The sequence below is a fragment of the Paenibacillus sp. ACRSA genome, assembly GCF_022346845.1.
Taxonomy (GTDB): Bacteria; Bacillota; Bacilli; order Paenibacillales; family Paenibacillaceae; genus Paenibacillus.
In genome coordinates this window covers 1-115343 of sequence record NZ_JAKRNP010000007.1, presented here as the reverse complement: position 1 = coordinate 115343, position 115343 = coordinate 1, and the positions used below count along the sequence as shown (strand labels likewise).

Here is a 115343-nt window from a genome sequence, read left to right as displayed (position 1 = left end):
TGCTCGGGAAATAACGATCCAACATATACACACACAGAATACCAGCAGAATAACGAATGAGATCAACCACAAGGAAACCATGGCCTAAAATAAGTGCGCCTAACAACGTTGAACGAAGTTCGTTCAGCCATGGTGTCTGAATCAATTGTGAGAATTCGATCATCCAACAGAACAGCAAACTAATCATCACTGCCCAAATTGCACTATGCCTGTGCCATACCATGCGTACACCAAAATAAATCATTCCTGCCCACAAAGCATCTCCTGTATGTTCACTCACCCAATCGGGTAACCGATCTCCATAATGACGCGAAGCAAGACCTAGCCCCATCGTGATGATCGTTGCTATGAAATAAACAAGTCTGCGTCTCACTCGTCACTCATCTGAAATGTCAGTGCAGAGAGAAACCACAAAAGGAGATATCGAAGATAAGCCACATCATTCAAGTTCCAATCTGAACTTATAATGGATCCTTTCAAATGATCACATCCAATCCTTGCGATTCTGATAAAGGTTACAAGAAAGGAGCGTATAATCTACGCTCCCTGCTTCTTGGCTATTGTATAAATATTACATATATATTGCGAGTTGTCACCTGATACGTATCATGTTACAGACCGTGTTCTAGTCCTGAGATTATTTTACTGTTACAGGTATGCTCACCTTTTTGTTTCCCCATTTGGCTACAATGGAGGTCTTGCCCTTAGATACCGCTTGAATCTTCCCATTTGTTACCGTCGCTACACCCGGCTTCGTGCTGGTCCATACTGCACTGTTGGTTACGACAGTCATTTTGCCTGTATCGTACTGAGCCATCAAGCTGATTGTTGTGCTTCCTTGTGGAGATAACACTAGTTTTTTCTGCCCTGTAATCAGCTTTTTGAGCAAAGGTACGACAGTAACCTCTACGGTTATTGTCTGATCTTGATACGTCCCTGTCAAGGTTGCTTGTCCTTCAGTCAACGTCTTAACGGTACCATTTTTGACTGTAGCTACACCATTATTAGAAGAGGTCCAGATCACCTGTTTCGATAGATTGATCGTTTTGCCATTCGCATATGTACCAATTACTTTCAATGCCTTTGACTTCTTGATGTTGAGTTGTAATGCCTTCGGCGTTACATCAATCTTAGTAATCACATCTGTGATGGCAACCGGCACTTTCACCGTTGTTGAACCGTACTTTCCTTGTAATAATACGCGACCAGGCGTAATACCTCTGATCTTCCCGTCTTCCAACACAGCCGACGAGCTAGAAACTGTCCATACAATCTCCGAAGTGACGTCTTCTGACTTGCCATTCGCACGGGTAATCGTTACTTTCGGCAATGTACCTTCACTACCTTTGACAAAACTATAGGAGTTAGGCGAAGCTTTGATGCTCTTAATTTTATCCTGAACCTGAACCACAAGCTCAGTCTTCGCTCCATCAAGCTGGGCAATGATCGTTGCTTGGCCTGCTGACACAGCCTTAACTTTCCCCTTAGCAATGGTTGCAACAGCTGCATTACTGGTTGACCACGTAACTCCCGCTGTCACATCCTGTTTATTATCAAAACCTTCAATAACGGCCATGACCTGAAGTGTAGCCGTCTCAGAAACACTCATTTTCTGTGGGCTCTCATTGGTGATCTCAATTGAAGTGACATCTCCTGTAGCGGCAAAAACTAGTGTTGGTGCTAGCACCCCGAATACAAGAACTAGAGCAAGTGCTCCGCGAAGTGCCTGTTTCATACTAATCATGAACTTTTCATCCTCCTACTATCCAGTATTTTACTTCTATTATAGTATATCGGAATCTATATGCACAAAAGTGAATTGTAATATTACCATGCAGAGCATCTAAACTAAAAATCGACATTATATCTACTGCGAGCGTTCATTATAATAAAATAAGAACTATACGAATTCGAACCAGCACTATTTAATTCAGCGAATACTTTTTTATCAAAGCTGTGACGTTAATGTTAGTTTTGAGGGGAGTTGAACAGGACGATGGAGAACAAAACCAATATTTTAATCAAGAGATCAGTTTGTATCCTTTATTACGCGAAATTGGATTTAACGAACGAACACGGAGCAGGCTGGATTGGCGGGAATGCGCTGGTTTTTTTTGATAATCACTCAGACCTCATTTATGATCACAACCAAAAGTATGTTTTTTATCTAGTTCTCAACCATCCCTTTAAGCAAGATAGCATGATTTCAATTTTTATCCCGGAAGGCAGTGATGTGCATTTGGAGAACAACATTTATCCAAACTGCTTGGTTAAGGTGATTGAGCATCCTATTTCAGCGGAAAGCACGAATACTACCTTTGCTAATTCAAGTCTTATCAAACACATCATCTCTGCTGGTCAACTAACTAACGATGAAGAATCCATGGATCGATCCTTTTTAATCAAAGTGGGAGGCACCCCGAGACTGATTCAAAATGAAGACTATTATTTGGCCAAACTTAAGGAAGAGTTATTTTCATTCTTTTTCCAAGTCGATGAAGACGGTTATCCTGACACATTGATTCAAGAGGATGGCAGTTATCCTTTTTATTTTGGTTCACTATATATTTTCGCTAAAGCAGGAACCGAGATCGAACATCCCATTTCAGGTTTTTGGCAGTTTTCTTAAACGTAAATAGCGGGGCAGTAGACTCTCAGAGTTTCATGCATTTTTTTGAAGAAACCATACCTACAACTATATAAACAAACGGACAAATTCAAGCAGAAAAAGACAGGCTAGTGAAGCAACCATCTTGTATGCTATGAATCAAGGAGTGATCACAACATGAAATGGATTCAACCCTTACAAACAGCTATTCAATATATTGAAGATCATCTGCTTGAGGACATGACCATTGAACAAATTGCAGCTAAAACCAACCTGTCTCTCTTTCATTTTCAACGTACATTTTCTTTGTTAGCTGATGTAACAGTTGCAGAATATATCAGGCGGAGACGCTTAACATTAGCAGCGTATGAGCTACTACAAAGCGATGGCAAAATCATTGATCTAGCGTTCAAGTACGGATATGACACGCCAGAATCATTTTCTAAAGCTTTTCGCAGACATCACGGGTTCTCCCCTAGTGAAGCCCGCCTGAATAAGATCTCTATCAAGGCGTATAACCGCCTAGCTATCCAGATTAGCTTAAAAGGAGCAGAACCCATGAATTATAAGTTGGTAGAACATGATGAATTTTCGGTGGTAGGAATCCAACAATCCTTTTCGTATATAAACGGAGAACACTTGTCTGGAATCTCTACGATGTGGCAAGATGCATATCACAGTGGAGCTGAGGATCGCTTGTTTCAACTAAATAACGGATTGATTCAAGGCATTCTTGGTGTCTGTGTGGATCAGAACGAGATTCATGAGAAACAAATGGAATACTGGATTGCTACCTCATACGATGGAGAAGTACCTGAAGGATTATCGACGCTTCTAATTCCTGCTTCCAAATGGTGTGTATTTGAAGTGCAAGGACCGATGCCCGCAAGTATGCAGGCTCTGTGGAAACAGATCATCACAGAATGGTTCCCCTCCAACCCTTATGAACATGCTGGCATCCCCGAATTTGAGGTCTATCCCGGGCCTAATCAACCACCTCAAATCTGGATACCCATTAAATGATGCGTTGATATATCCTCCTAGATTTTACGAGTTTTCATTGATCCAGGAACGCAGCTTGTCAGCATAAAGAGCACGTTCCTCTGGATCAGAATTAGCACCTTGTGATAGATACAGTTGATCGTCCACATATCTAGGGTAGACATGCAGATGATAATGCCATACGTCTTGATTGCCGGCAGGTTCATTATGTTGCCGCGTAGAAATCCCATCACATCCATATGTATTCTTCATGGCAAGTGCTGTAAGCTGAGCCGCGCGGTGGATTTCAGCAGCATAATCGGCAGGAAGGTCAAAGATATTCTCGAAATGTTGATTAGGAATGATGAGCACATGCCCCTTATTGTTCGGCCACCATTTACGTGCGATAAATGCCGTTACCTTTTCGTTCTGATAGATGATCTCTCTTTGCTTGGTTCCTTGATTAGACCCATCGATACCCCATATACAACAAAATGGACACTCGTATCCTTCGGGTCTATGTGAGAATGATGCTGTCATGGATTCCATACAACTCCTTTGATATGTATTACAAGGTAGTTAGCTATAGCCTAGTCCATCAGCGGAAAGCATCTCTCGATTTTTGCCAAGTCCGCCTCATCTAACTCCCAATCTAGGGCTCTCAAATTATCATCTATATGCTGTATACTCCCCGCTTTGGGGATGGCAACTATACCTTCCTGCCTTAAAATCCAGTTCATTGCAACCTGATATGCGGTTACGCCATAGTTGTCTCCGATGGTATCGAGTATCTTTCTCTCTGGGGAACCTACTTGCGGAAATCCTTTATTACCGAATTTAGATGGAGCATATCCAAAAGGTGAATATCCCATAATAGTTACACTGTTCTCTATAGAAAAAGGTAGTATTTCCTTCTCAATTCTTCGATCATGTAAATGATAAGCTAATTGATTACATACCAACGGTATTTCACCTAAATGGTACTGTGCCTCTTTCATCAAATCGAGCGTAAAATTACTAACGCCCACATGTTTAATTATTCCTCTACTAACTAGTTCCGACATAGCCTCCATCGTTTCAGCAACTTCGTATTGTGGGCTTGGCCAATGCTGCAAATAAAGATCTATATAATCCGTTCTCAAACGATCTAAACTTTCCTCTGCCGCTCTAAGCACACCTTGGTAAGAACAATGCTTGGCTGATACTTTAGTGACTAGGAATACCTCACTTCTGATATCATGAATGGCTCGACCAACCAATTTCTCGGCACCACCATCTCCGTACTCTTCTGCAGTATCCATTAGAGTAAGTCCATTTTGGATACCATGGCGCAATGCCTCCACTTCATCTCTTTCTTTCCTCGGATCTTCACCAAACTTCCAAGTCCCTTGACCAATCACCGGAATGTCTATATCCGTATTCCCTAGCTTACGAAATCGCATGAACAAAACCTCCTACTCAAGGTATACTTACGCCTCGCAGTTCCTCAATAATCCATCAGTATCATATATTAATTCGTTATTCCAGTGATTGTCGGTGTATCCACGGCTATTATTCCATGCTGCTAACAGTTTTCTTTGTCTCATCTCTAGATCTCTGTAAGGAGCAGCAACAAACTCAATATTATGAAACATATCATTATAAATGGGTAATCCATTATCTAATTCCTTGAATTTTTTGAAAGCACCTATGTCCGTATCATTTGCAGCCCAAACCACTTTTTTAATCAAAGACAATACGATTGTACCTGTGCACATAGGACAAGGTTCACAAGTGGTATATAAGGTAAGCTCGTTATTAGGAATAAATCTCTTACCCTCAAGATTAAGGATCTTCGCTCCAGCTTTCCTTATAGCGTCCATTTCGGCATGTGCTGTGGAGTCACCACTCGAAAAAACTCTGTTCCTACCGCGACTCACAACCGTCCCATCTGCATCAACAATAACTGCACCTATAGGAAATGTACCTTCATCTTTTGCCTTCTCTGCTTCTTCAAAAGCTAACAGCAGGTTGTCGTAATGTTTGTCCATCCTATACACTCCCATCTCAGTAATTTCGATTAATAATATATTCCAGAAATATACTGGTGCTCCTTCATGGATGTCTAGTTATGTAAAAAAAGAACCCCTATGACAAGCAATGTCATCAAGTTTATTACCTCAGTGACATTGCGATATAGGAGTTCTTTGCATTCAGGGTCTATTCTTGCTCTTTCATATGCATACCAACATTACAATTCTCTCTTACTCTTCTTCCGCCAGATGTGGCAATGTAATAAACTCAGCCCCGCCCATATATGGCTGGAGCGCAGCCGGAATTCGAATGCTTCCATCTGCCTGCTGATGATTCTCTAGCAGTGGAATGAGAATACGCGGTGAAGCCACGGCTGTATTGTTTAAGGTGTGACAATATACTAGCTTCCCTTCTGCATCACGACAACGAATGTTCGAACGGCGTGCCTGGAAGTCATGCAAATTCGACGAGGAATGTGTCTCTCCGTATGCCTCCCGGCTAGGCATCCATGTTTCAATATCATACTGCTTATACGTCTTCTGCCCCATATCCCCGGTACATACTGCTACAACGCGATAAGGAAGCTCTAACAATTGCAGCAATTGCTCAGCGTGTCCTGTAATCTCCTGTAACATGCGTTCCGACTCTTCCGCATCTGGAGCGCAGAGAATCACCTGCTCCACCTTGGCAAATTGATGTACACGATACAATCCGCGTACGTCCCGTCCTCCCGATCCCACTTCGCTGCGGAAGCACGTCGATACAGCAGCCAGCTTCACAGGTTGTTCCACATTCACAATTTCATCCGCATAATAGGACACGAGCGGCACCTCCGAAGTACCCACCAGCCACTTGTTCTCACCGGTAAGCTCATACACTTGGTCTCGTCCTGTTGGGAAAAACCCTGTGTTGAGTAGGGCGTCCTCCCTTACCATGAGCGGAACCTCTAGCGCTGTGAATCCCTGCTTCAAGAGCAGATCGAGCGCAAGCTGTTGCACGGCGCGGTGAAGCTGTACCCCTGCTCCCTTGAGCACATAGCTCCGTGTTCCACCGATTTTCACCCCACGCGCAATGTCAATCAGGTCATGCATCTCACCCAATTCCACATGATCCTTCATGCTATACTCAAATGTCGGGACTTCACCCACACGGCGTAGCTCTACATTGTCCGCATCCGAAGTACCTACAGGTGTGTCTGGCGATACAACATTGGGTACGAGCCATTGCATACGCGTAACTTCTGCTTGGATCGCTTCAAGCTTAACTTTGAGCTGTTCCAACTGCTCATTCCGTTGTTTTACCTCGTTACGCAGCCCCTCTGCCTGCTCACGCTGACCTGCTTGCATCATTCTGCCAATATCCGCCGACAACGCGTTACGCACCCTGCGACCTTCTTCGGTTTCCTGCAATAACGCTCTGCGTTCCTCGTCTCGCTCTAACAGTTCTTGAATGTTAATATTGATTTTCTTTCCATTTGCCGCCGCTTGCACCTCTTCTGCATGCGCTCTGATCCACTTCATTTCAAGCATGGTCACCGTCTCCTTTGGCTGTAAAAATACAAAGAGCGCCCTCATCCCTTGGGACGAGGAGCGCTCTGCTCGCGGTGCCACCCAACTTGCCGAAACAGTTCGTTCACTGCTCCAGCCGCTTGGTCCGCGATAACGGGCGGTTCCGGTTAACTTGGGGAAATATCGCTCCCCTGGCGAAAACACCTCCGAGTTGGATGCTCTTCAACGGCATGTTCCGATCTGTAATTGTTGTTTATCAGTATATACAAAAGTATCGTTTAAATGCAAGTGATAAAGAAGGATAACGATTTTATATTCAGTCATACTTATAAACCACATTATTATCCCGATCTATACCCTGAACGGATGTCTCGATCATCTTCTCATCTGTTGTTACATCCAGAAATGTCTTGCGATCATCAATTGACATGCCGTGCATTGTGACGTTCGAGTATCGAATTCGACCAGTTTCTTCACCACCTGTTAATATTCTTGATGGCAAAAATATTAACACTTTTCTCCTCTATTTTCCAATTAAGCTTCTGTATTAACAAAGGGAGCCACATTCCCTTTAGCTTTTAGGAATTTACCGAATATATATCGAACGAGCGGCCCAATGATAAGCAACTGTAACGGTAGCGCTAGACTAAAGTTCCGCAGTATGGTGTGAAGATACGTTTCTACGAGAGACTTTCCGTTCAATTGATTGGCAAGATACGCCGTAAGCATTCCATACATCGACATCATCAGAACCATCCCCACAACCATACATACGGAAATCGTCAAAATACCAATCACCTTATTCGATTTGTTGAATGGCAATGCAAAGGCAATTTTCTGAGCCACCGGCCCAACGATAAAGCTTTCCACCACAAAAGCTACAATAAAACATAGAACAAACTGAAATAAAATCTCTAGCGGAGACATACTCCCCATTAATCCGTTATACAGTAAATTGAAAGTCATCATAACGACTACCATTCCTGTGCACATCATCAATCCAAAATACGTATGTTCTTTCTTTGTTGTTGGCAATTCTCTCATCCTCTCTTCTACTTGGACAATTATAAAGATGAGGAATAGGGTCACATAAGTGAACACTTTGTGAACGTTGATAATATACCTTTATGTTTATATTGAAATATAGAACATTTCATCTACATAAACTCATTTTCCCTATTTGACAACCCGGATTTATACCCCTATGATACTCCTTAAAATGTAAACCATATTCACGAATCAGTTAGGAGGATTACTGTACAATGAGCTTTCAAAAACGTATCGACCACATCGGTATCGCTGTCCGTGATCTGGAGACCACGCTTCGTTTCTATACCGAAATCGTTGGGCTTGAGCTGAAAGACCGCGTTACCCATACCAATGGTGTCATCCAACTTGCTTTCCTCGGATTCAATGGCAGTGATGAAACTGAAATCGAGCTCATTCAGGGATATAGCGACAAACTTCCCTCCGAAGGAACTGTGCATCATTTTGCGATTCATGTGGAGGATCTTGATGCTGAATATCAGCGTATACGAGCGACGGAGGCCGAATTTATTGATGGAGAGATTATCACCCTACCGAACGGTTATCGTTACTTCTTCATCTATGGCCCAGAGAAGGAATGGATTGAATTCTTCCAGCGTTAAAGGTAAACGGATCTATTAATGATCCCGATTGGCGCACAGGTAGCATCTATGATAGCTTAGATCCACTTCGTAAGATCCATCATCGGATATTCCAGTTCATGACTGGACACGTTCTGCCCGCTGTCCTATAATTACACCTAGTAATACCCTTAACTTCATAGTTTCCCAGGGGAGTCGGAATTGGCCGGCTGAGAGTGTATCCCACAAGATACTAACCCTTAGACCTGATCTGGATCATGCCAGCGTAGGAATCGGAGTATATCGAATAGGCCCAGCTATATCGCTGCGCGCTACTTCTCTAACGCCTGCACGCGTCCCGGAATCCGGGGCGCTTTTTTTATGTTCTTTTGCATATCACGTTACATAAAAAAACGACATCCAGATCATAGCCGGTATAATTCTGTTGATTTATGCACGATGCTTGGATATGAAGCCAAGGAGAACCCTCGCCATTTAGGCGGACAACATGAAGGAGAGAATGAAGATGAGATGGCGTAAAACGATCGGCTTGTTGCTCCTATGCGTAACCTTGATTGCAATCACGGCTTGCGGAAGCAAGGAAGCTGGCCCTGCCCAATCTAACGGAGATACCAACACCGAGAACAATAGTGAAGGTGATAACGCAGCACTCCGGGATGTTAAAGTTGTACTGGACTGGACACCGAATACGAACCATACCGGCTTATATGCAGCGGTAGATCAAGGATTTTACGAAGCCGAGGGCTTAAACGTGGAGATCGTGCAACCTGGTGCTGGCGGCGCTGACACGATGGTCGCTTCGAATGAGGTTCCTTTTGGCGTAAGTTATCAGGAAAGTGTAACTCAGGCGCGTACCCAAGGTGTACCGCTCGTCTCGATTGCTGCCGTTATTCAACATAATACATCCGGATTTGCAGCCCCGACGGATCGGAACATTAAATCCCCTAAAGACTTCGAAGGTAAAACCTATGGAGGCTGGGGCTCCCCAGTAGAGGAAGCGGTAATGCAATCCATTATGGAGGGCGAAGGCGCTGACGTGTCCAAAGTGAAAAACATTAACATGGGTGATGCCGACTTCTTCACCGCCGTGAAACGCGATATCGATTTTGCCTGGATTTTCTATGCATGGACTGGGATTGAGGCTGAGCTTCGCGGAGAGCCGATCGACATGTTGTATGTCAAAGACTACTCCGAAGCACTCGACTATTACACACCTGTATTGGTAACAAATGAAACCACGATTGAGAACGATCCTGAACTGGTTAAAGCGTTCATGAAAGCCACGTCCGAAGGATACCAATATGCGATTGATCATCCCGAAGACGCCGCTAATATTCTGATCAAAGCCGTACCGGATCTCGATAAAGACCTTGTGCTTGCAAGCCAGAAGTGGCTTAGCCCGAAATACACAGACGATGCACCACGCTGGGGCGAACAGAAACAGGAAGTATGGCAGAACTATACGGACTGGATGTACAGCAAAAAACTGCTGGATGAACAAATCGATGTGAGCAAGGCATATACGAACGATTTCTTACCCCAATAATTATTGTTTAAGTTGAACTTTTTACACAAACGAAGAGTGCAGAACCCATCTGGAGAAGCGGAGCGCTCACCTTTATCCCCGGATTTACTCCATTTAAAATTTATTCATGAAATCCGGGGATAACAGTGATAGTAAGAGGGTACTGCAATCGGAGTGTTAAGTGTAAAGCTGATTCAACTTATACAACCCAACTCGAAAGGAGCCGTGAACTCCATGGCAAGCACATTACTCAGTATTCAAGTTATCCCGAAGACGCCAAATGGTGAGGACTCATACCCGTATGTAGATCGCGCGATTGAAGTCATTCAACAATCTGGTGTGAAATATCAGGTCAACCCTCTAGAAACAACGATGGAAGGTGAGCTGGAGGAACTGCTGGACGTTGTTCGCAAAATGCATGAAGCACTTGTGGACGCTGGTAGCCCAAGCATCATCTCCCAGATCAAAATCGCCCATAGCGGCGGTGCCGGCTTCAGCATGGATAAACTAACGGAGAAATATCGCTAATGCACGCCTACTTCAAAAGCGTATGGCCGCCCCTCGTGGCGGTTATTCTCTTTATTGCGATATGGCAAGGAGCCGTCTCGCTATTTCATATTGAAAAGTGGATGCTACCTGCACCTTCAGACATTGCTCGTGAAGCAGCTTCACAGGCGGATCGACTTGGTATGCATGCATGGGCGACGATCCAGTTAACACTCATCGGATTCGCCGCAGGAACGTTGGTGGGACTGCTGATTGCCATGGTGCTTCACCTGATCCCATTTTTAAAGTCCGCGCTCTATCCTTTGCTTATACTAAGCCAGAACATTCCAACCATCGCGTTAGCACCGCTCTTGCTGATCTGGTTCGGATTCGGATTGCTGCCCAAATTAATTACCATCATTCTGGTCTGTTTCTTCCCTGTTGCCGTTGCCGCCATGGATGGATTAACCCGTACAGATGCCATGATGATGAACTATATGCGTATGGCTGGCGCCAAACGTGGACAGCTATTCTGGAAACTGGAGCTTCCGCACGCGCTGCCTTCTGTCTTTTCTGGAATTAAAATAGCCGCTACATATAGTGTGATGGGTGCCATTATTGCCGAATGGATCGGAGCAGATAAGGGCATCGGATACTATATGATGTTACAGAAGTCTGCATATCGAACGGATCGACTATTTGTAGCCATTATGATTATTGTGGCGCTCAGTCTGTTGCTCTTCCTGCTGATTGCACTGCTTGAGAAGCTACTCGTGCGCTGGCGGCCACAAAAACGATAATAATGGCACTGGAAAACCTCGTGGCAAGGATGTGAAACCGGGATGAGAGACGAACAGAATAAACTGAACGATTACCTTACCGATAACCTAACGAATGAACGTGTAACCAATGAAAATTCTACGACACAGACAACAATTCAACAGTCTGATTCTACATTAATACCAAGAGGGATTACCCAGGCCTCTCCAGCACTTGAGGTTACGCAGGTTCATGCCTCATATCGTGAGCGACGCAAAACACTCTCCGTATTGGATGACCTGTCCCTAACGGTTGGGCAAGGCGAATTTGTAGCCATTGTCGGTCCATCCGGCTGTGGCAAAAGTACTCTTTTTCATATCATTGGCGGTTTGCTCAAGCCGCAGGCTGGACGAATTCTCATGCAAGGGCAGGACGTTACCGGACAACGTGGCAAAATTAGCTACATGCCGCAACAACCCGCTCTACTGCCCTGGCGGACGATTGAAGATAATGTGGTATTAGCTGGCGAAGTATCGAAGACAACTCTACCTCGGACAGAAGCAATTGCTGAAGCACGCAATTGGTTGGCAAGTGTTGGTCTAGCTGGATTCGAACGTGCTTATCCTCATATGCTCTCAGGAGGGATGCAGCAGCGTGTTGCTTTCCTGCGCGCGCTACTCAGTCCACAGGAGCTGATGCTGCTTGATGAGCCTTTCAGTGCACTTGATGCTTTGACGCGCAGCGATATGCAGCGCTGGCTACTGGAGATTTGGGAGCAAAATCGCCGCTCGGTGTTATTCATTACACACAACATTGAGGAAGCTCTTCTGCTAGCGGATCGGGTGTATGTTCTATCCAATCGCCCAGCAACCGTGCTGCAAGAGGTTATTGTTCCATTTGATCGTCCACGACGTGAATCGGTGACTGAGGATTCCGCCTTTCTTGAACGTAAACGCCAAATTTCACAGTGGATGCGAGAAGAACAGCACAAAGCCCGCCTATCTAGATAGTGCGGGTTTTTAGAATTTTTTTAGAGCATTATCATGAGTCAATTAGAACAGTAAGAGCCCCATAAGATAAATGTATCATTTCACCTAATATGGGTGATCCAACATGAAAAACACGACGTACTATGACTAGATAGACTCATAGCAATCATAAGGAGGGAAACATGAATACTCGTGCTTTAGCACCGTTAATTGATGCCCATATCCACCTGGATCAATACACGCCAACGCAACAACAGTCTATACTGCAATCCCTCTCCTCCCGGCAGGTGGAAGCCCTCATTGCGGTCTCCATGAATCTGGATTCCTGCCACGCCAATCTGGAACTTGCTAAGCATAACCCACGTACGGTATTTCCCGCCTTTGGCTACCACCCAGAGCAACCGCTCCCTTCTGCAGAGGATCTCCATCTGCTCCTTGGTTGGATCAAACAGCACATTGGACAAGCCATAGCCATTGGAGAGGTGGGCTTACCCTATTACAGCAGACAAGAAGCAGAGCAAGCAGGGAACTCATGGGATCAGAGCGGTTATATTGAATTGCTGGAACAGTTCATTCAACTTGCTAAGCAGTACAACAAACCTCTAGTTCTTCATGCCGTCTATGAAGATGCTGATATCGTCTGCGATCTGCTTGAGAAACATCAGTTCCGTCGTGCCCACTTCCACTGGTTCAAAGGCTCACGCCAAACCATCGCACGGATGGCAAACAACGGTTATTTTGTTTCATTCACACCTGATATTATGTATGAGGAAGAGATCCGTGAACTTGCACGGCAGTATCCATCGGAGCAGGTTATGGTTGAGACTGACGGCCCCTGGCCTTTCGAGGGCCCTTTTCAAGGACGGATGACTCATCCAGCGATGACAAGACAAGTCATTCAGGGTTGGTGCGAAGTAACGGGAATGAGCACTGAACGTGCTGCACGGCTTTTCTACCAGAATGCGAAACGGTTCTACGGCTTGCCATTATCATCGCTATAAATTTATGTAAGAAAGGTCAGTCAGGCTCGAAGCCCAACTGACCTTTTTTTGATTTATCATTGCTCAAATATATTTGCCCGAACATTAACGCTTCATGAACCCTTTGCCTTCCAAGAAAGGTTTCATCTGCAAACGTACTGGCTCCGTGAGACGTTTAGCCATTGATACAGACCACGGTGTCTTGTTCGCACCTTGTGTCCGCTCATTCATGTAGGCAGTTGTGGTCTCGTCATATTGCGCCATGCCTTCAAGTGTCTGCTCGGCATTATACTGATTCTGGTGAAGAACAGCATCCAGTGGTAAGCGCGGACGGATGCCTGTCTCCTGATCAGCAACACCAATACACATGCCATAGACCGGATATACGCCTTCGGGTAGCCCCAGTAGCTCAGAAACTTCCTCAATACGTGTGCGAATTCCACCGATATAGACAATGCCAAAGCCAAGTGATTCTGCTGCAAGTGCTGCGTTCTGTGATGCAAGCGCCACATCAATGGTGGCAACCATGAAGTTTTCAGTGGAATCTGCATAGGTTTCCTTGTCTGGCATATGCTGCTTCGCCGCATCCTTCAGTCGGAAGAGGTCTGCGCACCATACCAAGAAAACGGGACATTCGTTTACGTAACCCTGATTGCCTGCCAGCTCAGCAAGCTTCGATTTCAATGTCAAATCCGTTACCGCAATTACACTATACGCCTGCACACTGCTGGAGGAAGAAGCCATCTGTCCAGCTGCAATGATCGTTGCCAACTGTTCTTCACTTACAGGATCTGCCTTGAATTTCCGTACAGAGCGGTGCTTCATCATTAATTCAATCGTTTCGTTCATGGTTCGTCACTCCTAATCCTCGAAGTACAAATTCAATGGTTTGCTCAGCTAGTTCCTCTGTAGTTATTCCCTGATAATCCGCTAGAAAACGTGAATTTTTGGCTCGTTTATGCGCCAAAGTTGCCCCCATCACCTGTAATGTGGCATATGACACGGATTCAATATGAAAAATCCCCTGATCTTTACCTTCTTGCAGTAAATCTCTTACCTTCGTCCAGATTGGATCTAGGAAACGAAAGACCGTAGGCGTACGATGTGTCCTCAGCGTAATTTCAAGCTGCACAATGTCGCTCATCTCGGTATCTGTCATCGTAAACTTCACAACTTGACCCACAATCCGCCGGACACCTTCCACGGGAGACATAGACGCTGCAGCTAGCTCATTCAGCATCTGACCAGGAAAAAAGTGTTCAAATAAGGCTTCAAACACCTTTTCTTTACCGCCAAAGTGATAAGAGACCAGGGACACATTCGCTCCCGCTTCATCACAGATTTGACGGACACTCGTCCCGTCATACCCCTGACCTGCAAAAAGCTTCTTGGCTGCAAGCAATATCCTCGTTTTAATGTCCAATTCTGGTTCCGTCATTCCGTTCGCTCCTCTAATCCGTTCTCTTGTAAATGTTTAATGAAATTATACATAATTATCTATTATGAAAGTTTGTGCAACAAAGCGCAAGGCATAGCCATTCAGGATGGCATATGTGAAGTTGTATCCCTCCAGCTATTATTACACCAAGCCCCCCATTGGCAATCAATGGGGGGCTCAGTGTACGTATACGTTGTAAATCCGTATATCCTTAGAAGTGTATTAAGCGTTAGATGGTGCTGGGCTTGGCGCACCTGCTGATACACGTTGCTTCTTCAGAAGTGTAACCAGCAGCGAGAGTGCGACCACAATCGCCAGAATAAGAACGATTGAACCTGCAGCAGACTGTATTCCTGGGCCGCCAAGTTGAGCACTCAAGATACCTTGAACCGCATAAGTAGCCGGCAAAAATTGACCCACGCCACTATAGAATCCATTCAGCAATTCACGTGGTACCATCGCTCCTGAGGATACAAGCTGCAAGGATAGCGAGATAACATTGAACAAGCTTCCTGCAGGCCCGAAGCAGATCAAGAAGAACTGCGAGAAGAACATGAACGTGCAGAGGAACAAGGCTTGGAATAACCAGAATGCAACGAATCCTTGTTCAATCTGTCCGCCAAGCGCAACGATCAGTGAAGATCCGAGTAAGGATACAACCAGGGCTGAACCTACGTTAATGACAATTCTTGCACCAAATAGCGTCCAGCGAGAGAACGTTGCGGACAACATCCCCATAGCCGTTTGCAGATTCATCCCCATGATCATAGCTCCGACATAAGATGCCAGCACCATCATCATCGGTACCATCTGATTGTTCATTCCGTTCACCGGGTTAATGGATGTTGTTACACCTTCCACACGGGAAGTCAGGTTAGTCGCCACATTAGCGGCTTGATCTGCTGGCGTTCCTGTTGCTGTTAGCACAGTTTGCACACCTTGAGCAGTAGCCTGCTTGTTGATCGTGTTGGTTACGGACTGTGACACACCTTGCATCATGCTTTTGATCGTCACCGGGTTAGCTTCATTAATGGTGTATTTAATCTCAGCAGTTGAGCCAGCCGTTTGAAGCAATTCATTAAAGCCAGCCGGGATTCCGAGTACCATATGAACTTGGTGATGATTGAGCTGATCTACTGCTTCTTCCGAACTTAGATTCGACACGGTATGAAACGGTAACGTCTCTGCCAATCTGTCGGCAATGCCTTGGGACAGTTCTCCATCCTCGTTCACAATCGCGACGGTAAGCTCATTCGTGCGATCATTAACTCCTGAATATGCAGTCATCCAGATGATGCTGAAAATCACTTGGAACATAAGTGCTGTTACGATTCCAACAATCACTGGTGGTTTTTTGAACAATACGCGTAAAGCCTGTACCATAGATCTTATCCTCCATTGCAAAGTAGTTCTAATTTGATATAAACATTTGTTTGAATCAAACGAATGTTTAAATTTTAAGTGTATATGTCAGTATTGTCAATGGAATTTCTGAAAATCAATGAAAGAAAGTAACTTTTTTAGAAAAAAGTCACTACTCTCTTTTCATATCATTTATCGAAATAACTCAGGACATATCTCTTCGTACAAGCCTCACCTAATTTAATGGATATCTTACCTATCCCAATGAGCTTGATTAAATTTCTAGCTGTTGCTTTATGATTTATGTTGCAACTTCATCCGTTGCAAGCGTAAGGCATTTAATACAACAGATACCGAGCTAAACGCCATCGCAGCTCCTGCTAACCATGGTGCAAGAAAGCCCACAGCAGCAATGGGAATACCAATCACATTATATCCAAGCGCCCAGAACAGATTCTGCTTGATGTTACCCATCGTCCGCCGGCTCATTTCAATCGCGTCAGCAATGCTATTCAAGTCACCACGCATCAACGTAATATCCGCCGCTTCCATCGCTACATCCGTTCCTGTCCCAATAGCCATCCCAATATCGGCTGTCGCTAGAGCTGGAGCATCATTAATTCCATCACCAACCATAGCTACTTTACGGCCATTAGCTTGCAGCTTCTTCACTTCAGCCGCTTTGCCCTCTGGGAGCACCTCTGCCAGAACGTTACGGATTCCTGCTTGTTCCGCCACTGCGCGTGCTGTTCGTTCATTGTCGCCGGTAATCATGATGACGTCGATTCCCATCGCTTGCAGACGGCTTACCGCTTCGCGTGACGTTTCCTTAATGGTATCTGCAACAGCAACAATGCCTGCCCACGCACCATCAATGGCAACCAACATCGCTGTACGCCCTTGTTCCTCCAGTTGGTTCATCTGAGTCACTGTACCATCTGGAACATTCACCTTAGCATCGGCAAACAAGCGCCGGGTTCCCACGAGAATCTCTTGTCCCTGAACGTGAGCTCGAACACCGTAGCCAGGTATGTTCTCGAATTGCTCGGATTGACTCAGAGCGATCTCTTTACCTCGGATTCCTTCCACGATAGCCTCAGCGAGTGGATGCTCCGAATTTTGTTCTGCTGCGCCAACTCGTTGTAATAGCTCCATTTCCGTCCAGTCCGAAGCTGTTACAACGTCTGTAAGCACAGGTTTACCCTGAGTTACTGTACCCGTTTTGTCCAATACAACAGTTTGAATCTGCTGTGCTGATTCCAGATGTTCGCCGCCTTTGAACAGAATGCCATATTCAGCAGCTCGTCCCGATCCAGCCATAACCGAGGTTGGCGTAGCCAAGCCTAGAGCACACGGACAAGCGATAACCAGTACGGCAATGGCTTTTTCCAATGAACCAGCGAAGTCACCTGAACTTGCGAAGAAGTACCAGATAAGAAATGTTACGACGGCAATACCCACAACAATCGGGACAAAAATACCTGAAATCACATCTGCAATCCGCTGAATTGGAGCTTTGGAGCCCTGCGCTTGCTCAACGACTTTAATAATCTGAGATAGCGCCGTATCTGCACCCACTCGGGTCGCTCTGAGACGTAACATGCCGTTTTTGTTCAAGGTCGCACCTGTAACGGCATCCCCGGGCTTTTTGTCTACAGGTAAACTCTCTCCACTGAGCATTGATTCATCTACAGAAGACTGTCCTTCCTCCACGATGCCGTCCACCGGGATACTGTCCCCTGGTTTCACAAGAACGATATCACCCACAGCAACATAACTCGCAGGGATAACGACTTCCTGTCCATCGCGAATGACGCGGGCTTCACGCGGAGCCAATTCAATCAAGCTCTTAATTGCCTGAGAAGAGCGTCCTTTCGCTACAGCCTCGAACCATTTGCCGAGTAATATCAGTGTGATTAGAATCGCACTCGTCTCATAATAAAGCTCCACCGCAGGCATAGCAGCTGTGCTCGCTCCCATTGCACCATGATCCATCGTAGTCGCTGGTAGATAACCACTAGATAACGTCAGATAGAGACTGTAGAAGAATGCCGCACTTGTACCCAAAGCAACGAGCACGTCCATGTTGGCGCTACCGCTGCGCAATGCTTTGTAGGCTCCCACATAGAACTGCCAGCCAATCACAAACTGAACCGGCGTTGCGAGCAGCAATTGGAACCATGGGTTCATGAACAGATCGGGTACCCAAATCCACGATGTGAAGGAGAAGTGACCTACCATCGCCCATAATAAAGGAATCGAAAGTGCTGCGGATATCATCCATTTCCACTTCTTACGTTGCAATTCCCGCGCTCTGGCAGATGAAGTTTCCTCTCCCGTCTGTTGTAATTCTGCGCCATAACCAAGCTGTCTAATCTTAGCAGTAACATCGGATGCTTTTAGAGCGCCTGCTGTAAATTCGACATGCCCTGTCTCCAGCGCTAAATTCACATTTGCACGAGATACACCCGGTAAGCGAGATAACCCTTTCTCGATCCGAGCCGAACAAGCAGCACAGGTCATGCCCGTTATATCCAGATCTACCGATTCCGTAACTGTGCCATAACCCAATGCTTCAACCTTATCCCGTAGTTGATTAACATTAATGACTTTCGGATCATACCTAACGGTAGCCTGCTCTATCGCAAGATTTACGTTAGCCTGATTGACCCCTTCCATGCGGGACAGCCCTTTCTCAATTCGAGAAGAACATGCTGCACAGGTCATGCCTGTAATTTGGAATGTGGTGAGTAAACCAGATGCTACCTCTACGGGTGGTAATGCTGAGCCAGTTGCAGTGTTGTCTGTTGCTGGCTTATCCATGTCGTCATCTCCGTTCAATGGTTTTTCCATACCCTATAGGGGTATAATGATTAGAAAAAACAAGGCTCAAACGATGAACTTATGCAGAGAAGATCTACTGATTCTTCTCGCCCTTGAGTTACACAAGGAAGTTCTGTTCAAGCCAGATCATCATAAATCATTCATATGAATCATACGAAAATTGAGAGAAAATAATTAGGCTACATCGTATCCTTGATCTTCAATTGCCGCCTTGATCTGATCCACGTTAACCTTCTGCTCGTCATACTCTACCGCTACTGTTCCAGCTTGCAGGTCAACCTGACCACTCGCACCAGCATTCTTCACGGCTTCTTCAACCGACTTCACACAGTGATTGCAGGACATTCCTGCTACGTTTAATGTAACATTAGACACGATATATTCCTCCTTAAGGGCTATATATAAGTTCAATTAAAGAATGTTACACTTACCACTCCGATGACAGAATAACCTTCCGATCGCTGTTATCCCCAGATTTTTTGATTCTCTTTGTCAACGGGTAAAATCCGGGGATAAAGGCGAACGCTCCGCTTCTTCATGTTATTTCTGTCCTCTACGTTCTCGTGTAAAAAGTTTAGTTGAACTTATATAGATTTAAAAATACATGTTACTTCATTAATTTCCTTACCGTAACCAACAGTTCATCGACTACTTCATGTTCCCCTGCTTGAATTCGCTCAACGATACAGCTCTTCATATGCCCTTCAAGTAGTAGTTTCCCTACTGAATTAAGCGCTGACTGGGCTGCCGCAATCTGTGTCAGTACATCATCACAATACGTATCCTTCTCAATGAGCCCTTTAATTCCACGAATCTGTCCTTCAACACGATTCAACCGTGAAATCAAATTACCCTTCATCTCTTGTGAGTGATGACTCTTACGGACGTGCTTCCCATCATCGGTATGAGCATGGCATGAATTCGCCGTTTGCGTAGATTCTGTCTCTAATACTTCAGGTCCATCGGTTCCGGAAGGTTCCATCAAGTCCTTGGGATGGCTCTGATGATCCATCATAAACACCCCTCTTCATCGTTCTGACCTCAGAATAACATACCCCATGGGGGTATTCAAGAGAAAATGTTTTTAGAGTATGTATTCCATTCTGCTGCTACGGACGACCAGACCTAACTTTTCATAAAACTCTTGTGCCCCTTGGTTAAACGAAGATACGGTTAGCTCCAGATGATCTGCCTTAAGCTCTTTCCCTAGCTCGACAAGCACCGCCATCATCTTCTGTCCAATGCTACGTCCACGATGCATCTGATCAATTATAATCTCATTAATGTAAAGCACATCCCGATCCACCAACAGCTCTACATTCTGAATTTTATTGAGTTGGGCACTGACATACCCACAGATTTCCCCCTGTTCTATTGCTTCAGCTACATACAGGTAGCGATGTTCTGCACTCAACAAGTCCTCGAATTCCTGCTGACTCATTCTAGGCTGTAGCGGTCTATATACGTCAGGTCGTGCCTCGACATGCATACGGTGCAGTTCATCCATTAACGCGGACACTCCTGAATAATCGCTACTTATGGCTCTGCGGATGCTCACTTCATTCATTATTTACCCACTCCTCACCCTAGATGTTCCCAGTATTATACATCTACCGTACAACCACTGTACATCCTTGTACATCAAAAGGCAGATACCCTGAAGGTATCCGCCACAATTCAGCCATAGCTTGTTCTATTCTTTGGAAGAAGATTTTACACTGTTAAACGCTACAGGAGACGGTTTCGCAGCCCACTCATCTGCTTGTGGCTCAATGTCTACACCACTTAGGATCTTTTTTTTCTCCATCAAAGAATCCCCATCTTCATCCAGTTTGTTACGAATTGCAGCCTCATCTTGAGGTTGATTGTTCTGTGTCATGTTGGAATCCTCCCTAATCTCTGTATTCATGATGATGTTCCTTTATATAACGTACCCACTATTGGCAGGATCATTCATTTGAGAAAGTCTACGTTATTCAGGAAACAAAGGTTTAGGGTAAGCATTAATGGTATATTTATTAGAGATATTAGCTTATCTGCAAATGTTTATTAAGGGGTGAAACATGAATATCACTCAGAACAATTGGAATAAGATGCTGACAGCTGGTGTTTTTAAATTTTGCTTTCTTAAACCTTTTCTAGTCGGAATTTATACATTTGGATTTTGTATCGTTTTGATTATAGCTATGCACATGTTTAGTTACGGTTTCAACAATACTTTGAATGCTTTCCAGATACAATGGAATTCACCTGGAGTTATTATTTTGATCACATTGTGTATTCTGACTTCAATATCAGGTATTATAAAAAACTGTTATCTATGGAAAAAGCACTCTGATAAATACAGCAAAAAAAGTATGTAATCTCAAACAAAGGCCGGATCTCCATTGAAGGAGTCCGGCCTTTTGATGCATCCATGCAAAAAGGGATTATCCCCCTTTGCATATCTGTATTGGATTTTGCAAGACGATCTATCTCTAGCAATGCTCCTTGCTAATTACGCCTGATCCTGACGCGCCAATGTAGCGAGCGCTTGTAGCGCTGTATTGATCTCGTGTTCCACTGCATTCGCAACCGCATCCGTATGCGGATCATACTCGGCAGCCAGATCGCTGTCCGCAAACCCATCAATCGCCACAATTGCTCCAGCACGAGCACCACGCAAGGTGCTGATGATGTAGAGTGCAGCAATTTCCATCTCTGCCGCAAGCGCACCTGCCTGCTTGTACTTGCGATGTGGAATTTCTTCTACGCCGGTGAAGAAGGCATCTAACGTTACAGTAATACCTACGCCCACTTTGGTTACACCCGCTGTCGGTGCATCGGAAGCTACAGTTGCTCCACCCGTCCCGCGAGCAGCTTCAATCAGCGCTTGTGTAACACCGATGTCCGCTACAGCTGGGAAACCATCTGGTACGAGCTGCCGTGTCAATCCATCGGTGCGAACTGCTGCCGTGCTGACAATAACGCTACCAGCTGGATAATCGGCGGTATACGAACCCGCAGTTCCCACACGAATTAGCGTGGTCACACCTGCACGAATCAGTTCTTCGAAACATACAGCCGCTCCCGGCGAACCTACACCATGACTCACCACAGCCATCTGTACACCTTCGTATTGACCTACAAATGTGCGATACTCGCGGCTGAATGCCAGTTCTCTTACCTGTTCTAACTTACGAGAAATCTTCTCCGCACGTGCCGGGTCACCACAGACGATGGCATATGCCGGCATGTCCTCAGAGTGAATTTGCAAAATCGGCATCAACATCTTAATCAAACTCCTTCTTCGTCCATTCGTCTTCTGGGATCGGCAGATCCTCACCCGAGAAGCGCTGCTCCTTGAACGGATCGGCAAAATGGTGGAACCCATTATTCTCCCAGAAGCCATTGCGGTCTTCGGTCATGAACTCAAGCCCACGTACCCATTTCGCACTCTTCCAAAAGTATAACTGCGGCACAACCAGCCGTAATGGATACCCATGCTTCGGCGTAAGTGGCTCGCCATTATATTTGAAAGCTAGCAATACATCGTCATGCATAAGCTCTTCCAGTGGAACATTCGTTTCATAATCATGATCTGCATGAACCATCACATATTTCGCCTCTGGCTTAACGCCAAGAAGCTTCACGAATTCCGAGAAACGAATGCCTTCCCACGGCGTATCAAACTTGGACCAACGGGTCACACAGTGGATATCGCTCACCGTATTCACCTGAGGCATCGCCTGAAGCTCTGCGAAGGAGAATACCTTCTCCTCTTCAACTTCACCGAATACCTTTAGATCCCATGTAGACAAGTCGTATTCGGGCACTTCTCCTTCATGCAGGATCGGGAATTTCTCGGTCAACATCTGCCCCGGCGGCAGGCGATCTCCATGCTCAGCACCTACTTTGGGTGCGGGTGATTTCGTCTTTTTCAACCGTTCAGCCTTATTTAGCAACGTGCTCCCTCCCTTTTCATAAGTTCTCAGTGGTGGAACAATAACAAATTAACGCGAGCTTCCGCCCGCTTTCAATGCATCCTGTTGATAGGTACGGTCTTTGAAGAAGAACATGGCTACCAGCGTTACGATATACGGCAACATTTGCGTGAAGTGCGTTGGCAAAGTGAAGCCCTGTAGACGAATACTGAATGCCTCCATGAAACCAAACAGCACGCTAGAACCCATTACCCCGAGCGGATTTGCCTGTCCCAGCATCGTAGCAACGAGTGCAATGAATCCACGACCAGCCGTCATACCTTCGGTAAACATAGTCACTTGTCCAAGCGACAATTGCGCTCCAGCCAGTGCACACAACACACCACACATAAGAACCGCTCCGTACTGGATACCGCGTACCTTGATACCGATACTCTGTGCCGCAACTGGATTTTCACCCACTGAGCGCAGACGGAATCCGGAGACGCTTTTAAATAGATAGAATTGTAGTCCAATCACAATGAGAATGCCAAGATAGATTAACGGACTATGACCTGAAAATACATCCCCCACCCACGGGATATCCTTAATCAGAGGAATGTCCCATTTTGGAAGACCTTTCATGTCTTTATCGTAGTATGCGCCTTTCACGTCGAAAATCGCACGCAGTGCAAAGGTCGTTAGTCCTGCGGCCAGGAAATTAAGCGAGATACCGACGACGATGGCGTTCGCTTTTAGATTAATACTTATAAAGGCAAATAGCGCTGAGAACAGCATAACAATAATGATAGAAAAGATCACGGCAAGCAGTACATTGCCAAACAGGTAATTACCCACGATTGCTGAAAAGGCTCCAATGAGTACAAGCCCTTCCAAACCCACATTGAACAGACCAACCCGGGAGCATAAAGCACCACCGAGCGCCGCGAGCAGGATCGGAGTCATAATCCGTAAGGTAGAGCCGAACAAGGCGGCATCAAACAGTTGTTGCATTGGACTTTTTCTCCTTTCTCCGCTTCAGGAATGAATATCCAATCTGAGCCGATACAAATAACGTTAATACAGCCTGAATTACACTACCTACTTCCAGCGGAACATCCGTATTCCGCTCCATGCCCATCGCTCCGGTCTGTAGTGCAGCGAGCAATATGGCTGCTACAGCTGTACCGAGCGGATGTGAGCGAGCAAGCAATGTCGCCATAATGCCGCTCCAAGCATAACTTGCCGACGATAACGAACCATCAAGGAAACGGTATTGGGTGCCGAGCACTTCCCCTGCTCCAGCAAGCCCAGCAAGTCCACCACTAATAATCATAGATAGCATCATCATCCGAATGCGGCGAACACCACCATACGTAGCGAATGAAGGGTTGCTGCCTAACATACGAATTTCATACCCCGTGACCGTTTTATGAGTGAACCAATAGATTAGAATGGCAGCTACGATCGCGATAATAAATCCAGCATGTAAGCTCATTCCTTGAAACAGCTTCGGTAGCCATACCGTCTGATCAATCATGGGCGTCTGCGCCATAGCTGCAGAACCCGTCGTATCTTTAAACGGATAGGATACCATATACCCGCCGAAGTTAATGGCAATATAGTTTAATAGTAATGTCGTGATTAATAGATTCATGCCAAACCGTGCATCAAGCCAGCCTGCAAATAAAGACCAGATGCCTCCGGCAATAATTCCTGCCACAATGGCTGCTATACATACGAACCAACCTGGCCCTGGCAGATAGAGCGCCGTTAGCGCCGCACTAAGTCCACCTAGAATCATCTGACCTTCTGCACCCATATTGAAGAATCCCGCACGGAATGCCAGCGCCACGCCAAGTCCCGCCAAGATTATTGGCGTAGAACGAGCCAATGTATTGGTGAAGAAGTAGAAGTTCCCGAAGGCTCCTTTCCACATCTCCGCATACGTATCGACTACAGACCCGCCAACAACCATAATGGCTATAGCGCCTGCCAGCAGACCAATCAATACAGCAAGCAGCGGCTGTACGAGCCCACGAAGACTTTCCTTTACCCGATTCATACCCGCTCTTTCCCTCCTGCCATTAACAAGCTGATCTGTTCTTCCGTCGCTTCATCTGCCTGCAGCTCTCCAGCAATCTCGCCTTCATACATCACCAGAATGCGGTCAGACAATTGCAAAATCTCAGATAACTCAGAAGAAACTAATAAAATTCCCGCACCCTCATTGCGCTTACGCAGCAATTCAGCATGAATTGTCTCCATAGCGCCGATATCTACACCCCGCGTAGGCTCAGCAGCAATGAGAAACGGAGTATCTTGAGCAAACTCTCGCGCAGCAATCAGCTTCTGGAGGTTACCCCCGGATAAGAATTGTGCTTTCGTTTCCGCAGAACCGGTTTTGATGCTGAACTGCTTAATCCAGTTCTCTACCATGGTACGAGCTGCCTTTGCTTTGATGATACCGCGTGATTGTAGCTTATGGTGGTGTCCCATCAATCCATTTTCACGAACACTTGCATCCTTAGCCGCTCCCCACATATAACGATCCTCAGGTATATGGGCTAGTCCATGTTCACGAATGCGGCGCACAGGCCAATTCGTTGTATCCTGCCCTGACAATAGGACACGACCACGCTCCGCTTTTCGAAGTCCGGCAATAATCTGGATTAGCTCCGATTGTCCATTGCCGGAAATTCCAGCAATCCCGACAATTTCACCTTTCCGAATGTTCATGTGAATGTGATGAAGCGCGGAACGATCCTTGCCTCCAGATAGATTCACATCCTCCACCTGAAGCACCGTTTCAGTCGGAGCTGCCGGTTGTTTATTCATCCGCACAAGCTCACGTCCTACCATTAACCGTGACAACTCTTCTATATTGGTATCCTTTGCGTCTAGTGTACCTGTAACCTGACCATCGCGAAGAACGGTAATCCGATCCGCCACGTCCATAACTTCCTGTAGCTTGTGTGTGATTAAAACAAACGTCTTCCCTAACTTGGCAAGTGATTTCATATTCGCCAGTAGTTCCTTCACTTCGAGCGGTGTCAGTACCGCCGAAGGCTCATCCAATATAATGATATCTGCACCCTGATGCAGTACCTTCAAAATCTCTACACGCTGCTGCAAACCAAGCGGGCACTCCGCTACTTTTTTCCATGGATCAACGGGCATCCCATACTTTCTACCCAGCTCATTCACTTGTGCAGCGGCCTGTTTACGGTCAAACACCCCTGCAGACGCTGGCTCACGACCAATGACAATATTCTCGGCAACCGTAAAGGAAGGAAACAGCATGAAATGCTGATGCACCATGCCAATACCGCTGGCCATGGCTTGAGACGGGGTTGCGAAGCTTACCTCACGTCCACGAACCTTAATTGTGCCTGATGTAGGCTGCTCCATCCCATACAACATGCGCATTAAAGTTGTTTTACCTGCGCCATTCTCACCCACGAGGGCATGGATTTCCCCTTCACGCAAATTAAAACGGATATCCCGATTCGCCGTGAATTCGCCGTACTTTTTCGTAATCTGATCCATCTCCAGCAGCATATCTCGCGTTCTCTCCTCTCAGTCTGTTCATTATAATAGCAGCAAAACCGGCTGCCTGAACGGGCAGCCGGCTAATCAACACATTCACATAGAACACGGTAGACTATTGTTGCAATGGATCTTTGACTACGATTTTACCGGATACGATATCATCCTTAATGGCTGTAACCTTGTCGATGACCTCTTGTCCAACAAAATCACTTAATGGAGATTCGCTATCACGAGTAACAAATGTCAGACCTACACCGTCTTCTTTCAGACCGTAGTTCACAGCACCTGCTTTGAAGTTACCTTCTACATAATCTTTCACTGTCTCGTAAGCAACCGTATCCGTTGATTTCAACTGGGACAATACGATGTGCTCTGGATCTTCAACTGTGCGGTCCGTATCTTGTCCAGAAGTATAGAAGCCTTTTTCCTTAGCAGCCTCGAACACGCCAAGGTCACCTACAGCAGATGCACCAGCGATGAAGTCAGCGCCTTTGCCGAATTGTACCAATGCCAATTCTTTCGCTTTAGCTGGGTCATTGAATCCACCAACATAGTTTACAAGGAATTCTGCATCCGGGTTAACGGACTCCAGACCTGCTTTGAAACCTTCTGTATATTTCTTAATCAGTGGAACGTCCATTGCAGCGATCATGCCGACTTTATCTGTCTTTGTGGACAATCCAGCAGCTGCACCAAGCAGGTACGCTCCTTCATATTCACGGAAACCAACGCTACGAACGTTAGGCAGATCAACCGTTGTGTCAACAATTGCGAACGATTTGTCTGGGTTCTCAGCAGCAACCTTTTTCAGTGCATCCTCAGCTTGGAACGTCGCAGTAATAATTAGATCGTAATTTTCAGCAACAGCAGCACGCAGATTTTGCTCGAATGCAGCCGGATCTGTTGATTCGATTGTCTTCGTATCTACTTTGAACTCTTCGCCTGCTTTTTTGAAGCCTTCATCCATCTGTACAAAGAAAGGGTTAACCCCTATTTTTTCGGGAAGTACCAGAGCCATCCGAAGGGATTTCTCAGAATCGCCACCTTGAGCGGATTGTTCGTCTTTGGAAGCCGAAGTTCCACAAGCTGCCAACAAAATAGCCAACATAATGATCGATAAGACGAACGATAAACCTCTTTTCATTTCGAAAATTCCCCTTTTCAAAATTCTTTTTTTATTATCCTAGCGGAAAGTGTCGATCCTTGTCAATAAATCTTTGAGCGTATACACTCATTTAGAATACAAATGTGGATTTGCATTCCGCAGGGTTGTGGAAAGCGCTCTAATTCAGGCTTTTTTCTGTTGACATGTAGAGACGCTCCATGCTAGAGTCAATCCAACTTATTTATTCAGATAGGATTTGTCAGAATTATATCGCAAACCTACTCTATTTACCAACCAATTTTAAGGAGGCTATTCATTTGAAGAAAATCACCCAGATCACACTTGCGGCTTTGCTTGCTGCTCCGGTTACACTTGGCAGCCTTAGCTTGCCTTCTTACGCTTCTGCAGCTTCTGCCGCACCTGCTTCTGCCCCTTCGGTGTCCGTAAAAGGACCAGTAGCTCAAGCACCAACAGTCTATACAGAGAGTGCAGCAGATTATGCACAGTTCCTGCAAGCGAAATACAATGTGAAATTGCCGCAGCAGCCTACCAAAGGCGACTTCATCCAGGCTATTACAGCGATTATTGAAGCTGATACAGCTAGCGCTAGCACAGATGAAGCAAGTGAAGTTAAGGCTCCTGCCTTCACCGATCTGAAATCGGGTGATTCTGCTTATGATGCAGCCGTTTCCTTATACAATAGCGGCGTTATTACAGGCACAGAAGTTCGTGCCAATGACAAGCTCAGCACCTATGCTGCCGTATTTATCGCAGTAAAAGCAGCAGGCTTCAAAGAGCTGGCTTACACGTATCCTGAAGCGAAAACAGCGAAAGCGCTGGCTAAGCTTGGAATCGGTGCTGGACGTGTTCAAGGTCTAGCTGCCCAAGAGCTAGCTGCAGCCGTTGATACAGGCTTGATTCCAGAAAGTCTATATCCTGCCCTTCGTAAAGGTGGCGTAGCGACTACTGATTTTGCTAACATCCTGCTTGGTCGTGTGTTATCTAGCCAAGGAAATTACAAGAATGAGATTGGCCGTTCAGGCGATGCGGATATCTATTCCAAGTTGTACGCAGCTTATCGCACAGCCGATCTCATTGAAGCACCTGAGCTGAGAGAGATCGTGGATCAGGCATTGCGTAATGATCTGGTGACTGGTTATAACCTGAAAGACAGTCGCTTTGATTCCAACTTTATTGACGAATTGACGCTAACTTACGGTCATTCTGATATTCAACATGCCGTGCAGTTGATTGGTCTTCTGCGCAGTGAAGGCATCGAGGCCGATGTGCAGTTCCAACCGAAGACTTCAGCCTTCATATATCTCAAAGAGTGGGGCGAGCCTACAGAGACGCCAGATTACAAAGTTACACAGATCGAAAATGGAAATTATATCGCCTATTCCAAAGAGTACGATATTCAGTTCGAATTCAATACTACGGCTGACAAAGCACGCTTCAATGATATTATTCTGAAGTACGCGAAGAAAAGCACAGGCAATACGTCGAACCTGATTCACGCTTCATGGTGGCAGCCGCTCTACTACTCAGCTACTGCTATTGATGGGTATCCGGTGATTGCCAATACCAAGATCTCGCTCGGTCATTACTATGCACAATCCTTCTCTCTTAAAGAGAAAGCAAAGGATCTTCAAGATGGCTTCCGTAAGCTTGCTCCAGACGCAGATATCAGTAGCTATAACTTCTGGGTGGATCAACCATTCCTTAACTACTTGAACGGCGAATCCGAGTAATTTAGATATACGCACTCATGCAATAAACGTCATCTTTTGACTTCCAAAAAAACCGTTTTTACGAAACCTTATGGCACTTGACCCTTCGGTTTGTAAAGACGGTTTTTTCTTTATTTCTACAAATGCATTGTGAAATCAAGCCTCATCTAGACACGTAGGAACAGCAATCTATAAGGAACTTAGCCATCCAAATTCACCTTATAAAATTTCTTTGTCGAGCCTATTTTTCTTGCAGGAATTACCAATAAAAGGTCGAATATTTTAGGTACACAAATACGCATTGATCTTACATATTTCTGCATGAACAGGAGTTAATCATGGTATATGACGGCATTATAATCGGCCTGATCATTGGACTATTTCGAGGTGGGATTCGCAATGGCCTTCGCCAGTTCTCAGAACTCAAGCTGCGAGGTGGTTGGATCTTCCCCATGCTGCTGCTTGCTCAATTTGCGATCTTTTTTGTACAGGAAAAGTGGGATTGGGTTGCGTCCATTAACGGTTACCTATTTGCGTTAATTTACATCACAGGTCTTGCCTTTCTATGGTTGAACCGGAATCATACCGGTTTTACACTAATCTGGATTGGTGTATTCCTCAACTTTGTCGTTATGGCCGTGAATGGCGGGCGCATGCCTGTATCGGTGGAGGCATCTAGCGTGCTTGGCCCTTATTATGTTGATATGCTGCTACAAGGTGGGGCCATTTCGAAACATCATATGATGGATGCGTCAACACATCTGGCCTTTCTAGGTGATATCATCCCACTATCCAGCCCTTATCCGCGTACGCAAGTCATCAGCATCGGAGATGTGGTTATGAATATCGGCATATTCCTGTTTATTCAGAGCATGATGGTTCCACGTCATCGCAAGACTACATCCGTTCCAGCATCCGTGAAATCCGATGAACTAAAGTTAGACTCCAAGGAAGGGAGGTCTTTTCCATGAAAAAATTCGAAGGCATTAAATATTCCCGCCTTGTCATCAACGCCATTATCGTTGCTTCGGTCGTTGTTGCATTAACTTCGGGATACAAGTTGGGAGGCTAATAGATCCTACCAACCTTGACTAAACAGGCTGCCTGCGGCCTGTTTTTTCTTTCTGGATTTTTGGTGAGCAACTTGTTATGTTATACATCGATATAGTATAAGATGTTATTATTCTTTTACATCAAGAGCAGACTAAATCAGGGTGTGCCTGAGAACTCTTCAGTGAGATGTAGGACACGCCCTAACCAGGAGATTATTTATGAACTTTATTCGTAACCTTATCCATAAAGCAGACCGAAGCCTTATTTATGTAATTTTGCTGAGTTGCACAGGCATCGGTGTTTTTCTCTACATGAATAAGTGGTCTTATCTTAACTTGTCCACCGATGGATGGGTCATGGTGTATACCATGTTAGGTGCAGCGTTAATCCTTGATTATTTCACGTTTCAGATCCCGCCTAAGGGCAATCAGCAATCGATGGACTCTTCTGTGTATCTTGCCTGTATCTTCATGTTTGGCGGAGCGTTCAGCCTATCGGTACTACTACCCGTTTCCCTTATCCTCTTGATCAAGGAGCGGAAGTTAACCTGGTGGAAGCATGTCGTCAATTTCAGTATATATACTTTAATGATCGCTGGAGCCTCCTTCGTATTCGAATGGACAGGTGGACAGCCCGGAGAGATCAATGGGTATAATTTATTGCCTTATTTTGCAGCACTTGCCGCCTACTTCATCATCAATACGATGACACTGGGACTGTTCTTCCACTTCTCCACGAAAGATGCATTACAACAAATGAAGCGTGCATTCGTGACCGAATCGCTCTTGGTTTATCTGTGTACGTTGATTCTAGCCCTTGTTCTGACAATTCTCGTTGTACACAACGGCGTACTGGGGCTGATTCTCTATCTGAGTCTGAGCATTCTGCTGTCCCACGCATTCAAGCAACTATTCGTGATGTATCAGAGTATTGAGGAGAAAGCCAATACGGATCAACGCACCAAACTGTTTAATCACAGTTATTTTGAGACGATGCTAGAAAATGAACTGAGTGAAGCTCGTAGACTAGGAACCCCACTGTCGCTAGGGCTTATCGATATTGATGATTTCAAAAAGTATAATGACAGATTCGGTCATCTACAAGGCGACAGCCTACTCGCTTTTTTCGGTGAATTTCTGATTCAACGGACGGAGAATACAGATGTTACCGCTTTTCGATATGGTGGCGAAGAATTCACCTTGCTCATGCCAGGTATGGAGCTGGACGAGGCATATATGTTTATGAATAAGCTCCGTAAACAGCTAAACGATACACCGTTTGAAGGTGTCGAGGTATTCCCTCATGGCTGCCTTTCATTCTCTGCTGGTGTTGCTCCTTATCAGGTTGATATGTATAACAAGTCTCAGCTTGTGGACCAGGCGGATAAAGCACTCTATTATGCCAAAAAGCAAGGAAAAAACAATGTGCATCGCCATGGTATTAACGAAGGTATGGAGCATGAGATCGATCTCGTACAGGATGTACGTGATATTGAGCAGCAGCTTAATCTTTTTCGGTACAAGGATATCGATACTTTCAAGCATTCGAAGAGAGTTTATAAATACGCTCTGGACATGAGTGAGATACTGGAGCTGGACAATGCGGAGAAACGCCTGTTTGTGCTGGGAGCACTGATCCATGATATTGGTAAACTGGAGATTCCGTGGTCTATTCTGAACAAGAAGGATACGCTCACGTGTGAAGAATGGGAAACCATCAAGGGACATGTTACTTGGGCAAAAAAATGGTCATGACGAACGAACGCTTTAATGATCTCATCCCTTATATCGAATTACATCATGAGCGGTATGATGGACAAGGATACCCTTATGGGTTAAAAGGACAAGAGATCCCTCGATTATGCCGTATGCTCACGGTGATTGATTCATTTGACGCGATGACTACTGAGCGGCCATATCAGAATACGAAAAACTTACTTGAAGCGATCTACGAGCTGCGTCGCTGCTCTGGCTCACAATTCGATCCAGAACTTACGGAGATATTCATCCATTATATTGAGAAGCGAAACATGCAACAACCGCTGTTCTAACACGCTTAAGATAAAAGCATACTTGTCCTAAAACGCCAAAGCGCTATCTCCGATCTAGTCGGAGATAGCGCCATTTTTCATTTTCGTCAGGGGATGAAATCGTACCAAATTGTACGAGATTATACGGAAACTATTCCGTACGGGCGTTATTCAGTTCATGTGAGGTCTGATGCAGCTCTTTAATCATCTGCTGCAAAAACATGTTATCCTGGCGGCTGATTCCGTGCTGATTGTCTTGAACGAGCATTTGGTGAATGTTCTTCTTGAGCAACTCACTGCGACGTTCCAATACCTCTTGATTCATGTTGATGCTTCCACTCCTTAACATGGTTTGTCATGAATTAACGTTCTATATTAAGTATAGAGGACCTCCGCCATTAGGGAAAACGGACACAGACCTGCTCACCCCTTCACATCCAGGCTCACATCGCTTGACAGTATTTCAACACATGTTGTTCTTAGATATCCTTCTATATCCTCCCACATCCACCCCAAAATCCTCTTAACCTTGGAGACTATGGTCTTAAGACAAGCTTGCGTTATACTGTAGTCAGACGATGTTCTATTTATGACAAAGGAGTTATCTACGTTCATGTCCTATAAACAAATTAAATGGATGATCCTACTGATTCCTACGGTCACCGTCGGGATCTGGGAATACATACGCCATCAGTTTCTCATGCCCTATCTTTCCATGGATGCAGGGAACTGGCTCACGCCCCTCATTGTCTATCTCGTCAGTGTGACCTTGCTCAGTCGGTTGTTCCTCATGCTCGAAAGTGCTAGAGCTGCTCTGGAGCAGGAGCGCGCCTCGAAGGCAGCACTGGAAGCACGAGATCAACTAGCTCGCGAACTCCATGATGGAATTGCGCAATCTCTCTTTCTTCTATCCGTGAAGACAGACAAAGCAGAACGAAGTCTTGCAGGTAGCGGTCATGAACAAGACATTCAGGAGATTCGCAAAACGGTACATGAGGTCAACGCTTACGTCAGACAAGCCATTGCTCAGTTACGACATGTGCCTGCGCGAGATGCCGCTCCGGAAGGCATCGCTCTAAGAGGACAGGTCGAAACGCTTGTTCGAGATACGGTGCCTGCCACTCAGATTAGATGGGAGCTGGATGATTCCTTTTTCACACCGAAAGAACAAGTAGAGTTGATCGCATGCATCCGGGAGGCACTTATGAATGTTCGTAAACATGCTCAAGCTACTAAGGTTGAGATTCAAGCCGCCGGAGATTTAAGGCAGTGGCATGTACAGATTCAGGATAACGGCAAAGGATTCCTTGGAGACCCCTTGCATCTTAAGGATCGATACGGTCTGCGCATTACGAAGGAACGTGCCGTTCAGATGGGCTGGTTCTTGACGCTGGATTCGGAGCCAGGGTGTACTCGGATGACGATTGGAAAGGAGCATATCTAACATGGAACATGTACGTGTGTTGGTTGTTGATGATCATGCCCATGCGCGTGAAGCAATCTGCAGTATTTTGGCGGAAGATACAACATTCGAAGTGATTGGCACGGCTTCGAATGGACAGGAAGCCTTAGAACTGACGGAGCAGTGGATGCCTGATTTAATTCTCATGGATGTACAGATGCCTGATATGGATGGACTGGAAGCCACACGTCTGATTAAGATGCGCTTCCCTTATGTCATTATCGTTATGGTTACTGTATCGGATGATGTAACTTATCTATTCGAAGCACTTAAACAGGGGGCTCAAGGATATCTGCTGAAGAATCTATCTCCTTCTACTTGGCTTGAATATTTGCACGCCATCGTCTCCGATGATGCTCCACTGAGCAGGGAACTCGCCTATCGCATCCTTCAGGAATTTCCTGCCCCTCGTAGCGAAGATGTTCCGGATAACCCACTCACCGCAAGAGAGCTTGAGATTCTTCAATGGGTATCTGCTGGTTACACGAATCGGGAGATTGCTGACCAGCTTGGGATTTCCGAACAAACTGTGAAGAATCATCTGAAGAACATCTTGCAGAAGCTTCAATTGGAGAATCGTGTTCAATTGACCCGATATGCGTTAGAAAGCGGGATTGCTGGACGGAAACTTCGAAAATAAGTTGTAAACTAGAATGCCAGTGCATTCATGCTTTTGTCACAATTATGCGGATTAAATCATTTTTTTATAGCCCTATGTAGTCATACGCCATCATTTTGGACAAAGTTATAATGGTATAGATTGTTGTCGGATCGATAAAAGTGCGTGTTCAAAAAGAGCGGTTTTCAGTACCAAGAAGATGGGATGAAGATAGAAATGGAGTAGCGGAGCGTAGGCAAAACTACGTGAGCAACTACATTGTTTCCGAAGGAAACAAACTTCGTAAGCCTCGACTTATTTCGGCTGAATCCCAGATTCGACGCTGAGATGCCACTCGCGCATCCTTCGTAATCAAAAGCGGACTTTTTGAACAACCTCTAAAAGAACTACAATAGGGACTACAATTCTATAACCTGAGGGTGATGATTTTTTGAGTTTAGTAAGCTTTACCCTGAAACGAAGCAAACGGCATTGGGCCATTGTTGTTGCCCTGATGTTGATCTGCTGTCTTGTTATGCCGCAATGGGCATCTGCCCATGCCTATATTGTTAAGGCTTCTCCGGCAGAGAATGAGCTGTTAACTACTGCTCCAGAGCTTCTATCCTTGGAGTTTAACGAATCCTTGCAAACTGCCTTTTTTGATATCAAAATAACCGCGCCTGACGGGACAAGAGCGGATGACGGAAATGTACGGATTGATGCTAAGCGACCACATATTATGGAGACAGGTCTTCAAAGTGGATTAGGTAATGGTACGTATGCCGTCAACTGGAAAGCCGTCTCTGCGGATGGTCACCCCATCCAGGGTGCCTATGTGTTCCACATCGGAGAACCTTCCGGAGCACCCGCAGGACTGGCAGACCTTACTTCGGGTGCTGGTGAAGGCAACGGGCCGATCAAGTGGATTTTATCCCTAACAGATTGGGTTCAATACCTTGGCTTGTCTGTGATTCTTGGCACACTCGCCTTTCTATTGTTCCGCATCATGCCTACATCTATGGCAAGGGAACCACTGGATGTTCCGGGAAGCCACAAGCTATTGTGGATTAGTTACGGCGCAGCTTCAGTTGCTGCACTGCTTAGCCTACCACTAAGTACATTATACGAATCTGGTGTATCCCTTAGCGAGCTGAGCTGGGCACTGATCGGGAGCGCACTTAAATTAACTTCGTTCGGCTTGATCTGGATCGTCCAGATGCTCATCATCATGTTGCTAGCAGTCACCATTCTATCTGGCTATGATCGAGACCGATCCATGCGAGCTCGCATCTGGTCTTCGTACGGCTCCCTGTTGCTCGTGCTGGGCTGGTTGTTCACGCACGCAATGACGGGTCACCCTGCTGCTGCGGAGCAACGGGCGCTTGCAATTACCATGGATTATGTTCACTTGATTGGGGCTGCATTCTGGATTGGTGCCCTCACGGCTATGGCGATCTGCCTACCGCCACTGACGGATCAACTGCCTCGGAAACTACGAGGAGATATTTACTGGACAGCCATTCGCCGCTTTACTGCTTGGGGCGTTGGTGCTGTTGCACTCTTGGTCGCTACGGGGATATATAGCAGCCTTATTATCCTGCCTGCACCTATACTTACGTCGTTGTTCACTACAGGATATGGTCTTGTTCTGATTGCCAAAGTTGTATTGCTCATTGTCATGCTCGCCTTCGCTTGGCGTCATGCTCGACTCGCTCGTTCAGGTAGTGGCGATAGACTCGCCGGCAGTCTCAAAGCCGAACTTGCAGCAGGAGCAATCGTTCTTGCCCTGGCAGCTGTATTAACTCACCTGTCTCCTGGACAGCCTGCACCAGTTGGTCCATTCAACGAAGTGCAGACTACCGATGATGGCACAACCATATCACTTCAGGTTAGCCCCAATGTGACAGGGGAGAATGTCTTCGAAGTTGGTGTTAAGCGTGCAGATGGCAGTATCGTTAATGATCTGGAGCAGATCACCTTATCATTAACACATCTGGATATGGACATGGGGATATACGAGATTACTATTCCGAAGAATGACACCGGCGTCTACAAGGCCGAAGATTATATCTCTATGCCTGGACGTTGGAATATTAAGGTGCATCTTCTTACGCGCAGCCTGGATGCGCTGGATGCAGAGTTTGAAATCGACACCGCTAGTCCATAGTATATTAACGAAATCAAATTGATTCGTAGCTCAATCTTAAAATGAAGTTTGGGTGTAATGCAGAACGTAGTGAAGAGGACGAAATCGATTCTGAAGAAGCAAAGCGCTCGCCTAAAGCCTTCTACAAGAAGGCTACATCGGAAGCATAAGCTTATTCCCGGATTTTCACTTATAAAGTGGAATCAAAAAAATCTGGGAATAACAGCAATCGTAAGAACGATTCGTACGCGGAACGGCCTCTTAGCACAACACCAGCACTTATTTTTTGAAATGAGACTGAAGCATATATGATAAGAACCGAGAGGGGTAATTAATTTTGAAAAAAACATCATGGACTTCCAAACTTATATCTACTGTATCCGCAAGTGCTGCAGCACTTATGCTGTTCGCTGGACTCGCCAGTGCACACGTTACAGTGAATCCTACGGTAGCACAGACGAGTGCATGGCAGACGTATACGATTAAGATTCCATCCGAAAAGGAACTGCCAACAACCAAAATTACGCTGAAAGTTCCAGAGGGCGTAGCATTTAAACAATACCAGCCACTCGCAGGCTGGAAGATTACTACTGAGAAAAATGATTCCAATGAAGTTACTTCCATTACATGGGAAGTGGATGGAGATAACGAAGGGATTCTAGCGGGACAATTCCAACAGTTCAACTTTGTAGCCCAAAACCCAAAAGCTGAAACTGAAGTAGCTTGGGACGCTTTCCAGTACTATAGCGACGGTAGCATCGTAGAATGGACAGGTGAACCGAGCGACAGCACGCCGCACAGCATCACAACCATCAGCGAAGACCCGGCAGCAACAGGTAATGCCGCAGCGAGCGGAGATCATCACGGCAGTGCAGCTACAGGTAACGAGGGACACGATGATACGTCCACTGAAGCAGGTACTGGTGACGCTAACACAACCGACGATGCCAAAGCTGACGATGATACAACACTAGGGGATGCTCTGACAGATACAGTGACAGGTGAACCAAACAATACGGATTCCGATCCAGGCACACTGAAGCTGCAACAAGCGACATTGATTGTATCCATTCTCGCATTGATCATGTCTTTCCTGGGGATCGCTCTAGCAACACGCCGCAAAAAACGCTAATCTAGATTGATCACAAAATATGCTACAGATTAGCAAGCTGCACTCTGAGAATATCATGAATTGAGCGTAGCATAAGAAGATAAACGCAAAGGAACCGTTGGCTTGGAGAATTCTCCACGTGCCAACGGTTCCTTTCTTTACGATTGCACACATCAACCTTAGCGTTCCTGATCCGTCTGAATCATGATCTCGATATATTGAATCAAGGTCCTCTTCTGTTGTTCAATCGAATGAATACGTGAGGATAGACCTGCAAAGAACGCCTCAATCTGCTCTCGTGTATAGTCTGCCGATTGCCCTTTCCAATCGTTAAGACGCGCGTACAGCGCTCTCGCCTCTTGCTCGTCGGCTTGCAGACGGACAAGCAGTTGCGACAGTTCTTTTTCCGCAATTCGCAGGTCATTCAGTTCCACCAGCAATTGTCCGCTCACTCATGTTCACCTCTCCTATGTAAATTTCAAGGTTTGGCGGATTCGCCTGTCCTATTTAAAACTCACCTGAGTCTGATCCGCTTGCCGGAAGGCATCTGCCTTCTCATCAATAAAGTTCAGGAACTGGCTCGTATGCTTCATATGCCATGTGCTGAGCTCATTAATGGATGCATCGAGCTGCGTAACAATCGGTTCGAGCCTACGACTACGACTAGAATGCAGATACTGTGCCATCCGATGTCTAATCTGATTCAGCTCCGAATTGCACTGCTGCGCATTCTGCTTCCAGCGGCTTGCTACGCTTTTTAGTTCTTCCGGCGTTACCTGAATCAACCCAGAAGCTGCTGCCGCTCCTGCCATACCTTTGGCGAGACCACTTGCCTGAACACCTAAATTACGCATAAATCCGGCGAGATCGGTCAACACGTTGGAAGGCTGGCGCGGGGAGTAATTGATTTTTTCTCCAGTAACAGGATCATATAGATCGTTAGCAATATATCCGTTCCCATCGAATTTGTATCGATCAAGCTCGTGATAATTTTCTCCGCCAAACGTATTGTCGACCTTCTCCTTTATGTCTCCAAATCCAAATAAACTACCCTTATTCATGCCTTTATAGTTGGAATCGATATAGTACGTTGAACCAACATGGCGATCATATCCATCGAAGAACCCACTCGCCACAAAATCACCGGGATGAGCGTAGTTCGTAACCTGCCCATCAAAGCCACCCTCTTCAGCTTTACGTTTCATCTCTGGTGTGAGGCTGGAGATGACGGACGGTGCGCTAAAAGTGACCGCTTGTAATCCCGTGTAGGCGGCCGCATACTGGGCATTACCGCCTCCGAGTGAGTGTCCTGTTAATGAGAAATTCAGATCTTTATGCTTATTTTGCATATCCTTCGCATAATCTTCTGCTTCGTACATTTGATTGGGCTGAACACTCAAATGTTTATCTACAAATTTATCAACATTACCCTTGGCATTCTCTAGATGGGTTATTCCAGTAACGTCCTTCACTTTCTGCACGGTGCCCGATACCCAATCCGGTGTAAAGTCTGTCTTCTGCTCCCATTTTCTCCCAAGCTCTGGCAGACCTATCTGTGCATCGGCAAATAAGTCAGGCCCTTTGCGACCCCATCCAGCACTTCCCTCTGTTCCACGGTACGCAATAACTGCCTCACTTGTCTCAGGGTTATAGAAGGTTACCGCATCAAAGCCAGAATAACCGTTGCCATGCGTGTCCTCAAGAACCTTCCATCCAGGGAGTGTATCGTATTCATCCCCGGCTTCTAGATCTTCATAAGCAAGCCTCGACATCTCTTTGTACGTTTCATCATCTATTTTACTCAACTACGCTCTCCTCCTAATTTAAGAAGTCGTTAAAACTCACTTTTTGAACGGATCATAACCTTTATCTAATAACAGCTTCTTAAACTCTTCACTCATTCCCATACTGGTTACTTCTTTTCTCTCATAATTCACATACAGGTTGAATCGTTGCTCTTCATGATCAACGACGTGGCCTTTCAGTGATATTTCAGCAACTGCTATACTAGGAAGTTTCTTCTCACTAGTGACGACAACATCAAGATCATATTTTTCCTTCATATGCTGGATAGCAATACTTTCTGCTTCTTGTAACAATGCTTCGTCCTCATTTTTATTCATACTCTGACAACCTCCTAAAATAAATACAGATAGTATAATTAAACAAAATAAACACGCAAATTTTTGCATTGGTTTCACACGGGTCACCTTCTTCGCATTGTTTTCATGTCTTACATACATCCTATGAAAAAGGAACATATCCTTGCGTTATAATGGCTTTTCTTCTGTTACCTGCATCATAGTACAAAATCAACATTAGCCACATCGGCTAGCAGAATCGTTTTTATGTAACTTTATTCCTAGATGATTCAAAGGTGCATCCCGGTGTATATTACCCCTTTTCCCGATACCTGCATCATATTTGCGTAAGGTAATTTGATTATTTTTCCAATGTACGACAAAAAGAGCCTGCTCTTGAACGAGCGGCTCTCTCTGGTACACTTTGTTTATTTAACTTATCTATCCGGCTTCGGGTATTGGGTTACACTATTCCAACACGATTCGAAGCGCGGTCAATGCGATACCAATGATAAATCCTGTAACGGCTCCGTTGATTCGAATCCATTGCAGATCCTGCCCAACCTTATCCTCAATTAAAGAGACCAAGGATGCATTATCCATTTTATCGACATTCTCGCGCACGAGGTTCCCGATTTTGGAATGATTTTTCTCCAGCAGAGTCGTTACACCTTCCACGATCTTCGCATTCAGACCTGCCAGTAGCGCCTCATCTGCTCGCAGATCAGACAACACCCGCTCAATTGCAGGCAACGCATACGTATCCACATACTGCCCATCTTCCATGCCAGCCAGTGCTTTGTCTCTCAGTTCAGTGAGCTTATTCAGCACCGTTTCCTCAGCATTCCAGCCATCCAGCATACTATTCTTCCAATCATTCAACCCCTGCTGCACACTCTCACTCATCGCTAGGCGAACCGTCTGCGTCCGCACCAAATCAAGCACCTTGTAACGAAGAGCACTGCCCTCCCGTTTCATGTCCTCTACGCGGTCAAACAGATACCCTTGCAAAATACTACCTAAACGCTCTTCATTCAAATAACCCATGAACGCATTCATCGCAAACTGCATTAATCCATTCAACTGTATGCCGCTGACTGCTTTCATGCCCGTTTCACCCAGGAACATGATCGTTTCTGGCTTCACAAGCCATTCTTCGGCCTGCTTCAGTCCATAATCCAGCGCCTTAACATCGTATCCCCGCTCACTCATCTGAATGGAAGCCCGCTCTAGAATCGGCCCAAGATCAAAAGCACCCGCCTGCGACTTAATCTCTCGTGCCACAAGTGGAGCAATCTGTTCCACAGGCAGTCCAGCAAGGATTCGTTTGCAGAGTGTATCGATCATCGTTTTGGCACCGTCGGTATGTAGCTCTCTCGCCAATGTATCCATTACCGTCTCCGCTGCTTTGAATCCCGTAATTTTCTCGGTAATACTGTCTTTGTTAAGAAGATTATTCTCAACCGCAGAGACCAGACCTTCGGTCATCTTATCTCTATTCTTCGGCAGCAATGCCGTATGTGGAATCGGTATGCCTAGCGGATGACGGAATAGCGCCGTTACAGCGAACCAATCTGCGAGTCCACCCACCAGTCCAGCCTCAAATGATCCAACCAGCATTTTACCCACTAGACTGCCCTGAAATGGTAACGATGCGGCAAATCCCGCCCCCATGATGACGAGTGACCATGCTGCTGCTTTTTTCGTTTGTTTAGGTTTAGCCATTAGACTTGCTCCTTTATGATTAATCACACCGTTCCAGCCGGTCGTGTATCACATCTTCATTATGTACGCGCTACTAATCGAAATAGACCATTGCCTTTTTCGTATACTTCATCTTATCACCCGAACGCACCAAATCCAAACCTCTACCGGGCAAAAAGCATAAATTTTCACGATATGTATGAGTGGATCGACATGTGCTAGCATCTTGTTCTGCACCAAAGTACAAGACTATAATTATGAGGTACTCTATTGCTTGATAGGGTAATACATACAGAGGACGAGTGAGTGAGTTAATCCATCTATCTTAAAGGAGGAATTCGGATCATGAAACATGTGCAAGATTCAACTACACTGTATAACGGCGTCAAAATGCCTTGGTTAGGTTTGGGTGTATTCAAGGTGAAGGATGGAGAAGAGGTTGTTGAAACGGTTAAAACGGCCATTCAGGCTGGGTACCGTAGTATCGATACTGCCAAAGGTTATAACAATGAATCTGGTGTTGCCCAAGGTATTCGTGAATCCGGAATCGCCCGCGAAGATCTATTTATTACGACCAAAGTATGGAACGGCGATCAAGGTTATGAATCCACATTGGCCGCATTTGATGCAAGTATGGAACGACTCGAACTCGAAGTTCTTGATCTATACCTCATCCACTGGCCTGTAAAAGGAAAGTACAAGGATACATGGAGAGCACTAGAGAAGCTACATCAAGAAGGACGAATCCGTGCCATTGGGGTGAGTAACTTCCAGATTCACCATCTTGAAGATCTGATGACAGATGCTAAGATCAAGCCTGCCGTCAACCAAGTGGAGCTACACCCATTGCTGATCCAATCTGAACTAAGAGAATACTGCGCCAAACATCAGATTCAGATTGAAGCATGGTCCCCCCTGGGGCAAGGTAATCTAGTAAGTCATCCATTATTACAAACGATTGCAGCCAAATACAACAAAACAGCTGCACAGGTCATTCTACGTTGGGATCTGCAAAACGGGATTGTCACTATACCCAAATCCGTCACACCCGAGCGTATTCGCGAGAATGCTAACCTATACGATTTTGAATTGACCGCAGAAGATATTGAGCAGATTAACAGTCTGAACGAGAATAAACGCTTCGGTTCCGATCCAGATAACTTCAATTTTTAGAGCAAACGAAAATGACATGCTAACACATGATATTACAATCAAAATCCCGACCCTATGCATGACTGCATTGGAGTCGGGATTTATTATCTTCGGGTCAACGTATGCCCCTATTCAGCTTAACCTTTATTTAACTTAGCCTTTGGATACCAGCTTGAAATCATCAAAATGGAAGCCTGGCGCTACAACGCACGTCACGAGTACGGGCTCATCGCCCAGCGGGCGAGCTGTCTGCCACACGCCGGCAGGAACAAGTACTTGTGGTGATTGTCCAGCAGCGAGATCCATACCGAGCACGAGAACCTCTTCATTTTCTGGATTCTCTCCATTACCACCCAGCTTCAATTCAACCGGGCTACCGCTATGCCACAACCACAGTTCATCAGATAACACCGTGTGCCACTCTGAAACTTCATGCTTGTGCAGCAAAAAGTACGTCGAGCTTGCTGAGAACCGAGGTCCCGAGTATGCTTCCGGCAATACGGATTGTGGAATTTGATAAGAAGCCTTCCATACTTCCTTATACCAACCGCCTTCAACGTGAGGCTGCATGTCCAGTGCCGCGACCAGAGGCGATAATTCATGATTCGTCATATCCTAATTCCTTCCTTCCACATCTAATTGGAGGCACTCTCCATCTAGAGTTTCGCCTCGCTCTCCCTACTGTAAAACATCATTAGCTTTTTGTCACCTTTAGGCTACATCACAGCCGCCCAATTTGATTGTCTCCTCGTTTGGCTCTATCTCTACAACATGCCACAGTCTTAATTGATAGCGTTTACAATAAACTGGATTTTCCGTTATGATACAAATATAACCGTTAACCGCCGAAGCAGAGAGGAGCCGTGTTATGAGTGTAATCGAAGATCGAATCGGACCCAAATATCGAATTGGAGATAATTCCTTTACCATAGAACATATGCGAAGACATGATGGGAACGCCATGCCACAGCCCCACGCTCACCCTTTTTACGAGCTATACTATCTGCTTGAAGGAGAACGTGTGTATTCCATGAACGGTCAGCTACTCAACGCCAGCAAAGGTGATCTGATCTTAATTAATCCACACGACGTACACATTACGTCTAAAGGAAGCATTCCTAGTTTTGAACGTATTCTCGTCGGATTCTCTCCCTCGTTCGCTACGGGAATGGAGCTTGGTATCTGCGGTCTGCTTCCGTTTGAACGATCACGATTACTGCATGTTCCCGAATCGGAACAGCCTGAGATACAACGCTTGTTGGAACAAATGCTACGCGAGTGTAAAGATCGTCGTCCGTATTATGAAATTGTTGTACGCAGCCTGCTCTCCCAGCTATTAATCAGCATTCACCGCGCACTAGAAATGACACGGCAAATGACACATGAGCCGATCCACCCTATGCATGACAAAATTACCGAAGTTGCCCGTTACGTGAACACTCATTATGACGAACCGCTTACGTTGGAGGAAGCCGCCGCTCGTTTCTATATAAGCCCGTCCTATCTGAGCCGCATGTTCAGCCGGTTAACTGGTTTTCGATTTAGTGAATATCTGCGCGTTGTCCGGGTTCGGGAAGCCCAGCGTAGATTATTGTCCACACAGGAGCGCGTGCAGTTCATTGCGGAGAAGGTGGGATTTGAGCATACGGCTCATTTTAACAAAACCTTTAAACAGGTCACCGGCACCACACCGCTTCGTTATCGCAAAGAGCATCGGTAAGTGATGTTAGCTTAGGAAACCTGTGCACCAGCATGCAAGAGATCTCTATATTCATTTAATGGTTCAAATATCAATCAGAAATAGACCGCATGGTAACATGCGATCCATCTAACATCAATCCAGTATGGAATACAGGATAGCCGAGTGGGTAGCCTTAATGATCCAACTATATTCTCCATCTCCATATAGACATGCACCATTCATTCAGCCCTTCATCGGAGATCATCGCTACACCACTTCGGCTACTATCGATCCCATTTTAAAAGGTAATTATTGACGAATCAACGCACCACTTCTTACATTTGGCCCAATGGAAATCTGTCTTCCCTCGGTATCAGCTACTTCTCCCCGGCACACAATACCTGTCGTATCATGTCCTGTAATCCGTAAAAGTCGACCATCCGCGCCTGTCCCTTCGATACCTTCAAGCTCCGCCCCTTTGCACTGATGAAGCTCAATCAGCGAACCTTCAGCTACTGTGAGTTGCAGATCGGCAATCCGCACATGTTTGGCATGTGAGCATTGCACACCTTTCTGGGCAGACACACGGTATCCTTCAATCACTAATCCATCTAGCGGCATTTCCGGTAGCCCACTCACCAATAATGCAGTGTCGGCCTCAGAGCATACTACATCCTTAATTCGAATATCCCGGAATACTGGCGTCTCTTCAGTGACTTCATGTGCAATGTCACTTCCTCGTGCCGAGCCTTCCTGATTCGCATAGAAAAATGAAAATGAGATCGCTTCCATAATAATGTCTTTCATATAGATTCGCTCAATTTCAATGTCCTCCACTACGCCGCCACGCCCACGTGCACTCTTGAAACGAAGCCCAATATCTGTTCCGATAAACGTACAGTCTGATACACGCACATGTCTCACACCCCCAGACATTTCACTGCCAATGACGAAGCCGCCATGACCGTGGTACACAGTACAACCTCGAATCGTAACGTACTCCGATGGCAAACCCAGTTCGCGACCTTCGGTATCCTTGCCTGACTTCATACAGATTGCATCATCTCCAACGTCGAAGACACTATTCTCTACCAGAACATAACGGCAAGATTCAATGTCCAGTCCGTCCCCATTCTGAGAAAACCACGGATTTCGAACGCTGACGTTACGAATCGTCACATGCTCCGAAGCCCAAGGGTGAAGATTCCAAGCTGGAGAATTCTGAAAGGTTGGCCCGTCCAACAATACTCGTTTACATCTACGTAAACTTACCATATTCGGTCTAAGGAAATCTCTGATCTCCTCGTAAGCCGATAGGTCACGCACTTGTTCTACATGCATCCGATTAGCAACTGCATTTCCCTCAAGCGCGGCTTGGGATGGCCACCAGATCTCTTCCTCACCGTTTGTTTGTTCGATTACACCACCGGAGGATACTAATGATTTCCACTGCGAATCCGTCATTTTGGAACGTTTGACCGGACGCCATGCCTCACCATTGCCGTCCCATACACCTTCACCCGTAATGGCGATATCCTCTAACTGATCTCCATCAATCGGAGATTGACAGCGTACAGCCTGCCACCCTTCAAAGGTCGATGCAATCAAAGGATATTGATCAAAGTTTCGACTGAAGGTAACTAACGCTCCAGCCTGGACATGCAGCTCGATTCGACTACGTAAAATAATCGGCCCCGTGAGCCATACACCAGCTGGAATAACGATACGCCCCCCGCCTGCCTCAGAACAAGCAGCGATGGCAAGCCGGAACACCTCTGTATTGTCGCTCACACCATCTCCTACAGCCCCAAATTCGGTAATCAGAAAATCCTGAGCAGGAATGTTAGGTAAGGAAACGTCGTATGATACTTTATCAGACGTTAATTGCTCACCAGCACGTATTGCGGAATTATATGTATTCATCGCGTAGTTATCATCCTTTCTGCTTCTTATTGGATTATATAAATTGAGCCTATGAAGTGTATTCTCGCTCCATCATATCAGTAGCAGTGGGATCAAAGGTTGATCTTTTTTGCCAACTACGAATAGAACTTGATGTTATTTGTTCGGATTATGGATGGCTCAGCGGAATATTCCTTCTATCATACTACAACCATCTATTCCAATGTCTGTAAAAACACTAGGAAAATCGGATCATTTTTCTGTCAGAATTCGTCACAGCAAATCTTTTAACATAACAAAGATATAACATATTATAGGTGTTAGCCCTACTTAACCCATTACTTATGTCACATTTTATAACAAATTAATTGCCACACACAGGATGACTATGTATGATGAAATAACCACTTCCAATGTTTTCCTTAATCTTCCTTTTTATACTAACGTTGCAGAAAGGATGGGATGCACTGTTGATTGAATTCAAAGGAGTTCAGAAACATTTTGGTCACTTCCACGTTCTCAAGGATATCCATCTTCGGATTGAAGAAGGTGAGGTCGTCGTCATTATCGGACCTTCTGGCTCAGGCAAAAGCACATTGCTCCGCTGTATTAATCGTCTAGAAACCATTTCTGGAGGTGAGCTCGTTGTTAGCGGGATTCCTTTACATCAGAAAAAGGTCGACATTAACCTCTTTCGCCGTGACATAGGCATGGTATTTCAACACTTCAATCTCTATCCCCACAAAAAAGTCATTGATAACATCACCCTGGCACCGATAAAGGTGCGCAAACAATCCAAAGAACAGGCTGCCGCTACGGCTATGAAGTATCTGACCCGTGTAGGTATCGCCGAGAAAGCAGACAGTTATCCTTCTCAGTTGTCTGGTGGACAACAACAGCGTGTTGCGATTGCCCGCGGCCTAGCTATGGAACCCAAAATCATGCTGTTCGATGAACCAACCTCTGCATTAGACCCGGAAATGATCGGGGAAGTGCTTGATGTCATGCGTTCCCTTGCACACAACGGGATGACTATGGTTGTGGTTACCCATGAGATGGGCTTCGCCCGCGAAGTGGCTGATCGCGTTATTTTTATGGATGAAGGCCGCATTGTGGAAGAAGCTTCTGCTGCCTCGTTCTTTGACAATCCTAGAGAAGAACGTGCCCAACAATTCCTAAGTCGTCTGATTCACCACTAAAATCATTCCATTGGAAAAGGGGTCTTTAACAAATGAAGAACATATTGAAGTGGCCGTCACTCGTGCTCGTTTTGATTCTGGCGCTTGTTATCTCTGGTTGTAACACAGGTGGGAATTCATCATCTGGGTCTGGTGGATCAGGGGACAATACAGCAGAAGCAAAAGGTACCATTGAACAAATTAAAGAACGGGGTAAACTCATTGCTGGCGTGAAGTACGATACGAAGCTGTTCGGGCTCAAAGACCCTGCGAGCGGTGAGGTAGAAGGCTTTGATATTGATATCGCAAAGGCACTCGCCAAACAAATTCTGGGGGATGAGACCAAGGTCGAGCTGAAGGAAGTAACATCTAAGACTCGTATTCCGCTGCTGCAGAACGGCGACATTGACATCATTATTGCCACGATGACGATTACAGATGAACGTAAGGAGCAGGTTGATTTCAGTGATGTTTATTTTGAGGCAGGGCAATCCTTGCTTGTGAAAAACGACAGTGATATCACCGGGTTAGAGAGCCTCGGAGGTGTAAAGGTCCTGGCTGTGAAGGGATCCACTTCTGCTCAGAACATTCGTGAAAAGGCGCCCGATGCCGAAGTGCTGGAATTCGATAACTATCAGGATGCCTTCACAGCGCTCAAAGCAGGCAAAGGTGAAGCATTAACAACGGATAACATCATCCTGATTGGTATGCAACAAACGGATAATAACTACAAGCTGGTCGGTGGAAATTTCACCAGTGAGCCTTATGGTATGGCGATTCGCAAAGGCGACTCTGCTTTTGTATCCGAAGTGAACAGCCTGCTCAAAAGCCTGCAGGATAGCGGAGAGTATGACACCCTACATGAAAAATGGCTAGGCGCCAAGCCTGAGTAACTTCGATTAACTGATGGTTCAGCGGCGATGGTATGTGTGCTCCTCCCTGTAAGGATAGGCTATCATCGCCGCTCACATCTGAGGAACGGAGGTTTACCCTGAATGGGCAATTTGGACTTTAACGTTCTGATCCGGCATTCCGATCGATTCCTGGAAGGATTCTTGAACACGATTCAAGTAAGCATTATGGCGTTGATTGGAAGCTTTATCCTCGGGACGATTATTGCAATATTCCGCATCTCTCCGATCAAGCCATTAAACTGGATTGGAACAGCTTTTGTGGAGTTTATTCGCAATATTCCTTTATTGCTTGTCGTATTTTTTTTCTATCTGGGGTTGCCCGCCATTGGCATCTCATTAGATGGTTTCATCTCCGGCACGTTGGGTCTAACGATCTATACTGCGGCATTTATCGCCGAGGCCATAAGGGCGGGAATCCAGTCCGTACCACGAGGTCAGCTAGAGGCAGCGAGATCTTCCGGTTTATCTTACGTGCAAGCGATGAATCTAGTCATTCTGCCTCAAGCGATTAAAATTGTACTGCCGTCTATCGGCAACCAATTCATTAATCTGGTCAAAAATTCATCCATTCTTGCGGTCGTTGCAGGTATGGATTTGATGTATTTTGCCGATCTCATCAACTCAGATACCTTCCTACCTTTAAGTGTGTATACCATTGTCGCTCTCTTTTACCTGGCTCTGACGCTCCCCCTCAGCTTGCTCGTTCACTATATGGAGCGACGATTTGGACAAAGTGACGCTGATTCAACCCCCACTAAGGGAAAATCGAACAAGCCGAAGCCAACAGGTCAGGTCACCATGTGATCAGGTGATATCTTGAAAAGGAGGTCGATGAATTATGGACTTCAGCGGGGCCTATGCCTGGCCCAACCTTCGCTTTCTATTACAAGGATTTCTACTTACCCTGCAAGTCGCAGGGTTATCTATCGTATTTAGTTTCGCACTGGGCACGATTCTAGGGACGATTCGGTATACCCGCATCCCCGTGCTGTCCCAGATTGTCGCAGTCATTGTAGATACCATTCGTAATTTACCATTATTACTAATCATTTTCTTCATCCATATCGTATTGCCTCAAATGGGGATCAAGCTGTCCGTGTTCTGGTCTACCGTCGTGGGTCTAAGTTTGTTTGAAGGAGCTATGATTGCGGAGATTGTTCGCAGTGGTCTCAAGTCTATTGAACGTGGGCAGATTGAAGCCGCTCGCTCTTCTGGGCTAAGCTACATGCAGACACTCAGCGGTATTATTATGCCTCAGGCGTTACGACGTATGTCTCCGCCCATGGTCAGCCAGTTTATTTCACTACTCAAAGATACGTCGCTGGCAATCATCATCTCCCTGCCTGAACTGATGCACCATGTGCAGATTCTAGGGGGACAGAGCTTCGATTATATTATTCCTGCTCTCTTGCTGGCAGCCGTGCTGTACTTTGTTGTCAATTACGCCCTGTCCATTGTAGCCAAACGGCTCGAAGCTCGGATGAATTAAGGAAAAAAATAAACATAACATGTGTACCTCCCGGTATGCCTGTTATGTTTATTTTAGTTGAAGAGACAACTTTCTAAGCGTTACAGTTGTTATAAGTATAGATCATTCAACAATGAAGTAGAGATGGCTTGAGCTGAGTTGGACCGAGTACATTGCCTTGGCAGCTTATGTTGATTTATTGCTCAAGTTACGTATGGAGGAGCTACTATGCTTACTAGAAAAGCAGCTTTGATTATACTTGTGCTTGTCATGGCAATCATATTCGTCGCAATCTACACGATGGCAAATTCACCGAGCAGAGTTATACAGAAATACATATCCGAACAATCTACAACTGTTAATCCCTCAGGTTCTTCCACTAATCCGGTAGCTCAATTCAATCAGTATGTTACAGATTATCAATTACCGACACCAAGCGTGACATTCAATACAATCAAAAAAACATTTTCCTCTAGAGAGGTTCTAGTCTACTTTGCGGCGTTTACCTACTATGCGGACGATGGTCAACTCAAGAATATCCACAGCGGTACGTTATCGTTCTCATTAACCCGTGATCTACTTCGCTGGCAGATCCACTCCGTTGATATTATCAACGATATGCAGCTAGCCAATAACGCCCCATAGCCGTGCAAGGTAATATGTGTTTAGAGGTGGTTATGGTTGGGTTAAACGTATGCATAAAAAAACAGCCAATTACCTAGGTAATTGGCTGTCTGTTTAGAATGTGTTTCTTGTACTTAAAACGATTATATTCATTAATTAGTTCATCTAATATCATGGACTGCTGCAGGACTTGGCCGTCTTGCATGCCCTGATTCTCCGCCATACGACATAACTTTTGCCTGCTCCATTCAATTTGGTCGCTGATCTTCTTACGCTCATTCACAGCATGCACCCCCTTTATTTGTACTATTATAGAATATATTGCTAAAAAATTTACAATGAAATCCTTTGCAAAACAATATGTTTATTTCCATCCCAATTCTTTCACAATCATACCTTTTTCATCTACACTTTGGTAATCCCATAAGCCTACTAGATATAGTCATTCGAATCCTCATACCTTCCATATATCGCATCAGGGAAAGTACAACTCACATGAAGTAAGAATGTAGAGACGTACATGCAATAGAAACTATGCATTAAAGGGAGGCCCGATTATTCCATCTCTAAGATTAATAAGTTGGATGTCACCGCTAATACTCGTTCCAAACTATTAATGGAGGTATAACGAGAAAAGGTTTTCGATCCATTCATTGAACTTTCATTAGAAATGCATCATCCGGGTTTTCTCCCTCTACGTTCTGAATAAACTCAGCGTATGAACCACTAAAGGATATTCTGCCTTGATGCAGTAGATGGAGAGTACATTTAACCTTTTGAAAATCATGTAAGTGATGGCTGGATAATAACACCGTGCATTCCTTGTGTAATGCCAGTTTCTCGATTCTTTTTAATATGTACTGCCTCATCTCGGGATCAATGCCAGCCAACGGCTCATCAAAGATGTATAGTTTCCTCTTCATCAAAGTAATAGCCAAAATACACAGATACCTTCGTTCTCCAATAGATAATTGTCCAAACTCCATATTCCATACCCGTCTCACCAAATCAATCTCAGAGGCGCTCATATCATCATCGACATAAGGCTCATTCGTAACTCGAATAAGGTTGGCATGATCGGAATATAGAAAGAAACGAAATACATCCTTCGATTTCAACGTAGGTGGAAACAATAAGCCTTGAAGTTGATAGATCATATCCTTCTCCTCAGGCACACCTCTGATTTCGGGAGGACGTTTAATGACATTGGTAATGAGGTCAAATAATGTTGTTTTGCCTGAACCATTCTTACCAATAATCATGTTCACAGTTCCTGCCCGGAACTCCACACTTAAACGATCCAAGTTCTGGCGCGCCGACTTCCGGTAGGAAAAACTTACATTGTCTATTGTAATCATGCATCCTCCTACTATGTCCGATGAGTTCTTGATATGACGTTTACAAGTTTAAGGGCAATCAATCCACAGATCACATAACATGCCGATATTATACCAACAACCCCAATACTCTCATGAGCAAATGAATGACCCGTAAACCAATCTGCGAAGATAAACGTGATATTTCTGACATATTCAAGCGGATTCAATAGTACAAACAGGAAGCTATACTCCGTAGAATATGCAAATCCTTTGGCAGATACAAAAAATAACACCAACAGACTCATGCTAATCACAGCGTTCAACGACTCTTGTCTAATGGGGATCAGCATCAGAACCAATGTTAGCAAAATAAGAATGATGGATCCCAGGATACAGCTCACAATGGCAGTGATCAGAAACGTCACGAGTTGTGCCGGGTCTAAGAACATTACACCTGTTACGAATGACACCAGAAAGATTGTAGCGATAATGAACAAAACCTGATTCAGAGCCTTACCCCAAATAAATGGGTACTTACTTCCAGAAATGAATTTAAACATTTTATAAAAGCCGTTCTCTCTTAATGTAATTAAATGGGTAGCCACATCAATCGACATTACGAATGTAATATATGAAATAAAGAAGCTCGTTTGAATGTAAAAATCAATTGTGGTGGGTCTAGAGTCAAACCAGGAATAGTTGAAAATAAGAAAAGCAACGAGCGGAAAAATTAAATACCACACAAAGGCTATTTTGTTGCTTAACATCATCTTTACAAAAAGCCTGAGATACTCATATGTTATTCTCATAGTACTCTCCAATTCACCATTTGCAATTGATAACAAATGTAATTTTAATCCTTATTTTTACAATGGTCAATTCAATTTTTCAAAAAATATTTAGTACCTGTGTAATAATTCTCAAGAATAGATTCCATTCGAAAAATACCAATAAAACGGGTTGCTTATGCAATCCGTTTGGCTTCTTTTCACTATGTCTCAGCATAAACCATTCTTGCTTGTTTATTTGATAGGTGAAACTCCAGAAACTCCTCCAGTTCATAAATAATGCTATAGCTATCTTGGCGCGTTGAATGATTGCGAATTAAAATGAATGAATTATCCATGATTCCTATAGGTTCCTTGAAGATTTCGGCTACCTGTACAGCCATTACATTCCATTTTCTCAACTTAATCTTATAAAACCACTCAGGCCCGTTATAGATAATCGCCCAGTCTTCTGGAAAATGCGTACTGTAACCCTCAATTTTAATAAGATCTGCTGTGTTAAGAAACAGTATATACTTTATTTTTTGATCTTTTGCATTGTCCCCCACTTGTTTAAAACTCTCTTTAAAAAAAGCTATTTTTTTTCGTTTACTGATTACGATAATACCGCAATTGATAACAGACAATATCATCATAATGAAGGAAGCTACTATCATACTTTTGCCCCCCTTTTGACTTCTTGAAATACTCGTATATTTTCGAATATCAATGTAATTAGCACCACAATAATAAAAACTAGAAATGCGCGTTGCCATTCAAACACGTATGGGTGATGAACAAAAGGACTGACCAATAAAATTAAGATAAATATGATATTTCGCTGTATTGGGAAACTGCTAAGTAGATGATTCTTACCATAACAGGAGCATTCCTTGGAGAAGCCATCTTTTCTGATGGTCAATAGTGTAAGTACTATCAAAAATATTATACCGATGAGCTCCTTATAAAATCCAATTTGAATTGGTAATAAGAAAAGAGTGGATAGACCCAATTCTGCACACAAAATGAGAAGAGGTAACACACTTAAATGACTTAGATTCATGATTCTGTAGGCTCGTACTTCATACTTGAAATTTTCAAACGATATAACCTTAGCAACGAATGAGGAAAAGAAAATAAAGACCACAATGATATCTAAGACGAATCTAATCATGAAAGATCCTCCCTCTTAACCAGCCATTTCAACCAGGTTGATGTTAATTGGATATCTTGACTTCAATTCACCATCCACAATACATTCAATGTATATATTTTCATTTTGCTCAACTAACACCTTAAAATCGAAATATTGATCCACACCAGGAACCATGTAATCCTCACGATAGTTCCTATGAACCTGGAGCAACGTGTTACCCATTACTTCTGCATTGGAATTGACAATTTTCAGCTCCGTTTGCACAGTATCTAATTCCGGAAGGCCTGCAATTTTTATAAGACAAGAGAATTTGATAACAAAAGGATACGTAGGAACCGCAAGTTTGTTTACAATTCGTCCTAAAATAAACTGATTATCTCTCACATCAATCTTGTCACATATGAGCATATTCACCCACATACCCATTCCTCCTAAGCAAAAAGAGGGTGAATTCATATCCCCCTCTTTTGCAAATATTAGATTAATTACAGCAGCCCGCTCTGATTGTGCAGATCGACTCTGTCGTTGTACCATTGCTTTGTCTGCAAAATTGTTTCTTGTCTGCATACAATATTTTGGTATAGATAGTAGAGCCAGATTGACAACTTCCTGTAGTGCAGTAGGTTTGCAGATCAACCAGACCTGCATTTGTTCCGCTAGAACATCCACATGCCATTGTTTTTCACCTCCTTTCATGACTAAACCATTGTCTAATCATTTGATATGAGCTTCATACATTCGAAGAACGTCTTCCGTAGTATAGACTACCGTAGAAGAGTGAATAATTCTGTCTGCGTCAACAATGATCATATAAGGCTGCATTGTTACATCAAAATGTTTATGCATTTCCAATTTCTCCATCTCAATTAATGGGAAATCCCACTGGAAGTATTCCACCATTTCCTTATGGTCTTCCTGTGAGCCAGAAGACAATAAAACAATATCAACATTCGGGTATCTGTCTTTAATTTCATTGAGACAAGGAATTAGATCGATACAGTAAACACAATGAAGGGTTATGAAGAAATAAGCAGTATATCTTTGCGGTACAATTCTCAGCTCTGTTCCATCCCAGTTCGAAAACACTTCTTCCCGCAAATGTTCTTTAAGCTTGTTATTTGTATCAGACAGCATAGTTAGGTTGAGCCTCCTCTTCATACCATTCTTTTTGTGTCTTCCACATCATGTAGTAGGATTTCTTTAGGCGCATTAACTCTTCATGCGTTCCAATTTCAGCAATCCCCCCATTTTCCATGACTATAATTTGGTCAGCATGTCTTGCTATTCCTACCCTGTGGGATATAATAATCGAGGTAGTCGATTTACAGAGTTCTAGAATATCCTTGAATATCAGATATTCTGTCATGGGGTCGAGCGCAGCCGTTGGTTCATCAAAAATAATGAGTTCCGCGTCTTCTTTAGCATAGAATCTAGATAAAGCCACACGCTGCCACTGACCACCTGAGAGATTAATCGCATCGGGATCAATGTAACCTAATTTGGTATCCAGCCCATTTGTAAACTTGTCATAAATGCCTAATCTCTTAAAAATGGCAATCAAGTTTGGGTCATTGTTATACATATTTTGAATATCACCCATGCCGACATTTTCCCTCAAATTCATGTGATACTTCATAAAATCTTGAAACACAACGACCGTACGCTGTCTGTATTCATCCATATCCAATTCACTAACTGGAATTTCATCGAAGAAAATATGTTCTCGATTAGCTTCATATAATCCAAGAAGAAGTTTGATTAAGGTCGATTTACCTGATCCATTTTCTCCTAATATAGCTACAGTTTCGCCTCTTTTGATGTCTAGACTAAGATTATCTACTGCATTCTCCGCAGTGTTAGGATAGCGAAATGAGAGATTTCTTACTGATAGGCTATCTTGAAAAACAAAAGGTTTACCTTGTTTGTTCTCCGCTGACATGATCTCCACTTTCGTTTGTTCTTTACTCACTTCTTCAGCACGATTCATATAACGATAGTTCTCAATTAGACGAGAAGCATCTTGCATTAACAAGGAAATATTTATAATAGTAACTGATACAGCCATTGTAACCGCTACATAGTCACCGATTGTCATCGTGTTATTTCTGATCTGCGAAGCAACCATAAACATAATCAGTGCTGTACTGATTACAGTAAACATTTCACTGCGCAGATTAGTAATAATGTTTAACTTTTCTAGCGATACTTTATGTTTGTCTATATACTCTTTTTCTTCTCTCCATTTTGTTTTCAAAAAGGAGTAACTATTATATGCGGAAATTTCCTTCTGGGCTTCAGCTCCCGTTATTAAATTGAAATAATATTGATACTTTACTGAACCAGACTCTATGTTTTCGTTTATCTCAGTTCGTTTACTCACACTTCTGTAATACAGTACTCCTTTGAGCACTCCAACACTTACTGCAATAATGGCAAATACAACTAATGTTGACCCCAGGAAGTGCACACCTAGCAACAATGTAATAACTCTCAACAACAGTTGGTTGCACAGCAGGAACATCTCATATGTTCTCCCTGATGCAAATCTTAGGAAGGAAAAATTGGCGTTAAACGCTGGATTTTCCTTACTCATTAAGTCCATTTTAGAAATTTTATTAATTAACGCTTCGTCCGTATAATTGCTGTATGCAATCTGCAACCTATTATTTCTTGAGGATGATATTGCCTGTAAGTATAGATTTAATAGCTGTATCCCTAATAAAATGAGAATGTTAATAACAAAATAAGAGTTGTTTTTTTCGAAAATTTGATCAACTACTTGTTTCGAGATGATAATACTTAAATAGGATTCAAAAGCTCCGTATATTACAATAGCGATAATAATCATAGAAGATATGGGGTCAAATCGAATCAACTTCATAAACGCTTCAAGCGTGACCCTTGTTATTTCACGAGATGATTTCATCATTTTCGGTTGGCTAACAACCGCGTAAGCGGTGATAATAGGTTCTCGATATGCTCCTCATGATTACAGACACCAGCCGTTATTACTTGTCCAACGTTGTTAACTACCAGTTGAAATGGAGCAACTTTAACTAGAAGCTCTTTTTCTATTTTGGCCAAATCACAGTAGTAATATTGAACCTTCTTTTCAACAAAGTACGCTTCCTCTTCACGAGTCGGCCCCTCATAAAAAACTGCAAAATCTAGTCCAGGATAATGTTCTATCGTTCTTTTGATCGGGTTAATATCACAGGCCTCACAGCCACCACTTAGAAAAAAGAGTACACTCCCAAGACTTGATTCATAAATCCAAGACAAGTCTACTGAAGCTTGATTCTGAAAAAGCTGAACTTTCTTAGGGATGTACTCTCCTACTTCATATGCGGTAGTTGAACTTTTCAAGAACCTTCTGTGGTCACTCATCCTTTAGCATCTCCTCACGATAGATATTACTCCCCTGACTAACGATTTCTTTGTATATCTGCTCTGTGCTCTTCTCATCTTTCACACCAGCGTCCAAAACAGATTTCAGCATTCCACCAAACTTCTCTTGAAAACCTTGGGATAGATCATCGTAATATCCTCTTCTTGTATCGACTTTTTTCTGAATTACATGGTTGATCTCCACACCGCTATAACTTCCTAATTTAGAGTTAAGGGTCGGTAAGCTCCCTATATAATCCTGCGTTTGAAGATGATCTGCCGATTCTTCGCTCATTAAATACGCGATAATCTTCCACACATCTTCCTTGTTAGCTGATTCCTTGTTTATCGAAAGCACATGATTAAATTGCAAGCCTGAGCTCAGCTCCGTATGTAGAGGATCACTCGGATAGCTTACCACTCCCCATGAAAAAGAATTTTGTTGTTGCAGCTTAGGAATCATACTTATATTGGAGGACAACATCGCAGACTTTCCTTCTAAAAAATGTTCTCCCGTGCCCTCAATTAAACTGCCTTGCTTCTGTAAGTTCACCGCTAGCTCAATCATTTTGAGCCAATCCTTCTCATTAAAGATAAGCTCTTGATTTTGGTCATCCAGCAACCTTATTTTATTTGTGGCAAGAATTGTCATCACTACATTTTGGGGTGTAGCTTCTCCGCCCTCAAATCCGTACCTGTCACCATCAGCAAATCGATTAGACAAGGATAATAATTGTTCCCAACTCATTTGATCTGTCGGGTAATCGACCTGTATGGAGTCAAATAAATCTTTGTTGTAAAAAATCCCCGAAACCACAACCTGGGGTGCAAGACCCAACAGTTCTCCCGATTCGTTCGAAAGGACTTCTTTCATTTGATCATAGTAATCATCAAGTTGTATTTCTTTCGTTGAATTTTGCAAATACGGGTTCATACTTTCAATTCGATCTGTTTCACGCCAACTGCGGAATGTAGGCAGATACGAAATAATTAGATCCGCATGACTATCTTCGAAAAAACGTTCGTCCTCATATAAACTATCGTTGTTTGATGAGATCACATTAAAAGTCACGCCCGGAAACTTACTCATGATATGATTGCCATAGTATTGATAGAATGACTCCTCACTCTGAGGAGTCAGAACGGTAAGTTCCTTATTCGTTATAGGTTCAATTTTTTCTTTGGTAGATTCACCAAACAAGCCACAACCTGTTAACAGACTGAGTAATAAGGCAATCGAGAACCAAGCTAATATGTTATTTTTTTGCTTCTGTATATAATACATGCGTTAAATCCTCCTGCATTTTATCAATAATGGAATGGAGTGAATCCAGATTTTTTATTGCATCTTGTATGCCATCATTTATAATTCGATCTGTCTTCTGCTTCAATTCTATATGCAAAGGTACTCGCTCCATCAGAGTACTGACCGAAGGCTTTAACGTATAGAAAACATCTTGTTCTGTTCCCGGCTTTAGCTGCCTTATAGGCGTGGTGAATTTATCCATACTTGAGTTAGAACGCATCTCCGTAGTTCTTTTATTGTTCAACTGCTTCCATACTTCAGTGGCCGTAGCCAAGTCTTGAGCATTATTGCTTATTCCGCTCATGATTGGGTATGTTATCGTTGTACTGACATCAGGATTCTCCGTACCCACAGGTTCCGTTACAACACCCCAATTAATCTTCGGATTCACACTCTGAACTTGCTTCATAAAATAAGGCGTTTCCAAGATCATCGCAACTTTCCCCTGACTGAACAGGTCGATTGGAATACCTCCCTCGATACTTATACCTCCACTTGAATATGCTGTGACTGCATTAGTTATCAAGTCTTTCCAAAATTCAGTTCCAACGTGAGCCTCTTGCTGTGAAGCGTCATACCATCTTCGATTATCTGCCTTTCCCATCTCAATTAACAAATCAGCGTAATCATAATATGGTGTGTACAGACCTTGGAGGTCGGGATCACCAGAGAAACGCTGGGTCAGCAATAGCAACTCCCGCCATGTCATTCGGTCAGCAGGCTCTGGAATACCATACTTTGAAAATACATCTTTATTATAGAATAATGCCTGGGATACCATGGATTGAGGGTACGCATAAATACTACCGCCCCCCATCTCATTGAGCGTAGTTAATACATACTCATTAATCCCTGCAGTAAAGTCTTCATCTGTAGAAAAGATATTGAGATCCTTCAGCATATTCTCGTTCTGCAGCTCCATATAAGCTTCCGATGGAAAAAATAAAATATCTGGACTTTCTGTTTTTATCAAGTCTATGTAGCCCTTAACGTTCCAATCGAGGTCACCTGTAGGAGTATATTTCATCGCATCCCAAACCCCCTCTCCCATGACACCCTTGTACTCTATAATTTCTATGTTGGTATCGCTAAATTGTGCGTCTATTACACTCCCATAATCTCGTTTGAAATCCACATACGAACTATACAAAATTTTTATATTTTTAGTTTCTGTTGCTTCAGGATGACTACAAGATGTAGTGATCAACAGAATTGCAATCCATACTATCAGACACTTCTTCATCCTACTTTTCCTCCTAGTGTATCCTCCAAAAATGTTAATATGATTAAAATTTTATATTTTAACTTTATGAGTAATTATTGTATTATTTGTTTTTATTTGAATATATTTGGTTAACAAGACTATAATTCTTTTTGCGTTACTCTGATAAATGGTTTTTTCGGAAAACTTTGGACTATGTTTCATTTGAATAAGTTTTGGGTACATAAACAAAAACAACCCACATGAGTGAAGCGGGTTGTTACAGTGTGTCTTCTTCACAACATATATTTTGCTTTTAATATAAGCTTGTATTTTCTTCTGGTTTCTTCAGAAGCAAATGCTCTATATTCACCGAACAAGCTCACACATTTTATTAAAACCGAATCATTATTAATATAATCCGAGAGTTCTATACTTCGTATTAGTGCATCCATACCCGCTTCATAATTGCTCCTACTCAGATGATATAACGCCATTTCATATAAAAATTTTACTAGGATGGTTCCCCAACTTTGTGTCGTATATTCCCGATTGGAACCAATATGAATATGATCGAGCTTAGTCTTATACTTATCTAATACAAAGTTAACATCCATCCGGAATCGGTTCGCTGTCTGCACGATATTGTACAGTGCAACAACCAATTCTTCGTCCTCTCCCTCAACATGATTTATGTAATCCTGTAAAACTTCATTTTGTCCCATCATTAATTTAAATAGATAGGTATTCATTTCACCCCATTTTCTAAATTTTTCTACATATAACATATCTTCTTCTGTTGGATTATCTACTGATAATTGATAATAAGTTTGCGTGCACTTTAACGCCTCTTCATATTGGCTTGCTCTAGAGTAACACGAGGCTCTCATCAACAAAGAATACCCTGTGTACACAAAGATCGGATATGTTGTTTTCCTATTAAGGTTACTAAATCGCTGCCCTTGTAAGACTGTAGATAACTTCTCCAATTTCACCGTTAATGGATACAACCTTTCAAAATCATGGATTGCTAAGTATAGGTTACCCAAGTCCTTCAGAGCATCCAGTTGATACTCCTCCTCCAACCGATCTACAAATGGCTCAAATCGAGTGGCTGCGCGCGCAGAAGCTTTTTGATCACATACACAGCTAAGCAAGAAAATCCGATACTGACAAAGAGCCAATCGCTCAGAGTGTTGATATTTTTCACATTCTGCAACACATTCATACAGAATAAGTGAAGCTGATTTCATTCCATTGTCATACATGTTCTCGGCAACTTTAAACAGTCCAGAAGTATATGAGCGATCCTCAGTCACTTGGATAACCACTTTCTCAATACAGTCCAGCTTATCAAGCTCCGCACAGCGATAAAGGAAAGGCTCCAACCTTCGCCAATCTGGTGCCGCTTTCATAAAAAACTCTATAGTATACCTCTCATAGAAGTATCCCTTCTCAAGACCCATACCCGAAGTGATCAGATCAAGTTGATTCACAGCTATTGGCCTCGATCCGTTGATTATTGCGCTGATTGTACCCACGTTAACCCCGCAAACTTTAGCAAACTCTTGAAGCTTATACCCGTGTTGCTTAATAAAACCTTCTATATGTGAGCGTATCGTAGATGTAAGTAACACTCTCCTCACCCCCATAATATTGTGGAGTCCATTAAACAATTCAATAAATGTAATATTAATCCTGTATCTTATAACAGTCAATGCATATAAAGTTACACCATTATTCATATATTGAGAGCTTCCCTGTCTTAACACAAATTCTTGAGACTATTGCTCAAACCCCAAATCTAACTTCCACACTGGTGTCGCCTTACCTAATTACGCTATATTAAACATCGAGAAACAGTGCAGTCCTGAATCGGACTGCACTGTTTCAGTAAACTCTATTTCACTATTTATTGCATAACCTATCGATTACAAATCGCCTGTCCCATGAATAAATGCGGTCGTGTAGGTGTGTACTGTATCAACTGCTGAAAATAAGCTTCCGTTGATGATAATAAAACTAAGCAAGATTATATAAAGGATATTCTTTCTTTTCATAACTATTCTGAACCTCCATTAATAAGGATTTGTATTGATTCTGAATTTCATCTGTTGCTTTATTTCTGTATTTCTCATATAGAGCCACACAATGGATAATATCTGATTGATTATTTATTTCGATAGCAGACTTGAGACAATTCATTATTTGCCTCAAACCTTTTTCATGTCTACCACGTGTAAGATGATATATCGCTAGTTCAACCAAAAAGGTTGTATAAAGGTCGGATTTAACTTGTTTGCTGTATCCTTGCGTTAACGTTTCAACCGAGTTAATTTGAAAATCGAATTTCAGAAGAATATGATCAATATTCATGCCATATTTATTGGCCGCCTCCATAATGCTAACTAATGCAGGCAATAACTCTGCTTGGTTTTTCTCAATAAATTCAACATAGGTTGGCAGTACACTCTGATCCCCCATTAGTAACCGATAAAGATAAGTGTTCGCCTCTTCCCAACTTTTAAATTTATGAATGTATTCAAGCGCTTCGTCATCAGGTTCTGCATCCTTCACGGTCTCAGCAAAGGACTTGGTATACCGTAAAGCCTCTTCGTACTTCCCCATTCTCTCGGAAGCGGTTGCCTTTAGTAGATTAGAATAAGCCTTGTATACAAATAATGGATACACTGTTACACGGTTGAGTTTGTCTTCATTTTTCTTTTTATACGATTGCAGGAATTCTGTCTTACGTTCCAATTCTTCCGCGTGTATAAATAACTTTTCCCAATACCGGAGCGCAGAATATGTATTGGCCAGATCCTTAATGGCGTCAAGTTGTCGCTCCTCATCCAGCCGATTAATATACGGTTCGAACAGCACGGCAGCCCTCAGATTTTGATTCTGATCCTGACTCAGCGAGAGGGTGAAAATGCGGTAGTGACATAGCGCAAGTCGTTCCGAATGCTGGTACTTCTCACATTCAGCGACACATTCATACAACATCAGCGCGGCTTGATTCTGCTCTCGTTCGAACATACCCTCGGCCATCTCGAATAATTCCGAGATATATGACCGATCATCTGTCACCTGCTGTATGACCCTATGAATGCAATCCAGCTTGTCCAATTCAGCACAACGTTGCAAAAATGGCTCCAGTCTTCTCCAGTGTGGGGAAGATTCCACGAAGCATTCTGCTCCATACAGTTCGTAGAAGTGGCCTGGCTCCAGATTCATACCTTGCGTAATGAGATCCAGTTGAGCCATTGCGATGGGTCTTGTGCCTTTAATTATTGCACTAAGTGTTCCAGCATTTACACCCGATAAATCGGCAAAATACTGCAGCGTATACCCCTGTTTCCTGATGTGATCCTCAATATAGGATCGTATCGTAGTTGTAGGTTCCAATACCTCCCACCTCCACAATAATAAATCCAAAAATTTGAATTTATATGATATACACAATTTTAATCCTAATTTTTACATTGGTCAATAAAAACAGTGGCAATTCGATATCCATGTCAACTTATTTTTGTATGCCGTCGAATAATGAAGTTACTACACGATTAACGTAACCATCCTCTATTGGTTCACCAGAAACTAACATACGGTAAAAAATAGCGCCATAGACCAAGTCGATACATAACGCAATATCACAGTCCGATTTCAGTTCTCCGCGCTCCACACCTTTTTCAATAATCCCCCATGCCTCGCGTCGTCTTGGCTGAATGTAACGAGTCTGGTATTCCACCGCAAGTGCTGGATCGGACTGGCCTTCACCAATAATCTCTGTAATCACTTTCCCCTCACGGCTGGTCAGAAAACGAGATAGATTCGACGCATGAAGCTCTATGTCTTCAAATACAGAGCCTGTATCAGGTACAGGTAGCCTCGCCGTTGCTTCGTGCATATATCCATCCATGATAACCGCACCTTTATTAGGCCACCACTTATATATCGTTGCTTTACTAACCTGTGCTCGCTCTGCAATTTTTTCAATCGTAACCGATGCAAATCCGTGCTCCAAAAGCAGTTCATACGCTGCCGTCAAAATTGCATTTTGTGTTTCGACATTACGAGGCCGTCCTCTCTTGCCAGTCATTCGGTTTCCTCCTCGGTGCAATATCTATGTATCCACGATACATCATACTAAAATTCCAGTTCATTGAAAAATTCCTATTTACAATACTAAACGTTTAGTATATATTTATCAACAATAAGTGTACGAAGCGTTCACTAATTAACTTTTTACGACTAAGCTGATACAAACTGATTCCCATCTTAATCTCGGAGGATGATAAACATGCCAACCAAACAAGCTTCAACAACTTCTGCTCAACCTACGCTCTCACCATGGATTGTGTTGCTTCTCGCGTCCGCTTGCGGTTTAATCGTAGCCAATCTCTATTATGCTCAGACCGTAGTGGGTCCGATCAGCATGACAACAGGATTATCTTCTGCCGCTTCCGGGCTTATTGTGACCTTAACCCAATTGGGATACGTGATAGGGCTGTTATTTATCGTACCGCTCAGCGACATTATTGAGAATCGACGTTTAGCCACATCTTCTTTATTCGTATTGATCCTAGCTCTGATTATTGCCGCATTCGCTCCTCAATCGGGTCTATTCCTAATAGTATCGCTATTCATTGGCTTAGGCTCTGTCGTAGCTCAAATTCTAGTCCCTTACGCCACTTATCTGACCTCAGAAGAGCAACGCGGACGTGTCGTAGGTAACGTCATGAGCGGTCTACTGCTCGGCATCATGCTCGCTCGCCCCGTAGCAAGCTTTATTACGAGCATCTGGGGCTGGCAAGCCGTATTTATCTTCTCCGCCATCATGATTGCGCTATTGACCATCCTTCTATCCCGCACGCTCCCTGCACGTCAGCCAGAGCCTAATTTAAATTACGGACAACTCATCATTTCTCTAGGTACTTTATTGAAAAAACTCCCTCCATTGCGTCGCCGAGCATTGTACCAAGCTAGTCTGTTTGGTGCGTTCAGCCTATTCTGGACGACAGTCCCTATGCGACTTGCCAATGACTTCAATATGTCACAGCAAGGTATTGCCTGGTTTGCATTAGCCGGTGTGGGCGGTGCGATTGCAGCACCAATTGCGGGAAGACTAGCCGATCGCGGGTTAACCCGGATTCTTACGGGTGCTGCAATGGTGATTGCATTACTGTCATTTGCGATAACTTATCTATTCCAAAGCAACTCCACAACAGCTCTGATTGTATTGCTCATTGCAGCTATCACCTTAGATATGGCCGTATCCGGAAATCTCGTGCTTGGGCAACGCGTCATTTATTCTTTAGGGAATGAAGCGAGAGGACGAATCAACGGGATCTTCATGTCGATCTTTTTTATCGGCGGAGCTGCTGGCTCATCTATCGGAAGTTGGTCTTATGCCTATGGGGGCTGGGCACTAACATCTATCATTGGAATTGCTATGCCACTTCTCGCTTTCTTGTACTATTTTACGGAAAAGAACACACGCTAATTCAAAGGTCAATGACACACTTCCTTCTGTAGTTACACACGAAAAGAGCCGTTCATCGTCATAACGATGAACGGCTCTTTTATTAAGAGTGAACCAACAACGATAAGAAGCTTGATCTTAAACAGTACAGCAGAGCGAACATTTGCTTATAGAAAAAATCCATTAGAAGAAACACGGACAACATGTTACAGTTATATCAACTTACATACCACACTATTCGGATTGGATTATATAATAATGTAATCGTTTCTTACTTCAATCAAGGAGAGGGTCAGATGAAATTTGCGTTATTTAGCCTCATGATGAATCTGCCCAATGCCATCACCGGAGAAGCGTTTACGGCACAGCAGAAATTCCAGAACATTCTGGAACAGGCCAGATTGGCAGAACGGCTGGGATTTGATGCATACGGAATTGGCGAGCGACATGGTGCACCTTTCCTCTCCTCTTCTCCGCCTGTGGTGTTGACGGCAGTTGCCGCAGCTACCTCTCGCATCCGTCTATTAACGACCGTTACAGTACTCAGTGTACTTGACCCTGTGCGTGTCGCAGAAGACTATGCCACACTGGATCAGTTATCCGGCGGGCGGCTGGAGATGATTATCGGGAAAGGCAATGATCCTCGGCATTACCCGCTGTTTGGGATCACAGAGGAAGAGCAGTGGGATTCATTGGGTGAACGCTATCGTCTGCTCAAGCGTCTATGGACAGAGGAGGAAGTGACCTGGGAAGGCACATACCGTCCGCCACTAGACAAAGTAACCACTCAACCACGTCCACTACAGCAGTCCATCCCGATCTGGCATGGTAGCGCATCGAGTACTTTATCAACGGAGCTTGCAGCGCAGTACGGTGAACCGCTTTTCACATCTAACTCGTTCCACCCTCAGGCCAAATACAAAGCACTCATTGATCATTATCGAGAACGCCTCGATCATTATGGTCATGATGCCAAGCGAGCAGTGATTGGATCTGGAGCTGGTAGCTTGTACCTCGCCAATACGCGAGAAGAAGCCATTCACAGATACAAGCCCTATTACGATGCATTCCATGCTACTGCTTCTGTACAACATAACCAGTCTCCCTTCAAGGATCTGGAGGATAACATCGCGAACGGTCCTGTCTTGATTGGTAGTCCAGATCAGGTTGTTGAGAAAATCGTAAATTATCACGTAGCCTACGGACATCAGGTGCTCAGTATTAGTGTCGATGGACTCAGTCATAGCGAGCAACTGGAGCAGCTAGAGCGTTTCGCTGAGGAGGTTGCCCCCGTATTACGACGGGAACTGCCCAGCTCCGTCTGGGACAATGCCCCGATCTTAACTCAGCAACCCGCCACACCCACTCAATCGGCACCCCCTGCCATCTCTCCGATCTTTCAGGTCTAATCTCCCCTCTAATCCAGAAGCCATTCCTGTTCAACGTAAATAAGGCGATTCGTCTGAATCGCCCCCCGCCTTATCTTCTGAACCTTATCCCCACAATTAGTTACCATAATCGTAGACTAATTCCTGAAGCTCCCTGATGTTGTAGGTATCGTCTACAATGAGCCACTGCTTGTTCTCAAACAGGAAAGTAAGCTCACCTTCGAGCGGTATGTTGCGAACTTCTTTACCCTGATCATCTATGAAAATAAGATCTAGCGTGTATGACACGAGAAGAGAATCGCCCCTATTTTCCTTCAACGTGAAATTCATATTTTCTCCACGCAGTTTCACCTGCTCTTTATAAGCCACCATAAGAGGCAAAACGATATTGCGATCAGCCATCTGTTTTTCGAAGTACTTCTCGGTCAGGAACGGCTTGATCAGTTCTCCCCTGGCTAGGGCAGACTCCATCGTTGTTGCGCTTTTCTCATCATTTTCATTTACTTCAAATTCAGTAGTCTTATACTCTTTCGCAGTCTGGAGCGCTGCCCGCTCATCCTGATCTGTTGCCTTTGGAACCTCATTATCCACTTCGATAGGCGTTGTTATCGTTTCTTCCATCGCTTCTGTACTCGTTTCAGTCGTTGTAGATGACGTACATCCTACCATTAATACACTCGTGATAAGAACCGTAAGCATTAGCCACATCCAATGTCGTCTCATCTCAGACCTCCTTCTATATAGATAACCGTAATCACCCATATTTACAATTTTTATATATAAACATTATACTGCTTTTTAGCTTAATATCCCAATTATATACCATTTATTAATGATTCCACTTGAACCCCGTGCATCTGTGCATCTCCTCACCTTCTTCTATTCTCTCTGTTCTCTTGTAAAAAGTGTAGATATACCCAAAGAAGCCCCTTGACCTGCCAATCTAACTGGCACTGGCACAAGGGGCTTCTTTGACTTCATTCATGTATCCTAACGCTCTTCTTTAACGCTTTGATTTTGCTTCCGTTACTTACTCAACCTTGAACTTGCCAGCAGCATCAGCCAAATTACGTGTTAACTGGTCGATGGTATCCACCATGTTCGCCAGTTGCTGTACAGTTGCTGATTGCTCCATCATTGTCGCTGTGACTTCCTGAACCGAAGCAGATACCTGCTCCCCTGATGCCGACAGACTATGCGCTGACTCCAGCACATCGTCCTTGTTCTGTATCATCTCCTGCATCTGCCCTGCCATCGCAGCGATCTGTTCATTGATCTCCGTTACCTTCTCCAAGATCACGTCGAATGCCTGGCGAGTCTGAATAACAAGTTCATCCTGCCTAGACGAGATCGTATGGATTTCCGCAACACTTTGATTGTTCTCGGCTACATCAGCTAGATTTTGGGTAATAATGCTCGAAATTTCTTTCGATTGTCGGGAACTCTGCTCTGCCAAATTACGGATTTCTTCTGCTACAACCGCGAATCCTCTACCATGCTCTCCAGCCCGAGAAGCTTCAATGGAGGCATTCAATGCGAGCAGGTTCGTCTGTTTGGCGATCTGGCTAATTGCCTCTGTAATATGACTAATACTGCCTGAACTATTCTGCAGCTTGACCGTAATCTCAGAGATTTTCTCCACTTCCCGCTCGTTCATCTCATTGATCCGCATTAGTTCATTGACGACTTCACTTCCATTGTGGAACACACTTTCAATTTCATCAGCGTGTGCCTTTACATCCTGTGCACTGCTATTCATAGCATTTACCTTATCGCCGAAGCTGTTAAATTTACCTGCAATCTGCTCCGTATCCTCCGATTGAGCCTCCATAGCCTGCGCTATACTCATTAGCGTAGCAGACGTTTCATCCACAGATCGAGCAGTTTGTTTGGAGGTATCCTCCAGTTCCTGTGTGCTCGTTTGTAGAACAGTGATAGATTGCCCCATATTGGTAATAAGGTTCTTGTTCTGTTCAGCCATACTATTGAAACTGTCTGCCAGATCCTTGAACTCACTGTTGTACCTGCCCTCTGCCTTCACCGTCAGATTCCCCTGGGCAAGCTGTTTGAACAAACCTGTAAGTCTAACAATCGGTTTCGTAATATTGCGAGAGATTAACATGCCGACTCCAACTGCTATCACAATGGCGAGCAACGTAAGCCACAACATCTGCTGGAGCATGTCCTGTATCGGACGCTTAATATCGTCGTAGCTGTCAATAACAACAACAAGAAGATCAGCACCAGGGATCTGGTTAACACGATAATACGTGTTATCAATCGTGGTTGTCGTAATCTTCACTTCGTCTGTTGCCTTTTCTTGAAGAAGTGCCTGCACATTCTGATCTTCTGCAAGCGATTGTCCAATCAAGGTCGGATCGACCGAATCGTACATGATTGTGCCGCTGCGGCTAAGCACTTCAATCTTACCCTCACCATTAATTTGGATATTGCCCAATTGGCCTAGGAAAAAGCTGCTGTCCATTGACATCGCGAGTACACCAATCGTGTTACCTTCGTCATCCTGAATGGGCTCTGAGAAAATGATCACCAGTTGTTTGCTTTGCTTAGATACAATCGCATCACTGATAAATGATTCACCCTTAATAGACTTCTGAAAATACTCGCGGTCATCTCGCGGTTGGCCAATGACTTCGGTCTGCGTTGACGCTACCATAATCCCGTTTTGATCCAGCAAATACAGGTTAGGCTTAGCTACTACTGTATCCGATACACTGTTCGTCAAAATCGTATTTGCTTTGTTAAAGTACGGATTGGCATCCGAGAAAAACTCTTCATCCGTCATGCTGTTGGTATTACGCAGTTCCAGCATCTCTTTAAACGTATTATGTACAGATATCGCGTGACTCATCTGCTGTTGAAGCTGTACGGCTGTCCATAACCCTTCCCCAAGGCGATCGGACATGCCATTAATCTCTGCCTCACTCTTCATCACTACTAGTTTGGATGAGACAAAATACGTTGCTGTGGTTGTTCCCATAAGCACCAATATGACTAACAAGCTTAACATAATCGGTAGCTTAACCTTCAGCGAGACATTTCTAATTCGATAAAACAAGCCTTGTTTCTTTTTCCCCATTTACGATTTCCCCCACTTTCATGAACCATCTGAACGATGTACATTCATTATCGGTATATTGAAGTGGGAATTTGATGTACATGTCTATTATCTGTATAAAAAGAAATCAAAAAACTGTCTAAATACACGAGCCAACCTCTTCACACTGGTACATGTGAAGGGATGTTTTCGTACGTATCAGACAGTTTAATGAGTCCTTATCTTGTTACTTACCGCGAATTATCCACGCAATCTGCGGGAACTTAACGCATTGTGTCCATTTTGCAGAAACGTACTGCGTGTGTTCTTCATCATCTCAATTCGGCGTTCAGCAAGACGATCTGCCGCCACATATGTCGGGATACCTTCCGAACGGGACGAGGCAAAGATGTTTTCCAGCGTGTTGTAGATCTGGCTCACCTTACTGTATGCCCTTTCCGCATTGTATCCGTTTAATTCATCGGCAATGTTGATCACACCACCCGCATTAATGACGTAGTCCGGTGCGTATACAATGCCCATCTGATGCAACTGGTCACCGTGCCTTGGCTCAAGTAACTGATTGTTGGCACAACCTGCCACCACTTTAGCCTTGAGCTGTTTCAAGGTATCATCATTAATTGTCCCACCTAATGCGCATGGGGCATAGATATCACACTCTACTCCGGTGATGTCTGCTGGGTCGACAGCCTTAGCGTCGAAACGGTCTACGGCTTGTTTTACCAAATCTTGATGAATATCTGTCACAATCAGATGGGCGCCTTCCTCGTTTAGATATTGGCATAAGTGCATGGCTACATTCCCCACACCTTGGACAGCAATCGTTTTGCCTTCCAGTAGATCCGTGCCAAATGCTTCCTTAGCTGCTGCCTTGATCCCCCGATATACACCCCACGCCGTTGCAGGAGATGGATTACCTGACGAACCGTAGCTTGGAGAAATGCCCGTAACATAATCCGTCTCTTGGTAGATAAGATTCATATCTTCCTCGGTTGTACCCACATCTTCTGCGGTGACATAACGTCCATTCAACCCTTGTATATATCTTCCAAATGCTCGGAACATCGCTTCATTCTTATCACGCCGTGGGTCACCGATGATGACCGCCTTGCCACCACCAAGGTTGAGACCTGATATTGCATTCTTATATGTCATCCCTCTTGCGAGCCGCAGAGCATCTTCCATGGCTGCATCTTCTGATGTATATGTCCACATCCGCGTGCCGCCTAGTGCAGGTCCAAGTGTGGTATCGTGTATTGCAATAATGGCTTTTAGCCCGGAGGCTTTATCCTGGCACAGAACCAATTGCTCATAATCGTGATGCTCCATTGCTTCAAACCAATTCATATTTATAACGCTCCTCTAACCAAATTAGCGACCTGAATCGCTATAGATCTGTCTGTTGACCACTCTCTATTGTACATATGAATACGAAGTTTGTGCAAAATCACATCACGATGTAAGGCATCAGCCTATCATTAAAAAACCTTTCTCTCCTTAACAGGGAAAAAGGTGTGCATCATTTATGATCTTTAAGTTCGTCATCGAGAAAGTCAGGAAAGGACTTCAATGACGTTAATCGGATGCAGATCCCCACCTATTGCGAAGGATGCTTGCCCTGTCTCCTCTGAGACAATAAGTACCACGGCGTCTGTGACCTCACTAAGCCCCAGAGCTGCCCGGTGGCGAGTTCCCATTTTACGCTCATGTACTTCAACCTGTGATAATGGTAATACATTTCCTGCGGATACAATCTGGTTGCCCCGAATTAACACAGCCCCATCATGTAATGGCGCACCAGGTATAAAGATCGACTCCAATAAGGCATGCGTTATTCTCGCATCTACAGCGACTCCCGAATGAATGATGGAATCAAGTGAAGTTTCACGTTCAATCACAATGAGTGCTCCGTATCTTCGATCAGATAGATGCTGCACACTGGCTGAGAGCTCGGCAAACTTTTCAGTGAATGGAGACAGATAACAATCCAGGTAAAACGATGAGGCTAACACCTCGATCTGCTTGATCTCGGCTCGAATCTCAGCGAATTGTCCCAGCAAGCAGGCATGATCATTGTCAAAACGGGATAATGTTATGTTCATGCGTTCCGCCACACGATGAAGATCCCCCTTTAACTTTTGTCTCATTGAAGAACTGTCACAGTCTGCTTGCCGCTGGTTCATGGATCGTTGCCTCCTCGTCTTCGTCTTCTGCATAATTACCCTATACGTTTCCCGTAACATAGGTGATCTATTCACCTTATTCTATGTACAACAACAACTCTACTTCCTCATATAAATAAACCATTGTATAATATTTACATTACATCATTATTTCGTGGAGGACGTAGAATGAGAATTATTGCAGCAACAGAATCGCACTATGAATATATTCGAGAGCATGATCGTCATATCGTAGAAAGCTTGATTTTGCCCAAGATCAGAGGCAATGAGATTTATATGCTGCAAAATGATGAGGATCAACTCATTGGCTGGATGCGGCACAGCTATTTCTGGGACAATACCCCTTTTATGAATATGATCTGGATTGATGAACCCTATCGCAACAGAGGATTCGGGAAGCAAGCCATTCTTTTCTGGGAAAATGAGATGAAGAAACTCGGGTTTGAACTGGTCATGACCTCTACTTTAGCCAATGAAGGTGCTCAGCATCTGTATCGAAAATTAGGTTATCGTGATGCGGGAGGCCTATTGCTTGAGGGTGAGCCTTTGGAAATTTTAATGACCAAAAGGTTATAGTTGTGAACTCTCTACGTTGTGATAAGATGCAACTATTCATGGTATAGAAGGAGCGTTCGGAGAGATGCAGCTAATAGAAGTTTCAGAACAACATCTGGCACGACTACAGGCCATTTATAATTATTATGTGAGCCATACGACCGTTTCCTTTCACACGGAAGAACTAACTTTGGATGAGATGCGAAGCAATGTAATGAATGGCCACCCTCGCTACCAAACCTACGTTATTGAAGAGCGAGATGTAATTATTGGCTATGCACTCCTTACTCAACACAAAAACAAACAGGCTTATGATGGTACTGCAGAAGTAACGATTTACATAGATCCTGACTATGTTGGAAGTGGGATCGGTACAAAAGCCTTATCGGCACTTGAATTACAAGCAAAAGCATTAGATTTCCATGTACTTGTAGCAACGATATGCACAGAGAATGAACGAAGCATCCGGTTGTTCGAGCGTCTAGGGTATGAGAAATGTGCCCATTTCAAAGAGGTAGGTTATAAATTTGACCGTAGATTGGATATCGCGAGTTACCAAAAAATCATTGGACAGGAACCGCATCATTAAACAAATAGGAAGTACACATGTACAATAAATAAATTGCAACAGCAGCCGAATCTCCGGTTGCTTTTTTTTTCATTGATGGACGGATACGAGGGGCATTGTAGATCATAATTTTTATCAAAAAAACTAAAAACCAAGGCACTTGCCATTGCATTTTGCCTTCAACCCATGCATAATGATATTAAGCGTTTGATAATGATTATCATTCTTGAACTTGTCTCTCTTCTGTTTACTGTACATGAATTAACGATCATATAGATAAAGGGGAACGAACATCGAATGGATACGACTCTGCAAAAAACGACACTGCAGCTTGATGATTATCTGGATCTTCTAAACCTGGCAAAGAACATTGGTGATGTGAAATGGCAAAAGGAAATCATCCGTAAGCTATCCGCAGCTTATCCAGTAGTGGAATGTAAACAGCCACAATAGATTAGAATATAACAGATATGTTCAATATAGCTCGTGACCGATTCGTACAGAATCAGTCATGGGCTTTTTTTGCGTCTTATCGTATTGTGATATGCTTGGGATGTAAACCAATCCCATCATAAACTGTATACGTAGAATGTATTCATACCAGTTAAGGAGGTTACACGATCATGACTTTTCCGTTCGTGCTTCTAGATGATTCAACCGATCTGATCATAGGACATTGTACAGATATCGTTGGGCTAGATGGAACATTAATCAACCTCAATGAGGGTTACCACCAGCTTATATTGAAGCATTTCGTATTTTCGTATAAGTTCCAACAGTACATTTTGCAAAAGAAAGAACCCCTATCAAGATATGCCTATGTCGGAATGTTGAATAAAGATAATCACACGATAGGCAACCATGGTTTTTTTATTCATGACACGACAAAGTATCATAAGCTTGGTTTCCCTACAATTGCTACAGATCTCAAGTTGAATGTATCCATCCATCGTCTGATCTCAGCGCAGGAGCTTCAGATCTGGGATCAATGGAGAACATCACTCCCTTCAACGCTTAACCAGTGGGCTACCTACGATGAGAATGGAAGAAGAGCATGGCTAAGTGTGGTGAAGAGCCATAACAATATGAATATAGCAACAGAAATTGTTGAGAAAACTAACGACATAAACGAAGATCAGGCAAAGACATTTCAGATGGACGGTACATATATTACTAGTTACGCTTCCTTTTTCTGTGCACTAGGTGAAGCCATGAATGGACCAGGTGGCTATTATGGATCGGATTTTAACTCGTTCATCGATTGTACTTATGGTGGATTCGGAGCAGTCGCCCCTTTTACCCTAATATGGACTAATCATCAAGTCGCCAGATCATATCTGGATATTAACGCATGGCAGAGAGAGATTGACTGGATGCGCGCAGAGAACAAACGCTTAGGAGAAGAGGATTTCGAGGTGGAACTAGGGAATAGACCTTTATATGATACGATTATTGAAAATCTGGAATGCCAAGGGATCACAGTTATTTTACAATAGGTTAAGGATGGTGACACATGATACAGCTAGAAACAGAACGATTAATCATTCGTGAGATTGTAGAGTCAGATTGCGAGCACATTCATACATATACTTCGCTACCCGAGGTTACCACACATACGGCATGGGGACCGAATACGGAAGAAGATACCCAAGATTATGTGAAGTATGTGATCGAGCTACAACAAGCAGTGCCACGAGAAGGCTATGAACTAGCAATATGCCTGAAACAAGAAGGTACACTAATTGGTGGTATTGGTCTTCATGTCATGGACACCAATGCCGAACTAGGCTATGTGTTGAACCCGAGCTATCAAGGCCAAGGTTATGCAACGGAAGCCGCACGTGCGATGTTGGAATTGGGCTTCAACACACTTAAAGTACATCGCATCTTCGCCAAATGTCGACCAGAGAATAGCTCTTCGGAGAAGGTGATGCTGCACATCGGCATGGAGCGCGAAGGTCTGATGCGAGAACACTGGTACTATAAAGGGAAATATCATGACTCTTTCCTTTACTCCATTCTGGCGAAGTCATAGCAGAAAGGGTCAGCCCGCAGGCTGACCCTTTCTCCGTACAACAACCGTCCTCCGTAACGACCCCAATCGCCAATGAAGATAAACAGTTATTCTTACTTGTGTTGCATTGCATTACATTCTGCACAACTCTGTTGGACAGCTCGGGACTGTAGGACACCCACACATACACCGTAACGCAGCTAAATCCCGAATAATCAGTTTGCCTTCAAGTGTATCTAGTGTCCCCTGCTCTTTCCAAGCACCCAGCATCCGCGTTACACTCTCACGGGTTGCGCCAATCATCTCAGCAAGCTCTGTATGGTTCAGCTTCATCTCCAGAACGATGCCATCTGGCGTCATCTTGCCGTACGAATTACTAGCGCGGATAAGGGTCGATGCCAGCGCACCAGCTTTACCATAGAGTAACAGATCACGAAAGCGCGACTGAGTAATACGTTGTGCGAGCGCCATCCATTGCAGGAATTTCAGCGCAAGATCGCCATCTTTACTTAGCACACTCTCCAGTTCACTCAGCGAGATAATCGCGAGTTCCCCTTTATCCGTCATCTCAGCACTGTAGCTGTGCATCTGACCACCAATGCCACCGAATTCCCCGATCAGATCGCCTTTTTGTTGAATGGACAAAATAATCTCTTTGCCATCCTCAGTGGATTTTGTCAGCTTCACACGTCCCGAACGAATGAAGTACAGGTATCCGGCTTCATCGCCTTCTAGAAAGAGACTATACCCCGACTTCACCCGTTTGGGTTGCATCATGGTTTCAATCGATGCCCATTGTTCGGCTGTTACGAACGAAAGAATTCCGCCAGTATTCCTCTGTGTCATCTTGCTTCCCTCCGTCTGTTCTCGTTCCGTCGCTTGGGTTGCTCTTTCTATAAATACCGTACCCATAATTCATCGTCCCCCTCGTGTTTCCTTATGCATCTATCTTACCGCGAAAAGTCCATAAAGGTTATCGGGGGATTACCTGAACCTTACGGATAAATTCCCTGAATTTGCTGTGAGAAAAGTCACACTAGGCGCTAAACCTACAACCTGAGTTGTATTGTATGCCGCAGTAGGTCTGGGCTGAGGGCACTTGGGCAAGGATGATCAGTAAAATCTAGAAACGAAATAGGGGTTTTCCCTGAATTACACGGAGAAGGAAAAGGTCTACAATAGAAATGAACGTAAGAACACATATACATCTTCATATTATTATGATGACTCAGTCTATTTAGTTAACGTTAGTTCATTCGACCGGATTCTACGGTATGACCCTAAAAGGAAGTGTCTCTCATGCATGATGAACATCCATCTGGCATCCAGGAGATGATTGACCGCTTGCGCCTTAACACCTCCAGCGATTTCTGCGGTCTCGCCTGTTTGTCTGGTACGCTGCTCCGCTGGAAATATACGTCTGGTGCCAGCAACGAACGTGTACAGCGCATGGAAATGCGTCCCGGACAAGACCTCGTCGGCACAGCGCTGCGAACTGGGCGAACCACGCTGTCAGATGCACAATCTAGTTCAGAGCATACACCCGGGAGGTGTCCGCTCATGCTTGCTGAACGGCTCGTATGTGCCATTGCGGTACCTGTCTTCCAGTCAGGCAGCTTGCCTGAAGCTGTGTTGCTCGTAGGTAACCGAATGTCCTGCACATTTTCAGAGGATATGATCCACGAAGTACAGCAACTGGCACGCGACCTAGAACCTCTCATTCGTGGATAACCTGCGCAATAGACTTTACGTACAAAGGCTTGTTTCGCCTGTTAAGGTTGAGCAAGGCCTTTATTTGTTCTTGTATAGATATCCAGCCATTTTGAGATTACTTCTCTGAGTGGCTTTCTTTTTTGGTATGATAGAGATAGACATATGCATGCGGACAGGGGGAAAATGATGTGATTCAACTATTGGTCGTTGATGACCATGTGGTCGTACGTTCCGGGCTTATCGCCTTGTTGGACGGAAAAAGTGATATTCGGATCGTTGGAGATGCAGCGGACGGGGATGAAGCTATTGCCAAAGCTCAGCAACTGAAGCCCAATGTGGTCTTAATGGATTTCAGCATGCCGCCAGGCAAGGACGGTTTAACAGCTACTGCTGAATTAAAAAAATTAATGCCAGACATCGCCATTCTCATACTGACGATGCATGATGATGAAGAATATTTATTCCGTGCCATCCATGCTGGAGCCTCCGGATATATCCTCAAGAGTGCCCCACATGAAGAGTTGCTCGCCGCCATTCGCTCCGTTGCAGAAGGTAGTGCATATCTGTATCCAAGTGCAACGAAACGACTGATGAGTGAGTATCTCGATAAAGCAAAACAAGAGAATGCCGGACCATACGACACGCTCTCCGAGCGAGAGAAGGAAATTTTGTCATGGATCGCCAAAGGGTACGCCAACAAGGAAATTGCCGAGCATCTCGTCATTAGTGTCAAAACTGTAGAATCCCACAAAAGCAATCTCATGGAGAAGCTCGGGCTCCGTACTCGTCCTGAACTCGTGAAGTTTGCGATGAAAAAGGGGTTGCTGAACTTTGAATAGCGAGCATGAAAATAGACTCAGCGGACTTGCCGACCAGCCTGTTCTGCAATTACTTCTTGAGCTGGATGAGCATATCACCGATGACCAGTTTCGCAGCAGACTGAAAGGTTCACTGCATCAACTTAGTGACCTGAAGTTTGCTCTCGACGAATCCTCCATCGTGGCGCTCACCGATCGTAAAGGGAAAATCCAATATGTAAACGATAAATTCTGTGAGATCTCGAAGTATGATCGGAGTGAGCTGATAGGTCAGGATCATCGGATCATCAATTCAGGTTATCATGGCAAAACATTCATGAAGAACTTGTGGGATACGATATCCTCCGGCAGGGTATGGCATGGCGAGATACGTAACCGGGACAAAGACGGCAACTATTATTGGGTGAACACCACCATTGTGCCATTCCTCGATAACGAAGGACAGCCCTATCAATATTTAGCTGTACGAAGTGAAGTGACCAAGCTTAAACGTGTAGAGGGTGAGCTGCAGACGATGATGTCTCAGGTCATGAACATTCAGGAAGAGGAACGGCGACGGATCTCGCGCGAGCTGCATGATGGAATCGGTCAGAGTCTATTCTCTCTCGTCATCCAGATGGATCGCCTGCTCGCAGATCAGCCACATCCTGGCGTCGAATCCCTGCGGAAACAAGTGACCGGGATTATGGAGGATGTTCGTGGAATGGCTTGGGAGCTCAGACCTTCTGTATTGGATGACCTCGGGGTTGTACCTGCGATTCGCACCTACATAGAGAATTACAATCGGCACTACGGGATCGAAGTTAAGCTGGAGTGCAATCTACGCAGACGACTGGAGATGAACCGTGAGATCGCGATGTACCGGATCATCCAAGAAGCGTTAACCAACATCGCGAAGTATGCCGATGTATCTGAAGCACAAGTGACCGTAGAAGATGCTGAGGATGCAACCGTAGTCATCATAGAAGATCAGGGCGTCGGCTTCAATGGAACGAAGGTAGGTAACGGCGTTGGAATGTTCAGCATGGAAGAACGTGCGCGCGGAGCTGGGGGAACACTTAGGGTATCTTCAGAGCCAGGTGAAGGGACAACCGTCACCCTCGTTCTACCAAGGACATCAACGAAGTAATGCAACGAGTACGATCAGATGTGACTGACCACCCCGTCATGAAGCAGGGCACTGCGTGCTGGCCTGGATTGGATTCATCATATCGCATTCGAAGTCGACGTTACGTTGAGGTAGATGTTACCGTAACATTCAAGCACTTCATACACATTTGTTGACTGCTAAGGATCATTTCTTGAGCAGTCTTTTTTCTATTTTTGAGACAACTTCTGCTCTATTTAGAAAGTAAACTTGGTCAATTTAACAAAGTGAAAGTGAATTATCAGGTATAATCCATATTTATTATAAATATATTGACTCGGATTACGTTTCGTCATTAAAATTAAGAGTGCTACGTACAAAATGTATAAATGCTCATTTCATGATCTAACTGTAATTAGTGATAGAAAAGGATGGTCAATCATGGCAGAGAAACGCTCTTCTAAGGGTGGAGAAATCCCCCAAATGCACAATCTGGATGACATAGATCGCAAAATATTGGCTGCTCTGCATCACAATAGCCGGATGTCCTATACCGATCTGGGACAACAGATTGGGTTATCTCGCGTAGCCGTACAGGCACGGATTAATGCACTATCCGAAAAAGGCGTTATTGAACGATTCACGGTTGTCATCAACCCCAGCAAGGTTGGACTACAGGTCTCAGCTTTTTTCAATGTCGACGTAGAACCTCCTTTTTTGGACGAGGTAGCGGAGAAGCTGGATGAAGAACCAGCCGTGACCAGCCTATACCATATGACAGGCCCAAGTACCCTGCACATGCATGGTATTTTTGCCGACATGGAGGAGATGGAGCAGTTTCTACTAGAGAAGCTCTATAAGATGCCTGGAATCGTCAAAGTAGAGTCACAACTATTGTTAAAACGTTATAAAAGTCGGATGGGCATGAGACTGTAGGAGGATAACAGCATGAGTTGGAAAGTTTATAGCGGTCTCGTCACAGGAATGGTGCGAACCGGAATTTTGGGATATGGCGGCGGCCCTTCGGTAATTCCCTTGATTCGTTATGAGGCCGTTACACGTTATAAATGGGTCAGTGATGAGGAATTTGGGGAAATTTTAGCTATCGCTAATGCTCTCCCGGGTCCGATTGCGACCAAAATGATTGCATACTTAGGTTATAAAACCAAAGGTCTCTTGGGCGCGATTGTAGCAGTACTAGCCCATATATTGCCGACAAGTATTGCCATTATTGCACTGCTCGGCTCGATGTATGCGCTGCGAGAATCCAAAGTGGTTGCAGGCATGGTGGCAGCCGTACGCCCAGTCATTTTTGTCATGCTAGGCATGATGGCTTATGAGTTCGCCAAGAAGGCGTGGAAGGGGCTCGGCAAAGCTTTTGCTCTGCTATTCGGAGTCATTGCGTTTGTGCTCTTGCTGCTATTAGACGTTCACCCGGGCATCGTCATCGCTGTCTTTCTCGTCTATGGTTTCTTCCACTTTGATGTGGTTCAGCGCTTCAAGTCGAAGGACAACGCCGATAAGGGGGTGTCCTAGACGATGCTACAGACATGGTGGGAGTTATTTTGGGGATTTTTTGTAGCCAATATATTAGGATACGGGGGCGGCCCAGCCTCCATTCCGCTTATGCAAGAAGAGATCGTGAATCACTACAAGTGGTTGACGACAGAGCAATTCGGTGATGTGCTTGCCATTAGTAATGCGCTCCCAGGACCTATCGCTACCAAAATTGCCGCCTTTGTCGGTTATCAGGTCGCTGGCTGGTTTGGCGCTTTCATTGCCAGCTTCGCTACGATCGTGCCTTCGGCCGTCGCGTTAATTCTGTTGCTGCGCTTACTTAACAAATACCGTACCTCTCCAAAGGTCAAAGGTATGACACTGTTAGTACAGCCTGTCATTGCCGTGCTCATGATTCTACTTACTTGGGAGTTTGGCCAAGTCTCATCTGAGTCGATCGGAATCTGGCAAACCCTCATTATTGCGGGAATCTCGCTATGGGTCATGACCAAAACCAAGCTTCACCCTGCTATTTTGATTGTCATTGCCTTTGCTTATGGCGCATTCGTTCTGCCTCATTTCATGTAATTCAACTGCTCATTCTAGAAGACGAATTGCTCATTATTAATATATTTTAAAATATTACTACAAAAAACGGTGATACCTGCTCACAAGAACAGGTATCACCGTTTTCTATTATTAGTATGTTGTAGCTAGTAATTCTTACAACATGTCTACTGTTATTTAGCTTAGGCTTGCGAAGAGATTACTTCGCTTCAACAACGATCGTCACTTTCGTTTTCACGCCAGCATACGTGACCGTAATGGTTGCTTTACCCTTACCATTCGCTTGAATAACGCCGTCCTTCACTGATGCTGTTGCAATACGAGAAGACTTCCACAACGCTGGTTTGGATACGTCTGCTTCACTACCATCTGCAAATGTTGCTGTTGCGATTACGGTCGCTTTGTCACCTGGCTTCATCGTCAGTGTGACTTTGTCGGTTTGCAGATATTTCAAGGTATCCACATCCACCGCAACCGTAACGGATTTACTGCCGTATTTCGCTGTAATTTTAGCTTTACCTGAACCGATTGCTTTTACAGCACCTTTGCTCACCTGTGCAACCTTGTAGTTACTTGTTTTCCATTCTGTTTTGTCCGTTACATCACGCTCGCTACCATCACTCAATAGAACGGTAACGGTTAGGTTTGAAGTGTCTCCTGATTTCAGAGAAAGTGCTGGCACGGATGCTTCAATCCGTGAGATGACGTCAACCTCTACCTGAATGGTGACTTTCTTGGAACCGTACTCTGCTGTGATGTTTGCTTTACCACTGCTGTTCGCCGTGATAACACCTTTTTTCACATCAGCCACTCGTGCATTGCTTGATTTCCAAGTTGCTTCAGAGGACACGTCCTTCGTTAATCCATCCTCATCCATAGCAGTAAGCTCAATTTGTTTCGTTTCCTTCGCAGACAACACAACGAAGTTCTCATCTGCTTCCAGATCATTAGCCATGCCAACTTCAACTGGCAAAGTCAATGTTTTCCCTTCGATTTTGGCTGTAATTGTCGCTTTACCCGTTGCTACACCCGTTACATTACCTTTGCTGTCAACTTCAGCGATTTTGTCACTGCTGCTGCTCCATGTTGCATCCTCAGATACATCCTTGGAAGTTTCCCCGAATATGGCAAAAACCTTAGCAGCGAACGTGCCACCTACTGCAACCGAAGCCTTTTTCTTCTCCATCTCATACTTGTCCGCTACATCGACATTAACCGTGAATTTAACAGTTTTGCCGCCATAGGCAACGGTAATGGTCACTGTACCAGATTTGTATGCAATCAGTTCGCCGTTAGATACATAGACGACATCTGCATTACTGGAAGTCCATGTTGCTTGAGAAGTTACGGTTTCGGTACTTCCATCAATATATTCTGCTTTCACGATGAGGTCCTTCGTTTTGTTATTGTCCGCAAGGCTCATGGAAAGCTTGTCCTCAACGCCAGCAATATCTAGGTATCTCGCTGTATCTACATCCACTGCAATTTCTACCGTTTTACCACTGTGTGTCGCTTTGATCGTTGTTGAACCACTGCCCACTGCCGTAATTTTACCTTTGAATACGGTAGCTACCTTCTCATTGCTGGATGTCCATGTGGCAAGATCTGTGACTGTCTTATCCGCACTATCCGGGTAAGAAGCCGTTAGTACAATGTCTGCTGAATTCTTGCTTTCAGGGCTTGTACCATCGACACGCAAGAACACGCTTTGTTTATTTGCGCTCAGTTTGCTAGTCAGATCAACATCAACATCAATCGTTACAGACTTCGTACCGTAAGTTGCTGTGATTTTGGCTGAACCCGCAGCGTAACCTTTAATCTTACCTTTGATTGCGTCTGCGACTTTCTCGTTGCTTGTTGTCCACTCTGCAAGCTCAGTCACAATTTTCGTTGAACCGTCTGGATAAGTTGCCGTCAGTTCTACATCATCTTGACCATTCAATAACAGATTAATCTGCTTCTTGTTCACATCTACACGTTTAACGACTTCGACGTTAACATCTACCGTTACGCTTTGTTTACCAACCTTACCTGTGATCACGGCTGTACCTGCACTTTGCCCGGTAACCTCTCCATTCACTACAGTTGCTACCTTGTCATCACTAGAGGACCACTCAGCAATCTTCGATGCCGCTTCCTCTACCGTGTTATCACTATATGTCGCTGTCAAATTGATCTTCTTTGAAGCTCCGATGCGCAAATCCAGCTTCTGTACATCCTTGGATAGCGCTTTGACCTTTTTCGTCACGTTGACATGAATCGTTTCTTGTTTGCCTTGATAAATTACCGTAATCGTCGCTTCACCCTCAGCTTTGGCACTAACGGTTCCAGTACTTCCAGCCGTTGCAACTGAAGGGTTACTACTGTTCCATTCCGAGCTGATCGTCACACTCTGCGATGTATTATCGCTATATACCCCTGTGGCCGTCACTGAAGTCGAATCACCCACTTCGAGCGACAACTCGTTCTTAGATAATACAATTTTGGATAATTCTTTATCTGCCGCAGCGGCCAGGCCTACGTTGGAAATACTCAGTACCAGTACCAGCATCATCACCATATACTTGGTCAATCTTGGCTTTAACATCATTTCCCTCCGATTGTAATCATTTTTTTCCTTACGTTTAATGTCGGCAGGTTCTTTCCAGATGTTTAGACTTTCAGGAAAATTAGTGGAAATTAATTCTTATTGCGACGCAAAAAGCACTCAAGTACATATAGGATAAGTTCCCGCATACGCTAGTATAGCGGCAATTGAAATTGATGGATGATTGGGGGACAACGATGACGAAGTCTTTCGACTACATTGAATATTGGGAGCAAACCTATCGCTCGGGAGAAACATCTGGGAGAGGCTCTTACGGTGTACTGGCTGAATTCAAGGCTGAGATTGTGAATGAGCTCATTCAGCGAGAAGGCATCAGCAGCGTAATTGAGTTTGGATGTGGGGACGGTAATCAGCTACAGTACATGAACTATGGCACGTATCTCGGCATGGACGTAGCAGCATCGTCCGTTCGTTTATGTGCTTCTAAGTTTGCGAGCGATACATCCAAAAGCTTCATGTTATATACACCCGGTCTGTGGATTAACCGAGGTTTTCTTCAGGCGGATCTGACCATCTGTCTCGATGTACTCTACCACATTACAGATGAACAAGATTTCCGTAATACACTGTATGATATCCTGCATACCTCTGGAGAGTGGGTTGTCCTCTACACCCGGCTGAAAGGGACAGGAAACCCAGGCGTTGATACGATCCAAGATCGCAATCTATTCCATTATCTATACGATTATCCGGAATTCAAAGTGCAAGAGATCATCCCGCAGCGTTATCCGGATCAATCATCAGCGGATTTTGTTATTTTGAGACGTAGCCTGGAACATAAAGATGTGCATGAGCGCACACTGTAAGGTCTTGACGGTTAAGCTATTCACTCGATACTGTTCTCTATTATTGGCGGCATAACAAAAACAACACAGTGGTAAGATGTGCTCATGTAAGGATTCTTGTGGATTCCACAGAAACTCTACTCTGCACACTCAACCACTGTGTTTTTTTATTTATAGATTAGATTAGTTATCATAATTCATGAATAATTGCAGGAGGCTGGTGAAAGGAATTAAAAGAACCCGGGACGTCCTTGCAGCTTCGCCAGTGCTTCCATATAGAAATAATCACCATAGATAATTGGGACATTTATGCCCCGTCCCTCTGGATAATGCACGGTTCCCTGCATAATCAGGCCTTCCTCAGCTGCCGACTCACCCGAGCTATACCGCTCGTACAAGCCACGAGCGATGCGCTCACCTGCCGCAGCGTATTCCGCTCCGCGTGGCGACAGCTTCGCGAGCTCCAACAGTCCACTCGCGGCAATGGCCGCAGCGGACGAGTCCCACGCCACCTGATGCTCCGCAGGTGCGCGGAAATCCCACATCGGCACGATCTCTTCGCCAAGCATGGCGAGGAAGAAATCGGCCGCACCTTCCGCTGTCTCCAGATAGCGGACTTCGCCCGTATGCCGGAATGACAGCGCAAACCCGTGCAGCGCCCAGGCGGTACCCCGCGCCCAGGCGGAACCCGGAGCATGGCCTTGGCCGCCATGCTCCCGAAGCTTCTGCCCCGTGTGTGGATCGAACTCCACCACGTGGCAGATGGACCCGTCCTCGCGCACGAATTCACGCGCTACGGTGTCCGCATGTGCTTCCGCCAGCCAGCGGAAGCGCGGATCGCCGCTCTGCTCTGACGCCCAGTAGAGCAGCGGCAGGTTCATCATGCTGTCAATGATGGCAACGCCGCGCGTGTCCATCGTTGACGAGCTAAAATTCCAGGCGCGGATGAACTCACCGCGCACGTGGAAGCGGGCAGCAAGTAGATTCGCGGCGAGTAAGCCTCGCCGCTTGCCATCTGCGCTGCCCGTCTGGCTGTAGTTGGCTACGCCACTAAGCAGCCAGATAAACCCTAGATCGTGATCGACAGAGTCCGGATCACGAAGACAACCCTCCAATTGGCGCTCACAGCTTTCAGCAATACGCGCCAAGGAGGCAACAGCCTCAGCATTCGGCGCTGCTTCATGGACCAGCCAAAGTAGTCCTGGCCAGAAGCCCGCCGTCCACCACTCTGGATCATTCTGATCATATCTGCCTTGCGGAGCAATATGTGGAAAGGTATCTTTAATCCGCTCTGCGTTGCGAAGTACTTTTGCTGCACCCTGCCGCCATGCTTCTTCTACCCAATTAGCCGTTTCTGTCATACGTTGTATCCTCCTCTAATCAATCTTTTTGGTCTATTAATAGGGCTGCTACAATAGGTGCACACCCAACGCTTCCATGTTCACATGCGTTTCATAGCGATAAGAGCTACAATGCCAACCGATTCTCCGCTACACTCTAGGCTGAGTGATAAACTTCATTCTGCACCAGGTCTCCTGCACAGATGAAACTGTGGTTTCCATACCCTGACTGGATGTACGCACCAATGCAAGCTCGGTAACATACAGCCTCAGGGGAAGATGATCATGGTCAACCGTATCCACCACTTGAAGACGAGGGCTCCAATACTCATCACAATGAACCGATTCGTACTTCATATTCACGATCGCCTTATCGGTCTTCCATTGAACCATACCCTCGTGGAACACAGGTTCAACGTGGCTGACCAAGCGCTGTATCACATGTTTGTATATACGCGCACAGTCACCTGCATTTGTACTTGTACTTGTAACTGTACTTGCATTTATATTTGCTTTCACACTTGGAGTCTCACTTACATTTCCAGTTGGATTTGAAACTTCATTTATTTCTCTATTTCGTCCTGCATCAATACCCAGATTCAGCTCACTTGCTCGTGCCACATCATCTATATCCATATCTATACAATCAGGATCTTGGGCGGACTTCCATGTAAAATGATCCTCTACCAACAGCTCAGCCTCTTGAGCTGCCGGAGGACAACTCCAATTGAAATGCCTTGTATATCGAGCCAATGTAGGTGCATTCCCATAGGCTGACGTGAGGTCGAAGGTAATGGCTACGTAATGCGGTGATGCATGCTTCATTTCAAGCAACCTTGCTTCAGCTTCTCTTCCAGATTGTTGCACCGTTCCTTCAATGATTGGCACATTATGCCCCTGAGAACCTATCTGGAGAATACTCTCCCGTCCAGGACTGAAATAAGCCTGAGTATACGCACCTGCACCTGGATCACAGAGAATATTGTCACCCGACGCATGAAGAATAAAATGCCCCAGATCATTGTGATTATGGGGTTCATCGTTATGCCCACCTTTCACCGAGTAAGCAATCTCGATCCCTGCCATCTCTTCGGCATGCATCAGTTGAGCCTTACCCATGATCCATGATAGATCCTCCAGTACGATAAATGTCTGAGACGGGGGCGACTCAGCCTGCTCACGATGATCATCAAGTACAGCCCTATCCGTCCATAACAGATTACGTGCGACATGAGCCCAGCGCCTACATGGATCATCTGTCAAAAGAGGGATGGACAACCGCCAGTTGACTTCTCCTTGCGCTCGCTCAGCTAACCTCGATAACAAGCCTGACGGAATAACCTCCCGTTCATGACTGTCTGAATAATTAACAAATGTGCCTGCAGACATATGAATATGCTGGGGAAATAACGCAATAGCTCTCGTCTTAGATTCAGATAACATATCAAGTGTACCTGCACTGAAGGTTCGTAACATCTCCGCATAATACGTATAGAAGCCAAACCCATATACCCAATAACCGATGCCCTCTGCACACCCACCATCCTCGCCGTAGCCATGCAGAAAGGCATCCATTGCTTGCAAGGTATGTTCTACAGCCTTAACCCGAAGCGATTGATCCTCCAGCAGAAGGAGTGCAGCCACCCCGCAGCCACCGCTACATACGGCCGACCAATTGTGTTCTGCACGTTCCCAGCCGTACGTTCGGTCCTCACGATATAGCGGTGTGAAAATCCGGCGCTCCATCTCAGAGCGAATCCGGCGCTCTACTCGCTCATCTATGATGCCACCCAGCATGACCATGATCTCTGCAAGCATCTGAGCCGTCTCTGCTGCAAACAGATCAATCCATGTGTAAGCATTCGCTTCTTCTTCAGGTGGTATGTGGGCAGACAGGCACCAGGTGTGTTCATTGCACACACTCCAGATCAGATCCTCCAGCAGAGATACGTATGTAGAAGTCTTCGACGTAGCCGTTAATACACTAAGAGCCACTATTCGTCCACGACGTTCAAAATAAGCTGCTTCATACGCCTTTCGTTCCCCAGTATCCCTGAATTGACGCAAAAGGGTAAACGATAATTCAGGCAAAGGCTCACGGCTTGCCCTTAACGCATACATCTCGATGTCCTTCCAAAAATCACGGTATTCCTGATCATCCCGTGTATTCGCAATCTTGCCTTTCCACTCGGAAACGCTTACTAAAGCTTCCGAGGTTCCCTGCTCCAATGCCTCTGCAATCTGCCTCGTCGTCCAGTTCAGTCCAGGATGGACGGTCATGAGAAAAGCCTCCTTACCACTGTAACCGATTTCAATTTGAGCTATTGCTTGATATGCATATGATCATTTTAACACTCTTTAGGGAGTAACTTCCAATTCACAAAAAGAACTACTCTCTTCGACCTACTTGTTCCTACCGCATTGTAATAAGCGAAGAAAGTGCACATTGCCTTCCTCCGCTTACGATATTATTGCGTGTTTTAAAAAGGGCTGTTTTCAGTACCAAGAAGATGGGATGAAGATAACTACCTCTATTATTGTATTTTCAATGGGCTGTTCTGTACCACATCCAACCACTGGCGAGCAATCAGTTCATGTCCTGCTGCTGTTGGATGAACACCGTCCCATAACCAATAAGCAGCTTCTGCCTGCTGAAGTGCATCGTTGAACTGCTGTTGCAGCGGTACAAATACAGCATCAAATTCATGGGCGAGCTCACGAACCAAGTGCTGATATTCACCAATTCGCTCCTGCCAACGATCCCAATTCTCTATAGTTGCTCCTGTTTGCAAAATAAAAGGCTCCATCAGCACCAGTCCTGTATTTGGAATCACTTCACGTGTCTCTTCCAAAAGGTGGCGATACGCTCGTCCAAGACGATCAGTGAATCCGCTCGCTTCACCATTCATGCTACGCCAAGCATCGTTAACGCCAATCAGGATGCTAATTAGATCCGGCTTCAAGCTGAACGTATCCTCATTCCAGCGTGCATACAGGTCGGATGCGCGGTCACCACTAATACCTCTATTGTAGAAAAGCGGCTGTCTAGCTGCTAAATCTACACTCAATCTGCTTGCGATTAGATAAGCGTACCCGTGACCGAGAAAATGATTCGGGTCATCATTACGGGATCTTCCTCCATCTGTGATTGAATCTCCCTGAAACAATATAACGGATGAATGTGTACTCGTCATTGATACCGTTCCTTCCTTCGAATAATAATAGAAATGAACATCTGACTACCTCATTCCCCATTTTATCCCTTTCCCGCCCAATAGAAAATAGCGTTTTCATATTAAAATAAAGAAGAACCTAGACACATGTCTAGGTTCCCTTTTGCTCCTTCGCTGTATAACCGCCGCCTTGATAGGCCGTTTCATCCTGTTTATCAGGTGCGCCATGACGTTTGGCTTCCTCCCATAGATCTGCCGCATCATCCAAGGGAGTGTAACCAATTTTCTCTTTGAGGTATCCGATATCGTAATAATTGTCTGTATTCGCTGAAGTTCCATATAAGTTAAGGTACGTAAGGTTCGCGTCTGCCTCAATACAACAATGGGCTAACTGCACCATATCCCGTGGCGAAATCCAGATATGTGCGGAACGTTCGGAATGTGGATGTGTGTCTCCAGAGAAGTTACCAATTCGGATGTTGAATGAAGACAAGCCATGCTTATCAACGTAATACCGTCCCAACAACTCGATATAACACTTGCTGAGCCCATAGAAGCTGTCTGGCCGATACGGATCATCAACCTCTATATCCTCGCCTGTTTTATAGAACCCTGTTGCATGGTTCGAACTTGCAAATATGACACGTTTCACACCATTTAATCGAGCAGCTTCATACAGATGGTATGCCCCAGTCACATTAATCGGTAGCACTTTGCCTAGAAAATCCTCTTCATCCTTTGCCCAGGCAATATGCAGGATCGTATCCACACCTTGAGTGAGTTCCTTGATTCTCTCCGCATCCGTAACATCCAGCTCTACAATGCCTGCCTCATCGTCCTGCTGCAGATCAGCAGCTACGATATCATACTTTTCCAATGCTCTTAGTCCCGTAAGTAGACTTCGACCAATTACACCAGCCGCTCCTGTGATTAACACTTTGTGCCTTATCGTTCCCATTGATCTCGCTCCCTTCGCTCTTCAGCATCATGTTCTATCATGTAAGACACTTCTATAGAGCATTATTAACCGATTCAGCCGAAGGTTTACTCCTAATCACTGGAGATTTTGACGTAGAACTAACCCATCCAATACCTCAAAATCATCATCGTAACAATACCTACCAGGACGGTTCCAAGTAGGCTTCGTGTCCAGATTGCGACAATAAGCGTAGGCAAGGCAGCCCATAACGCTGGATTCTGTGTGATCGGTACTAGTTTGTTACCAGACATGAAGAGTTCCTGTCCAATTAGAGAAGCCATAACCGCTACAGGTACGTATTCAAGCCAGCGTAGCAGCCACATCGGAATCTGTATTTTACTGAACAACATCAAAGGCAGCACCCGAGGAATAAATGTTAACAATGCTGAGCCCATAATGATCCAGAATACATCCCATCTTACTTCCATCTTTCCATCACCACTCCCATGGTCGCCGCAATAACTGCGGCTACAATTATACTCATGCTGCCTAGTGACGCCATGCTCGCGATAATGACACATACTACTGCGATGATTGCGACGTTAATATGTAGCTTTTTATTTTTTCGTTGTACAAGTTGAAGCACGATCAGACCGATGAACATAGCAGGTAAAGCAAAATCAAGCCCTAACCGCTCTGGATTCGTAATCCAGCGCCCAAAGTACGCTCCTGCCATATTCGCTGCAAACCAGTTCAGATACGCGGTAATATTCAGTCCATGCATCCAGCGCTCACTTAATCTCTCGCGCCCAATCGCACGAGTCATGGCTACACCGAATGACTCATCGGTGAGCAGAGAGCCAATCCACATATTTTTGAGTGGAGTCAGATGGCGAAAATACGGAGACACCGCCGCACTGAGCAGCAAATGACGAAGATTAACAAAAAATATCGTAAATATAATTGCAGCTGCCGACCCATTCGATGCAAGCATACCAGCAGCAATAAATTGGGCTGATCCTGCGTATAAGATCAGACTGAGCAAGGCCGTTTCCGCTAAACTTAGACCTGCTGTCATTTCAATAACACCTGCAGCAAAACCAATGCTTAAATAGCCTAACAATGTTGGGATACAGTCTTTAACCCCTTGCATAAAAGAAGCTGTATCCTGCACGTCTGCTGCGGATGAAGGCTCAGCCTCGACCGTGACTGCTTTACTCAATTCGGGTACAACCCCTTCCTACTCCTCTTGGTGTATAGGTGTTTTTCACACATTAACCTAGAAATATACCACAAGATGAAAGATTCGGGGAGAGGTAAAATTTTTTATGCAAAAGCACTCAAATAGACCTAATCCAAATGACCTATACAGCCGAATATATATTACATGATCACCTAAGTCATGATGGGACAAGCTCAACCTTGCTTATGTCGTGATCCAAAACAATAACAATGTAGGTTGTCGCTGTTTTTGCTCAAACGTGGTTGGTCCATATTATTGCGGGTGTTGCTTAGAGGGGGAATATGTATGAAGAAGAAACATGAGGTTGTTGCCAAAAGGTCTATACAGATGAGAGAGAAACTGATTCTATCATTTGCGATTGTCCTACTCATTCCAACGATCAGCCTAGGCATCATCTCGTTCCAGACAGCTGAAGGCAAAGTGGAAGAAAAGATGTATGAAAGTGCCATGAGCAGTGTGAATGTGCTTAATCAGACCATTGATGAGATCATTGGTGCTACACGAAAAAATGTCGATTTCCTGGCTTCCCAGATGGATGCAGGCAATGTAGGCCCAACTCAAGGTGACGAAACAGAAACCATTCGTACCCTACTTGATGCATATAAAGAAACCCACAATGACGTAGAGCTTGCCTCGATCGGTACGGATCAAGGTGTGTATATCAATTCTCCCGTAACCGCGGTCAATAAGGCAGGGTATGACCCTCGTGAACGCCCGTGGTATCAAGCCGCAACACAGAACAAAGATGTCCCAACCGTTATCACACCATATATCTCCAGTAACACAGGTAACGTGGTTGCCTCAGTAGCTCAGACCGCCGCAGATGGTCATGGCGTCGTCTCTGTCAGCCTTTCACTTGAGGGCTTGTCGCAGACCGTTAACAACACCAAAATTGGTACAAAAGGTTATGTGTACATCATTGATAATGCCAACAAAATCATCGTACACCCAACCGTAGATCCTGGAACAGAAGGTACCGCTGCTCCTTTTCAAGACATTTTCAATCAGAAAAATGGTTCTCTCACGTATACATTAGAAGGACATAAGGAACATGCATTCTTTACAACGAATGAAACAACCGGCTGGACAGTTGTAGGTGTTATTGACGGTGATGAAGTGACTGCCTCCGTTCGTCCTATTCTATATACCACGCTAATTGTCGTTGCCATTGCTGTTGCCGTAAGCTCCATTATCATTTACTGGATCGTACAATCCATTACACGCCCACTGAATCGCCTGGTGCAGGCATCTAATGAGATTAGTGATGGTAATTTGGCGATAGAGGTACCGGTGACTGGTCAAGATGAATTCGGTAAACTGAGCACTAGTTTCAACAAAATGAGCCAATCTCTGCGCAGCGTGATTCAGGATGTAAGACAGACTGCTGATGAATTAACCAGCTCATCTAACCAGCTTGCTGTGAACGCATCTGAGACAACGAAAGCAACCGAGCAGGTTGCGCTGATCACCGAAGAATCTGCAACAGGCATCGAGAAACAAGCTAACCGTCTGAAGCATACTTCTCAGCAGATGAATGAACTTGCTGGAGGCGTTGGACAGGTGACGGACAGCACTCAGCAAGTATCCGAAGCTGCTTTGCAGGCTAGCGAGCTAGCTAAGCAAGGTAATGCCTCCATTCAAACTGTCGTCACTGAAATGGATTCAGTAAGCCGCTTTGTCGATAATATGACCAAAACAGCGGAACGACTTGGACATCATTCTACTTCCATTGGCGAGATGGTTTCAGTCATTACCGACATTGCTGCTCAGACCAATTTGCTTGCCCTGAACGCTTCTATTGAAGCCGCACGAGCTGGTGAGCATGGACGTGGGTTCTCCGTTGTTGCTAGTGAGGTTCGCAAGCTCGCAGAACAATCCAGCGAGTCCGGCCAACGGATTGTTGAGCGCGTTGCCTCCATCAGACAGGAGATTGAGCAGGCGAATAAGGATGCCCAAGCTGGGCAACAGGATGTGGCTAGCGGAATCCGTGCTGTTCGCTCTGCTGATGAAGCTTTTGCACAGATCAATCAAGCCGTGGATGTAGTTAATCACCAGCTAGAGAGTATCGCAGCGGCTTCACAGCAGATGGCTGCAAGTACAGCAGAAGTGGTTCAATCCATCGATCATATTCACTCTATTTCGGAAGCGAATGCAGATGGTACAGAGAATATCTCCGCAGCAACAGAGGAACAAGTTGCTTCCATGCAGGAGATTTCATCCTCGGCTGACTCTCTGGCGCACTTAGCGCACAGACTGCAGAAGTTGGTTGACCAATTCAAGCTATAATCCTTCTTCAAGACTCGCTTAGCATCGTTGAAGTTAAGCTGTGGTAAATCATTTAATATTGAGTATTACTCCAAATAAAAAGAGTGAGCCCCGCTGGTCAAAATTAACCTAGCGGGGCTCACTCTTTTTATAGACCATGCTATAGAACATTAGAGATTCACATTTTACATACATCATATGAATACATCTTCTACCTTTTTTATTTCACTAATTTAATTTCACTTTTCACTTTACCTCTGCTGCCTCAACTTATACCTGGGTTGAATCAGCTACTCTTGCTATCTCCATGGTAACCTTGCTCCCCATAAGGCTGAAACTTTTCCATCCATGCCTGCAACAGCTTCGCTAGCGCATCTTTTGTATCAAAAAACGGATTATCTTGCCTTTTCAACTTCTCCACGACTTCGATCGTAAAGGCAGACTCTCCATATTCATTCCATTCTGCTTGTAACGATCGATTAAGATGGGTTCCCATCTGAAGCATGAACTTCTGTCCATTCATCGTTTTCAAATTAGGGGTGCTATCCAAAAACACCTTACCATTTTGTTCATTGCGTATTTGATATACACCTGCCTCAATTTTAACCTCTTTGGCCTGTTCTTGAAGTTCTTTACGGCGATTCATACGTTCCAACTCCCCTTTCTTCACTTTATTCTCTTCAGCCGTTTTTGAGTTTGCACCTCTGGAGCCTGCACCTATGCTACTCTGCACACCATTAACTTGATCAACTTTCCGCCAATACTGACTGCCATCCTCTTCTCGACTGAGAAACCCATAGTCAACGAGATAGCGACGGATTTCAACATCATCATGATAGACCTGCTTTAACAGCGCTTTGACTTGTTTTTCCGTGTAGGTTTGCCCGGGTTCGAATCGTTTGATGATTTCAGTCAGCACAATAAACTTGTGCTTTTGCTGCATCTGGAACGTCGTAAGCATGCCGTCCGTACCTTCGGGGAAATATTTAGTTAACACCTTGGCTCGATCCTGATCGGATATATCGAATGATCCCCTATTCATTTGACCAACTGGTTTGGTCACAGGTGTCACGAATTCAGCCGGTGCATGGGTATCTTTGCTTTTGAGAAGCTCCATCAATGCTAAGAATATTTTTGCTTGCCGTTCCTTTTCCTTCAACATATATCTATGGTTGCGAATGGTGGAAGCACTGCCGATCCCAAGTGCCTCCTGCACTTCAGCATCTTTCTTCCCTTCATAGAATTGAGCAAGCAAGCCCCGCTGTACATCCGATAGTCCAGTTATAGCTTTGTCCTGCTCCAGCAAATATTCAAATACTGATCCATGCGTTTTCTCCAAGTGAACTCGAATGTAACGCTCTGCTTCATACAACACGCCGTCTTCGGGATAGATGATGCCCACTTCTGTACTGTATCCGCAGCAAATGCACATATAATTCGATGCTTCCTTCAAGTACCCTCGCTTAATCTCTTCTAATGAAGCTGTTTGCAAAATAACGTCCGTTGATTTCATGAAAGAACGCTCTCCTTTATCCTCTATCGTTAATCTCTTGTGAATGAATTCATTACTTTATCACTCAGAATGATTAAATCCAATTTATTTATAGACAATACTTTATTTAGTTTGTTTATTTATAGATATAATATAATTAAGTTTATTTAATGTCAACAAACGTTCTTACTCATATAGGTATAGGTCAGAACATGTATCCAGAAGCAAGTTCTCTCGTCAGCTTATAAGCTGGAGATCAAAAAAAGGCTGTAGGGTTACAACCCCACAGCCTTACATATCTTTTTCCACAACGCGTTCTATAGTTTGAAACGTTCAATCATACTCTGAAGATCCTCTGCCATACGGGACAGAGCCGCAGAGGACGCCGCAACCTCTTCCATCGTCGCCAGTTGCTCCTGCGCAGCGGCAGAACCATCCTCGGTTCCTGAGGCAATCTGATCCGACAGAATGATCGTGTCACTCACCGCTTTGGTTACATGCCCCATTCCACCATCAATCTGACGGGACGCAGCCGATACTTCCTCTGCTTGCGACGCGACCTGCTGAACAGCATCCCGAATATCTTGGAAAGCCTCTCCCGCTTCTGTAATCATTTGCGAGCTCTTCATCATACTTTCGCCTGTTTGGGCAAAGGTTGACTGTACCGCATTGGTCTTCTCTTGCATCTCCTGCATCAGCTCATTAATACGCTCAGCCGAACTACCCGAGCTCTGGGCAAGTATCTTCACTTCATTAGCTACAACGGCGAAGCCTCGACCTTGCTCACCTGCACGTGCCGCTTCAATTGTGGCGTTCAATGCCAGGATATTCGTCTGTTTAGCAATTGCCGTGATCTCGGTAACAATCTGAATAATCTCATCATTTTTGGCACGCAAATCCTCAATCACAGCTTCAACTGCCTTACTCTCATCATTGACTTGATGCATATATGCTACCGCTCCATCTACCGTAACCATACCTGCCTCGGATTTCGTAGATGCTTCCAGTGCGATTCGTGCAGTACTTTCGGCACTCGTTGAAATTTCCTTAACACCTAAGGACATCTCTCCAACTAATTGCCCTGTAGCCGAAAGACTGTGATTTTGCTTCGTCGTTCCTTCCGCCGCGCCTTGCATCAGCTCAGCCACCTGTTCCGTCGCTTTGGATGTCTGTTCTGAACTCGCCATCAACTCTTCCGATGAAGCCGCCAGTTGACTCGATGTACCATGAACTTCGCCAAGGACTTCACGCAGAGACGAAGTCATCGTGTCAAAGCTATTGGCTAATTGACCGAATTCATCATTTCGCTTCATGCCGATATGAACAGTAAGATCCCCTGCACTCACCTGCGAAGCCGCCTGTGTAAGCTGCGTCAATGGACGATGGATGCTACGGATGATAAAGATAAGCAAAATAATGCCGACCAATAGCGAAGCGCCTACCACCATGTACGTCCGAATCAAAATAGGTCTTACTGCTTCAGCAGCTTCAGAAGGAACCAGCTCGCCAACAATTTTCCAACCCGTCGCTGGATTCGTGAAATATACGGCCTGTAACTCTTGACCTTCATAGGTGTATTTCACAGTACCCCGGTCTTGCGTGTACATCTCATTAATATAACTTGCATCAGACTGTACCCCAGATTCAATATTGTAATGGAAGAGAAACTTCCCTCCATTATCCAGCATGTACAGCTTACCTTCTTTACCGATATGTATGTTATCTACCGATTCCTTCAGATGATTGAGACTTACATTGGCACCAAATACCCCTTTACCATCGGCTAGCTTGGCCGACGCCGTCACAACCCACTCCCCTGTTGTCGCAGATTGGAACGTGTCTGAGATAATAGGCTCCGATTCAGCCATAGCCTGCGTGTACCAGCTCCGCTCACGTGGATCATAGATCTGTTCGCCTGGATCTGGGGACTTCATCCAACTACCATCCTCAGCACCTATGGTGAGTACAGCAAGTTCATCATGGTTTTCAGACATGCGATCCATCTGTTTTTGCACAGCAGGCGATTTGTTAATTACATCGCTAGAAGTTACTCCTGCAGCTAGTTGTGCGGCATTATCCTTCTCCATATCGAGCATTTCACTGATCTGCAGACTAAGCATTTCTGTTTTGGCTTCTGCAGAACGAATGAGCTCTTCGTTAACCCGCTCCGCTGCCTTCGTGTAGGATAACCAGCCTACGCTAATACTCGGTATAATCAGGAACAAGAGCAATGAAGCGATTAGCCGTTTTTTGACGGTCAAGGTAAACCAGTTTTTCATCGATTTCTTCATTATTTCTATCCTCCATTAAATTCATCACCCTTCTTTTTATCGGATAGACATCCAAAAAATATTACGTATAAATACTAAATATTTCGAATTTTGGAGATTGGGCTTCAATTTTTAAGATAGCTCCATGAACATTCTTAATTTTTGACCGCTTGTTCGAGATCGTTTACAATTGCTCATAAAGCTGGTTATTCATGAAACGTTTGGAAGGAGAGGATTCAAATTATACGCAAGTCGCAAGTGCAACAACCTGTTTCTAAGCTCTTTATATCGTTATCTCGCATCATGCTCGTACTTATGTTGTGTGCTAGCCCGGTGCTGGGACAGGCCGGGAATGTCGCTACGGCCGCTCAGGCGGCTAACACTGTCCATATTGAAGTGAATGGTCAAGAACAGACCTGGAAGAATCAGCCCCTTATTTTTCAAGGATCAACCTTCGTACCGCTTCGAGATGTTGTGCAGTCCTTAAATGGTACGCTCAAATGGGATGCGCCTACGAAGACAGCTACCATTAAGGTGGGAAGAGACACCCTCATTCATCAGGCAAGCACCAGCTCTATTCAAGTCAATAACGTTCAACTGTCTACAGGCGTTAAATCTCGGACGGTGAATGGTACAATGATGATTCCGGTTCGTCCGCTTGCCAATGCGCTCAAGGCAGATATCAAGGTACAACGTACCGCCTCCGGACAGATGAGTGTAAATGTGAAGACAGACCAAGTCAGCGTATTAAATGCTGAACTTGCGAGTGTGGATACGTATCTGCGCGAAGCTGAGTTTCCTGGCATGGCATTGATTGCTAAGAACGGCGAGGTGTTACTCCGCCAAGGTTACGGCCTGGCTGATGAACACACCATGAATCGTCCGGATCAGAAGACTCGTATTGCTTCACTAAGCAAGTCATTCACCGCTGCATCCATTCTGCACTTAGCAGAAGAAGGGTTGCTCGATGTGCAAGACCCGATCTCCAAGTACATCTCAGGCATTCCAGAAGGGGATAAAATTACGCTACATATGTTGTTATCCCAAACATCAGGTATTCCTTCCGCATTCGGCCGAGGAGAAGGGACTTCTTTGGAGAAAACGGTAGAGGAGATCCGGCACAAAACGCTGAAGTTTGAACCAGGCAGTGCTTATCTATACAGCAACAGCGGCTACGTGTTACTCGCTTATGTCATTGAGCAAGTATCCGGCAGCAGCTACGCTGATTATGTACAACAAACGATTCTGAAACCGCTCGGAATGAAAAACTCAGGAGAAGCCTCCCGTCAAGTTCATACCATCAGTGGATTTGTTTCCGAAAATAACGCTTGGGTGCCTGCACCTTATTATGTTTCACAATCGGGATCAGGAACGATCTACTCCACAGTGGATGATATGTTGAAGTGGGATCGTGCGCTATACACCGATCAGATCTTGAGCCAAGATACGATTGAACAAATGTACAAGCCCTACTCTAGCAAAAACTATGGTTACGCTTGGATTTTGAAAGAAAATGATCAGAACCGTACCGTTTTCCATAACGGTAGTGGTGGTGGCTTCGCCACTGCGTTCTCTCGTAATCTATCCGATGACATCACCATCATCTTGCTCGGTAATCATGCGGGCATGGACATGACTACTCTGATGAGCGAGGTTGAAGCAGAGACAGCCAAAGCACTGCATTTGCAATAATGATGTTCTTCATTTTAATTAGCTAGAGTTAATATATTATCAAAAAAGGACGTTTCCTTGATTACCCATCTCCCGATCTATGTGCAGGGAAATGACTCTCATGGATTCGTCCTTTTTGCTGTGTGCACTAGCCATAACCACGCACTCTATAGCACACTCTACATTAGTAAGCTACATCATCGTTTTTATCTCACTTCACTCGATCGACACAGGTGATTTTCCCTGAAAAGGAATTCGACCTAGGAGCGCTTGAGCAACACTATTCATCGCGAGCGGCCGACTCTCGTAAGCTGCTACATAAACCTTCACGGTAGGTAGAGCAAGCAGATCATATGGGCTACGTAGCGCTACGACTGCTAGAGGTTTTCCGATTTGCTGCAACGCTTCAATTAATCTGCATTGTGATTCGCCAGAAGGACTTCCAGCATTGTAGGTGCCTACGATAATTTGCTCCACTTCTTGCTCTCTAGCAGCCTGTAACATACTCGCGGAGGAATTGGAGACATTCTCCACATTGGCATACAGATCAATAACCTCCAGCCCATAACGTGATAATACAGCACCCAGCGTGGATGTTTCACTTAATTGTTCATCAACAGCACTGGTCACCGATGATGCAACCGTGATGACCAATGTACGCTGCATTTTCAGGGGTAACATCCCAATCTGATCACGTACAAGCGTGATGCTCCTCTCACTGATGCGCTGAGCTACAGCCTGATGTAGCAGGCTGTTACGCTCTGTTTCAGTATCCAAGGCGGGCATATCGGGCTGTGCGGGAGACAAATTAACATCCTCACTTCGATTATCTGCATTCATTCTGCTGTCTAACAAACCATGCTTACTCTTATACATCACTAGCCGCATCACCGACTCATTGATTCGTGCTTCGCTAATTCGACCCTGTTGTACCGCAGAGATCAGTGCCTCATACGCCTCTATCTGTAACCTCGGCGTGTGACTAATGAGTACCAGATCTGCTCCAGCCTCTACAGCCATCACTGCTGCCTCAACCGTTCCATAGTGTGCAGCAATGGCATCCATCTCCATACAGTCTGTTACAATCATACCCTCATAACCAAATTCCTCGCGGAGCAACCCGTGAAGTACGGATCGTGATAAGGTGACAGGTAGACGCTCTGATTCGAGTGTAGGAAAATAAATATGTGCCGACATTATCGCATCCACACCTGCTGCTATAGCAGATCGAAAGGGAACCAGTTCAACTCGGTTCATCCGCTCTCGGTCATGATGAATGATGGGTAGATCAAGATGGGAATCTGTATCGGTATCCCCGTGGCCCGGGAAATGCTTGGCTGTCGCTACAACTCCAGCATTTTGGTAACCCGATACGGCTCTAACCCCGTAATCTGCTACGATATCAGCATTCTCACCAAATGAGCGCACACCAATGACAGGGTTAGCCGCATTATTATTAATGTCCAGGACGGGAGCAAAATTCATGTTAATCCCCATAGATCTCAACTCAATGCCGCTAATATATGCCGCTTGATAAGCGTCATCCTGGGAACCAGCAGCAGCAATCGCCATCTGTCCGGGCATTAACGCAATCCCCTCCGTAATCCTGGATACCATACCGCCCTCCTGATCAATGGAAATCCAGAGTTGAATATGGTTACTGACGGAAGCAATGCTTTGTAATCCCTCTGACAGTTGCTGTACCTGCTCGGGCGATTCTACGTTACGCGCAAAATATATAACTCCACCAACCGGGTACTGCTGAATTAACGCTTCAATATCTCCGGCAGCTTCCGTGCCATGGAATCCAATCAATAACATTTGCCCAACCTTTTCCTGTAAACTCATAGACTCCAGAATGATCCGAACCCTTTCCCCTTGCTCACTCATTTCCATTCCCCTCCCGATAAACTAGTATTCATCGTATGAAAATATGAAATTAGTTAGACCGTATGTCCATATCCTACATCTGTTTGTCTGTTTGATCCATTAAATATATATCTTACTGACTGAAGGATGCATTGATGATATACAAACTTTTAAATATTGATCACATGAATCAATTTCATAACTCATTAAAACGAGATTTATGTAACTAAATATAGACAAATTAAACCATTTTGATCTATATCTAGCCCTGATTTTAAGCAGCTAAAGGTATTATGAAATTTATTCCACATAGAAACATTTTTACATTTTTACCGTTTATATAGTGTAGGGAGATTATGGAATTAGAATGACGTGTGAACAATCCATAGGCAATAAAGGAGATGATGCGATGCAAAATGTAACTGGCTGGCTATTGGTCGGCGTGCTCTTAGCAGGATTGACGACTACAGTACCTTCTATGGTGGTGGCTAAACAGAACCTATCCGAGTCTGTGACATCCAACTCTGTTCTAAGCGCTACGACCGCTCCATCTATGTATGCCAGTAACCATACGTTCCAAAAAAGCAGCAGCAACCCCCTCCATTGGAAGGGCGGGAACGTTACCTTAACCACAACTTCTACTAAGCGGGAAGGCGTTCCATCTTTTGAGCAACATGTCATTCAATCCATTGTCGTTACTCAAGGGAAACAGCAGTATACGATGCAAACTGCTGATTGGAAGGACAAGCTACTTCAGATTACAAGTGTCGCTGCCTCAGACTCGAAGACATGGATTGCCATACAAGCAGAACGTAGCGCAGGAAGTTCATTGATTCTCCTGAACCTTGAAACGGGCGAGTGGAGGAATCTTCAAGATCGATTACGCCAAGCTGGTCAGAAAAACGTAGAAACCATCATGGCTTATGCCTGGGCACCTTCTGAGGATCAGATCGCCTTCTCTTACGGGGATACCTCCAAAAGCACCATATCCATCTACAATGCACAACAAGACAGCCTGATGAAGCTGCCAAGGACAACGAACTACATCACGACCTCACTGATCTTGTGGCAAAAGGAAGGCACATGGCTAGATTACATCAGTGAATATCCGTCAGACCAATTTATTTTGTACAGATACACGTTGGCTAGTAACAAGGTAAAGCCCGTGAAGAAAATGAAACGACAAGAATTCCAAGAATGGATCAAGCTTAATCAAGCTCTTAGATCTAAATAATAGAGGTGTGTAATGAAGAAGACCTTGCTACTCTTATGGATGAGTCTGTTCGTGCTGTTCTTACTCCCAAGTCCAGGGTATGCTGCAGCGAACACGTCAAAGATTTTTTTGGATGGTGAGCAATTAAATCTACCTAATGATGTTCAAGTCACAATCGTCAATAAAAACGTGATGATTCCCATCCGGGTCGTTGCCGAAAATCTAAAATTCCAGGTCGACTGGAATCAGAAAGCAAGCCAAGTGAAGATTCAACAAGATAACCAAATACTCGCTTTAACTGTTAATCAGAAGCAAGCTATGGTGGGTGACAAGGAAGTAAGTTTAAATACCGCCCCGCAGATCATTAACAATACAGTCGTGGTACCGATTCGATTTGTCAGTGAACAGATGGGATTAACGGTGAAGTGGAACAACCAAGACAAAATCGTATACTTAGTCAATACCATCAAGACCCCTGCCCATGAACCCAGCACAAATCCAGGGCAAGATGATAGCTCTACCCTAGCCCAAGTGACAGATATCCTGTTTACAAACAACCAACTCGTGGTATCTATGGATCAAGATGTGCAACCGATTATTACCACACTGAAGAACCCCGACCGGCTGGTGGTTGACTTGCCTGGAACCGTATTTGGCGATATGGCTCAACCTCTGGATCAGGGGATGAATGGAAAGTTAGATGTGAGTGGATTCCCGAATGTGACCGATGTAAGATATTCACTGTTCAAAAAAGATCCAGGTCAAGTTCGGATTGTCGTTGAATTGAATCAAGTGAAAAGTGTTCAGTTCAGCCAGGAGCAAGTCGCTGGTAAACTCATAGTGGATCTGAACGTTTCCGGAGAGAACGTCATCCCCGTAATTGTCACGCCAGTAGGTGAACCAGGTCGCAAAGTGGTCGTCATTGATCCAGGGCATGGCGGAAGTGATCCAGGAACCATAAGTATCACGAACAAACCTGAGAAGGATTTCACCCTCGCTGTAGGGTTGAAAGTACAAGCACTTCTTCTACAAGAGGAGAACATTCAACTGGTTATGACACGTGTTACGGATGTTTATCCCACACGCCCTGAACGTGTCAAACTTGCCAATGATCTGAATGCAGATGTGTTTGTATCCATCCATGGCAATAGTGTAGAGTCCGCTCCCAAAGTATCAGGAACAGAGACATTTTATTATCAACGCAGCAGTAGCAAGGATTTGGCGAACGTTATCCATAAACATTTGATTCAAGCCATGGGACTTAAAGATCGTGGTGTGAAAAATGGGAATCTAGAAGTCATTCGAAACACTAAGATGCCTGCGGTGCTGTTAGAACTCGGCTTCCTCAGTAACGCCGAGGAAGAAGTTGCTCTGTTATCCGAGGATATGCAGATGAAGGCTGCTCAAGCGATTGTCGATGGTATTAAGGAATACCTCGGGCTCTAAATTAATCAATACCACTTAGAAGGGATGTGCTCTATTGAAAGCTAAGCTAGGATGCGCACTCATCTTGTCCATCTTAATGATTATTGGAATTGGTTGCGCTCAGAAGCCAGTCACTGAATCCGGATCGAATGAACCGAGCAGTGTTCAAGGACAGGGACAATCCCCGAGCCCAGCGGAAACTACGGTAGAACCAGAGACAAGAACCTCACAATCTGTGGAGGTCTATTACGCAGATGCAGAATTACTGGAGCTGGAGCAACAAGAGCAGACAATTGATTTCAAGGAAGAAACAGAGAAGTATCAAAAAACATTCGAAGCATTACAAAACAGCTCCGATGCTAACCTCCTTTCATTATGGAATCAGGTGGAGCTACTCTCCGCAACGTTTGAGGATGGGGCACTTACGTTAGATGTTCATATCCCAGAGGAAGCCAATCTGGGATCCAGTGGAGAACTGCTTGCACTTGATGCACTGACCCAAACGATGTTTCAATTCGATGAAGTGAACAGTATTGATGTGTTAGTGGATGGCGAAGCATCCGAGAGCTTGATGGGTCATTCTGAACTAGAGCACCCCATTCAACGTGCACCATAGTTGAAAAAGAATTGATAATTCATGTATGTATCATTTGCAGACACGATGATAAGCAACACTTGTCATCGTGTCTTTTTTATTTTCATGAAATGTAAAAGAGAGAACGCCCAGGTAAGGGCGTTCTCGTTATTCTCACTAATTTCAATAATCTCTCACTGCCTATCTAATTCGCACTCGCCAATCACACCACAAGCTCATCTCCAGGTGATAAAGAATGAATCATCTGATCAGGCATAGCTCCTTCAGCTTTACTTAACCTAGCTTCACTGAGCGTATCTTCGCTTAGAAGATGATCCCGAAGTTTATCCGTCTCTTCGCGATTGGTGTGCACAAGGATCGTGTGTCGTGCAGGAAGTCTACGGATCATTCTTTCCACATCCAGCCACCCTTGATGAACCTTGTAACGAACCTTCCGTACTTCACATTTCCCATGCTCTTCAGGAGCCTGCGATAGTTGATCTGCATAGGTACCCTCCGATACATGGCCAGTAAGCAGCACCATATTGTTCTGATCTTCGGCTAGCTGGCTATAATACCAGCGGGCAAGAGCAGACTGCATCATCCCATCCGGAATAAACCATAGCGAGGCCGTATGCTGCTTCAACCATTGCTCCCGCTCCTCTTGCGTCACAGGGGTCTGCCATCTTGATCCGTTCAAGCATTCCATAATTGCTTCGGTCAGTAATCCCTTGTTATATGATTCGTTCTCTCTCAACCAGTATGGTGAATGTAGAAGTTGCTTCATTCCCTTCATTAACCCCTGTTCGACGAATAGAGGAATGCCAGGGTACTGCTGCTCTGCCCATAACATGATCTCCTGCCCACGTCCTACCACAGGCATAGGCAACAACACTTTCCCGCCACGCGCAATCGTCTCATGAATCGCATGGTCTAACTGTTGTAACTTATCAGCCTGCGTGTCTCGGTCTGTACCGTATGCAGCATCCATGATAACGAGATCCAGCATCTCCCCCAACGGTTGCATAGACTGTACCGACAAGGTTCTGCTCTCACTAGGGGTTATTGCCTCCACTGCCTTAGGTGCTGGAGCTGATCGCCAGATCATGGACTGCTTATCGTCCATTGCTACCGAGCCATGAGCAAGAGAAGAGACCTCAGGTTGCTCCATTTCATCAAGCGACGCAGCTGTAGACACATTGCCCCCTTGACTACCTACAAACTCGGCTTCCTGACCCACAGCGATGTTACTTCTTAACGCCGTATGATCTACCCGACTGCGCATCGGTTTGCTCCTCTGCTTGCTATACAATCGGCCTGCCCTACGTAAAGTCTCTAAAGGATCATCCTCCTGTAGCAGCATGGATTCAGAGGTATAGTCGCCGGAGTAAAATATGCGCTGATCATCCATCTCAATGGCAAACCACACAGAACCCGCGAGATGACCCGTACGTCCCCAGATCGCCCACACGCCAGGGATAAGCTCAAACCAAGCTCCGCACGCTGCCTCTTGTTCCAAATAGCGATAACGAATAGACTGCACATCACTCTCTTCATAGGGTACAGCATACCCTGCCCGTTCCGTATTATTTCGCCATGCCTTAAAGTACGTGTCCAACTGCTCCCGAGTCTCTCGTGTCGTCCACACTTCACCCTGGTAACCTAGGTTATACAGCAGAGGGATGGCTACGGAATGATCCTCATGTGCGTGAGATAATAACACAGCATTCAACTGCGGTACAATTTCTTGATCCAGGAGAGGGTACTCCCCTGCTCCACCTTTTTTGACGCCACAATCTAGTAATAGACGTTGTGTACTCCCGCTAAGGAGATACGCAGAGCGGCCATGTTCTCCTGCACCGCCCCATACGTTCAGTTTGATCATGATGCATTCCACTTTCTCTTCGAATTCAGAATTTCGATCCCAAGCAGCATAAGTACCGTCATCCCTACAGTAACAACGGCCATTGCCATACCCAATGAAACCTGACCCTGTTCAAACTGGGCAAAAATATACGTCGCCGACGTCTGCATCGACGGCGGAAGAATTAATAACGAGGCGACCAGTTCTCTTGTCGCAATCGTAAAGGTCATCATCCAACCAGCAAGCATGCCAGGGATAATTAAGGGAACAAGAATACGACGTAGGATGTACAGCGGCTTGCCGCCAAATACTTGACCTGCCTGAAATAATGATCCATCAATTTGGGTAAAGCTTGATTTTACATATTGCACGGTGTAAGGAAGGAACAGCACAACATAGGTCAGAACAACCATGCCATAGGTGTTATAGAGCGTGAATGGCATCCAAGGTGAATTCCAGAACAAAATCAGCCCCACAACCATGACGATCCCCGGCACAGTGTTCGGCAGTAGGCTGAACAAATCGATGATACGCTGCATCCACGAAGATGATTTGCCAATGGTTAGCGCAAGCCCCGTACCAATGAACACCGCCACCGTTGAAGCCGCGAGTGACAATCCTAAGCTATTTCCGATTGCCTTCAAACTAACAGAGCCCCACGACAAGAGATCACGGTAATGCTCCAGCGTTAGGTTATCCCAAGCCAATCCGGCTCCGCGTAACTTCATCGTTGAAGCCGCAATAATGGAGAAATACGGAATGCCCACAGAAAGAATCAAGAGCAGGGCAAGGTACGAACCACAGAGCACTCCAGTCAAACCTCGGAGAGAATAACGTTTGGAACGTTGTCCCTTCCCTCCTATTAAGCGGTAAGTGAACTTGCGGGACATCGTAGACTGCATGTACCACATGACGAGACAGACCGACAACAAGATGGAAGCGAGTGAAGTTGCCTTACCAAAATCAATCGGCCAACTCGAGATATACTTGTGAATCTCTGAAGTCATAACGTAATAGCCAATCTTTCTGCCGAAGGTGGCAGGCGTTCCGAATTCAGCAATAGTCTTGACGAACACCAGCATGATCCCCATGCCGTAGGAAGACAGTAACAACGGAAGAATAATACGGCGGAATCGATATCCCGCAGGCGCACCGTGTACTGCTCCCGCTTCTTCTAGATTGCCGCCGATGCGAATTAATGCATCCCGAAGCAGCAAGTATAAGAATGGGAATAGATGCAGGCTCATAATGAGCACCATTCCCCAGAAACTGAAGAACAGCTCACTCCATTTCGAAGCCGAGGGAATCCATTGCTGGAGGTAGCCCCCTTTTTGCATGAATAGTATCCAGCCCATCGAGCCGATGTACGGTGGAGCCATAAACGGAATCATCAAGATGACGTCTACCCAGCGATGCTGACCCATTCGAGTCTTAGACATCATCCAGGCGAGCGGCAAGGCGAGCAGTGTTGTTACCATCACTACACAGATGCCGAGCCACACTGAATTAAGCAATACCCCAGACAAATGATGCCCTGTGATCGTACGAATAGGAGCCGTCCAGTCCCACTGGCCATCTGGATATATACTTTGCCAAAAAATAAAAAGCAAAGGTACACCAATGCTTACCGTTAACAGAAAGAGGGCCAGAACCACGCCGACCCTCCGTAGAATAGTTTGATTATTCATCTTATTTGAAGATTTCAGAGAAGCGTGCTGCCGTCTCATCTCCGTGCTCACTCATCCAAGCCCAATCCACTTTGAGCTGTGGAATATCTTTCACGTTTGCGCGATTCGTTGCTTCAATATCTTCACGTCCTGGAATCAGGTAAGCATCGGCAACTAGTTTTTGTGCTTCGTCGGATATGAGATAGTCGATAAATGCTTTGGCATTATCTACATTCGGGCTTGATTTCAAAATAGCTGCCGGTCTTGGGCTAATCACTGTTCCCTCTTCAGGGTACACAATGTCCAGTGGCTCACCTTTTGCCTTGGAGGAATACGCCATGTAATCCACACCCGCTGCTACGATGCTCTTCGCACCAGTAATGACCGGATCAAGTGCTTCCTGATTTGCACCTGCCATAGCTACACCATTAGCTTTGTAACTGCTCAGCAGATCCCAGCCCTTGTCTCCATTTGCACTCAAGTAACCTGTGATAAAGTCCAGTGCTGATCCTGAGAGTGTAGGATCGGGAATGTTCACTGCATCTTTCCATGCAGGTGTAGCGAGCTCAGCCCATGAAGTAGGCGGTGTGGATACAAGCTTGGTATTGTAGACGATTCCTAGAGCAGATGCACTGCTGCTGAAATAATTGCCTTCGGCATCCGACCAATCCTTGTTCAATTTATCGGCGTTCGCCGCTTCTGGGTAAGGCAGGGTTAATCCATCTGCTTTCAACGCCTGTGCTGAAGGTAAAGAAGCAAGAATAACAACGTCTGCTACCGGATTTGATTTTTCAGCTTCCATCCGAGCTAGAATTTTGCCTGTAGTTCCTTGGAACATTTCTACCTCAATGCCTGTTTGCGCTGTAAATCCACTAACGATATTATCAGCCAGCTTTTGTGGCCCTGCGCTGTAAAGTACCAGCTTGCCGCCTGTTTTATCCGTTGTTTCTGCAGCAGCTGCCGTGTTACCCTCGCCTGCCGGTTGAGCCGCTGAACCTGTAGTCGTGTTACCTGTGCTACATCCAAACAAACTGATACTCATTACCGCGGATAAAATCAGCATTGCACTTTTCTTACGTGTATTCATTCCAAACATGTCATGACATCTCCCTTGATTGGTTTTATAGTAGTGGTCAATCACTTAATTTACTGCTGCAATCTTGTTTCGCGTAAAACTTGTCTCGCCCTCTATATTCATTCGATGTATGCGCTCAGGAGACACATAGAGATCTACCTGCTCGCCTATACCTACTCTGTTGTTCCGATATGCCGTCCAAACGCCCAGCCCATCCATCTGCACCCGAACTTCATAACGCTCACCCACATAACTAACACTGAGCACGATCCCGTGATACCTGAGATCATCGTGATTGATTTTGCTCCAGGTGACATATTCCGGTCGAACCATGGATTGATTTGGCGTCAGCCAATTTGATTTACCGATAAATGAAGCAACAAACGGCTCGCTCGGTGTAGCGTAAATGGTTTCTGGACTGCCTTTTTGCAATATTCGCCCTTTCTCCATCACAACAATCTCGTCCGACATAGACATCGCTTCGACCTGATCATGTGTGACATACAGTGCCGTCAATCCCATATCTCGTACCAGTGACATCATCTCAATCCGCATCTCTTCCCGTAGTACAGCATCTAGTGCGCTTAAGGGTTCATCGAACAAGATCACACCAGGTCGAACGGCCACAGCTCTGGCAAAAGCAACCCGCTGTTGCTGTCCACCGGACAACTGGTGAGGATAACGATCCTCCATCCCTTGCAGGCGTACCATGTCGAGTGCTTCTTTTACTTTTTGTCGCAGATCGGACTTCTGTTTACCAGCTCTTAGGCCAAACGCTACATTTTCATATACCGTCATATGCGGCCACAAGGCGAAGTCCTGAAACACCATGCCCAAATTTCGCTTATGTGTTGGTACATCGATCCGCTTCTCTGCTGAGTAGATACACTGTCCGTCTGCATATATAGCTCCCGCATCCGGTTGTTCAAGCCCAGCCAGCATACGCAGCAATGTTGTCTTACCGCAGCCTGATGGACCGAGCAGTGTTGTAAACTGACCATGCTCTAGTGTGAGATCGGTAGGTAGTAACGCCGGAGTACGATTGAATGATTTTTGAACCTGTCGTATTTCTAATTTCATAAGCATCCCTGCCTGTCTTCTAGTACTGTTATCAGTCTAACGTTCGCCTTCGAGAGTTGTATGTTAGGAATGTAAAATGATAATTAACTTTTTAGATGAATTCTGTTGATGTTCATAGATTAAATCTATATAAGGGTCAATTAATGATATTTTCACTGCCTTTTGCAAGGATAGAGCACCAGGAAGGTTTGTTTTGAGAACCTGAGTATCTAAGGTTTTAGGTTGAGGTTGGATTGCTTGTTCTTGTTAGGCTTTGTTCGTTGGGGCTAGGTTAATAGCTAACTTACGAACTAGAGATTTATAGAACTGAGAGGAGTGAGTATCCATTGAATCTGATCAAATTACAGATCGTTGAGTTGATTGATAAACATCATCACATGACCAGTGTTGCTGAGATTTTAGGCATTAAGCAGCCTACAGTTACATTTCACATGAAGTCATTAGAAGAAGAAATGGGTGTGCGGCTATTTGAATCACGGAGTGGTAAAACATTTCTGACCGAGGCTGGACAAGCGTTGCTTCATTATTCCGTCAAAATTAATGCCCTCACCCAAGAGGCTCGCCGAGTCGTTCGGGAATATGACAGTCTCTACCGGGGAACCTTGCACATTGGGGCAAGTTATGTACCTGCAACGTATCTATTGCCGCCGATACTTAATGCTTTCTCTCATGAGTTTCCTGGCATTCGAATTCATTTGTCGGTTAAACCCTCTCCTGTCATTCGAGATATGTTAGTTCGACATCAGATCGATCTAGGGATCATTTCATCTGAGCCGTTTGTCGGCTCGCAGCTACAGACAGAGACACTGTGTGAAGATGATCTTGTGCTTATTTGTGCCCCTCAACATGCCTTGGTTCAACGAGAGGATGTACAGCCTGAGCATATTGCCCAAGTGCCGTTTGCCCTGCATGGTCATGAATCCAGCACACGCCGTTTAACCAATCAGTGGCTGGAGCAACATGAGGTGCGTTTACGTGGAACGGTTGAGATGGATTCGTTGGAAGCAATCAAACAACTCGTCCTCCTTGGAGGGCATATCTCGTTCATGTCACGAATGGCTGTACAGTGGGAGGAACAACAGGGGCTCATTCGAGTTCTTCCGATTCCGGGGCAACAGGCACCTCGCCATATCTATACGGTTCATAATAAGGATCGGCACCCTTCTGTTCAGATCAATCGTTTCGAGGAAGTTTTACGAGATTGGAGTCTGCAGGCAGAGCTAACTTAATTAAAGTTAAGCTAGATATAGACATTTAACGTTGTACACTCTGATCACAGATGCCCTATGACGCTGTCAACAGATCACCTAGAGAAACTATCGTTCGCCATTCATCAAATCTATGCAGGGTTAACGCAATGTGGTTCTCCCGTTAATCACTTCGACATACTCGAACGATAAAGTTGGGTCTGTACAATAAATCAGCCTAGGGAGTGATTGGTTTTGAAAAAGTGGAAAAAGGTAACGGCGTCGTTGATGCTGAGCATCGTGACATTGGGAAGTGGACTTACGGTACTGGAAGCACCACAGGCCTCTGCTGCAGCAAATGCGGTTCCTGCATATGAGGTTAAATTTTTGGCTAAACCCGACCTGGTATTGAATGCAGATGGTACTCCACGTACTGAAGTTGTGCAGACGCTTGGTCTTGATTCCACTCCAACAGCTATACAGACAGAATACTTTGACACCCATGCGCTGGAGCTGAACGAAGAAGGTTGGAATGTGCGTTTTCGCAAGAAGGAAGATAAAAATAATTATGAACTGACGTACAAGAAGCGCTATCCTATCATCAATGGCGATGTAAATGCGGCTCTTACACTGGCTAACCAAGAAGGATTCGATTCTTCAGATGATAACTATGAAGCTGAGATCGACTGGGGATATGGCAAACAAACACTTAGCTTCTCTAATACCAAAAAAGTAGATTCCCCGAAAAATAGTGGCATTAACCTGCCTTCAGATCAAGAAGCATTGAAGATGTTGTTGGACAAGCTGCCGGGTAAGTTGAACAAATGGTCTTCCTCCAACTGGGGCAAACAAAAGCTAACAGACTCCCGTGTGTATGGTCCAGTTACTTTTCAACGGTACAAAGGAACATGGAATGGACAAGAGATGAGCTTAGAGGTATGGCCTATCCGTGATGCAGCTGGTACTGGAGTAGAGAACATTGTTGAGGTCTCCTTCAAAACAGATAATGCTTCGACTGTATCAGATCTCCGTAATCAATTAATGCAGGTACTTGAAAACAAACAGTGGCTCCTTCCAGCAGATGGCCTGAAAACACAGCTTATTCTGGAGAGATACTGATTTGCAGATGTAGGCAATGCACAGACAAGTTGAGTCAAGAAATAGCGATGAGTAAGCGCATGTTATAAGTATGAGTTAAGGTACGAGTCGGGATTTAAGTTGAGGTACAATTTGAGGTTCAGGTAAGCGTACCAATTAAAGACAAACTTTGTAGAGATCAACGTAGAAGGACATGCATTGGAGTTCACTCCAGTTCATGTCCTTCTATTTTTGATCGTGCGGTATATTTATTATTTTATCCACTTTGGATTTAGAGATGGTTATTCATTAGAGCGAGGTGTAATGCGTTTGGCGCATCACGCTGGCCTGCCGTTCGGCCAACCCTACGTGTCCTATATACACACGGGGTCGAGATGAAGGCATTAATATACTTTGAAATTCTGTGCCGTTTCAATGCCAAGTGCACTTTGAATAAACGTATTGGCTACACGCTCCACAGGTACGGGGTTGAATCCGATAAAGACACCTTTATACTTCTCTGCCGATTCCTCGAACAAATTAGGGCTAACTGAGTTCAATCGTATGCCTCTAGGCAGTTCATAAGCTGCTGCTTTTGCAAACGAATCGATTGCACCATTAACCATGGCACTTGAGGCACCCTTCACAATCGGATGATCCTTGATGATTCCACTAACTAAGGTAAAGCTCCCCTTGTCGTTAACGTAGTGCTGACCAATCAGTACAATGTTAACCTGCCCTAACAATTTTCCATGGACACTGATCATATTGTCTTCAGGCGTCAGCTCTTCCAGTTTGGCATAATGCGTCTGACCCGCCGCTACAATGACATAATCAATAGAGCCAACGGACTCAAACAGCGCAGTAATACTATCAGTTGAAGTCATATCCACCTGATAATCACCAGACTTTCTACCTGCTGTAATCACTTCTACAGGAAAATCCTTTAACTTTGCAACAATTTCCTTCCCTAACGTGCCACTTCCGCCAATCACCAGCGCTTTTTTCATACGATTCCTCCTCTGTAGTGTAAAAGGTGTATAAGCATATAGAAAAAAACATGTAGAGATACATCTCTATAGTTGAAGTTATTTCATTTAATCAAACATCACAGAAATAATCAAACTATTCGCCTTATTAACCAACAATGATGATATGTCGATCATTACATCAAGCGTTAAGATGCGAACTTAGTTAGCGGGAAAATACGGAATAAATTCGTCCAGCATTATTATTAGAAAATATCATTTTACACAAATAAAAAGCCCTTGCTAAGCGCAAGAACTCTTTCGTTATTACAATAAGCGGGTGATGGGAATCGAACCCACGCTATTAGCTTGGAAGGCTAAAGTTCTACCATTGAACTACACCCGCACAAGTAGAATCGGGATGACACGATTTGAACATGCGACCCCCTGGTCCCAAACCAGGTGCTCTACCAAGCTGAGCTACATCCCGATACAAAAAAAATAATGGCGCGCCCTGAGAGATTCGAACTCCCGGCCTTTTGATTCGTAGTCAAACGCTCTATCCAGCTGAGCTAAGGGCGCAAATATGGAGCGGAAGACGGGAATCGAACCCGCGACCCTCGCCTTGGCAAGGCGATGCTCTACCGCTGAGCCACTTCCGCATAATAATTGGTGCGGTCGAGAGGACTCGAACCTCCACGGGGGGTTAGCCCACACGGACCTGAACCGTGCGCGTCTGCCAATTCCGCCACGACCGCAAAATATAAAAGTGAGTCATGAAGGGCTCGAACCTTCGACACCCTGATTAAAAGTCAGGTGCTCTACCAACTGAGCTAATGACTCAAGTAAATGGCTGGGGATATAGGATTTGAACCTATGCATGACGGAGTCAAAGTCCGTTGCCTTACCGCTTGGCTAATCCCCAATGAGATAATGGGGCGATCGAGGGGAATTGAACCCCCGAATGCCGGATCCACAAACCGGTGCGTTAACCACTTCGCCACGATCGCCATAGTTACATCTCATAACTTGCTTAGAGTAATTCAGTATACCCATCTTTATCTTAAATATACAAGCTATTCCAGACTCAGATGTTAAAGTATAAATGGTGCCGGCGAGAGGACTTGAACCCCCAACCTACTGATTACAAGTCAGTTGCTCTACCAGTTGAGCTACACCGGCACGGTGTAAAGTTAAATTCAAAAAAATGGCGGAACCGACGGGATTCGAACCCGCGATCTCCTGCGTGACAGGCAGGCATGTTAGGCCAACTACACCACGGTTCCAGATCACTTTCGTGAGAAAGTATAATTGCGGGGGCAGGATTTGAACCTGCGGCCTTCGGGTTATGAGCCCGACGAGCTACCGGGCTGCTCCACCCCGCGTCGTTAGAAAAAATATATATGGTGGAGGCTGAGGGGATCGAACCCCCGACCCTCTGCTTGTAAGGCAGATGCTCTCCCAGCTGAGCTAAGCCTCCATATCGGGATTCTCATCCCTCATTGAAACAATAAAAATTGTTATGACCCGTAGGGGATTCGAACCCCTGTTACCTCCGTGAAAGGGAGGTGTCTTAACCCCTTGACCAACGGGCCTTGCTTAAAAATTATCTGGCGGAGAGAGAGGGATTCGAACCCTCGAGACGCTTGTGACGCCTACACGATTTCCAATCGTGCTCCTTCGGCCAGCTCGGACACCTCTCCATATGGCTCCCCGAACAGGGCTCGAACCTGTGACAACTCGATTAACAGTCGAGTGCTCTACCAACTGAGCTATCAGGGAATGGTGGAGCCAAGCGGGATCGAACCGCTGACCTCCTGCTTGCAAGGCAGGCGCTCTCCCAGCTGAGCTATGGCCCCATTCTTCGATATTGCTATTTTATTTATGGTGGGCCCTGGTGGACTCGAACCACCGGCCTCACCCTTATCAGAGGTGCGCTCTAACCAACTGAGCTAAGGGCCCACATATGTATCCCTTATTTCTCTACGAGGGGGGCAAAAAAAATACCCCAAAGGGAATTCGCTTGGCGGCGTCCTACTCTCCCAGGACCCTGCGGTCCAAGTACCATCGGCGCTAGAGGGCTTAACGGTCGTGTTCGGGATGGGTACGTGTGGAACCCCTCCGCTATCGCCACCAAACGCATAGCTTAGCCTTACATTTCAGAGTGTTGCTCTCTGAAAACTAGATTCGAAACGAAAGTCTGCGATGTAGAACTTGCAATTGGATAAGCCCTCGACCGATTAGTACTGGTCAGCTCCATGCATTACTGCACTTCCACCCCCAGCCTATCTACCTCGTCGTCTTCAAGGGGTCTTACATACTGGGAAATCTCATCTTGAGGGGGGCTTCACGCTTAGATGCTTTCAGCGCTTATCCCTTCCGTACATAGCTACCCAGCGGTGCTCCTGGCGGAACAACTGGTACACCAGCGGTACGTCCATCCCGGTCCTCTCGTACTAAGGACAGCTCCTCTCAAATTTCCTACGCCCACGACAGATAGGGACCGAACTGTCTCACGACGTTCTGAACCCAGCTCGCGTACCGCTTTAATGGGCGAACAGCCCAACCCTTGGGACCTACTTCAGCCCCAGGATGCGATGAGCCGACATCGAGGTGCCAAACCTCCCCGTCGATGTGGACTCTTGGGGGAGATAAGCCTGTTATCCCCAGGGTAGCTTTTATCCGTTGAGCGATGGCCCTTCCATGCGGTACCACCGGATCACTAAGCCCGACTTTCGTCCCTGCTCGACTTGTAGGTCTCGCAGTCAAGCTCCCTTATGCCTTTGCACTCTTCGAATGATTTCCAACCATTCTGAGGGAACCTTTGGGCGCCTCCGTTACTCTTTAGGAGGCGACCGCCCCAGTCAAACTGCCCACCTGACACTGTCCCCGCACCGGATTACGGTACCAGGTTAGAACCTAGATACGATCAGGGTGGTATCCCAACGGTGCCTCCACCGAAGCTGGCGCTCCGG

At 45.0% G+C, this 115343-nt stretch carries 106 protein-coding genes, 17 tRNA genes, 2 rRNA genes, 1 pseudogene and 1 riboswitch (1 of these 127 running past the window's edge); of the genes and pseudogenes, 43 read left to right on the top strand and 83 right to left on the bottom strand.

The features are described from left to right. Positions 1-373, bottom strand: partial view of a ribosomal maturation YjgA family protein gene (locus tag MH215_RS19925; RefSeq protein WP_239292980.1) — the 5' portion only. 23 nt of this gene lie to the left of the window's left edge; the window shows 373 of its 396 coding nt (coding positions 1-373); its start codon is at positions 371-373; its stop codon lies beyond the left edge, outside the window. Between the two features lie 264 nt (positions 374-637). Beyond that, complete coding sequence (locus MH215_RS19920) at positions 638-1744, bottom strand: Ig-like domain-containing protein (protein ID WP_239292979.1); 1107 nt, start codon at positions 1742-1744, stop codon at positions 638-640. A gap of 252 nt (positions 1745-1996) precedes the next feature. Between MH215_RS19920 and MH215_RS19915 the strand changes: the two genes are divergently transcribed. Then, the gene (locus MH215_RS19915) at positions 1997-2629 is read left to right on the top strand and encodes a hypothetical protein (protein ID WP_239292978.1); all 633 of its coding nucleotides are present in this window, start codon (positions 1997-1999) and stop codon (positions 2627-2629) included. Between the two features lie 156 nt (positions 2630-2785). Beyond that, positions 2786-3631, top strand: coding sequence for an AraC family transcriptional regulator (locus tag MH215_RS19910; RefSeq protein WP_239292977.1), 846 nt, complete (start codon positions 2786-2788; stop codon positions 3629-3631). Between the two features lie 24 nt (positions 3632-3655). Here MH215_RS19910 and MH215_RS19905 read toward each other — a convergent pair whose 3' ends face one another. The 6 genes from MH215_RS19905 to MH215_RS19880 all read right to left on the bottom strand — a co-directional run bounded on the left by MH215_RS19905 (position 3656) and on the right by MH215_RS19880 (position 8145). Next, on the bottom strand, positions 3656-4129 hold the full coding sequence (locus MH215_RS19905; RefSeq protein ID WP_239292976.1) for an HIT family protein: 474 nt from the start codon (positions 4127-4129) through the stop codon (positions 3656-3658). A 50-nt stretch (positions 4130-4179) separates the two neighbouring features. Beyond that, positions 4180-5031 carry an aldo/keto reductase gene (locus MH215_RS19900; protein WP_239292975.1) on the bottom strand — a complete coding sequence of 284 codons (852 nt, stop codon included), beginning with the start codon at positions 5029-5031 and terminating at the stop codon, positions 4180-4182. Positions 5032-5058: 27 nt separating this feature from the next. Next, positions 5059-5619: a nucleoside deaminase gene (locus tag MH215_RS19895; RefSeq protein ID WP_239292974.1), complete on the bottom strand. Its 561-nt coding sequence runs from the start codon at positions 5617-5619 to the stop codon at positions 5059-5061. Between the two features lie 213 nt (positions 5620-5832). Continuing rightward, complete coding sequence (gene serS / locus MH215_RS19890; protein WP_239293120.1) at positions 5833-7131, bottom strand: serine--tRNA ligase; 1299 nt, start codon at positions 7129-7131, stop codon at positions 5833-5835. 295 nt (positions 7132-7426) lie between these two features. Continuing rightward, a complete protein-coding gene (locus MH215_RS19885; RefSeq protein WP_239292973.1) occupies positions 7427-7612 on the bottom strand; it encodes a S1 domain-containing protein in 186 nt (61 codons plus the stop codon). A gap of 32 nt (positions 7613-7644) precedes the next feature. Further along, positions 7645-8145 (bottom strand): DUF2798 domain-containing protein, encoded by a 501-nt coding sequence (locus tag MH215_RS19880; RefSeq protein ID WP_239292972.1) that lies wholly within the window; start codon positions 8143-8145, stop codon positions 7645-7647. Between the two features lie 227 nt (positions 8146-8372). Here MH215_RS19880 and MH215_RS19875 point away from each other — a divergent pair, with 227 nt between their 5' ends. From MH215_RS19875 to MH215_RS19850, 6 genes are all read left to right on the top strand, one after another. Continuing rightward, positions 8373-8759, top strand: coding sequence for a VOC family protein (locus MH215_RS19875; protein ID WP_239292971.1), 387 nt, complete (start codon positions 8373-8375; stop codon positions 8757-8759). A gap of 157 nt (positions 8760-8916) precedes the next feature. Continuing rightward, a riboswitch (TPP riboswitch) is annotated at positions 8917-9028 on the top strand. 215 nt (positions 9029-9243) lie between these two features. Then, positions 9244-10284, top strand: coding sequence for an ABC transporter substrate-binding protein (locus tag MH215_RS19870; RefSeq protein WP_239292970.1), 1041 nt, complete (start codon positions 9244-9246; stop codon positions 10282-10284). 213 nt (positions 10285-10497) lie between these two features. Further along, the gene (locus MH215_RS19865) at positions 10498-10791 is read left to right on the top strand and encodes a thiamine-binding protein (protein ID WP_056703822.1); all 294 of its coding nucleotides are present in this window, start codon (positions 10498-10500) and stop codon (positions 10789-10791) included. Further along, on the top strand, positions 10791-11549 hold the full coding sequence (locus MH215_RS19860; protein ID WP_056703820.1) for an ABC transporter permease: 759 nt from the start codon (positions 10791-10793) through the stop codon (positions 11547-11549). Before MH215_RS19865 ends, MH215_RS19860 begins: the two co-directional genes overlap by 1 nt. Before the next feature lie 42 nt (positions 11550-11591). Next, entirely contained in the window at positions 11592-12518 is a 927-nt protein-coding gene (locus MH215_RS19855; RefSeq protein WP_239292969.1) for an ABC transporter ATP-binding protein, read from the top strand. A 161-nt stretch (positions 12519-12679) separates the two neighbouring features. After that, complete coding sequence (locus MH215_RS19850) at positions 12680-13498, top strand: TatD family hydrolase (RefSeq protein WP_239292968.1); 819 nt, start codon at positions 12680-12682, stop codon at positions 13496-13498. 84 nt (positions 13499-13582) lie between these two features. Here MH215_RS19850 and nfsA read toward each other — a convergent pair whose 3' ends face one another. The 14 genes from nfsA to MH215_RS19780 all read right to left on the bottom strand — a co-directional run bounded on the left by nfsA (position 13583) and on the right by MH215_RS19780 (position 27719). Beyond that, positions 13583-14326: an oxygen-insensitive NADPH nitroreductase gene (nfsA, locus tag MH215_RS19845; RefSeq protein WP_239292967.1), complete on the bottom strand. Its 744-nt coding sequence runs from the start codon at positions 14324-14326 to the stop codon at positions 13583-13585. Next, positions 14310-14915: a TetR family transcriptional regulator gene (locus tag MH215_RS19840; RefSeq protein WP_239292966.1), complete on the bottom strand. Its 606-nt coding sequence runs from the start codon at positions 14913-14915 to the stop codon at positions 14310-14312. Before MH215_RS19840 ends, nfsA begins: the two co-directional genes overlap by 17 nt. A 222-nt stretch (positions 14916-15137) precedes the next feature. After that, positions 15138-16298, bottom strand: a complete 1161-nt coding sequence (locus tag MH215_RS19835; RefSeq protein ID WP_239292965.1) for a YhgE/Pip domain-containing protein — start codon at positions 16296-16298, stop codon at positions 15138-15140. Positions 16299-16571: 273 nt separating this feature from the next. Further along, positions 16572-19100, bottom strand: coding sequence for a heavy metal translocating P-type ATPase (locus MH215_RS19830; protein ID WP_275446241.1), 2529 nt, complete (start codon positions 19098-19100; stop codon positions 16572-16574). 195 nt (positions 19101-19295) lie between these two features. Beyond that, the gene (locus MH215_RS19825) at positions 19296-19496 is read right to left on the bottom strand and encodes a copper ion binding protein (RefSeq protein WP_239292964.1); all 201 of its coding nucleotides are present in this window, start codon (positions 19494-19496) and stop codon (positions 19296-19298) included. 232 nt (positions 19497-19728) lie between these two features. Continuing rightward, positions 19729-20133, bottom strand: a complete 405-nt coding sequence (locus tag MH215_RS19820) for a metal-sensitive transcriptional regulator (RefSeq protein WP_239293118.1) — start codon at positions 20131-20133, stop codon at positions 19729-19731. 72 nt (positions 20134-20205) lie between these two features. Then, a complete protein-coding gene (locus MH215_RS19815; RefSeq protein ID WP_239292963.1) occupies positions 20206-20688 on the bottom strand; it encodes a GNAT family N-acetyltransferase in 483 nt (160 codons plus the stop codon). A 126-nt stretch (positions 20689-20814) separates the two neighbouring features. Continuing rightward, a complete protein-coding gene (locus tag MH215_RS19810; protein ID WP_056703799.1) occupies positions 20815-21000 on the bottom strand; it encodes a hypothetical protein in 186 nt (61 codons plus the stop codon). A 618-nt stretch (positions 21001-21618) separates the two neighbouring features. Beyond that, positions 21619-22392 (bottom strand): nucleoside phosphorylase, encoded by a 774-nt coding sequence (locus MH215_RS19805; RefSeq protein WP_239292962.1) that lies wholly within the window; start codon positions 22390-22392, stop codon positions 21619-21621. 1 nt (position 22393) lies between these two features. Next, positions 22394-23065 (bottom strand): sulfite oxidase-like oxidoreductase, encoded by a 672-nt coding sequence (locus MH215_RS19800; protein WP_056703787.1) that lies wholly within the window; start codon positions 23063-23065, stop codon positions 22394-22396. A 48-nt stretch (positions 23066-23113) separates the two neighbouring features. Continuing rightward, positions 23114-24037 carry an ABC transporter permease gene (locus MH215_RS19795; protein WP_056703784.1) on the bottom strand — a complete coding sequence of 308 codons (924 nt, stop codon included), beginning with the start codon at positions 24035-24037 and terminating at the stop codon, positions 23114-23116. After that, positions 24021-25088, bottom strand: coding sequence for an ABC transporter permease (locus tag MH215_RS19790; RefSeq protein WP_056703781.1), 1068 nt, complete (start codon positions 25086-25088; stop codon positions 24021-24023). The genes MH215_RS19795 and MH215_RS19790 overlap by 17 nt, the downstream gene beginning before the upstream one ends. Further along, positions 25085-26584: an ABC transporter ATP-binding protein gene (locus MH215_RS19785; protein WP_239292961.1), complete on the bottom strand. Its 1500-nt coding sequence runs from the start codon at positions 26582-26584 to the stop codon at positions 25085-25087. The genes MH215_RS19790 and MH215_RS19785 overlap by 4 nt, the downstream gene beginning before the upstream one ends. 103 nt (positions 26585-26687) lie before the next feature. Then, complete coding sequence (locus MH215_RS19780) at positions 26688-27719, bottom strand: BMP family lipoprotein (RefSeq protein ID WP_128100001.1); 1032 nt, start codon at positions 27717-27719, stop codon at positions 26688-26690. A gap of 278 nt (positions 27720-27997) precedes the next feature. On the opposite strand from MH215_RS19780, the gene MH215_RS19775 reads away from it, so the two are divergent. From MH215_RS19775 to MH215_RS19765, 3 genes and pseudogenes are all read left to right on the top strand, one after another. Then, on the top strand, positions 27998-29431 hold the full coding sequence (locus tag MH215_RS19775; protein ID WP_239292960.1) for a hypothetical protein: 1434 nt from the start codon (positions 27998-28000) through the stop codon (positions 29429-29431). A 317-nt stretch (positions 29432-29748) separates the two neighbouring features. After that, positions 29749-30381 carry a DUF5317 domain-containing protein gene (locus MH215_RS19770; protein WP_239292959.1) on the top strand — a complete coding sequence of 211 codons (633 nt, stop codon included), beginning with the start codon at positions 29749-29751 and terminating at the stop codon, positions 30379-30381. 300 nt (positions 30382-30681) lie between these two features. Then, positions 30682-32513, top strand: a pseudogene (locus MH215_RS19765) (bifunctional diguanylate cyclase/phosphohydrolase). A gap of 130 nt (positions 32514-32643) precedes the next feature. On the opposite strand, the gene MH215_RS19760 reads toward MH215_RS19765, so the two are convergent. Further along, on the bottom strand, positions 32644-32817 hold the full coding sequence (locus MH215_RS19760) for a hypothetical protein (RefSeq protein WP_164848580.1): 174 nt from the start codon (positions 32815-32817) through the stop codon (positions 32644-32646). 288 nt (positions 32818-33105) lie between these two features. Here MH215_RS19760 and MH215_RS19755 point away from each other — a divergent pair, with 288 nt between their 5' ends. From MH215_RS19755 to MH215_RS19740, 4 genes are all read left to right on the top strand, one after another. Further along, on the top strand, positions 33106-33936 hold the full coding sequence (locus tag MH215_RS19755) for a sensor histidine kinase (protein ID WP_239292958.1): 831 nt from the start codon (positions 33106-33108) through the stop codon (positions 33934-33936). Position 33937: 1 nt separating this feature from the next. Next, entirely contained in the window at positions 33938-34594 is a 657-nt protein-coding gene (locus MH215_RS19750) for a response regulator (protein WP_056703761.1), read from the top strand. A 409-nt stretch (positions 34595-35003) separates the two neighbouring features. Next, the gene (locus MH215_RS19745) at positions 35004-36719 is read left to right on the top strand and encodes a copper resistance CopC/CopD family protein (protein ID WP_239292957.1); all 1716 of its coding nucleotides are present in this window, start codon (positions 35004-35006) and stop codon (positions 36717-36719) included. A gap of 316 nt (positions 36720-37035) precedes the next feature. After that, a complete protein-coding gene (locus tag MH215_RS19740) occupies positions 37036-37830 on the top strand; it encodes a YcnI family copper-binding membrane protein (protein ID WP_239292956.1) in 795 nt (264 codons plus the stop codon). A gap of 158 nt (positions 37831-37988) precedes the next feature. On the opposite strand, the gene MH215_RS19735 is transcribed toward MH215_RS19740, so the two are convergent. The 4 genes from MH215_RS19735 to MH215_RS19720 all read right to left on the bottom strand — a co-directional run bounded on the left by MH215_RS19735 (position 37989) and on the right by MH215_RS19720 (position 41615). Continuing rightward, on the bottom strand, positions 37989-38261 hold the full coding sequence (locus MH215_RS19735) for a hypothetical protein (protein WP_056703751.1): 273 nt from the start codon (positions 38259-38261) through the stop codon (positions 37989-37991). Between the two features lie 51 nt (positions 38262-38312). Continuing rightward, positions 38313-39581 carry a Tle-like phospholipase domain-containing protein gene (locus tag MH215_RS19730; RefSeq protein ID WP_481857464.1) on the bottom strand — a complete coding sequence of 423 codons (1269 nt, stop codon included), beginning with the start codon at positions 39579-39581 and terminating at the stop codon, positions 38313-38315. A 69-nt stretch (positions 39582-39650) separates the two neighbouring features. Further along, on the bottom strand, positions 39651-39932 hold the full coding sequence (locus tag MH215_RS19725) for a hypothetical protein (protein ID WP_145050093.1): 282 nt from the start codon (positions 39930-39932) through the stop codon (positions 39651-39653). 426 nt (positions 39933-40358) lie between these two features. Continuing rightward, positions 40359-41615, bottom strand: coding sequence for a DUF445 domain-containing protein (locus MH215_RS19720; protein ID WP_239292954.1), 1257 nt, complete (start codon positions 41613-41615; stop codon positions 40359-40361). A gap of 324 nt (positions 41616-41939) precedes the next feature. On the opposite strand from MH215_RS19720, the gene MH215_RS19715 reads away from it, so the two are divergent. Next, positions 41940-42767, top strand: coding sequence for an aldo/keto reductase (locus MH215_RS19715; RefSeq protein ID WP_275446239.1), 828 nt, complete (start codon positions 41940-41942; stop codon positions 42765-42767). A gap of 132 nt (positions 42768-42899) precedes the next feature. Here MH215_RS19715 and MH215_RS19710 read toward each other — a convergent pair whose 3' ends face one another. Beyond that, the gene (locus MH215_RS19710) at positions 42900-43358 is read right to left on the bottom strand and encodes a cupin domain-containing protein (RefSeq protein WP_239292953.1); all 459 of its coding nucleotides are present in this window, start codon (positions 43356-43358) and stop codon (positions 42900-42902) included. 256 nt (positions 43359-43614) lie between these two features. Between MH215_RS19710 and MH215_RS19705 the strand changes: the two genes are divergently transcribed. Beyond that, positions 43615-44466 carry a helix-turn-helix transcriptional regulator gene (locus MH215_RS19705; protein WP_239292952.1) on the top strand — a complete coding sequence of 284 codons (852 nt, stop codon included), beginning with the start codon at positions 43615-43617 and terminating at the stop codon, positions 44464-44466. 270 nt (positions 44467-44736) lie between these two features. On the opposite strand, the gene MH215_RS19700 is transcribed toward MH215_RS19705, so the two are convergent. Then, positions 44737-46350: a glycoside hydrolase family 28 protein gene (locus tag MH215_RS19700; RefSeq protein WP_239292951.1), complete on the bottom strand. Its 1614-nt coding sequence runs from the start codon at positions 46348-46350 to the stop codon at positions 44737-44739. A gap of 392 nt (positions 46351-46742) precedes the next feature. Here MH215_RS19700 and MH215_RS19695 point away from each other — a divergent pair, with 392 nt between their 5' ends. The 5 genes from MH215_RS19695 to MH215_RS19675 all read left to right on the top strand — a co-directional run bounded on the left by MH215_RS19695 (position 46743) and on the right by MH215_RS19675 (position 50534). Continuing rightward, on the top strand, positions 46743-47528 hold the full coding sequence (locus tag MH215_RS19695) for an amino acid ABC transporter ATP-binding protein (protein WP_275446238.1): 786 nt from the start codon (positions 46743-46745) through the stop codon (positions 47526-47528). A gap of 32 nt (positions 47529-47560) precedes the next feature. Further along, positions 47561-48400, top strand: a complete 840-nt coding sequence (locus tag MH215_RS19690) for a transporter substrate-binding domain-containing protein (protein ID WP_239292950.1) — start codon at positions 47561-47563, stop codon at positions 48398-48400. A gap of 102 nt (positions 48401-48502) precedes the next feature. Further along, a complete protein-coding gene (locus MH215_RS19685; RefSeq protein ID WP_239292949.1) occupies positions 48503-49225 on the top strand; it encodes an amino acid ABC transporter permease in 723 nt (240 codons plus the stop codon). A 34-nt stretch (positions 49226-49259) separates the two neighbouring features. Next, a complete protein-coding gene (locus tag MH215_RS19680) occupies positions 49260-49910 on the top strand; it encodes an amino acid ABC transporter permease (RefSeq protein WP_239292948.1) in 651 nt (216 codons plus the stop codon). Positions 49911-50117: 207 nt separating this feature from the next. Further along, the gene (locus MH215_RS19675) at positions 50118-50534 is read left to right on the top strand and encodes a hypothetical protein (protein WP_239292947.1); all 417 of its coding nucleotides are present in this window, start codon (positions 50118-50120) and stop codon (positions 50532-50534) included. 73 nt (positions 50535-50607) lie between these two features. On the opposite strand, the gene MH215_RS19670 is transcribed toward MH215_RS19675, so the two are convergent. The 15 genes from MH215_RS19670 to MH215_RS19605 form a co-directional block, all read right to left on the bottom strand. Next, on the bottom strand, positions 50608-50796 hold the full coding sequence (locus tag MH215_RS19670; RefSeq protein ID WP_239292946.1) for an aspartyl-phosphate phosphatase Spo0E family protein: 189 nt from the start codon (positions 50794-50796) through the stop codon (positions 50608-50610). A 367-nt stretch (positions 50797-51163) separates the two neighbouring features. Beyond that, positions 51164-51871 (bottom strand): ATP-binding cassette domain-containing protein, encoded by a 708-nt coding sequence (locus MH215_RS19665; RefSeq protein WP_239292945.1) that lies wholly within the window; start codon positions 51869-51871, stop codon positions 51164-51166. A gap of 11 nt (positions 51872-51882) precedes the next feature. Further along, positions 51883-52641, bottom strand: a complete 759-nt coding sequence (locus MH215_RS19660; RefSeq protein ID WP_239292944.1) for a hypothetical protein — start codon at positions 52639-52641, stop codon at positions 51883-51885. Positions 52642-52823: 182 nt separating this feature from the next. Then, positions 52824-53276: a hypothetical protein gene (locus MH215_RS19655; RefSeq protein ID WP_239292943.1), complete on the bottom strand. Its 453-nt coding sequence runs from the start codon at positions 53274-53276 to the stop codon at positions 52824-52826. Next, positions 53273-53773 (bottom strand): MauE/DoxX family redox-associated membrane protein, encoded by a 501-nt coding sequence (locus tag MH215_RS29335; RefSeq protein ID WP_370874897.1) that lies wholly within the window; start codon positions 53771-53773, stop codon positions 53273-53275. The genes MH215_RS19655 and MH215_RS29335 overlap by 4 nt, the downstream gene beginning before the upstream one ends. 15 nt (positions 53774-53788) lie before the next feature. Beyond that, complete coding sequence (locus MH215_RS19650; RefSeq protein ID WP_239292942.1) at positions 53789-54175, bottom strand: hypothetical protein; 387 nt, start codon at positions 54173-54175, stop codon at positions 53789-53791. Between the two features lie 61 nt (positions 54176-54236). Continuing rightward, positions 54237-54431 carry a hypothetical protein gene (locus MH215_RS19645; protein WP_222124458.1) on the bottom strand — a complete coding sequence of 65 codons (195 nt, stop codon included), beginning with the start codon at positions 54429-54431 and terminating at the stop codon, positions 54237-54239. A 38-nt stretch (positions 54432-54469) separates the two neighbouring features. Beyond that, positions 54470-54889 carry a peroxiredoxin family protein gene (locus tag MH215_RS19640; RefSeq protein ID WP_239292941.1) on the bottom strand — a complete coding sequence of 140 codons (420 nt, stop codon included), beginning with the start codon at positions 54887-54889 and terminating at the stop codon, positions 54470-54472. Continuing rightward, the gene (locus MH215_RS19635) at positions 54879-56684 is read right to left on the bottom strand and encodes an ABC transporter ATP-binding protein (RefSeq protein ID WP_239292940.1); all 1806 of its coding nucleotides are present in this window, start codon (positions 56682-56684) and stop codon (positions 54879-54881) included. Before MH215_RS19635 ends, MH215_RS19640 begins: the two co-directional genes overlap by 11 nt. Further along, complete coding sequence (locus MH215_RS19630) at positions 56681-57142, bottom strand: hypothetical protein (protein WP_239292939.1); 462 nt, start codon at positions 57140-57142, stop codon at positions 56681-56683. Before MH215_RS19630 ends, MH215_RS19635 begins: the two co-directional genes overlap by 4 nt. Then, positions 57135-58427: an ABC transporter substrate-binding protein gene (locus tag MH215_RS19625; RefSeq protein ID WP_239292938.1), complete on the bottom strand. Its 1293-nt coding sequence runs from the start codon at positions 58425-58427 to the stop codon at positions 57135-57137. Before MH215_RS19625 ends, MH215_RS19630 begins: the two co-directional genes overlap by 8 nt. Continuing rightward, entirely contained in the window at positions 58399-59475 is a 1077-nt protein-coding gene (locus MH215_RS19620; RefSeq protein WP_239292937.1) for an ABC transporter substrate-binding protein, read from the bottom strand. Before MH215_RS19620 ends, MH215_RS19625 begins: the two co-directional genes overlap by 29 nt. 470 nt (positions 59476-59945) lie before the next feature. Beyond that, positions 59946-61394, bottom strand: a complete 1449-nt coding sequence (locus MH215_RS19615; protein WP_239292936.1) for a helix-turn-helix domain-containing protein — start codon at positions 61392-61394, stop codon at positions 59946-59948. Between the two features lie 277 nt (positions 61395-61671). Next, positions 61672-63057, bottom strand: a complete 1386-nt coding sequence (locus tag MH215_RS19610; protein ID WP_239292935.1) for a helix-turn-helix domain-containing protein — start codon at positions 63055-63057, stop codon at positions 61672-61674. Between the two features lie 118 nt (positions 63058-63175). Next, positions 63176-63751, bottom strand: coding sequence for a TetR/AcrR family transcriptional regulator (locus MH215_RS19605; RefSeq protein WP_239292934.1), 576 nt, complete (start codon positions 63749-63751; stop codon positions 63176-63178). Positions 63752-63952: 201 nt separating this feature from the next. On the opposite strand from MH215_RS19605, the gene MH215_RS19600 reads away from it, so the two are divergent. Together MH215_RS19600 and MH215_RS19595 are read left to right on the top strand one after the other, a co-directional pair. After that, complete coding sequence (locus MH215_RS19600; protein WP_239292933.1) at positions 63953-65155, top strand: MFS transporter; 1203 nt, start codon at positions 63953-63955, stop codon at positions 65153-65155. A 275-nt stretch (positions 65156-65430) separates the two neighbouring features. Then, positions 65431-66543: an LLM class flavin-dependent oxidoreductase gene (locus MH215_RS19595; RefSeq protein WP_239292932.1), complete on the top strand. Its 1113-nt coding sequence runs from the start codon at positions 65431-65433 to the stop codon at positions 66541-66543. A gap of 96 nt (positions 66544-66639) precedes the next feature. On the opposite strand, the gene MH215_RS19590 is transcribed toward MH215_RS19595, so the two are convergent. The 4 genes from MH215_RS19590 to cdaS form a co-directional block, all read right to left on the bottom strand. Beyond that, positions 66640-67245: a hypothetical protein gene (locus MH215_RS19590; RefSeq protein ID WP_239292931.1), complete on the bottom strand. Its 606-nt coding sequence runs from the start codon at positions 67243-67245 to the stop codon at positions 66640-66642. A gap of 307 nt (positions 67246-67552) precedes the next feature. Continuing rightward, positions 67553-69622: a methyl-accepting chemotaxis protein gene (locus MH215_RS19585; RefSeq protein WP_239292930.1), complete on the bottom strand. Its 2070-nt coding sequence runs from the start codon at positions 69620-69622 to the stop codon at positions 67553-67555. Positions 69623-69841: 219 nt separating this feature from the next. Then, on the bottom strand, positions 69842-70948 hold the full coding sequence (locus MH215_RS19580) for a Glu/Leu/Phe/Val family dehydrogenase (RefSeq protein ID WP_239292929.1): 1107 nt from the start codon (positions 70946-70948) through the stop codon (positions 69842-69844). Between the two features lie 206 nt (positions 70949-71154). Further along, complete coding sequence (gene cdaS / locus MH215_RS19575; RefSeq protein ID WP_239292928.1) at positions 71155-71784, bottom strand: sporulation-specific diadenylate cyclase CdaS; 630 nt, start codon at positions 71782-71784, stop codon at positions 71155-71157. Between the two features lie 168 nt (positions 71785-71952). Between cdaS and MH215_RS19570 the strand changes: the two genes are divergently transcribed. The 5 genes from MH215_RS19570 to MH215_RS19550 all read left to right on the top strand — a co-directional run bounded on the left by MH215_RS19570 (position 71953) and on the right by MH215_RS19550 (position 74942). Then, a complete protein-coding gene (locus MH215_RS19570; protein WP_239292927.1) occupies positions 71953-72360 on the top strand; it encodes a GNAT family N-acetyltransferase in 408 nt (135 codons plus the stop codon). A 64-nt stretch (positions 72361-72424) separates the two neighbouring features. After that, positions 72425-72928, top strand: coding sequence for a GNAT family N-acetyltransferase (locus MH215_RS19565; protein ID WP_239292926.1), 504 nt, complete (start codon positions 72425-72427; stop codon positions 72926-72928). A gap of 276 nt (positions 72929-73204) precedes the next feature. Further along, entirely contained in the window at positions 73205-73360 is a 156-nt protein-coding gene (locus MH215_RS19560) for a hypothetical protein (RefSeq protein WP_239292925.1), read from the top strand. A gap of 170 nt (positions 73361-73530) precedes the next feature. Next, complete coding sequence (locus MH215_RS19555) at positions 73531-74403, top strand: barstar family protein (RefSeq protein WP_239292924.1); 873 nt, start codon at positions 73531-73533, stop codon at positions 74401-74403. A gap of 20 nt (positions 74404-74423) precedes the next feature. Beyond that, positions 74424-74942 (top strand): GNAT family N-acetyltransferase, encoded by a 519-nt coding sequence (locus MH215_RS19550; protein ID WP_239293116.1) that lies wholly within the window; start codon positions 74424-74426, stop codon positions 74940-74942. Between the two features lie 111 nt (positions 74943-75053). On the opposite strand, the gene MH215_RS19545 is transcribed toward MH215_RS19550, so the two are convergent. Beyond that, a complete protein-coding gene (locus MH215_RS19545; protein ID WP_239292923.1) occupies positions 75054-75833 on the bottom strand; it encodes a Crp/Fnr family transcriptional regulator in 780 nt (259 codons plus the stop codon). A gap of 387 nt (positions 75834-76220) precedes the next feature. On the opposite strand from MH215_RS19545, the gene MH215_RS19540 reads away from it, so the two are divergent. The 6 genes from MH215_RS19540 (at position 76221) to chrA (ending at position 80624) form a co-directional block, all read left to right on the top strand. Next, complete coding sequence (locus MH215_RS19540; protein ID WP_056703666.1) at positions 76221-76652, top strand: GAF domain-containing protein; 432 nt, start codon at positions 76221-76223, stop codon at positions 76650-76652. A 170-nt stretch (positions 76653-76822) separates the two neighbouring features. Then, on the top strand, positions 76823-77473 hold the full coding sequence (locus MH215_RS19535; protein WP_056703663.1) for a response regulator: 651 nt from the start codon (positions 76823-76825) through the stop codon (positions 77471-77473). Continuing rightward, positions 77466-78581 (top strand): PAS domain-containing sensor histidine kinase, encoded by a 1116-nt coding sequence (locus tag MH215_RS19530; protein WP_239292922.1) that lies wholly within the window; start codon positions 77466-77468, stop codon positions 78579-78581. Before MH215_RS19535 ends, MH215_RS19530 begins: the two co-directional genes overlap by 8 nt. A gap of 399 nt (positions 78582-78980) precedes the next feature. Next, a complete protein-coding gene (chrS, locus tag MH215_RS19525; RefSeq protein ID WP_056703659.1) occupies positions 78981-79475 on the top strand; it encodes a chromate efflux transcriptional regulator ChrS in 495 nt (164 codons plus the stop codon). 12 nt (positions 79476-79487) lie between these two features. Further along, complete coding sequence (gene chrB / locus MH215_RS19520; RefSeq protein WP_239292921.1) at positions 79488-80075, top strand: chromate efflux transporter ChrB; 588 nt, start codon at positions 79488-79490, stop codon at positions 80073-80075. A 3-nt stretch (positions 80076-80078) separates the two neighbouring features. Further along, the gene (gene chrA / locus MH215_RS19515) at positions 80079-80624 is read left to right on the top strand and encodes a chromate efflux transporter ChrA (RefSeq protein ID WP_239292920.1); all 546 of its coding nucleotides are present in this window, start codon (positions 80079-80081) and stop codon (positions 80622-80624) included. Between the two features lie 178 nt (positions 80625-80802). Here chrA and MH215_RS19510 read toward each other — a convergent pair whose 3' ends face one another. Continuing rightward, positions 80803-83193, bottom strand: a complete 2391-nt coding sequence (locus tag MH215_RS19510) for an Ig-like domain-containing protein (protein ID WP_239292919.1) — start codon at positions 83191-83193, stop codon at positions 80803-80805. 194 nt (positions 83194-83387) lie between these two features. Between MH215_RS19510 and MH215_RS19505 the strand changes: the two genes are divergently transcribed. Next, complete coding sequence (locus MH215_RS19505) at positions 83388-84017, top strand: class I SAM-dependent methyltransferase (protein ID WP_239292918.1); 630 nt, start codon at positions 83388-83390, stop codon at positions 84015-84017. A 209-nt stretch (positions 84018-84226) separates the two neighbouring features. Here MH215_RS19505 and MH215_RS19500 read toward each other — a convergent pair whose 3' ends face one another. From MH215_RS19500 to MH215_RS19475, 6 genes are all read right to left on the bottom strand, one after another. Then, entirely contained in the window at positions 84227-85357 is a 1131-nt protein-coding gene (locus MH215_RS19500) for a glycoside hydrolase family 88 protein (protein WP_239292917.1), read from the bottom strand. Positions 85358-85486: 129 nt separating this feature from the next. Next, entirely contained in the window at positions 85487-87616 is a 2130-nt protein-coding gene (locus MH215_RS19495) for a heparinase II/III family protein (RefSeq protein ID WP_239292916.1), read from the bottom strand. 254 nt (positions 87617-87870) lie between these two features. Then, positions 87871-88530 (bottom strand): SGNH/GDSL hydrolase family protein, encoded by a 660-nt coding sequence (locus MH215_RS19490; RefSeq protein WP_239292915.1) that lies wholly within the window; start codon positions 88528-88530, stop codon positions 87871-87873. 130 nt (positions 88531-88660) lie between these two features. Next, positions 88661-89458 (bottom strand): NAD-dependent epimerase/dehydratase family protein, encoded by a 798-nt coding sequence (locus MH215_RS19485; protein WP_239293115.1) that lies wholly within the window; start codon positions 89456-89458, stop codon positions 88661-88663. 128 nt (positions 89459-89586) lie between these two features. Continuing rightward, positions 89587-89916, bottom strand: a complete 330-nt coding sequence (locus MH215_RS19480) for an AzlD domain-containing protein (RefSeq protein WP_239292914.1) — start codon at positions 89914-89916, stop codon at positions 89587-89589. Beyond that, on the bottom strand, positions 89907-90581 hold the full coding sequence (locus MH215_RS19475) for an AzlC family ABC transporter permease (RefSeq protein ID WP_145411086.1): 675 nt from the start codon (positions 90579-90581) through the stop codon (positions 89907-89909). The genes MH215_RS19480 and MH215_RS19475 overlap by 10 nt, the downstream gene beginning before the upstream one ends. A gap of 375 nt (positions 90582-90956) precedes the next feature. On the opposite strand from MH215_RS19475, the gene MH215_RS19470 reads away from it, so the two are divergent. Then, positions 90957-92957, top strand: coding sequence for a methyl-accepting chemotaxis protein (locus MH215_RS19470; RefSeq protein ID WP_239292913.1), 2001 nt, complete (start codon positions 90957-90959; stop codon positions 92955-92957). 265 nt (positions 92958-93222) lie between these two features. On the opposite strand, the gene MH215_RS19465 is transcribed toward MH215_RS19470, so the two are convergent. Both MH215_RS19465 and MH215_RS19460 read right to left on the bottom strand, forming a co-directional pair. After that, on the bottom strand, positions 93223-94449 hold the full coding sequence (locus MH215_RS19465) for a DUF2087 domain-containing protein (protein WP_239292912.1): 1227 nt from the start codon (positions 94447-94449) through the stop codon (positions 93223-93225). A gap of 296 nt (positions 94450-94745) precedes the next feature. Then, entirely contained in the window at positions 94746-96719 is a 1974-nt protein-coding gene (locus tag MH215_RS19460; RefSeq protein WP_239292911.1) for a methyl-accepting chemotaxis protein, read from the bottom strand. Between the two features lie 312 nt (positions 96720-97031). On the opposite strand from MH215_RS19460, the gene MH215_RS19455 reads away from it, so the two are divergent. Next, complete coding sequence (locus MH215_RS19455) at positions 97032-98390, top strand: serine hydrolase domain-containing protein (RefSeq protein WP_239292910.1); 1359 nt, start codon at positions 97032-97034, stop codon at positions 98388-98390. Positions 98391-98585: 195 nt separating this feature from the next. Here MH215_RS19455 and nagZ read toward each other — a convergent pair whose 3' ends face one another. Next, complete coding sequence (gene nagZ, locus MH215_RS19450) at positions 98586-100259, bottom strand: beta-N-acetylhexosaminidase (protein ID WP_239292909.1); 1674 nt, start codon at positions 100257-100259, stop codon at positions 98586-98588. Positions 100260-100647: 388 nt separating this feature from the next. Between nagZ and MH215_RS19445 the strand changes: the two genes are divergently transcribed. The 3 genes from MH215_RS19445 to MH215_RS19435 are packed head-to-tail and all read left to right on the top strand — an operon-like array spanning position 100648 to position 103492. Further along, complete coding sequence (locus tag MH215_RS19445; protein WP_239292908.1) at positions 100648-101472, top strand: hypothetical protein; 825 nt, start codon at positions 100648-100650, stop codon at positions 101470-101472. 12 nt (positions 101473-101484) lie between these two features. Continuing rightward, entirely contained in the window at positions 101485-102897 is a 1413-nt protein-coding gene (locus MH215_RS19440; RefSeq protein WP_239292907.1) for an N-acetylmuramoyl-L-alanine amidase family protein, read from the top strand. A 34-nt stretch (positions 102898-102931) separates the two neighbouring features. Then, a complete protein-coding gene (locus MH215_RS19435; protein WP_239292906.1) occupies positions 102932-103492 on the top strand; it encodes a GerMN domain-containing protein in 561 nt (186 codons plus the stop codon). A gap of 181 nt (positions 103493-103673) precedes the next feature. Here MH215_RS19435 and MH215_RS19430 read toward each other — a convergent pair whose 3' ends face one another. Genes MH215_RS19430 through MH215_RS19415 form a run of 4 tightly spaced genes read right to left on the bottom strand, consistent with a single transcriptional unit; the run spans position 103674 to position 109136 of the window. Beyond that, entirely contained in the window at positions 103674-105335 is a 1662-nt protein-coding gene (locus tag MH215_RS19430) for an MBL fold metallo-hydrolase (protein ID WP_239292905.1), read from the bottom strand. After that, the gene (locus tag MH215_RS19425; protein WP_239293114.1) at positions 105332-107002 is read right to left on the bottom strand and encodes an ABC transporter permease; all 1671 of its coding nucleotides are present in this window, start codon (positions 107000-107002) and stop codon (positions 105332-105334) included. The genes MH215_RS19430 and MH215_RS19425 overlap by 4 nt, the downstream gene beginning before the upstream one ends. 1 nt (position 107003) lies before the next feature. Then, positions 107004-108077: an ABC transporter substrate-binding protein gene (locus tag MH215_RS19420; RefSeq protein WP_239292904.1), complete on the bottom strand. Its 1074-nt coding sequence runs from the start codon at positions 108075-108077 to the stop codon at positions 107004-107006. Positions 108078-108122: 45 nt separating this feature from the next. Next, positions 108123-109136, bottom strand: a complete 1014-nt coding sequence (locus MH215_RS19415; RefSeq protein ID WP_239292903.1) for an ABC transporter ATP-binding protein — start codon at positions 109134-109136, stop codon at positions 108123-108125. A gap of 326 nt (positions 109137-109462) precedes the next feature. Here MH215_RS19415 and MH215_RS19410 point away from each other — a divergent pair, with 326 nt between their 5' ends. Both MH215_RS19410 and MH215_RS19405 read left to right on the top strand, forming a co-directional pair. Further along, complete coding sequence (locus tag MH215_RS19410) at positions 109463-110365, top strand: LysR family transcriptional regulator (protein ID WP_239292902.1); 903 nt, start codon at positions 109463-109465, stop codon at positions 110363-110365. A gap of 246 nt (positions 110366-110611) precedes the next feature. Next, complete coding sequence (locus tag MH215_RS19405; RefSeq protein ID WP_481857463.1) at positions 110612-111442, top strand: CYTH domain-containing protein; 831 nt, start codon at positions 110612-110614, stop codon at positions 111440-111442. A 362-nt stretch (positions 111443-111804) separates the two neighbouring features. Here the strand turns inward: MH215_RS19405 and MH215_RS19400 are convergent, their stop codons facing one another. From MH215_RS19400 to MH215_RS19305, 20 genes are all read right to left on the bottom strand, one after another. Further along, positions 111805-112410 (bottom strand): short chain dehydrogenase, encoded by a 606-nt coding sequence (locus MH215_RS19400; RefSeq protein ID WP_239292900.1) that lies wholly within the window; start codon positions 112408-112410, stop codon positions 111805-111807. A 293-nt stretch (positions 112411-112703) separates the two neighbouring features. Beyond that, positions 112704-112774 (bottom strand) — tRNA-Gly (locus tag MH215_RS19395). Between the two features lie 10 nt (positions 112775-112784). Then, positions 112785-112858: transfer RNA gene (locus MH215_RS19390), tRNA-Pro, on the bottom strand. A 15-nt stretch (positions 112859-112873) separates the two neighbouring features. Continuing rightward, a tRNA-Arg gene (locus MH215_RS19385) sits at positions 112874-112950 on the bottom strand. 5 nt (positions 112951-112955) lie between these two features. Further along, positions 112956-113030: transfer RNA gene (locus MH215_RS19380), tRNA-Gly, on the bottom strand. Positions 113031-113038: 8 nt separating this feature from the next. Next, positions 113039-113126: transfer RNA gene (locus MH215_RS19375), tRNA-Leu, on the bottom strand. Between the two features lie 12 nt (positions 113127-113138). Continuing rightward, a tRNA-Lys gene (locus MH215_RS19370) sits at positions 113139-113211 on the bottom strand. Between the two features lie 7 nt (positions 113212-113218). Further along, positions 113219-113293 (bottom strand) — tRNA-Gln (locus MH215_RS19365). A 9-nt stretch (positions 113294-113302) separates the two neighbouring features. Then, positions 113303-113378 (bottom strand) — tRNA-His (locus MH215_RS19360). A 96-nt stretch (positions 113379-113474) separates the two neighbouring features. After that, positions 113475-113550 (bottom strand) — tRNA-Thr (locus MH215_RS19355). A gap of 26 nt (positions 113551-113576) precedes the next feature. Further along, positions 113577-113654, bottom strand: a tRNA-Asp gene (locus MH215_RS19350). A gap of 25 nt (positions 113655-113679) precedes the next feature. Then, positions 113680-113753 (bottom strand) — tRNA-Met (locus MH215_RS19345). Positions 113754-113772: 19 nt separating this feature from the next. Beyond that, a tRNA-Val gene (locus MH215_RS19340) sits at positions 113773-113848 on the bottom strand. Between the two features lie 43 nt (positions 113849-113891). Next, positions 113892-113963 (bottom strand) — tRNA-Glu (locus MH215_RS19335). Positions 113964-113979: 16 nt separating this feature from the next. Further along, positions 113980-114071: transfer RNA gene (locus MH215_RS19330), tRNA-Ser, on the bottom strand. Between the two features lie 3 nt (positions 114072-114074). Continuing rightward, positions 114075-114150: transfer RNA gene (locus MH215_RS19325), tRNA-Asn, on the bottom strand. A gap of 1 nt (position 114151) precedes the next feature. Continuing rightward, positions 114152-114227: transfer RNA gene (locus MH215_RS19320), tRNA-Ala, on the bottom strand. Positions 114228-114253: 26 nt separating this feature from the next. Continuing rightward, positions 114254-114330 (bottom strand) — tRNA-Ile (locus tag MH215_RS19315). Positions 114331-114389: 59 nt separating this feature from the next. Continuing rightward, a 5S ribosomal RNA gene (rrf, locus tag MH215_RS19310) occupies positions 114390-114506 on the bottom strand. 82 nt (positions 114507-114588) lie between these two features. Beyond that, a 23S ribosomal RNA gene (locus tag MH215_RS19305) occupies positions 114589-115343 on the bottom strand; the annotation flags it as partial.

What these genes read in the sequence shown, in the direction of transcription:
- nagZ (WP_239292909.1), bottom strand. Translation starts at nt 100,259, where the DNA reads ATGAGTGAGCAAGGGGAAAGGGTTCGGATCATTCTGGAGTCTATGAGT.
- MH215_RS19795 (WP_056703784.1), bottom strand. Translation starts at nt 24,037, where the DNA reads ATGCAACAACTGTTTGATGCCGCCTTGTTCGGCTCTACCTTACGGATT.
- MH215_RS19910 (WP_239292977.1), top strand. Translation starts at nt 2,786, where the DNA reads ATGAAATGGATTCAACCCTTACAAACAGCTATTCAATATATTGAAGAT.
- serS (WP_239293120.1), bottom strand. Translation starts at nt 7,131, where the DNA reads ATGCTTGAAATGAAGTGGATCAGAGCGCATGCAGAAGAGGTGCAAGCG.
- MH215_RS19835 (WP_239292965.1), bottom strand. Translation starts at nt 16,298, where the DNA reads ATGGTACAGGCTTTACGCGTATTGTTCAAAAAACCACCAGTGATTGTT.
- MH215_RS19565 (WP_239292926.1), top strand. Translation starts at nt 72,425, where the DNA reads ATGCAGCTAATAGAAGTTTCAGAACAACATCTGGCACGACTACAGGCC.
- MH215_RS19445 (WP_239292908.1), top strand. Translation starts at nt 100,648, where the DNA reads ATGCAAAATGTAACTGGCTGGCTATTGGTCGGCGTGCTCTTAGCAGGA.
- MH215_RS19710 (WP_239292953.1), bottom strand. Translation starts at nt 43,358, where the DNA reads ATGACGAATCATGAATTATCGCCTCTGGTCGCGGCACTGGACATGCAG.
- MH215_RS19510 (WP_239292919.1), bottom strand. Translation starts at nt 83,193, where the DNA reads ATGATGTTAAAGCCAAGATTGACCAAGTATATGGTGATGATGCTGGTA.
- chrS (WP_056703659.1), top strand. Translation starts at nt 78,981, where the DNA reads ATGGCAGAGAAACGCTCTTCTAAGGGTGGAGAAATCCCCCAAATGCAC.
- MH215_RS19770 (WP_239292959.1), top strand. Translation starts at nt 29,749, where the DNA reads ATGGTATATGACGGCATTATAATCGGCCTGATCATTGGACTATTTCGA.
- MH215_RS19505 (WP_239292918.1), top strand. Translation starts at nt 83,388, where the DNA reads ATGACGAAGTCTTTCGACTACATTGAATATTGGGAGCAAACCTATCGC.
- MH215_RS19555 (WP_239292924.1), top strand. Translation starts at nt 73,531, where the DNA reads ATGACTTTTCCGTTCGTGCTTCTAGATGATTCAACCGATCTGATCATA.
- MH215_RS19725 (WP_145050093.1), bottom strand. Translation starts at nt 39,932, where the DNA reads ATGAATAAAAATGAGGACGAAGCATTGTTACAAGAAGCAGAAAGTATT.
- MH215_RS19645 (WP_222124458.1), bottom strand. Translation starts at nt 54,431, where the DNA reads ATGGCATGTGGATGTTCTAGCGGAACAAATGCAGGTCTGGTTGATCTG.
- MH215_RS19580 (WP_239292929.1), bottom strand. Translation starts at nt 70,948, where the DNA reads ATGAATTGGTTTGAAGCAATGGAGCATCACGATTATGAGCAATTGGTT.
- MH215_RS19685 (WP_239292949.1), top strand. Translation starts at nt 48,503, where the DNA reads ATGGGCAATTTGGACTTTAACGTTCTGATCCGGCATTCCGATCGATTC.
- MH215_RS19855 (WP_239292969.1), top strand. Translation starts at nt 11,592, where the DNA reads ATGAGAGACGAACAGAATAAACTGAACGATTACCTTACCGATAACCTA.
- MH215_RS19715 (WP_275446239.1), top strand. Translation starts at nt 41,940, where the DNA reads ATGAAACATGTGCAAGATTCAACTACACTGTATAACGGCGTCAAAATG.
- MH215_RS19420 (WP_239292904.1), bottom strand. Translation starts at nt 108,077, where the DNA reads ATGTTTGGAATGAATACACGTAAGAAAAGTGCAATGCTGATTTTATCC.
- MH215_RS19460 (WP_239292911.1), bottom strand. Translation starts at nt 96,719, where the DNA reads ATGAAGAAATCGATGAAAAACTGGTTTACCTTGACCGTCAAAAAACGG.
- MH215_RS19470 (WP_239292913.1), top strand. Translation starts at nt 90,957, where the DNA reads ATGAAGAAGAAACATGAGGTTGTTGCCAAAAGGTCTATACAGATGAGA.
- MH215_RS19475 (WP_145411086.1), bottom strand. Translation starts at nt 90,581, where the DNA reads ATGCAAGGGGTTAAAGACTGTATCCCAACATTGTTAGGCTATTTAAGC.
- MH215_RS19440 (WP_239292907.1), top strand. Translation starts at nt 101,485, where the DNA reads ATGAAGAAGACCTTGCTACTCTTATGGATGAGTCTGTTCGTGCTGTTC.
- MH215_RS29335 (WP_370874897.1), bottom strand. Translation starts at nt 53,773, where the DNA reads ATGATTAGATTCGTCTTAGATATCATTGTGGTCTTTATTTTCTTTTCC.
- MH215_RS19830 (WP_275446241.1), bottom strand. Translation starts at nt 19,100, where the DNA reads ATGGATAAGCCAGCAACAGACAACACTGCAACTGGCTCAGCATTACCA.
- MH215_RS19590 (WP_239292931.1), bottom strand. Translation starts at nt 67,245, where the DNA reads ATGAGACGACATTGGATGTGGCTAATGCTTACGGTTCTTATCACGAGT.
- MH215_RS19595 (WP_239292932.1), top strand. Translation starts at nt 65,431, where the DNA reads ATGAAATTTGCGTTATTTAGCCTCATGATGAATCTGCCCAATGCCATC.
- MH215_RS19820 (WP_239293118.1), bottom strand. Translation starts at nt 20,133, where the DNA reads ATGGATCATCAGAGCCATCCCAAGGACTTGATGGAACCTTCCGGAACC.
- MH215_RS19620 (WP_239292937.1), bottom strand. Translation starts at nt 59,475, where the DNA reads ATGAAATATACTCCTACAGGTGACCTCGATTGGAACGTTAAGGGCTAC.
- MH215_RS19750 (WP_056703761.1), top strand. Translation starts at nt 33,938, where the DNA reads ATGGAACATGTACGTGTGTTGGTTGTTGATGATCATGCCCATGCGCGT.
- MH215_RS19730 (WP_481857464.1), bottom strand. Translation starts at nt 39,581, where the DNA reads ATGTCGAGGCTTGCTTATGAAGATCTAGAAGCCGGGGATGAATACGAT.
- MH215_RS19850 (WP_239292968.1), top strand. Translation starts at nt 12,680, where the DNA reads ATGAATACTCGTGCTTTAGCACCGTTAATTGATGCCCATATCCACCTG.
- MH215_RS19585 (WP_239292930.1), bottom strand. Translation starts at nt 69,622, where the DNA reads ATGGGGAAAAAGAAACAAGGCTTGTTTTATCGAATTAGAAATGTCTCG.
- MH215_RS19500 (WP_239292917.1), bottom strand. Translation starts at nt 85,357, where the DNA reads ATGACAGAAACGGCTAATTGGGTAGAAGAAGCATGGCGGCAGGGTGCA.
- MH215_RS19790 (WP_056703781.1), bottom strand. Translation starts at nt 25,088, where the DNA reads ATGAATCGGGTAAAGGAAAGTCTTCGTGGGCTCGTACAGCCGCTGCTT.
- MH215_RS19755 (WP_239292958.1), top strand. Translation starts at nt 33,106, where the DNA reads ATGTCCTATAAACAAATTAAATGGATGATCCTACTGATTCCTACGGTC.
- MH215_RS19675 (WP_239292947.1), top strand. Translation starts at nt 50,118, where the DNA reads ATGCTTACTAGAAAAGCAGCTTTGATTATACTTGTGCTTGTCATGGCA.
- MH215_RS19815 (WP_239292963.1), bottom strand. Translation starts at nt 20,688, where the DNA reads ATGAATGAAGTGAGCATCCGCAGAGCCATAAGTAGCGATTATTCAGGA.
- MH215_RS19905 (WP_239292976.1), bottom strand. Translation starts at nt 4,129, where the DNA reads ATGACAGCATCATTCTCACATAGACCCGAAGGATACGAGTGTCCATTT.
- MH215_RS19865 (WP_056703822.1), top strand. Translation starts at nt 10,498, where the DNA reads ATGGCAAGCACATTACTCAGTATTCAAGTTATCCCGAAGACGCCAAAT.
- MH215_RS19680 (WP_239292948.1), top strand. Translation starts at nt 49,260, where the DNA reads ATGGACTTCAGCGGGGCCTATGCCTGGCCCAACCTTCGCTTTCTATTA.
- MH215_RS19655 (WP_239292943.1), bottom strand. Translation starts at nt 53,276, where the DNA reads ATGATAGTAGCTTCCTTCATTATGATGATATTGTCTGTTATCAATTGC.
- MH215_RS19605 (WP_239292934.1), bottom strand. Translation starts at nt 63,751, where the DNA reads ATGACTGGCAAGAGAGGACGGCCTCGTAATGTCGAAACACAAAATGCA.
- MH215_RS19545 (WP_239292923.1), bottom strand. Translation starts at nt 75,833, where the DNA reads ATGGGTACGGTATTTATAGAAAGAGCAACCCAAGCGACGGAACGAGAA.
- MH215_RS19600 (WP_239292933.1), top strand. Translation starts at nt 63,953, where the DNA reads ATGCCAACCAAACAAGCTTCAACAACTTCTGCTCAACCTACGCTCTCA.
- MH215_RS19720 (WP_239292954.1), bottom strand. Translation starts at nt 41,615, where the DNA reads ATGGCTAAACCTAAACAAACGAAAAAAGCAGCAGCATGGTCACTCGTC.
- MH215_RS19785 (WP_239292961.1), bottom strand. Translation starts at nt 26,584, where the DNA reads ATGCTGCTGGAGATGGATCAGATTACGAAAAAGTACGGCGAATTCACG.
- MH215_RS19490 (WP_239292915.1), bottom strand. Translation starts at nt 88,530, where the DNA reads ATGACGAGTACACATTCATCCGTTATATTGTTTCAGGGAGATTCAATC.
- MH215_RS19465 (WP_239292912.1), bottom strand. Translation starts at nt 94,449, where the DNA reads ATGAAATCAACGGACGTTATTTTGCAAACAGCTTCATTAGAAGAGATT.
- MH215_RS19480 (WP_239292914.1), bottom strand. Translation starts at nt 89,916, where the DNA reads ATGGAAGTAAGATGGGATGTATTCTGGATCATTATGGGCTCAGCATTG.
- MH215_RS19895 (WP_239292974.1), bottom strand. Translation starts at nt 5,619, where the DNA reads ATGGACAAACATTACGACAACCTGCTGTTAGCTTTTGAAGAAGCAGAG.
- MH215_RS19780 (WP_128100001.1), bottom strand. Translation starts at nt 27,719, where the DNA reads ATGAAAAGAGGTTTATCGTTCGTCTTATCGATCATTATGTTGGCTATT.
- MH215_RS19690 (WP_239292950.1), top strand. Translation starts at nt 47,561, where the DNA reads ATGAAGAACATATTGAAGTGGCCGTCACTCGTGCTCGTTTTGATTCTG.
- MH215_RS19805 (WP_239292962.1), bottom strand. Translation starts at nt 22,392, where the DNA reads ATGTTGATGCCGATTTTGCAAATTCACTCTGAGGACATGCCGGCATAT.
- MH215_RS19875 (WP_239292971.1), top strand. Translation starts at nt 8,373, where the DNA reads ATGAGCTTTCAAAAACGTATCGACCACATCGGTATCGCTGTCCGTGAT.
- MH215_RS19695 (WP_275446238.1), top strand. Translation starts at nt 46,743, where the DNA reads ATGTTTTCCTTAATCTTCCTTTTTATACTAACGTTGCAGAAAGGATGG.
- MH215_RS19660 (WP_239292944.1), bottom strand. Translation starts at nt 52,641, where the DNA reads ATGAGAATAACATATGAGTATCTCAGGCTTTTTGTAAAGATGATGTTA.
- MH215_RS19650 (WP_239292942.1), bottom strand. Translation starts at nt 54,175, where the DNA reads ATGTGGGTGAATATGCTCATATGTGACAAGATTGATGTGAGAGATAAT.
- MH215_RS19665 (WP_239292945.1), bottom strand. Translation starts at nt 51,871, where the DNA reads ATGATTACAATAGACAATGTAAGTTTTTCCTACCGGAAGTCGGCGCGC.
- MH215_RS19900 (WP_239292975.1), bottom strand. Translation starts at nt 5,031, where the DNA reads ATGCGATTTCGTAAGCTAGGGAATACGGATATAGACATTCCGGTGATT.
- MH215_RS19495 (WP_239292916.1), bottom strand. Translation starts at nt 87,616, where the DNA reads ATGACCGTCCATCCTGGACTGAACTGGACGACGAGGCAGATTGCAGAG.
- MH215_RS19560 (WP_239292925.1), top strand. Translation starts at nt 73,205, where the DNA reads ATGGATACGACTCTGCAAAAAACGACACTGCAGCTTGATGATTATCTG.
- MH215_RS19700 (WP_239292951.1), bottom strand. Translation starts at nt 46,350, where the DNA reads ATGAATACATATAATTCCGCAATACGTGCTGGTGAGCAATTAACGTCT.
- MH215_RS19810 (WP_056703799.1), bottom strand. Translation starts at nt 21,000, where the DNA reads ATGACACAGAACAATCAACCTCAAGATGAGGCTGCAATTCGTAACAAA.
- MH215_RS19425 (WP_239293114.1), bottom strand. Translation starts at nt 107,002, where the DNA reads ATGAATAATCAAACTATTCTACGGAGGGTCGGCGTGGTTCTGGCCCTC.
- chrA (WP_239292920.1), top strand. Translation starts at nt 80,079, where the DNA reads ATGCTACAGACATGGTGGGAGTTATTTTGGGGATTTTTTGTAGCCAAT.
- MH215_RS19705 (WP_239292952.1), top strand. Translation starts at nt 43,615, where the DNA reads ATGAGTGTAATCGAAGATCGAATCGGACCCAAATATCGAATTGGAGAT.
- MH215_RS19615 (WP_239292936.1), bottom strand. Translation starts at nt 61,394, where the DNA reads ATGAATAATGGTGTAACTTTATATGCATTGACTGTTATAAGATACAGG.
- MH215_RS19860 (WP_056703820.1), top strand. Translation starts at nt 10,791, where the DNA reads ATGCACGCCTACTTCAAAAGCGTATGGCCGCCCCTCGTGGCGGTTATT.
- chrB (WP_239292921.1), top strand. Translation starts at nt 79,488, where the DNA reads ATGAGTTGGAAAGTTTATAGCGGTCTCGTCACAGGAATGGTGCGAACC.
- MH215_RS19635 (WP_239292940.1), bottom strand. Translation starts at nt 56,684, where the DNA reads ATGATGAAATCATCTCGTGAAATAACAAGGGTCACGCTTGAAGCGTTT.
- MH215_RS19400 (WP_239292900.1), bottom strand. Translation starts at nt 112,410, where the DNA reads ATGAAAAAAGCGCTGGTGATTGGCGGAAGTGGCACGTTAGGGAAGGAA.
- MH215_RS19430 (WP_239292905.1), bottom strand. Translation starts at nt 105,335, where the DNA reads ATGATCAAACTGAACGTATGGGGCGGTGCAGGAGAACATGGCCGCTCT.
- MH215_RS19540 (WP_056703666.1), top strand. Translation starts at nt 76,221, where the DNA reads ATGCATGATGAACATCCATCTGGCATCCAGGAGATGATTGACCGCTTG.
- MH215_RS19415 (WP_239292903.1), bottom strand. Translation starts at nt 109,136, where the DNA reads ATGAAATTAGAAATACGACAGGTTCAAAAATCATTCAATCGTACTCCG.
- MH215_RS19915 (WP_239292978.1), top strand. Translation starts at nt 1,997, where the DNA reads ATGGAGAACAAAACCAATATTTTAATCAAGAGATCAGTTTGTATCCTT.
- nfsA (WP_239292967.1), bottom strand. Translation starts at nt 14,326, where the DNA reads ATGAACGAAACGATTGAATTAATGATGAAGCACCGCTCTGTACGGAAA.
- MH215_RS19570 (WP_239292927.1), top strand. Translation starts at nt 71,953, where the DNA reads ATGAGAATTATTGCAGCAACAGAATCGCACTATGAATATATTCGAGAG.
- MH215_RS19630 (WP_239292939.1), bottom strand. Translation starts at nt 57,142, where the DNA reads ATGAGTGACCACAGAAGGTTCTTGAAAAGTTCAACTACCGCATATGAA.
- MH215_RS19840 (WP_239292966.1), bottom strand. Translation starts at nt 14,915, where the DNA reads ATGACGGAACCAGAATTGGACATTAAAACGAGGATATTGCTTGCAGCC.
- MH215_RS19640 (WP_239292941.1), bottom strand. Translation starts at nt 54,889, where the DNA reads ATGCTGTCTGATACAAATAACAAGCTTAAAGAACATTTGCGGGAAGAA.
- MH215_RS19405 (WP_481857463.1), top strand. Translation starts at nt 110,612, where the DNA reads ATGCTGAGCATCGTGACATTGGGAAGTGGACTTACGGTACTGGAAGCA.
- MH215_RS19625 (WP_239292938.1), bottom strand. Translation starts at nt 58,427, where the DNA reads ATGTATTATATACAGAAGCAAAAAAATAACATATTAGCTTGGTTCTCG.
- MH215_RS19920 (WP_239292979.1), bottom strand. Translation starts at nt 1,744, where the DNA reads ATGATTAGTATGAAACAGGCACTTCGCGGAGCACTTGCTCTAGTTCTT.
- cdaS (WP_239292928.1), bottom strand. Translation starts at nt 71,784, where the DNA reads ATGAACCAGCGGCAAGCAGACTGTGACAGTTCTTCAATGAGACAAAAG.
- MH215_RS19870 (WP_239292970.1), top strand. Translation starts at nt 9,244, where the DNA reads ATGAGATGGCGTAAAACGATCGGCTTGTTGCTCCTATGCGTAACCTTG.
- MH215_RS19760 (WP_164848580.1), bottom strand. Translation starts at nt 32,817, where the DNA reads ATGAATCAAGAGGTATTGGAACGTCGCAGTGAGTTGCTCAAGAAGAAC.